Annotated in this window: 106 protein-coding genes, 1 tRNA gene and 1 pseudogene (2 of these 108 only partly in view); 51 read left to right on the top strand and 57 right to left on the bottom strand. The window is 71.2% G+C overall.

Going from position 1 to position 112462, the window contains the following annotated elements; translation table 11 throughout:
• The 6 genes from OG959_RS01815 to OG959_RS01790 form a co-directional block, all read right to left on the bottom strand.
• Nucleotides 1-41: the 5' end (the start) of a DUF2264 domain-containing protein gene (locus OG959_RS01815; RefSeq protein WP_326656197.1), read on the bottom strand. 1861 nt of this gene lie to the left of the window's left edge; only the first 41 of its 1902 coding nucleotides appear in the window; its start codon is at nt 39-41; the stop codon falls past the left edge of the window.
• A complete protein-coding gene (locus OG959_RS01810; RefSeq protein WP_326656196.1) occupies nt 38-1078 on the bottom strand; it encodes a hydroxyacid dehydrogenase in 1041 nt (346 codons plus the stop codon). The genes OG959_RS01815 and OG959_RS01810 overlap by 4 nt, the downstream gene beginning before the upstream one ends.
• Nucleotides 1079-1112: 34 nt before the next feature.
• Nucleotides 1113-1988, bottom strand: a complete 876-nt coding sequence (locus OG959_RS01805; RefSeq protein WP_219568338.1) for a carbohydrate ABC transporter permease — start codon at nt 1986-1988, stop codon at nt 1113-1115.
• Nucleotides 1985-2980: a carbohydrate ABC transporter permease gene (locus OG959_RS01800; RefSeq protein WP_326656195.1), complete on the bottom strand. Its 996-nt coding sequence runs from the start codon at nt 2978-2980 to the stop codon at nt 1985-1987. The genes OG959_RS01805 and OG959_RS01800 overlap by 4 nt, the downstream gene beginning before the upstream one ends.
• A gap of 47 nt (nt 2981-3027) precedes the next feature.
• The gene (locus OG959_RS01795) at nt 3028-4389 is read right to left on the bottom strand and encodes an ABC transporter substrate-binding protein (protein ID WP_326656194.1); all 1362 of its coding nucleotides are present in this window, start codon (nt 4387-4389) and stop codon (nt 3028-3030) included.
• Between the two features lie 102 nt (nt 4390-4491).
• Complete coding sequence (locus tag OG959_RS01790) at nt 4492-5664, bottom strand: substrate-binding domain-containing protein (protein ID WP_326656193.1); 1173 nt, start codon at nt 5662-5664, stop codon at nt 4492-4494.
• Nucleotides 5665-5789: 125 nt separating this feature from the next.
• On the opposite strand from OG959_RS01790, the gene OG959_RS01785 reads away from it, so the two are divergent.
• Nucleotides 5790-6560 carry a sulfite exporter TauE/SafE family protein gene (locus OG959_RS01785; protein WP_326656192.1) on the top strand — a complete coding sequence of 257 codons (771 nt, stop codon included), beginning with the start codon at nt 5790-5792 and terminating at the stop codon, nt 6558-6560.
• A gap of 60 nt (nt 6561-6620) precedes the next feature.
• Here the strand turns inward: OG959_RS01785 and OG959_RS01780 are convergent, their stop codons facing one another.
• A complete protein-coding gene (locus OG959_RS01780) occupies nt 6621-8150 on the bottom strand; it encodes an amino acid permease (protein WP_326656191.1) in 1530 nt (509 codons plus the stop codon).
• Between the two features lie 68 nt (nt 8151-8218).
• Nucleotides 8219-9226 (bottom strand): hypothetical protein, encoded by a 1008-nt coding sequence (locus OG959_RS01775; protein WP_326656190.1) that lies wholly within the window; start codon nt 9224-9226, stop codon nt 8219-8221.
• Between the two features lie 319 nt (nt 9227-9545).
• On the opposite strand from OG959_RS01775, the gene OG959_RS01770 reads away from it, so the two are divergent.
• The 3 genes from OG959_RS01770 to OG959_RS01760 are packed head-to-tail and all read left to right on the top strand — an operon-like array spanning nt 9546 to nt 13646.
• On the top strand, nt 9546-10979 hold the full coding sequence (locus OG959_RS01770) for an FGGY family carbohydrate kinase (RefSeq protein WP_326656189.1): 1434 nt from the start codon (nt 9546-9548) through the stop codon (nt 10977-10979).
• Nucleotides 10980-10998: 19 nt separating this feature from the next.
• Entirely contained in the window at nt 10999-12420 is a 1422-nt protein-coding gene (locus OG959_RS01765) for an NAD(P)/FAD-dependent oxidoreductase (RefSeq protein ID WP_326656188.1), read from the top strand.
• Nucleotides 12417-13646: an FAD-dependent oxidoreductase gene (locus OG959_RS01760; protein ID WP_326656187.1), complete on the top strand. Its 1230-nt coding sequence runs from the start codon at nt 12417-12419 to the stop codon at nt 13644-13646. The genes OG959_RS01765 and OG959_RS01760 overlap by 4 nt, the downstream gene beginning before the upstream one ends.
• A gap of 55 nt (nt 13647-13701) precedes the next feature.
• Here the strand turns inward: OG959_RS01760 and OG959_RS01755 are convergent, their stop codons facing one another.
• Together OG959_RS01755 and OG959_RS01750 are read right to left on the bottom strand one after the other, a co-directional pair.
• A complete protein-coding gene (locus tag OG959_RS01755) occupies nt 13702-14040 on the bottom strand; it encodes a hypothetical protein (protein WP_326656186.1) in 339 nt (112 codons plus the stop codon).
• Between the two features lie 109 nt (nt 14041-14149).
• Nucleotides 14150-14689, bottom strand: coding sequence for a DUF309 domain-containing protein (locus tag OG959_RS01750; RefSeq protein WP_326656185.1), 540 nt, complete (start codon nt 14687-14689; stop codon nt 14150-14152).
• A 109-nt stretch (nt 14690-14798) separates the two neighbouring features.
• On the opposite strand from OG959_RS01750, the gene OG959_RS01745 reads away from it, so the two are divergent.
• Together OG959_RS01745 and OG959_RS01740 are read left to right on the top strand one after the other, a co-directional pair.
• Nucleotides 14799-17432 (top strand): ATP-binding protein, encoded by a 2634-nt coding sequence (locus OG959_RS01745; protein WP_326656184.1) that lies wholly within the window; start codon nt 14799-14801, stop codon nt 17430-17432.
• 49 nt (nt 17433-17481) lie between these two features.
• A tRNA-Pro gene (locus OG959_RS01740) sits at nt 17482-17558 on the top strand.
• Nucleotides 17559-18061: 503 nt separating this feature from the next.
• On the opposite strand, the gene OG959_RS01735 is transcribed toward OG959_RS01740, so the two are convergent.
• On the bottom strand, nt 18062-18502 hold the full coding sequence (locus tag OG959_RS01735) for an Lrp/AsnC family transcriptional regulator (protein ID WP_326666154.1): 441 nt from the start codon (nt 18500-18502) through the stop codon (nt 18062-18064).
• Nucleotides 18503-18601: 99 nt separating this feature from the next.
• Entirely contained in the window at nt 18602-19090 is a 489-nt protein-coding gene (locus tag OG959_RS01730; RefSeq protein WP_326656183.1) for an Lrp/AsnC family transcriptional regulator, read from the bottom strand.
• 332 nt (nt 19091-19422) lie between these two features.
• Between OG959_RS01730 and OG959_RS01725 the strand changes: the two genes are divergently transcribed.
• The gene (locus OG959_RS01725; RefSeq protein WP_326656182.1) at nt 19423-20562 is read left to right on the top strand and encodes an FAD-dependent monooxygenase; all 1140 of its coding nucleotides are present in this window, start codon (nt 19423-19425) and stop codon (nt 20560-20562) included.
• Between the two features lie 66 nt (nt 20563-20628).
• Nucleotides 20629-21585 (top strand): sugar ABC transporter substrate-binding protein, encoded by a 957-nt coding sequence (locus OG959_RS01720; protein ID WP_326656181.1) that lies wholly within the window; start codon nt 20629-20631, stop codon nt 21583-21585.
• 63 nt (nt 21586-21648) lie between these two features.
• Here OG959_RS01720 and OG959_RS01715 read toward each other — a convergent pair whose 3' ends face one another.
• Complete coding sequence (locus tag OG959_RS01715) at nt 21649-23265, bottom strand: MFS transporter (protein WP_326656180.1); 1617 nt, start codon at nt 23263-23265, stop codon at nt 21649-21651.
• Between the two features lie 359 nt (nt 23266-23624).
• On the bottom strand, nt 23625-24401 hold the full coding sequence (locus OG959_RS01710; RefSeq protein WP_326656179.1) for an IclR family transcriptional regulator: 777 nt from the start codon (nt 24399-24401) through the stop codon (nt 23625-23627).
• Nucleotides 24402-24512: 111 nt separating this feature from the next.
• Between OG959_RS01710 and OG959_RS01705 the strand changes: the two genes are divergently transcribed.
• The 6 genes from OG959_RS01705 (at nt 24513) to OG959_RS01680 (ending at nt 29533) form a co-directional block, all read left to right on the top strand.
• Nucleotides 24513-25682: a cupin domain-containing protein gene (locus tag OG959_RS01705; protein WP_326656178.1), complete on the top strand. Its 1170-nt coding sequence runs from the start codon at nt 24513-24515 to the stop codon at nt 25680-25682.
• Nucleotides 25679-26527, top strand: coding sequence for a fumarylacetoacetate hydrolase family protein (locus tag OG959_RS01700; RefSeq protein WP_326656177.1), 849 nt, complete (start codon nt 25679-25681; stop codon nt 26525-26527). The genes OG959_RS01705 and OG959_RS01700 overlap by 4 nt, the downstream gene beginning before the upstream one ends.
• Complete coding sequence (locus OG959_RS01695) at nt 26527-27234, top strand: maleylpyruvate isomerase family mycothiol-dependent enzyme (RefSeq protein ID WP_326656176.1); 708 nt, start codon at nt 26527-26529, stop codon at nt 27232-27234. Before OG959_RS01700 ends, OG959_RS01695 begins: the two co-directional genes overlap by 1 nt.
• 62 nt (nt 27235-27296) lie before the next feature.
• Entirely contained in the window at nt 27297-28601 is a 1305-nt protein-coding gene (locus OG959_RS01690) for an FAD-dependent oxidoreductase (RefSeq protein ID WP_326656175.1), read from the top strand.
• Nucleotides 28598-28816: a hypothetical protein gene (locus OG959_RS38615; protein WP_442805525.1), complete on the top strand. Its 219-nt coding sequence runs from the start codon at nt 28598-28600 to the stop codon at nt 28814-28816. Before OG959_RS01690 ends, OG959_RS38615 begins: the two co-directional genes overlap by 4 nt.
• A 108-nt stretch (nt 28817-28924) precedes the next feature.
• Complete coding sequence (locus tag OG959_RS01680; protein WP_285572731.1) at nt 28925-29533, top strand: TetR/AcrR family transcriptional regulator; 609 nt, start codon at nt 28925-28927, stop codon at nt 29531-29533.
• 59 nt (nt 29534-29592) lie between these two features.
• Here the strand turns inward: OG959_RS01680 and OG959_RS01675 are convergent, their stop codons facing one another.
• From OG959_RS01675 to OG959_RS01660, 4 genes are read right to left on the bottom strand one after another with little or no spacing between them, the layout of a single operon-like run.
• The gene (locus OG959_RS01675) at nt 29593-30519 is read right to left on the bottom strand and encodes a LysR family transcriptional regulator (RefSeq protein WP_326656174.1); all 927 of its coding nucleotides are present in this window, start codon (nt 30517-30519) and stop codon (nt 29593-29595) included.
• Nucleotides 30520-30529: 10 nt separating this feature from the next.
• Complete coding sequence (locus tag OG959_RS01670; RefSeq protein ID WP_326656173.1) at nt 30530-31672, bottom strand: NAD(P)/FAD-dependent oxidoreductase; 1143 nt, start codon at nt 31670-31672, stop codon at nt 30530-30532.
• The gene (locus OG959_RS01665) at nt 31669-31857 is read right to left on the bottom strand and encodes a ferredoxin (protein WP_326656172.1); all 189 of its coding nucleotides are present in this window, start codon (nt 31855-31857) and stop codon (nt 31669-31671) included. The genes OG959_RS01670 and OG959_RS01665 overlap by 4 nt, the downstream gene beginning before the upstream one ends.
• Nucleotides 31854-33026 carry a cytochrome P450 gene (locus OG959_RS01660; protein WP_326656171.1) on the bottom strand — a complete coding sequence of 391 codons (1173 nt, stop codon included), beginning with the start codon at nt 33024-33026 and terminating at the stop codon, nt 31854-31856. Before OG959_RS01660 ends, OG959_RS01665 begins: the two co-directional genes overlap by 4 nt.
• A 220-nt stretch (nt 33027-33246) precedes the next feature.
• Between OG959_RS01660 and OG959_RS01655 the strand changes: the two genes are divergently transcribed.
• From OG959_RS01655 to OG959_RS01630, 6 genes are read left to right on the top strand one after another with little or no spacing between them, the layout of a single operon-like run.
• On the top strand, nt 33247-34221 hold the full coding sequence (locus OG959_RS01655; protein WP_326656170.1) for a phosphotriesterase: 975 nt from the start codon (nt 33247-33249) through the stop codon (nt 34219-34221).
• 50 nt (nt 34222-34271) lie between these two features.
• Nucleotides 34272-35225, top strand: a complete 954-nt coding sequence (locus tag OG959_RS01650; RefSeq protein WP_326656169.1) for a phosphotriesterase family protein — start codon at nt 34272-34274, stop codon at nt 35223-35225.
• A gap of 11 nt (nt 35226-35236) precedes the next feature.
• A complete protein-coding gene (locus OG959_RS01645; protein WP_326656168.1) occupies nt 35237-36352 on the top strand; it encodes an FAD-dependent monooxygenase in 1116 nt (371 codons plus the stop codon).
• 4 nt (nt 36353-36356) lie between these two features.
• Nucleotides 36357-37280 (top strand): alpha/beta hydrolase, encoded by a 924-nt coding sequence (locus tag OG959_RS01640; RefSeq protein ID WP_326656167.1) that lies wholly within the window; start codon nt 36357-36359, stop codon nt 37278-37280.
• 43 nt (nt 37281-37323) lie between these two features.
• Nucleotides 37324-38262 (top strand): MBL fold metallo-hydrolase, encoded by a 939-nt coding sequence (locus OG959_RS01635; protein ID WP_326656166.1) that lies wholly within the window; start codon nt 37324-37326, stop codon nt 38260-38262.
• A 17-nt stretch (nt 38263-38279) separates the two neighbouring features.
• Nucleotides 38280-40016 carry a CocE/NonD family hydrolase gene (locus tag OG959_RS01630; protein ID WP_326656165.1) on the top strand — a complete coding sequence of 579 codons (1737 nt, stop codon included), beginning with the start codon at nt 38280-38282 and terminating at the stop codon, nt 40014-40016.
• Nucleotides 40017-40200: 184 nt separating this feature from the next.
• Here OG959_RS01630 and OG959_RS01625 read toward each other — a convergent pair whose 3' ends face one another.
• The 5 genes from OG959_RS01625 to OG959_RS01605 all read right to left on the bottom strand — a co-directional run bounded on the left by OG959_RS01625 (nt 40201) and on the right by OG959_RS01605 (nt 44103).
• Nucleotides 40201-40695, bottom strand: coding sequence for an FBP domain-containing protein (locus OG959_RS01625; RefSeq protein ID WP_326656164.1), 495 nt, complete (start codon nt 40693-40695; stop codon nt 40201-40203).
• A gap of 56 nt (nt 40696-40751) precedes the next feature.
• Nucleotides 40752-41267 (bottom strand): nucleotide triphosphate diphosphatase NUDT15, encoded by a 516-nt coding sequence (locus OG959_RS01620; protein ID WP_326656163.1) that lies wholly within the window; start codon nt 41265-41267, stop codon nt 40752-40754.
• 80 nt (nt 41268-41347) lie between these two features.
• Nucleotides 41348-42247 carry a hypothetical protein gene (locus OG959_RS01615; RefSeq protein ID WP_326656162.1) on the bottom strand — a complete coding sequence of 300 codons (900 nt, stop codon included), beginning with the start codon at nt 42245-42247 and terminating at the stop codon, nt 41348-41350.
• Nucleotides 42244-43257, bottom strand: coding sequence for an SPFH domain-containing protein (locus OG959_RS01610; RefSeq protein ID WP_326656161.1), 1014 nt, complete (start codon nt 43255-43257; stop codon nt 42244-42246). Before OG959_RS01610 ends, OG959_RS01615 begins: the two co-directional genes overlap by 4 nt.
• A gap of 216 nt (nt 43258-43473) precedes the next feature.
• Nucleotides 43474-44103, bottom strand: a complete 630-nt coding sequence (locus OG959_RS01605; RefSeq protein WP_326656160.1) for a TetR/AcrR family transcriptional regulator — start codon at nt 44101-44103, stop codon at nt 43474-43476.
• A 162-nt stretch (nt 44104-44265) separates the two neighbouring features.
• Here OG959_RS01605 and OG959_RS01600 point away from each other — a divergent pair, with 162 nt between their 5' ends.
• Together OG959_RS01600 and OG959_RS01595 are read left to right on the top strand one after the other, a co-directional pair.
• Nucleotides 44266-45105, top strand: coding sequence for a phosphatase PAP2 family protein (locus OG959_RS01600; RefSeq protein ID WP_326656159.1), 840 nt, complete (start codon nt 44266-44268; stop codon nt 45103-45105).
• Entirely contained in the window at nt 45102-46061 is a 960-nt protein-coding gene (locus OG959_RS01595; protein ID WP_326656158.1) for a hypothetical protein, read from the top strand. The genes OG959_RS01600 and OG959_RS01595 overlap by 4 nt, the downstream gene beginning before the upstream one ends.
• A gap of 20 nt (nt 46062-46081) precedes the next feature.
• On the opposite strand, the gene OG959_RS01590 is transcribed toward OG959_RS01595, so the two are convergent.
• Together OG959_RS01590 and OG959_RS01585 are read right to left on the bottom strand one after the other, a co-directional pair.
• Nucleotides 46082-46633 carry a PadR family transcriptional regulator gene (locus tag OG959_RS01590; protein ID WP_326656157.1) on the bottom strand — a complete coding sequence of 184 codons (552 nt, stop codon included), beginning with the start codon at nt 46631-46633 and terminating at the stop codon, nt 46082-46084.
• Nucleotides 46634-46694: 61 nt separating this feature from the next.
• Nucleotides 46695-48710: an NADPH-dependent 2,4-dienoyl-CoA reductase gene (locus tag OG959_RS01585; protein WP_326656156.1), complete on the bottom strand. Its 2016-nt coding sequence runs from the start codon at nt 48708-48710 to the stop codon at nt 46695-46697.
• A 235-nt stretch (nt 48711-48945) separates the two neighbouring features.
• Here OG959_RS01585 and OG959_RS01580 point away from each other — a divergent pair, with 235 nt between their 5' ends.
• Complete coding sequence (locus OG959_RS01580) at nt 48946-49470, top strand: DoxX family protein (RefSeq protein ID WP_148017109.1); 525 nt, start codon at nt 48946-48948, stop codon at nt 49468-49470.
• Nucleotides 49471-49503: 33 nt separating this feature from the next.
• On the opposite strand, the gene OG959_RS01575 is transcribed toward OG959_RS01580, so the two are convergent.
• Nucleotides 49504-51150, bottom strand: a complete 1647-nt coding sequence (locus OG959_RS01575; protein ID WP_326656155.1) for an FAD-dependent oxidoreductase — start codon at nt 51148-51150, stop codon at nt 49504-49506.
• A gap of 95 nt (nt 51151-51245) precedes the next feature.
• A complete protein-coding gene (locus tag OG959_RS01570) occupies nt 51246-52160 on the bottom strand; it encodes an AurF N-oxygenase family protein (protein ID WP_326656154.1) in 915 nt (304 codons plus the stop codon).
• A gap of 343 nt (nt 52161-52503) precedes the next feature.
• Here OG959_RS01570 and OG959_RS01565 point away from each other — a divergent pair, with 343 nt between their 5' ends.
• Complete coding sequence (locus OG959_RS01565; RefSeq protein WP_326656153.1) at nt 52504-52929, top strand: DUF3592 domain-containing protein; 426 nt, start codon at nt 52504-52506, stop codon at nt 52927-52929.
• Between the two features lie 45 nt (nt 52930-52974).
• On the opposite strand, the gene OG959_RS01560 is transcribed toward OG959_RS01565, so the two are convergent.
• Together OG959_RS01560 and OG959_RS01555 are read right to left on the bottom strand one after the other, a co-directional pair.
• Entirely contained in the window at nt 52975-54072 is a 1098-nt protein-coding gene (locus OG959_RS01560) for a MerR family transcriptional regulator (RefSeq protein WP_326666152.1), read from the bottom strand.
• A gap of 52 nt (nt 54073-54124) precedes the next feature.
• The gene (locus OG959_RS01555; protein WP_326656152.1) at nt 54125-55393 is read right to left on the bottom strand and encodes an MFS transporter; all 1269 of its coding nucleotides are present in this window, start codon (nt 55391-55393) and stop codon (nt 54125-54127) included.
• A gap of 778 nt (nt 55394-56171) precedes the next feature.
• Between OG959_RS01555 and panD the strand changes: the two genes are divergently transcribed.
• The 3 genes from panD (at nt 56172) to OG959_RS01540 (ending at nt 57692) form a co-directional block, all read left to right on the top strand.
• On the top strand, nt 56172-56597 hold the full coding sequence (gene panD / locus OG959_RS01550) for an aspartate 1-decarboxylase (RefSeq protein WP_326656151.1): 426 nt from the start codon (nt 56172-56174) through the stop codon (nt 56595-56597).
• A 30-nt stretch (nt 56598-56627) separates the two neighbouring features.
• Entirely contained in the window at nt 56628-56990 is a 363-nt protein-coding gene (locus tag OG959_RS01545) for a GNAT family N-acetyltransferase (protein WP_326656150.1), read from the top strand.
• Nucleotides 56991-57053: 63 nt separating this feature from the next.
• Nucleotides 57054-57692: an aspartate/glutamate racemase family protein gene (locus OG959_RS01540; protein WP_326656149.1), complete on the top strand. Its 639-nt coding sequence runs from the start codon at nt 57054-57056 to the stop codon at nt 57690-57692.
• 456 nt (nt 57693-58148) lie between these two features.
• Here OG959_RS01540 and OG959_RS01535 read toward each other — a convergent pair whose 3' ends face one another.
• The 5 genes from OG959_RS01535 to OG959_RS01515 all read right to left on the bottom strand — a co-directional run bounded on the left by OG959_RS01535 (nt 58149) and on the right by OG959_RS01515 (nt 62552).
• Nucleotides 58149-58592: a hypothetical protein gene (locus OG959_RS01535; RefSeq protein WP_326656148.1), complete on the bottom strand. Its 444-nt coding sequence runs from the start codon at nt 58590-58592 to the stop codon at nt 58149-58151.
• Nucleotides 58589-59074 (bottom strand): MarR family winged helix-turn-helix transcriptional regulator, encoded by a 486-nt coding sequence (locus OG959_RS01530; protein ID WP_326656147.1) that lies wholly within the window; start codon nt 59072-59074, stop codon nt 58589-58591. The genes OG959_RS01535 and OG959_RS01530 overlap by 4 nt, the downstream gene beginning before the upstream one ends.
• Nucleotides 59075-59137: 63 nt before the next feature.
• Complete coding sequence (locus OG959_RS01525) at nt 59138-60499, bottom strand: diaminopimelate decarboxylase (protein ID WP_326656146.1); 1362 nt, start codon at nt 60497-60499, stop codon at nt 59138-59140.
• A gap of 185 nt (nt 60500-60684) precedes the next feature.
• Nucleotides 60685-61482 carry a family 1 encapsulin nanocompartment shell protein gene (locus tag OG959_RS01520; protein ID WP_326656145.1) on the bottom strand — a complete coding sequence of 266 codons (798 nt, stop codon included), beginning with the start codon at nt 61480-61482 and terminating at the stop codon, nt 60685-60687.
• Complete coding sequence (locus OG959_RS01515) at nt 61479-62552, bottom strand: Dyp-type peroxidase (RefSeq protein WP_326656144.1); 1074 nt, start codon at nt 62550-62552, stop codon at nt 61479-61481. Before OG959_RS01515 ends, OG959_RS01520 begins: the two co-directional genes overlap by 4 nt.
• A 245-nt stretch (nt 62553-62797) precedes the next feature.
• On the opposite strand from OG959_RS01515, the gene OG959_RS01510 reads away from it, so the two are divergent.
• Together OG959_RS01510 and OG959_RS01505 are read left to right on the top strand one after the other, a co-directional pair.
• Nucleotides 62798-63742: a MerR family transcriptional regulator gene (locus OG959_RS01510; protein ID WP_326656143.1), complete on the top strand. Its 945-nt coding sequence runs from the start codon at nt 62798-62800 to the stop codon at nt 63740-63742.
• A 223-nt stretch (nt 63743-63965) separates the two neighbouring features.
• A complete protein-coding gene (locus tag OG959_RS01505; RefSeq protein WP_326656142.1) occupies nt 63966-64661 on the top strand; it encodes a type 1 glutamine amidotransferase domain-containing protein in 696 nt (231 codons plus the stop codon).
• Between the two features lie 40 nt (nt 64662-64701).
• On the opposite strand, the gene OG959_RS01500 is transcribed toward OG959_RS01505, so the two are convergent.
• The 3 genes from OG959_RS01500 to gndA all read right to left on the bottom strand — a co-directional run bounded on the left by OG959_RS01500 (nt 64702) and on the right by gndA (nt 68397).
• Nucleotides 64702-65205, bottom strand: a complete 504-nt coding sequence (locus OG959_RS01500; protein WP_326656141.1) for an N-acetyltransferase — start codon at nt 65203-65205, stop codon at nt 64702-64704.
• 486 nt (nt 65206-65691) lie between these two features.
• Entirely contained in the window at nt 65692-66195 is a 504-nt protein-coding gene (locus tag OG959_RS01495; RefSeq protein ID WP_326656140.1) for a lamin tail domain-containing protein, read from the bottom strand.
• A 762-nt stretch (nt 66196-66957) separates the two neighbouring features.
• Entirely contained in the window at nt 66958-68397 is a 1440-nt protein-coding gene (gndA, locus tag OG959_RS01490; RefSeq protein WP_326656139.1) for an NADP-dependent phosphogluconate dehydrogenase, read from the bottom strand.
• Nucleotides 68398-68641: 244 nt separating this feature from the next.
• On the opposite strand from gndA, the gene OG959_RS01485 reads away from it, so the two are divergent.
• The 4 genes and pseudogenes from OG959_RS01485 to OG959_RS01475 all read left to right on the top strand — a co-directional run bounded on the left by OG959_RS01485 (nt 68642) and on the right by OG959_RS01475 (nt 70599).
• Nucleotides 68642-68950, top strand: coding sequence for a hypothetical protein (locus OG959_RS01485; RefSeq protein WP_326656138.1), 309 nt, complete (start codon nt 68642-68644; stop codon nt 68948-68950).
• 306 nt (nt 68951-69256) lie between these two features.
• Complete coding sequence (locus OG959_RS38610; RefSeq protein WP_442805524.1) at nt 69257-69433, top strand: hypothetical protein; 177 nt, start codon at nt 69257-69259, stop codon at nt 69431-69433.
• 164 nt (nt 69434-69597) lie between these two features.
• Nucleotides 69598-69780, top strand: a pseudogene (locus OG959_RS38605) (DUF1996 domain-containing protein); the annotation flags it as partial.
• Nucleotides 69781-70005: 225 nt separating this feature from the next.
• Nucleotides 70006-70599 (top strand): TetR-like C-terminal domain-containing protein, encoded by a 594-nt coding sequence (locus OG959_RS01475; protein ID WP_326666150.1) that lies wholly within the window; start codon nt 70006-70008, stop codon nt 70597-70599.
• 61 nt (nt 70600-70660) lie between these two features.
• Here the strand turns inward: OG959_RS01475 and OG959_RS01470 are convergent, their stop codons facing one another.
• From OG959_RS01470 to OG959_RS01450, 5 genes are all read right to left on the bottom strand, one after another.
• Nucleotides 70661-71935, bottom strand: coding sequence for an acyl-CoA thioesterase/bile acid-CoA:amino acid N-acyltransferase family protein (locus OG959_RS01470; RefSeq protein WP_326656137.1), 1275 nt, complete (start codon nt 71933-71935; stop codon nt 70661-70663).
• A 264-nt stretch (nt 71936-72199) separates the two neighbouring features.
• Nucleotides 72200-73558: a GH1 family beta-glucosidase gene (locus OG959_RS01465; protein WP_326656136.1), complete on the bottom strand. Its 1359-nt coding sequence runs from the start codon at nt 73556-73558 to the stop codon at nt 72200-72202.
• Between the two features lie 20 nt (nt 73559-73578).
• Nucleotides 73579-74487 carry a carbohydrate ABC transporter permease gene (locus OG959_RS01460; RefSeq protein ID WP_326656135.1) on the bottom strand — a complete coding sequence of 303 codons (909 nt, stop codon included), beginning with the start codon at nt 74485-74487 and terminating at the stop codon, nt 73579-73581.
• Nucleotides 74480-75490 carry a carbohydrate ABC transporter permease gene (locus OG959_RS01455; RefSeq protein WP_326656134.1) on the bottom strand — a complete coding sequence of 337 codons (1011 nt, stop codon included), beginning with the start codon at nt 75488-75490 and terminating at the stop codon, nt 74480-74482. Before OG959_RS01455 ends, OG959_RS01460 begins: the two co-directional genes overlap by 8 nt.
• A gap of 10 nt (nt 75491-75500) precedes the next feature.
• Complete coding sequence (locus tag OG959_RS01450) at nt 75501-76814, bottom strand: ABC transporter substrate-binding protein (RefSeq protein ID WP_326656133.1); 1314 nt, start codon at nt 76812-76814, stop codon at nt 75501-75503.
• A 145-nt stretch (nt 76815-76959) separates the two neighbouring features.
• On the opposite strand from OG959_RS01450, the gene OG959_RS01445 reads away from it, so the two are divergent.
• Complete coding sequence (locus OG959_RS01445) at nt 76960-78318, top strand: ROK family transcriptional regulator (protein ID WP_326656132.1); 1359 nt, start codon at nt 76960-76962, stop codon at nt 78316-78318.
• A gap of 84 nt (nt 78319-78402) precedes the next feature.
• Here OG959_RS01445 and OG959_RS01440 read toward each other — a convergent pair whose 3' ends face one another.
• The 3 genes from OG959_RS01440 to OG959_RS01430 all read right to left on the bottom strand — a co-directional run bounded on the left by OG959_RS01440 (nt 78403) and on the right by OG959_RS01430 (nt 82732).
• On the bottom strand, nt 78403-78987 hold the full coding sequence (locus OG959_RS01440; RefSeq protein ID WP_326656131.1) for a hypothetical protein: 585 nt from the start codon (nt 78985-78987) through the stop codon (nt 78403-78405).
• 122 nt (nt 78988-79109) lie between these two features.
• A complete protein-coding gene (locus OG959_RS01435) occupies nt 79110-80204 on the bottom strand; it encodes a LacI family DNA-binding transcriptional regulator (RefSeq protein WP_326656130.1) in 1095 nt (364 codons plus the stop codon).
• Nucleotides 80205-80212: 8 nt separating this feature from the next.
• Nucleotides 80213-82732: a glycoside hydrolase family 3 C-terminal domain-containing protein gene (locus tag OG959_RS01430; RefSeq protein ID WP_326656129.1), complete on the bottom strand. Its 2520-nt coding sequence runs from the start codon at nt 82730-82732 to the stop codon at nt 80213-80215.
• Between the two features lie 220 nt (nt 82733-82952).
• Here OG959_RS01430 and OG959_RS01425 point away from each other — a divergent pair, with 220 nt between their 5' ends.
• A complete protein-coding gene (locus OG959_RS01425; protein ID WP_326656128.1) occupies nt 82953-84326 on the top strand; it encodes a transglycosylase family protein in 1374 nt (457 codons plus the stop codon).
• Here OG959_RS01425 and OG959_RS01420 read toward each other — a convergent pair.
• Nucleotides 84296-85606, bottom strand: coding sequence for a DMT family transporter (locus OG959_RS01420; RefSeq protein WP_326656127.1), 1311 nt, complete (start codon nt 85604-85606; stop codon nt 84296-84298). The genes OG959_RS01425 and OG959_RS01420 overlap by 31 nt on opposite strands.
• 223 nt (nt 85607-85829) lie before the next feature.
• Here OG959_RS01420 and OG959_RS01415 point away from each other — a divergent pair, with 223 nt between their 5' ends.
• The 4 genes from OG959_RS01415 (at nt 85830) to OG959_RS01400 (ending at nt 92835) form a co-directional block, all read left to right on the top strand.
• Nucleotides 85830-86552 (top strand): (2Fe-2S)-binding protein, encoded by a 723-nt coding sequence (locus OG959_RS01415; protein ID WP_326656126.1) that lies wholly within the window; start codon nt 85830-85832, stop codon nt 86550-86552.
• Between the two features lie 303 nt (nt 86553-86855).
• Nucleotides 86856-87497: a GAP family protein gene (locus OG959_RS01410; RefSeq protein ID WP_326656125.1), complete on the top strand. Its 642-nt coding sequence runs from the start codon at nt 86856-86858 to the stop codon at nt 87495-87497.
• A 238-nt stretch (nt 87498-87735) separates the two neighbouring features.
• Nucleotides 87736-90336 (top strand): PA14 domain-containing protein, encoded by a 2601-nt coding sequence (locus tag OG959_RS01405; protein WP_326656124.1) that lies wholly within the window; start codon nt 87736-87738, stop codon nt 90334-90336.
• Nucleotides 90337-90471: 135 nt separating this feature from the next.
• Entirely contained in the window at nt 90472-92835 is a 2364-nt protein-coding gene (locus OG959_RS01400) for a GH92 family glycosyl hydrolase (RefSeq protein ID WP_326656123.1), read from the top strand.
• A gap of 75 nt (nt 92836-92910) precedes the next feature.
• Here OG959_RS01400 and OG959_RS01395 read toward each other — a convergent pair whose 3' ends face one another.
• Together OG959_RS01395 and OG959_RS01390 are read right to left on the bottom strand one after the other, a co-directional pair.
• Nucleotides 92911-93243, bottom strand: coding sequence for an STAS domain-containing protein (locus OG959_RS01395; protein WP_326656122.1), 333 nt, complete (start codon nt 93241-93243; stop codon nt 92911-92913).
• A gap of 251 nt (nt 93244-93494) precedes the next feature.
• Nucleotides 93495-94007 carry a MarR family winged helix-turn-helix transcriptional regulator gene (locus tag OG959_RS01390; protein WP_326656121.1) on the bottom strand — a complete coding sequence of 171 codons (513 nt, stop codon included), beginning with the start codon at nt 94005-94007 and terminating at the stop codon, nt 93495-93497.
• A gap of 80 nt (nt 94008-94087) precedes the next feature.
• Here OG959_RS01390 and OG959_RS01385 point away from each other — a divergent pair, with 80 nt between their 5' ends.
• The gene (locus tag OG959_RS01385) at nt 94088-95263 is read left to right on the top strand and encodes a PP2C family protein-serine/threonine phosphatase (protein WP_326656120.1); all 1176 of its coding nucleotides are present in this window, start codon (nt 94088-94090) and stop codon (nt 95261-95263) included.
• 29 nt (nt 95264-95292) lie between these two features.
• Here OG959_RS01385 and OG959_RS01380 read toward each other — a convergent pair whose 3' ends face one another.
• The 6 genes from OG959_RS01380 to OG959_RS01355 all read right to left on the bottom strand — a co-directional run bounded on the left by OG959_RS01380 (nt 95293) and on the right by OG959_RS01355 (nt 100423).
• Nucleotides 95293-95748: an ATP-binding protein gene (locus OG959_RS01380; protein ID WP_326656119.1), complete on the bottom strand. Its 456-nt coding sequence runs from the start codon at nt 95746-95748 to the stop codon at nt 95293-95295.
• Nucleotides 95749-95847: 99 nt separating this feature from the next.
• Nucleotides 95848-96291, bottom strand: coding sequence for a response regulator (locus tag OG959_RS01375; RefSeq protein ID WP_326656118.1), 444 nt, complete (start codon nt 96289-96291; stop codon nt 95848-95850).
• Nucleotides 96288-97910: a sensor histidine kinase gene (locus tag OG959_RS01370; protein ID WP_326656117.1), complete on the bottom strand. Its 1623-nt coding sequence runs from the start codon at nt 97908-97910 to the stop codon at nt 96288-96290. The genes OG959_RS01375 and OG959_RS01370 overlap by 4 nt, the downstream gene beginning before the upstream one ends.
• Nucleotides 97900-99159, bottom strand: coding sequence for a PP2C family protein-serine/threonine phosphatase (locus OG959_RS01365; RefSeq protein ID WP_326656116.1), 1260 nt, complete (start codon nt 99157-99159; stop codon nt 97900-97902). Before OG959_RS01365 ends, OG959_RS01370 begins: the two co-directional genes overlap by 11 nt.
• A 133-nt stretch (nt 99160-99292) precedes the next feature.
• Nucleotides 99293-99499 carry a hypothetical protein gene (locus OG959_RS01360; protein WP_326656115.1) on the bottom strand — a complete coding sequence of 69 codons (207 nt, stop codon included), beginning with the start codon at nt 99497-99499 and terminating at the stop codon, nt 99293-99295.
• Between the two features lie 27 nt (nt 99500-99526).
• Complete coding sequence (locus OG959_RS01355) at nt 99527-100423, bottom strand: RNA polymerase sigma factor SigF (RefSeq protein WP_326656114.1); 897 nt, start codon at nt 100421-100423, stop codon at nt 99527-99529.
• A 319-nt stretch (nt 100424-100742) separates the two neighbouring features.
• Between OG959_RS01355 and OG959_RS01350 the strand changes: the two genes are divergently transcribed.
• Both OG959_RS01350 and OG959_RS01345 read left to right on the top strand, forming a co-directional pair.
• Nucleotides 100743-102227 (top strand): SDR family NAD(P)-dependent oxidoreductase, encoded by a 1485-nt coding sequence (locus OG959_RS01350; RefSeq protein WP_326656113.1) that lies wholly within the window; start codon nt 100743-100745, stop codon nt 102225-102227.
• 350 nt (nt 102228-102577) lie between these two features.
• Nucleotides 102578-102754 carry a hypothetical protein gene (locus OG959_RS01345; protein ID WP_326656112.1) on the top strand — a complete coding sequence of 59 codons (177 nt, stop codon included), beginning with the start codon at nt 102578-102580 and terminating at the stop codon, nt 102752-102754.
• Nucleotides 102755-102834: 80 nt separating this feature from the next.
• On the opposite strand, the gene OG959_RS01340 is transcribed toward OG959_RS01345, so the two are convergent.
• Entirely contained in the window at nt 102835-103209 is a 375-nt protein-coding gene (locus OG959_RS01340) for a fluoride efflux transporter FluC (RefSeq protein WP_148017162.1), read from the bottom strand.
• A complete protein-coding gene (locus OG959_RS01335) occupies nt 103206-103676 on the bottom strand; it encodes a fluoride efflux transporter FluC (RefSeq protein ID WP_326656111.1) in 471 nt (156 codons plus the stop codon). Before OG959_RS01335 ends, OG959_RS01340 begins: the two co-directional genes overlap by 4 nt.
• A gap of 195 nt (nt 103677-103871) precedes the next feature.
• Between OG959_RS01335 and OG959_RS01330 the strand changes: the two genes are divergently transcribed.
• The 9 genes from OG959_RS01330 (at nt 103872) to OG959_RS01290 (ending at nt 112031) form a co-directional block, all read left to right on the top strand.
• Nucleotides 103872-104834, top strand: a complete 963-nt coding sequence (locus OG959_RS01330; RefSeq protein WP_326656110.1) for an urea transporter — start codon at nt 103872-103874, stop codon at nt 104832-104834.
• A 64-nt stretch (nt 104835-104898) separates the two neighbouring features.
• Nucleotides 104899-105204 (top strand): urease subunit gamma, encoded by a 306-nt coding sequence (locus tag OG959_RS01325; RefSeq protein WP_326656109.1) that lies wholly within the window; start codon nt 104899-104901, stop codon nt 105202-105204.
• 3 nt (nt 105205-105207) lie between these two features.
• Complete coding sequence (locus OG959_RS01320; protein ID WP_326656108.1) at nt 105208-106101, top strand: sirohydrochlorin chelatase; 894 nt, start codon at nt 105208-105210, stop codon at nt 106099-106101.
• The gene (locus tag OG959_RS01315; protein WP_326656107.1) at nt 106098-106556 is read left to right on the top strand and encodes an urease subunit beta; all 459 of its coding nucleotides are present in this window, start codon (nt 106098-106100) and stop codon (nt 106554-106556) included. The genes OG959_RS01320 and OG959_RS01315 overlap by 4 nt, the downstream gene beginning before the upstream one ends.
• Nucleotides 106556-108280: an urease subunit alpha gene (gene ureC / locus OG959_RS01310; RefSeq protein ID WP_326656106.1), complete on the top strand. Its 1725-nt coding sequence runs from the start codon at nt 106556-106558 to the stop codon at nt 108278-108280. Before OG959_RS01315 ends, ureC begins: the two co-directional genes overlap by 1 nt.
• 5 nt (nt 108281-108285) lie before the next feature.
• Nucleotides 108286-109038: an urease accessory protein UreF gene (locus OG959_RS01305; RefSeq protein WP_442805523.1), complete on the top strand. Its 753-nt coding sequence runs from the start codon at nt 108286-108288 to the stop codon at nt 109036-109038.
• Nucleotides 109039-109070: 32 nt separating this feature from the next.
• The gene (gene ureG, locus OG959_RS01300; RefSeq protein WP_326656105.1) at nt 109071-109691 is read left to right on the top strand and encodes an urease accessory protein UreG; all 621 of its coding nucleotides are present in this window, start codon (nt 109071-109073) and stop codon (nt 109689-109691) included.
• A gap of 1 nt (nt 109692) precedes the next feature.
• On the top strand, nt 109693-110652 hold the full coding sequence (locus tag OG959_RS01295; protein WP_326656104.1) for an urease accessory protein UreD: 960 nt from the start codon (nt 109693-109695) through the stop codon (nt 110650-110652).
• A gap of 29 nt (nt 110653-110681) precedes the next feature.
• Nucleotides 110682-112031: an ammonium transporter gene (locus OG959_RS01290; RefSeq protein WP_326656103.1), complete on the top strand. Its 1350-nt coding sequence runs from the start codon at nt 110682-110684 to the stop codon at nt 112029-112031.
• Here the strand turns inward: OG959_RS01290 and OG959_RS01285 are convergent.
• Nucleotides 111994-112462 carry the 3' end of a lipase maturation factor family protein gene (locus OG959_RS01285; RefSeq protein ID WP_326656102.1) on the bottom strand. The gene runs 977 nt beyond the window's last position, so the window shows 469 of its 1446 coding nt (coding positions 978-1446); its start codon lies off the right edge, out of view; its stop codon occupies nt 111994-111996. The genes OG959_RS01290 and OG959_RS01285 overlap by 38 nt on opposite strands.

The raw sequence follows: 112462 nt of genomic DNA, 5'->3' as shown, positions 1-112462 counted from the left end.
GCGGGAAGCTCCAGCGGGGAGTTCGGGTGCGGACGGTTCATGCGAGGAAGGCCAGCCTTTCGCGTCGTACGGGATGGGCGAATCCGTCGCCCGCGGCCCAGCGTTCGGCCTCGCCCACCGCCAGGTCGACGAGCCGCTGCCACTCGTTGCCCTGCGAGCCCGCCAGATGCGGGGTGATCAGGGCGTTCTCGCACTCCCACAGCGGGTGACCGGGCGGCAGCCGGTCGGGGTCGGTGACGTCGAGGACCGCCCGGATGCGGCCGAGCCTCAGGACGTCGACGAGCGCGTCCTGGTCGACGACGGCGCCCCGCGCGGTGTTGAGGAGCACGCCGTCCGGGCGCATCGACATCAGCAGCTCCCGGCTGACGAGCCCGCGCGTCGCGGGCAGCAGCGGGGTGTGGACGCTCACCACATCACTCCGCGCGAACAGTTCGCCGAGTCCGACGGGCCGGACGCCGAGCTCGGCCGCCTCCGCGTCGGAGACGTACGGATCGTGCAGCAGCACCCGCAGGTCGTACGGTCGCAGGAGCTCGATGACCCGGCGGCCGATGAGTGAGGCGGACAGGATGCCCACGGTCCGGCCGTAGTTGCCCAGGGCGGGCGAGGTGGTCAGCGAGTCGTCGCGGCCGCGCTCGGAGCGGTAGGAGTGCGCCCGCTCCAGGACCCGCTTGCCGGAGAGCAGGATCATCGCGACGGTGTACTCCGCGACCGGGAGCGCGTTGGCGGCCGCGGCCGACGACACCTCGATGCCGCGCTCCCAGCAGGCGTCGGTGATGTGCCCGCGGACGCTGCCCGCGGTGTGCACCACCGCCCGCAGCCGGGGCGCGGAGGCGAGCGCCGCCGCGTCGAGCGGCGGACAGCCCCAGCCGGTGACCAGGAGTTCCGTGTCCGCGAGCACGGCACGGGCCCGGTCGGTGGTGAAGTCGTCGAGTACGGGTGGTGGCGCGAGGTCGCACACCTGTGAGAGTGCGGCCAGCGACCGGGTGTTCAGCAGCGCGGCCGCGGTGCCCGGCTGCATCGCGACGGCGGCGCGCGGCCGTCGTCGTCCGGTGGGTGCGAGGGGGATGGTGCCGGTCATTCTTCTCCTGATTCCGGAGGGGTGCGCGGTCCCGCTACTTCACGGCGCCCGCGGTGAGCCCCGACTTCCAGAAGCGCTGGAGCAACGCGAAGGCGAGGATCAACGGCAGGACCGCGAGCAGCGAACCCATGATCACCACGGGGTAGTACTCGGGCGATACGGTGGCGGCGCTGTTCCACGTGTACAGGCCGAGACTGACGGGATAGAGGTCCTGGTCGGAGAGCATGACCATGGGCAGGAAGAAGTTGTTCCAGATCGCGGTGAGCTGGAAGAGGAACACGGTGACGAGACCGGGGCCCAGCATCCGCATGGCGACCCGGAAGTACGTCGTGAGCTCGCCGGCCCCGTCGACCCTGGCCGCTTCCAGCACCTCGTTCGGTACGTAACCCTGGCTGAAGATCCGGCCGAGGTACACGCCGAACGGATTGAAGAGCACCGGTATGAAGACCGACCAGAAGGTGTTCACCAGTCCGGTGCCCGACGCCATCAGATACAGCGGCAGCGCCAGAACGGTCTGCGGCACCATCACCGCCGCGAGCACGAGGCCGAACAGCTTCTCCTTGTGCGCGAAGCGGTACTTGTCGAAGGCGTACCCGCAGGCGATGCTGATCAGCGCCCCGAGCCCGGCGCCGAGTACCGCGTACAGCAGACTGTTGCCGTACCACCGGGTGTACAGACCGCCGTCCGTCGCGAACAGGTCCTTGAGGTTCTGCGCGAAGGAGAAGTGGTCGAGCGACAGCACGTCGCTGCCGAACAGGGCGTCCCGGTCCTTCGACGCGGCGAGCACCAGCCACAGCACCGGCAGCAGCGTGTACAGCACCGAGATGCCGACGACCAGGTTGACGACGGAGCGGCCGAGAAGCCGGGGCCGCAGGACTGCGGCGGTGCGGGTGGGAGCGGTCGCGCTCATCGGGCGTCCTCCTCGGCGGCGTCGGAGCGGTTGGTCCAGCGGGTCACGCCGTACGAGAGCGCGATGGTGCACACCAGCAGCACGACCGAGGCCGCCGCCGCGAGACCGTAGTTGTTACGGGTGAACGCGGCGTCGTAGATGTACATGCTGGGTGAGAAGCGCGAGCTGATCATCGGGGTCGACTGGCTCAGCAGCATCGGCTCCGTGAAGAGCTGGAGCGCGAAGATCAGGGTGAACATCGCGACCATCACGACGGAGGAACGCACCAGGGGCGTCTTGATCTGCAGTGCGGTGCGGACGGGTCCGGCGCCGTCGACGACCGACGCCTCGATGACCTCGCGCGGCACCGCCTGCAGGGCGGCGTAGAAGACCACCATGTTGTAGCCGAGGTTGCTCCACAGGGCGATGTTCACGATCGAGGGCACCACCGTGTGCACCCCGAGGAAGTCGATCGTGATGTCGGCCTTGCCGAGCAGGTCGATCACCGGGCTCAGCCCCGGTGTGTAGAGGTAGAGCCAGATGACGGCGGCGATGATGCCGGGCACGGCGTGCGGCAGGAAGAGTCCGAGCTGCGCCCAGGAGCGCAGCCGTACCACGCCGGAGTCCAGCAGCAGCGCCAGTGCCAGCGCGCCGATGACCATCAGCGGGATGTAGATCACGCAGTACATGACGACGGTGCCGAGACCGCTGAGGAACGTCGGGTCCGTCAGTACGGCGGTGTAGCTGCGCAGGCCGACGAAGACCGTGCGCTCCGGGCCGAAGCCGAGCCCCGGCTGGTCGTCGCTGAAGAAGCTGAGCCAGACGGCGGTGCCGACCGGGATCAGGAAGACCGTCACCAGAAGGATGAAGAAGGGGGTCATCAGGGCGCCGGCCGCGCCGAGTTCACGGCGGCGGGCCGACTTTCGGGCGGTGCGCGGGGACGTGGTGGGGGCCGGTGCCGCCGCGGAGACGTTCACGGGGGCGGAAGCCGGTGTGGTGACGGGGGTGGTCATCGAAGGTCACCTGCCTCTCTGCTGCTGGGAAGGGGGACGGATCACGGTCAGCTGCTGTGCTCTGTGGTGGACAGACCCAGCGCCCTGAGGTCGGGCATGGTGCCCCGCTGGGCCGCGCGCACGGATTCGAGCACCGAGCCCTGGCCGCCGCCCACCCGGGCGAAGCCGTCCTGCATGACCTTCTGCGTGGCGGTCATCCGCGGTCCCCAGGTCCAGCCGTCCCGGATCTTGTCCGCCTCCTGCTCGAACAGGGTGTAGATGTCCTGGCCGTTGTAGTAGGCGCGGTCGAAGGCCTTGCGGCCGACGGCGACGAGACCGGGGGCGGCCGGGTACTGGCTGCTGGCGCCGCTGGAGAGCCGGGCCCTCAGCGCGTCGGGATGCGAGACCTGCCACTCGATGAACTCAAGTGCGGCCTCGGGGTGTTCGCTGTCCTTCGTGACCGCGAAGGTCGAGCCGCCGTGGGTGCCGACCGAGGCGTCCCCCGCGTTCCACTGGGGGAGCGGTGCGACGGCCCACTGCCCCTTCTGGCCGGGGCGGGCCTTCATCTGCGCGCCGGCGTCCCAGGCGCCGCTGAGCCGGACAAGGATCTTGCCGGCGCTGAGCAGGGCGTCGTACCCCCTGCTGTCCACGGGGGTCATGGAGACCAGGTCCTGGTCGATCATCCGTTGCCAGTACGCCGCGACGCGCCGGCTCGGTTCGTCGGCCAGCGACACGTTCCAGGCGCCGCCGCGGGTGTCGAACCACTGGGCACCGGCCTGCCAGGCGAACGCGGCGAACTGGAACGCGCCGTCCGTGGCGAAGGCCGACAGCCGGCGGCCGGGCGCCTTGCGGCGCACGGTGCGGGACGCCTCCTCGAACTCGTCCCAGGTCCTCGGGACTTCGATCCCGTACTGCTCGAAGAGGTCGGCGCGGTAGTGCATCACCATCGGCTCGACGTCCAGCGGAAGGCTGAAGACGCGCTTGTCGAAGGTGGTCAGGTCCAGTGCCTGCGGCAGCAGCTTGGACCGCAGCGAGTCGCTCACCAGGTCCGTGAGGTCCCGGGCGACGCCGTCGATGGCGAACCCGGGGAGCTGGGGGTACTCGATCGTCGCGATGTCCGGGCCGTTGCCGGCCCGGGAGGCGTTGCTGAGTTTCGCGTAACCGCCCTGGGGCCCTGAGGGGATCTGCTGGAAGTCGACCTGGACCGTGTCGTGCGTTTGGTTGAACGCGTCGACGACTTCCTGGCTGCCGCGCAGGGCGGACCAGAAGGTGATGCGTGTGGCGTTGCGGCCGGCTGTGGTGCCGGTGGTGGTGGTCCTGCTCGTGCTGTCCGCCCCCGATGTGCCACCGCTGCAAGCGCTCAGTGCGCCCGCCAGCGGTAGTGCGGTCATCGTGGCGAGCACGGATCGACGGCTGTGTCGACCGGGCATGGGCGCCTCCCGCGGCTCCTGAATGAAGACACGGGGAATACTGATCGGCTGATCGGTAGCGGTCAATAGATCGATCAGAAGAAAAATGAAGCGGTCAAACGATCAGTTCGTGGCGGGGGTGGCGGGAGTGATCGCCTGTGCCGATCCCCGTACCTTCAACTCGGGCAGCACCTGCGTCCGGCGCACCGGGCCGAGTGCCCCCGGCTCTCCGGAGAGCCGGTGGAGCAGGAGTTCGGCGGCCGCCCTGCCGATCTCCGCCCTGGGCGGCGCCACCGCGGTCAGCGGGGTACTGCCCAGCGCCGCGACCACATCGTCGTACGCCACCACCGAGCAGTCCCGGGGCACCTGCACCCCGCTCTCGGCCAGGCGTTGCACCAGCATCAGGGCGTCCACGTCGCCGTGGAGCACCGCGGCCGTGGCCCCGCGCCCGCGCAGCAGCTCCGCCAGATCGAGATCGGGCGCGTCCGCCCTGCTCCCGGACGGGGTACCGGGCACCGGACTTGCTCCGGACGGGCCGGGCCCGGGCACCGCGTCCGGCGAACTCAGCACCACCGTCCAGTCGTCGACGCCGGGGTGGGCGGCCGCGATCTGGGCGAACGCGGCGCGTACGGTGCGTGCCGTCGGGCTGTCGTCACGGGCGGCCAGCACGATCCGGCGGTGGCCCAGCGACACCAGGTGCTCCACGGCGAGATGCGTTCCGTACCAGTGGTCGGAACAGACGGAGTCCAGGGCGTGCAAGGTGCTGCCCGGCCGGGGCCGCCGCTCCATCAGCACGGTCGGCACGCCCGTGTCCGCCAGCCAGCCGTAGTCCAGCTCCTCGGAGAGCACGTTGCGCCACCGGGGGGCGATCAGCAGCCCGCGGGCCCCGTCCGCCAGCGCCCGCTCCACCAGCGGCCGTTCGGCGTCGGCCGACTGCGGCGCGAGGTACAGCGCGATGCGGATGCCGGCCTCCTCCAGCACGGTCCGGGCGCCGTGCAGCGTCTCGTACAGGTACGAATGCCGCTCCGGTACGACCAGAGCGACCGCACCCCCTTCGCCGGCGGGATCGACGCCGCGCGGCGCGGGCACCGCCGGCGGCCCCGCCGGATCGCGCACCGGCCGGGCCACGCCGTGTCCGCGCCGCAGCCGTCCCGCCCGCGCCAGCTCCTCCACGTCCCGCCGCACCGTGACCACGGAGACGGCCAGTTCGTCCGCGAGCGCGCTGACCTTGACCGCACCGCGCGACTCCACCACCGCCAGGATTCGCTGACGCCTGAGTTCAACCGGCTCCCGCATGCTGTCGCCCCCTGTGCGTTGTGCGTTTGAGCGCTTTTCGTGAGCGCTTGGAGCGCAGCATAGCCATGCGGCGGTGAGGGCTCGTTCAAGATCGAACATCAGGGGGATTACGATCTGTCCCTGGCATGGACACCCTCACGCTCTGGCAACTGGCGGCACTGGCCGCGGCAACCGCGCTCGTCGGCTTCTCCAAGACGGCCGTCAGCGGTGCCAACACGATCAGTCTCGCGGTCTTCGCGGCGGTCCTGCCCGCCCGTGAGTCGACCGGAGTGCTGCTCCCGATCCTCATCGCCGGTGATGTGCTCGCCGTGCTCACGTACCGGCGCCACGCGCACTGGCCGACCCTGCTCCGGCTCTTCCCCGCCGTCGCCGTGGGCGTGGTGGCGGGCACGCTGTTCATGATGTGGGCCGGCGACGCCGCCGTACGGACCTCCATCGGCGCGATCCTGATCTTCATGGCGGGCGTGACGGTGTGGCGGCGCCGCACCGCGGACGCGGCCGGGGGACCGGCCGCCGAGGCAGGTGCTCCCACGCCCGCCGAGCGGCTCAAGGCGCGTTCGTACGGGGTGCTCGGCGGCTTCACCACCATGGTCGCCAACGCGGGCGGCCCTGTCATGTCGCTCTACCTGCTCTCCGCGGGGTTCCGCAAGCTCGGCTTCCTCGGCACGTCCGCGTGGTTCTTCCTCATCGTCAACACGTCCAAGGTGCCGTTCAGCGTGGGCCTCGGACTGATCGACGCGAAGTCCCTGCTGCTGGACGCCTGCCTGCTGCTGTTCGTCCTCCCGGGCGCCTGGATCGGCCGCACGTGCGTGGACCGCATCAACCAGCGGCTCTTCGAACGCCTGGTCATCGCCGCCACCGTGCTGGGCGGTCTCCAGCTCCTGCTGAACCCGTAGCGAGGCCCTCCCGGATCGCGGTGATCCGGAAGGGCCGGCGGACGAGCGGGGCGCCGTCCGTCAGACGATGCCCTCCTCGATCTCCGCCTGCTCGCGCGCGTTTCCGTACGCCGACGGCGTGCCGTACGAACCACGGGCGACGAACCACCACACGGTGGCCAGGACCAGCACGGCGACCAGGGCGACCGAGGCGTAGTTCATCGAGTCGATCGTCACCGGAGACCTCTGCGGCAGCAGGAACAGCACGGTCACGATGACGACCCACACCACGGCGATCCAGCCGACCGGCTTCGACCAGCGGCCCAGATGCCACGGCCCGCGCTCGAAGCGGTCGCCCGCACGCAGCTTCAGGTAGATCGGGATGGCGTAGGCGGGCGTGATGCCGATGACGTTGATCGCGGTCACCGCCCCGTACGCGGTCGCCGAGTACAGCGACGGAAGGGCGAGCACTCCGGCGACGACGACCGACAGCCACACCGCGTTGACCGGCGTCTGCGTGCGTGCGCTCACCTTGCGCCACACCGAGGACCCCGGCAGCGCGTTGTCCCGGCTGAAGGCGAACACCATCCGGCTGGTGGCGGCGACCTCGGCGTTGCCGCAGAACAGCTGCGCGGCGATCACGATCAGCAGCATCGCCGTGGCGCCCGAGGTCCCCAGTGCGTCGATCAGGATCTGGGCCGGCGGCACTCCGGTCGAGCTCTCCTGGGTGCCCACGTAGTCCTGGATCGCGAAGGTCAGCCCCGCGAGCAGCACGAAACCGGCCAGCCACGAGACCCAGATCGAACGGACGATGCCACGCGGCGCAGAGACCGAGGCGTCCGAGGTCTCCTCCGACAGGTGGGCGGAGGCGTCGTAGCCGCAGAACGTGTACTGCGCCAGCAGCAGACCGATCGCCGCCACGTAGAGCGGGTTCTCCCAGCCGGTGTCGTTGACGAACTCGGTGAAGACGAACGACGGCGACTGGTGGTGGTCGGGCACGATCGCCAGCACGGAGACGATCACCGCGACACCGGCCAGATGCCACCACACACTGATCGAGTTGAGCACGCTGACGAGGCGGACACCGAACAGGTTCAGGACGGCGTGCAGCAGCAGGATGCAGACGAATATGATCATTGTCTTGCCGGGCGTGGGGGTGAACCCCCACTGCAGGTTCATCAGCGCACCGGTGAACAGCGCGGCGCCGTAGTCGATGCCGGCGATCGCACCGAGCAGCCCGAGCAGGTTCAGCCAGCCGGTGTACCAGCCCCACTTGCGGCCGCCGAGCCGGTCCGCCATGTAGTACAGGGCCCCGGATGTCGGGTAGGCGCTGGTGACCTCGGCGAGCGCCATGCCGACACAGAGCACGAACAGACCGACCCCGGCCCAGCCCCACAGCATCACGGACGGACCGCCGGTGGACATGCCGAAGCCGTACAGGGTCATGCAGCCGGACAGGATCGAGATGACGGAGAAACTGATGGCGAAGTTGCCGAAGCCGCCCATACGGCGGGCCAGCACCGGCTGGTAGCCGAGTTCGCGCAGCCGCTGCTCCTCGTCCTTGGGCGGGGCGGCGCCGGCGCCCTTCCGGTTCGAGGTGGATAGGGACATGGGGAGACCTCCGTGAGCGGAATAAAGGGGTAAACGGGACACAGGGCGGAGAGAGGGGCGGCTCACGCTCAGCCGTGCGGCCCCCGGCCGGGATCACGGGCGGCGGCGAGGGCGCGGCTGCGGGCCCGCAGGAAGACCTCCTCGGCGCCGCCGGGGTCCTTGGGCGTGCGGGTGCGGTACGCCCACGGCAGCGAGGTGAAGTACGGGCCGAGCTCCTGGAACACGGGAGCCGCGTCGGCGAACTGGAGCGCCCCCCACAGTGCGTGGGCCAGATGGTTGAGATCGAGCAGGGTGTGCGCGGTCGGCGGAGTGCGGTGGAACCAGATCTCCAGGGCGCGCAGGGCCTCGCGCTCCGCGTCCTCGGTGACCCAGTGCAGGTCGAGCGCCTTCTCGTGGCCGTGTTCGCGGCGGTAGCGCTCCACCCTCACGTACAGCGGCAGTACATGGAGCGCCGATCCGTCGGGCGCCGAGGACGCCGCCCACTGGACGAAGTTGACCGCCTCGGACAGAGAGCCGCCGGCCCGGCGCGCATAGACGAACTGCAGCATGCGGTGGTAGGCCTCGCGGTTGTACGGATCGCGTTTGTCCGCCTCCGCCAGCAGACCCCACGGGCCGGGGAAGAGCATGGGTCCGGGAGGGTGCAGCCGGTGCTCCTCCAGCCGCTGGCGCTCGTCCAGTTGGGAGAGGGCCAGCAGGCACACCCAGGGCACCGGGTCGGCGGGTGAGGCGTGGGCGGCCGAGCGGCACGCCTCCCAGGCCTCCTGCCAGAGCTCCTGTCCGCTGGGATGGTCCGAACGGCGGGCGCGGACAGCCCGCTCCACGGCGACCCGGGCGTGCATCACGGCGGCCGCGACACTCCGGGGCTCCTCGGTCAGCCAGGCCTGTACCGCGTCCGATCCCGCGGCGACCGCGCCGAGCACCTGGGTCCGCTGGGTCCACAGGGTCCAGTCAGGGGTGCTCTCCAGCAGGTCGCGCATGGAGAGCCAGCGCCCGGTGCGCAAGTCCTGTAACGCGCTGCGCAGTTCGTTGTCGTGGCCGGCCGGATGGTAGACCGGCCGGAAATCACTGTTGGCCATGGACGTGCTCGGCGCATGGTGTCGGTCTCATCGATCCTCGGGACGTGGGGGGTGAAGCAGCAGTTGAAAAATGAACTGCTGTAAAGCGTCCGGTTGTTGCTCGGCGGTGAGTGTAGAGCCCTCCACGCCTATCTCCCGAACGAATCGTGGATCTTCCTCAAGTCACGTGTGCAAACAGGAGGTTGAGCTCCGGGGCCGGGATCCGGGCGCACTCCTTGCGGGCGCTTGACGTAGCCGCCGGGCTGCACCACCCTGAGGTTCCGCGACCGAAGATCACGATTCCGTTCAAGCCCCGTGCTTGCGTCCCGCTGGAGACTCGATGACAGGCCCGGTACTCGCCGTGGACCAGGGCACCTCCGGGACGAAGGCCTTGGTGATCTGTCCCGAGCGGGGCGTGATCGGTTCCGGTTCGGCTCCGGTGCGTCCGCGCTACGGAACCGGGGGAGCGGTCGAGGCGGACCCCGCCGAGCTCCTCGGCTCGGTCCTCGACGCCGGGGCGCAGGCCCTGGCCGCCGCCGCCGAACCCGTGGTCGCCGTCGGCCTCGCCAACCAGGGCGAGACCGTGCTCGCCTGGGACCCGGACACCGGGGAGCCGCTCACCGACGCGATCGTCTGGCAGGACCGCCGGGCCGAACGGATCTGCGGCGAACTCGCGGCACGTGAAGATGAGTTGAAGCAACTCACCGGGCTGCCGCTCGACCCGTACTTCGCCGCGCCCAAGATGGCCTGGATCCGCCGCGAACTGACCAGGGAGGGCGTCGTCACGACCAGCGACTCCTGGCTGGTCCACCGGCTCACCGGTGCGTTCGTGACGGACGCGGCCACCGCCGGCCGCACCCAGCTGCTCGACCTCGACGACGTCGGCTGGTCACCCGCCGCCCTGGACCTCTTCGGGCTGGGCGGTGAACGCCTGCCGGCCGTGGTCGACGCCGCCGGTGCGTTCGACACGACCACCGCGTTCGGCGGCGAACTCCCGCTGACCGGGCTCCTCGTCGACCAGCAGGCCGCACTTCTGGCCCAGGGCGCCCTGGAGCCGGGGACCGCCAAGTGCACCTACGGCACCGGTGCGTTCCTCCTCGCCCAGACCGGCCCCGTACCGCGCCGGGGCTCCTCCGGCCTCGTCAGCTGTGTGGCCTGGCGGCTCGGTGGGCGTACCAGCTACTGCCTGGACGGACAGGTCTACACAGCCGCCTCCGCGGTCCGCTGGCTGACCGACCTCAACGTGATCTCCGGCGCCGCCGACCTGGACCCCGTCGGCGGCGGCGTCCCCGACTCCGGTGGCGTCACCTTCGTACCGGCGCTCGCCGGACTCGCCGCCCCCTGGTGGCGCGGCGACCTGCGCGGCTCGGTGACCGGCCTGAGCCTGGACACGACCGCCGGCCATCTGGTGCGGGCGCTCTGCGAGGGCATCGCCGCACAGGTCGTCGAGCTCGCCGACGCGGTGGCGGCCGACCTCGGCTCGCCGCTGACCGCCCTACGCGTCGACGGCGGCCTCACCCGCTCCGCGCTGCTCATGCAGACCCAGGCCGACCTGCTGCAACGGCCCGTCGAGGTCTCCGCGCTGCCCGACGTGACCGCACTCGGCGTCGGTGCCGTGGCCCGGCTGGGCATCGACCCCGGGCTCTCCCTCGCCGAGGCCGTCCCCGCCTGGCGGCCGGCCGCGGTGTACGAACCACGGATCGGAGCCGCGGAGGCGGCCGAGCGCCTCGCCGGATTCCGCGCGGCCGTCGGGACCCTCCTGGAACGGTCATGAGCCCTGCCGGAGCGGCCCGATGACGCACACCGTCACGACCGCCGGTGATCCGCTGCCCACGCAGCCCGGCGGAGCCCCGTACGACGTCACCGTCATCGGAGCGGGCGTGGTCGGCACCGCCATCGCCCGCGAACTGGCCCGCTACCCCCTGCGCACCGCCCTCGTCGAGGCCTCGGAGGACATCGCCGACGGCACGTCCAAGGCCAACACCGCGATCCTGCACACCGGTTTCGACGCCGTACCCGGCTCGCTGGAGGCCCGTCTCGTACGCGAAGGCCGGCGCAGGCTCTCCGCGTACGCCGCACGGACCGGCATCCCCGTCGAACGCGTCGGCGCCCTCCTCGTCGCCTGGGACGCGGAACAACTCGCGGCGCTGCCCGCCCTGCTGGCCAAGGCCGAAGCCAACGGTTACCACGCGGCCCGGCTGCTGAACGCCGACGAGGTCGCCGAACGGGAACCCCACCTCGGCCCGGGAGCGCTCGGCGGGCTGGAGGTCCCCGACGAGTCCGTCATCTGCCCCTGGACCACCCCCCTCGCCTTCGCCACCGAGGCGGTCCGCGCGGGCGTCCACCTGCACCTGGACTGCCCCGTCCTCGACATCGAGACCGGGGACGCGGTCCACACCCTGACCACCGGCCGCGGGCCGCTGCGCACCCGCTTCCTGATCAACGCCGCCGGACTGCACGCCGACGAGATCGACCGCCTGCTCGGCCACGACGTGTTCACCGTCACCCCGCGCCGCGGCCAGCTGATCGTGTTCGACAAACTCGCCCGCGACCTCGTCCGCCACATCCTGCTCCCCGTCCCCACCGCCGCGGGCAAGGGCGTCCTGGTCGCACCGACGGTCTTCGGCAACGTCCTCCTCGGCCCCACCGCCGAGGAACTCGACGACAAGACCGCCACCGGGTCGACACGGGAGGGCATCGACCGGCTGAGGGAGAAGGGCCGCAGGATCCTGCCCCGGCTCCTCGACGAGGAGGTCACCGCCGTCTACGCGGGACTGCGGGCGGCCACCGGCCAGGAGGACTACCGGATCCAGGAGTACCCCGGCCTCCGCTACATCGCCGTCGGCGGCATCCGCTCCACCGGGCTGACGGCGTCCATGGCCATCGCCGACCACGTCACCACCCTGCTCGCCCGCACCGGACTCGACCCGGGCGAGCCCGCCGAACCGGCCCCCCTCACCATGCCCGGCCTCGGCGAGACGGGCCGGCGCCCGTACCTGGACGCGGAACTCATCGGCCGGGACCCGGCGTACGGCACCCTGGTCTGCCACTGCGAACGCGTCACCGCGGGCGAGCTCCGCGACGCACTGGCCTCCACGCTCCCGCCGCGATCCGTGGCGGGTCTGGCCCGCAGAACCAGGGCCGGCAACGGACGCTGCCAGGGCTTCCACTGCGGAGCCGGTCTCCGCGCACTGATCGAGGGGACCCGGCCATGACCCGACGCGAACGGACCGTCGACGTGCTGGTCGTCGGAGCGGGCCCCGCCGGACTGGGCGCCGCCGCCGAACTCGCCGCGTCCGGCGTACGACGCGTCGAGGTCCTGGAACGCGAGCGGACCGCCGGCGGCATCCCGCGCCACTGCCACCACGCCGGATTCGGCGGCAACCGTTCGAAGGGCGGGACGGACGGCCCCGCGTACGCCCGCCGCTGCACGGCCGCGGCCACCCGGGCCGGCGCCACCCTGCGCACCGGCATCACCGTCACCGGCTGGGCCGGCCCCCTCACCCTCGACGCCACCGGACCCGGCGGGCTCGAACGGATCACCGCACACGCCGTCGTCCTCGCCACCGGAGCCCGCGAACGCCCGCGCAGCGCCCGGCTCGTCCCCGGCACCCGCCCGGCGGGCGTCTACACCACCGGAGAACTCCAGCAGGCCGTCCACCTCCACCACCAGCACATCGGCACGCGCGCCGTGATCATCGGCGACGAACCGGTCAGCATCGCCGCGGCCGCCACCCTGCGCACCGCCGGGGTCGAGGTCGTCGCCCGGGTCACCGACCGCCCGCCGGCCCTCCCCGCCGCCCTGGGACCGCGCCACGGAGCCCCGCTGCTCACCCGCACCACCGTCACCGCACTGACGGGCCGGGGCCGGCTCACCGGGGTCACGGTGCGCCACCAGGACGGCCGTACGACGACCCTGCCGTGCGACACCGTGGTGTTCACCGGCGACTGGATCCCCGACCACGAACTGGCGCGGCGCGGCGACGTGCCCCTGGACCCCGGTACCCGCGGCCCCGCGTACGACGCCGCGTACCGCACCCGCGCCGCCGGGGTCTTCGCCGCCGGTAATCTGCTCCACGCGGTGGAGAGCGCCGGCACCGCCGCGGCGGAGGGCCGGGCCCTCGCCGCCCCCGTACGGCGCCACCTGACCGCCGGCGGCTGGCCGGCCGGGCGGCCCGCGCTCGCCGTCGCGGCGCCACTGGAGTGGATCGCACCCAACCTGCTCTGCCCGGACGGCGACCGGCCGCTGGACAACCGCTTCACCCTGCGCACCGTCCGGCCGCTGACGGCCCCGCTGCTCGTGGCCCGTCAAAACGGGCGGGAACTGTTCCGCCGGCGACTGCTGCGCCCCGCCCGGCCCGGACACCCGTTCCACCTGCCCGCCGACTGGCTCGACCGGGCCGATCCGCACGGAGACACCGTGCGGATCTCGGTCGGCTGACCGGTGCGCCCGGCAGCACCGGTGCTCAGGTGATCGCACGGGGATCACCGGGTTCTCAGGGGATCAGCAGCCAGTCCGAACCGATCGCCGCCACCAGGCCGAGCCCCAGCAGCCAGCTGCCGAGCCGGGTCCGGCCGTTCCTGCTGAGCTCGATCACGATCCCGCACAGGATCAGGGCGAGCCCGTACACCCCCACCACCAGGACCGAGGACCGGCTCGCGATCCGCAGCCCGAGTACGACGGCCATCGCCGCCATCCCGGCCGAGGAGAGGACGATCCGCAGCTGTCTCGCCTGCCGCGGCGTCAGTCTCCGGTCCTCGGCGCCGCCGGTGTCCCCGGGTTCGGCTATCGGCGCGTCCACGGCCTGGTCCTGGTCCTGGTCAGAAGTGCTCATGACGCCGGATGGTAATGGTTTCGCACGGCACTGTTCACCGCTCTCGGTCAAGGGGAGGGAAAGTAAGGGGAGTTCGGAGCCGCGAGGCTCGCGTGGCAGGCTGCGCCGGTCAGCCGTCGGCTCGCAGCCGCGGTGCCTCCGCGGCCGCATCGACAGCAAGCGCGCCCGCCTCCTCCACCCGCCCCGCGAGGTCTGTGGCCCAGCCGGTGAGACCTCCGATGCCGATTCCGTACACCGCGCCGACCGGGTCGCCGGCGACCCCCCGCACGGGCCTGCCGGCCTCGCCGGACGCGGCGAACTCCGTCAGTGCCGCCGCCCCGCGCCGCAGCAGCCGCGCCCCGCCCGTCGTGTTCCCCCGGGCCGCGTGCGTCAGCCCGACGGCCAACTGGGCCAGCCCGCGCCACAACTCCCGCTCCGCGTCGGGGCCCGACTTCCACGCGTCCTCGAAGACCTCGTGCGCGTGGAACGGCATACCCGCGTCCAACAGCCTCTGCGCCTCCCGTACGGTCTCCTCCGGGGTGCGGACCACCCCCTCGGGCTGCCGCTCGACCCCCACCGTGCCGTACGGCAGAGGGCGCCCCAGCCCGTCCCGGGGGCGCGCATTGTGCGCCCGGCCCTCGATGTCACGGTCCCTGCGAGTCTCGTCCACTCCTCGATTGTGCCTCGCACCTGCGACGAACTGTCCGAACCACTGTCGGTGGGCCCCCGCGCACGACTAGTCTCGACTGTCACCGAAACGACTTTGGGGGAGGGTAGGCATGAAGCCGTCCCGGCCGCTGTACGAGCGCGAACCGGAACTTGCCGCTGCCGCAGACGCCGTTGACGCACTGTGCGGCGCGCAGGCGACCGGCGGGCTGCTGGTCTTCAGCGGCGAAGCAGGCATTGGGAAGACCGCGCTGCTGGCCGAGATCCGGGCCATGGCGGCCGACCGGTGCACGGTCTGGTCCGCCCGCGGCGGCGAGACGGTCACCTCGGTGCCGTTCCACGTCGTACGCCAACTGCTCCAGCCCGCACTGGACCAGTTCCCCGCCGACGACGTGAAGGCGCTGTTCGGGGCCTGGTACGAGATCGCCGCACCCGCCCTCGGCCTCTCCGAACCGACCGGTCCGCAGCCCGACCCGCAGGGTGTGCGCGACGGCCTCGACTGGGTCGTCTCCCGGCTCGCGACCCGGCTGAGCCACCGCCCGCTGCTGCTCATCATCGACGACGCGCACTGGGCGGACGGCGAATCCCTCGCCTGGCTCGCCTCGTTCACCGCCCGGCTCGGCGAAGTGAAGGTCCTCGTCGTGCAGGCGCACCGCCCCGAGGAGCTCGCGGCCCGCGAGGCCGAGCGCACCCCCGCCGGCAGTCACCCGGCGCAGGTCCGGGTCGCCCTGCGCGCGCTCACCCCCGACGCCACCGCAGAACTGGTCCGGGCCACTCTCGGGGACCACGCGGACGACCCGTTCTGCCGCGAGGTATGGGCCGTCACGGGCGGCAACCCCTACGAGGCGGTCGAACTCGTCGCCAAGGTCCAGGACCGCGAGCTGCCGCCGCTGGAGGAATCCGCCGGACTGCTGCGCGAACTCGGCGCCTCCGCCCGGGGCAGCGGCCTCGTCGCCCGGCTCGAACGGCTCGGCACCAACGCCAACCGGTTCGCCTGGGCCGCCGCCGTCCTCGGTACGGACATCTCCCAGGACCTCGCCGCCACCCTGGCCGGAATGAGTCCCGCCGAAGCGGCGGACTGCACGGCCCGGCTCCGCGAGGCCCGGATCGTCAGCGGCTTCGACCCCCTGGAGTTCGTGCACCCCCTGATCGCCACCGCCGTGTACCGCTCCATCCCGCCGGCCACCCGCACCGCCATGCACGGCAGGGCCGCCTGGGCGATCACCCGCGCCGGACTCGGCCCGGCCGCCGCCTCACGCCATCTGCTCGAAGTCCACCCCGACGACGACCAGGAACTCGTCGAACAACTGCGAGCGGCGGCCAACCAGCACCTCGCGGTCGGCGCCCCCGAGGCCGCCAGGCGCTGTCTGGAGCGGGCCCTCCAGGAACCTCCGCGCCACGATGTGCGCGCCACCCTGCTCTACGAACTGGGCTGTGCCACGCTCCTCAGCTCGCCGCCCACCACGGTGCAGCATCTGCGGGCCGCCCTCGACATGCCGGGCCTCGCCGACGACCTGAGGGTCGACGCCACGTTCCGGCTCGCGGCCGCCCTCTCGCACAACAACCAGCTCAAGGAGGCGGCGCTCGCCCTGGCCGCCGAGGCCGAACGCACGGCGCCCGGACCGGGCCTGATGCGTCTGCAGGCCGCCCACTTCCTCTGGGAGGGCATGCAGGCCACCGAGCAGGACGGCCACGGCCGCTCCCGCCGGCTCGCCGCCAACGCCGACCACCTCACCGGCCGGGACAACGCCGAACGGGCGCTGCTCACGCTGCGCGCCTTCGACGCGATGCTGCGCGGCGAGAACGCCCAGCTGATCGTCGACCTGTGCGAACGCGCCCTGGTCAACGGCCACCCCGCCCGCGGCCTCGGTTGGACCGACACCGAATGGGGCTTCGAACTCCCGACCCTGCTCGGCATCACCTACGCCTTCACCGACCAGCTCGACCGGGCCGAGGAACTCTTCGGCGAGGCCGTGCGCGCCTTCGAGATCTCCGGCTGGAGCGGCGCCCACCTGGCCTTCGCCCACACCCTGCTGGGCCTGGTCCACCGCCGTCGCGGCCGTCTGGCCGAGGCCGAGGGCTTCCTGCGCGAGGGGCTCCGGCTCGCCGACCGTGTGGGCAGCGGGCTGCCCGTCCACTGGGACGCCGCCTGTCTGCTCATCGACACGCTGCTGGCCCGTGGCCGGATCACCGAGGCCCGCAAGGTCGCCGACCAGTACGACTTCGGGCTGCCCTACCCCAGTGCCATGGTGCTGCCCGACGCCCCGTGCGTCCGTGGCCGCCTGCTGCTCGCCGAAGGCCGCACGAAGGAAGCCGTCACGGAGCTGGAGGCCGCCGGCCACTCCCTCGAACCGCGCGGCCGGTTCAACGGCATCTGGGGCCCATGGGCCGGCGACCTGGCCCGGGCCCTGGCCGACGACGACCCGGGCCGCGCCGCCCAGCTCGCCAACTCCGCCCGGGTGCACGCCGAACGGTTCGGCACGGACACGGCGATCGGCGAGGCCCTGCGCTGTGTCGCCCTCTTCGCCCGCCCGGACGAGGCCGCCCACCTCCTGGGCGAGGCGGTCCGCCACCTGGAGGCGTCGCCGTCCGGCTACGAACTGGCGCTCGCCCTGTTCGACCACGGCGTCGCCACCCGCTCGCCGCGCGAGCTCGCCCGGGCGCACAAGCTGGCCACGGCCTGCGGCGCCGAGGGACTGGCCGCCCGCGCCCAGCAGGCACGGGCGTCGATCCGGTCCACGGAGTGAGGTAATGTTTGTCCTGCGCAGCCGCCCGGCAGGACCGGGGGACTGACAGCGGGACGTGGCGCAGCTTGGTAGCGCACTTGACTGGGGGTCAAGGGGTCGCAGGTTCAAATCCTGTCGTCCCGACCATGCGGAGACGCAGGTCGGAGGTCGTTCTCTCATTAATGAGGGGGCGGCCTTTCGTGCGTTTCGGGGTGTGGTGGTCGCAGTGTGGTCGCACGTCTGGGCCGGGGGCTGGTTCGCCTGGGTGCTGGTGGTGGGTGGTGCGGGGGAGCGGAGCCGACCGAGGGCTGCGCGGAGGCGGTGGCGGTGGTCGCGTGGTGGTCGCAGCCGCACGGGCTGGTCTGTACGGACGACCGGCTGCTGGGCGGCCCTCAGGACGTGGTCGATGGTGTCGACGGCTTGTTGTGCGGCTTGTTGGGTGAGGTGGCTGTAGAGGTTCGCCGTGGTCGAGAGGGTGGAGTGCCGCAGCGTCTTGGAGACCACGGTGAGGGGGACGCCAACGTGCTCACGCATCACGGCCACGTGTCACTGGCCGTATTCTGCTGCCCTGAGACCACGAAGGAGACGTATGAGGCCCTCTCCCGGCGTGGGAGTTCACCCCAACTCACGGGCCCGGGGGTGTGAATCAGTCAGGTGACGGGGAGGGACGGTCGCTCGTTCGTGAGCGCCTTGACCCGGCGCAGGGTGAGCACGGTCTCAGCCGTGTGTACGTCGCCGGGGGCGCCGGTCTTCTCGGTGAGGAAGCCGTAGAGGTCGTCGGTCGTGCGGCAGAGCACGGAGACGACGAGGTTGGTCCGCCCGCTCACGGCCGCGGCGAAGCGCACCTCGGGGTGGTCCGCGACGGCCCGGCCGGTGCGCTCCAGCGCGTGGGGAGCGACGTTCAGCCAGCACAGGGCCTCGACGCCCTGCCCGAGCGGCTCGTGGTCGTACTCGACGGCCAGATACAGCACACCGGACGCGCGCAGACGTTCCAGGCGGCGTTTGGCCGCGGTCTCGGACAGGCCGCCGGCGGCCTGCAGCCGGGCGAGGGATGCCCGGCCGTCGCGTTGCAGCACGTTCAGCATGGCCAGATCGGCGGGGTCCGGGGCGGCGGGTGCCGGGAGGGGCGCCGCGGCCGGGACGCGCAGGGCGTTCTCCTCGTCGGGATCGAGCGCGCTGATCTTGCGCAGTCATCTGAGGGAGTTGCCGTAGTAGGTGCGCAGGATGCAGTGCGCGCCGACCGTGGTGACGTGCGGAGTGCGCTGGAGCCGTTCCAGGAGGATCTCGTCGCGGTCCGGCCTGCTCTGCGGAGTGATCGCGCACACGACCTCGGTGCCGCCCGCGGCCAGGTCGACGTAGTGGGTGTCCGGCCGCCCGGCGAGCGTGGCGGCGAGCCGGGCCGCGGTGTGGTGGGCGCAGCCGAGACGCACGATCCAGCTGGTGCGGCCCAGGCGGCTGTCGTCGGTCATCCCCGTCACACGCAGCCCGGCGGTCTCGCGCAGCCGGCGGAACCGGCGTGCGACGGTCTGGTCGGAGACGCCCAGCACCTGGGCGATCCGGCTGAAGGAGGCGCGTCCGTCGAGTTCCAGCGCCTGGAGCAGCTTCAGGTCGAGCGCGTCGAGCAGGGGGAACGCCACTGGATTCTCCTGGGTGTTCGGATGCCGCACACGGCGAGTCATTCTTGCTCCTCATGACCGGTCGGCGTCCACTGGTGGAAGGAAATTCGACATCGGTGTCCTGCATATCGGGGATTTCCGTCGAGCACTCCATGCCGTCAGGTGCGCTAAGTGTTGAATTGCCAGCTCAAAGCGCATGACGGGAGTGAGGGAATTCGGCTTCGCGTTACTTCCCGGAGAGAGCATTCTCCGTACTGGTGCAAGGGCATGGGGATGCAAGTTAAGTATGCGTTCCTGCCTGGTTCCCGTTCTGTCAAAGGGTCATTAAGTTCGCCTCGCATCCGGCCTCCGTGCTTTTCCGTACGGCGGCAAGGGGACGAATCTAGGTGGTTGCAATGAGCCGTAACAGTGTTCTCGTCGTCGGTGGCGGGATCGGTGGGCTGTCCGCGTCGATCGCGTTGCGGAACGCCGGGTACGACGTCCATGTCGTGGAGATCCAGCAGGACCTCCACTCGTCGGTGTACGGCGTGGGGATCATCCAGCCGGTGAACGCCCTGCGGGCTCTGGACGCGATCGGCTGCGCCGAGGCGTGCATGGCCGTCGGATACGCGACCACGGCCTGGGGCCACATGCTCGATGTGGACGGCAACCTCGTCCGGGAGATGCCCGGGGCCCGGATCCCCGGGTCCGATCTGCCGCCGATGAACGGTCTCACCAGGCCGCAGCTCCATCGGATCCTGACCGACAAGGCGCTCGAAGCCGGCGTCGTGATCGCGTACGACAAGACGTTCACGACGCTCACCGACGGGCCCGACGGCGTCCAGGTCAGCTACACCGACGGCTCCGAGAGCGTGGTGGACCTCGTCGTCGGCGCCGACGGTGTCTACTCCAAGGTCCGCCCCTACGTTCTGGCCGAGGACATCGAGCCCGTCTATCTCGGGCAGTCGGCCTTCCGGCTCAACATCCCCCGGGATCCGGAGATCGACCGGATCATCCTGCAGCACGGCCCGGACGGCCTGGCGGGTTTCGTGCCGATCGGACCCGACCTCGCCTACCTCTTCTACAACACCACGTGGGAAGAGGGGCGTTGGCTGGACCAGGACAAGATGGCGGACGAACTGCGCGAACGCCTCGCACCGTTCGGCGGACTCGCCGGCCGGGTCCGTGACGCGTACGTCAACGACTCGTCGAAGATCGTATTCCGGCCCGAGGAATGGCTGATCGCACCGGCACCGTGGCACAAGGGCCGCATCGTGCTGATGGGGGACGCGGTTCACGCCGTGACGCCGCACCTCGGGCAGGGTGCGGCGCAGGCGATCGAGGACGGTGTCGTCCTCGCCCGGTGTCTGGCGGCCCACAGCAGCCATGAGGAGGCGTTCGCGGAGTACACCGAGCGCCGCTACGAGCGGTGCCGGCTCGTCGTGGAGTCGTCGGTGCAGATCGGCGAGTACGAGATGGTCTCCTCCAGGCACCCGGACTTCGACCACGCCGGCCTGACCCAGCACGTCCTGGAAACGATGGTCCAGCCCATGTGAGCCCGGTCGTCCGGCGCCGGCCTCCCGCGTCGGCGCCACCCCACCCGAGAACAAAGGCGGTTCACCATGCCCTTCCCTGCCCGTCTCCGACCGGGCCCGGCCGCTGCGGTGGCCCTGGGCGCCACGATCGTGCTGAGCGGATGCGGTGCCGGAGCCGACGGCGCGAGCGACGGCTCCGTCACGCTCGGCTTCGTCAACGGAGACACCAGCGAGTTCGCCATGTGCCTGCAGAAAGCCGTCGAGACGACGGCGAAGGCCGCCGGCGCGAAGGTCTACCTCGCCAACTCCAAGATGGACCCCGGCAAGGAACTGTCCAACATCGAGGACATGATCTCCCGCGACGTCGACGCGCTGATCGTGCAGACGGTCAACGTCGATGCGCTCGAAGGGGACATAGCGAAGGCCGGCTCCGCGAACGTACCCATCTTCCTCACGTCGGTCGCCACCGGTGAGGCCGACGGCATCCTCGGCGCGGCTGTGGTCGACCTCAAGAAGCTGGGCGCCCTGGACGCCGGCTGGATCAGGAAGGACGCCGGCGGGAAGCCGGTCGATGTGGGAATCGTGGCAGGGGCGCCCGGCGCCGCGTCCGATCTGATGGTGTCGGGCTTCACCGGAGCCCTGCCCGCGAACGTGAAGGTCGTGGCGAACCAGCCGGGGATGTTCAATCCCGTCGAGGCCCGGTCCGTCGCGGAGAACATGATCCAGGCCCACCCGGGTCTCGACTACGCCTTCGTCGCCAATGAGGAGATGGCCTTCGCGGTACGCAAGGCGTTCGACGAGGCCGGTGCGAAGGACGTCAGGATCGTGACCGAGAACGGTACGGACAAGGGCCTGGCAGCCGTCAAGGACGGCCGGTTCTCCGCCACCGTGGCCAACTCGCCGCAGGTGATCGGTGAGACGGCGGTGCGTAACGCCGTCGCCCGGCTCGACGACGAGAAGAAGGCCGACAAGATCGCCCGGATCCCTCTCGCCCTGATCACGAAGGAGAATCTGGACGAGGCGCCGCAGTACTGCGCCCCGTAGCGTCCGCCCCTGAGGGCCGGGTCTCCGCAGGTGCGCGGAGACCCGGCACCCTCAGGGCTGCCGCTACACCGTCACCGGCGCGGTGGCGGTGGCCTCGGCAGGAGGCTCGGCGGGGGAGCGGTGGGGCTTGACGCCGATCATGCCGACAGCGGTCAGGACCGCTGCCACGGCGGCGGCTATGCCGCAGATGAGGAAGGCGTTGCCGAAGCCGCTGCCCAGTGCGCCGAGGGCCAGATCGTGCGCCGCCGATCCCGGGGTGCCGGGCGGCAGGCTGTTCACCGCGATCGGTCCGCCCTCCGCGGCGATCCCGCGCGCGGCTCCGAGGTTTTCCGCGGACAGGTCAGCCCCGCCCAGCTCCGACGAGAACGCCGAGGCCGCCTTGGACAGGGCGACGGCCCCGACGACGACCGGGCCGAGCGCGAATCCGAGGTCGCGGAGCATGTTGGTCGTCGCACTCGCCATGCCGGCCAGATGCGGCGGCACACTGTCCAGCGCCACGGCCGTCACCGAGCTCACGCACAGCGCGAAGCCGACGCCGATGAGCAGGTCGGGCACGACGAAGGCGCTCAGGTCGAGGTCGGTGACGTCGAGCCGGGTGCAGAGGAGGCAGCCGACGGCCATCAGGAGGAAGCCCGAGGTCAGCAGCCAGGTCGGGGCGACCCGGTGCAGCAGCCGGGAGACGACCGGGATCAGGACGAACGCGGGCCCCTGGAGCAGCAGGAACGGGACGGCGACCCGCAGCGGGTCCTGGTGCTGGATCGGTCCGAGCCACATGCTCGTCGCGAAGCATGCGCCGAGGAAGGCGAGCATGCCGATCACCGCGACGGCGGACGACACCGCGAAGGCCCGGTTCCTGAACAGGGTCAGGTCGAAGATCGGGGACGCGGCGCCCACTTCGACCAGGACGAAACCGGCGAGGAAGACCAGGCCGAGCATGCCGGAGAGCATGACGGGGAGGGCCGTCCACCCCGACTCGGGTCCCTCCACGGCGGCGTACAGCACCAGAATGAGACCGAGGGCGAAGGTGATCTGGCCCGGGACGTCGAGTTCGCGGTGCTTGGACGCCTTGGACTCGGAGGTCAGCGAGAGCGTGAGCACGATGCTCAGCGCGGCGAGCGCGACCAGCACCCAGAAGGAGCCGCGCCAGGAGCCGACCTTGGCGAAGGCCCCGCCGATCAGGGGGGATACGGCAGCGCCGGCGGACAGGAACCCGCTCCACAGCGCGACGGCCTGGGCCCGTTCCCGGGGGTTGCCGGTGACCGACGCGAGCATGGTGAGCGAGCCGGGGAACAGGGCGCCGGCACCGAGACCGTTGATCGCGGCACCGATCCAGAGGACCTGCACACTGGGCGCGACCGCGGCCACGGTGCTGCCGACGGCGATGAGGGCCGCGCCGGCGGTGATCAGCTTCTTGCGGCCGAACCGGTCACCGAGCACACCGAAGGTGAACTCGAAGCAGACCACCGCGATCATGAAGGCCGAGGTGATCCAGGTCAGTTGGGAGCCGTGGGTGTTGAGGTCCTCCTGGAACAGTCCGTTGAGGGAGGCCGGCAGTGCGTTGGCGACCTGCGCCACGAACACCGCACAGCTGGTGGCAGCCAGCGTTCCCGCGTAGCCCGGCTTCCGGGCAGCCCCCGCGGTTGGGCCGTGGGACGTCGTTGTCCCTTTGTTCAGCGTCATTGCTTTCTCCCTGGCTGGGAAGGTGAGTGCCCCGCCGTCTCGGGCGGGACGGGCTCCGGCCGACGGCCGTAGCGAGGGGGAGGGGGGAGGGGTCCGTCGCTCACCGGTCGCGCAGGACCCCGGGCCCGGGCAGACCGACGGGGTTGTCGTCGGATGCCGCGGGCCCGTTCCGTGCGGACAGGTGGGTGCCGGACGCTGCCGTGCTCACGGTTGAGGGGGAAGGAGACACGGCTCGATTCCGGCGCGGTGTCGTGGAGAATGACACTTGGCCATACGCTGTGTCAATGAAATGTTCGTAGACTCAAGTGAATTGTCTCGACGTAGGTCGAGGCTGTGTGGGAGCTGTCCGGACGGCCGGATCAGTACGCCGCGACCAGATCCGATTCCACCGCGCGCGCCGCGGCGTTGAGGGTGGCGACCAGTGAAGGAAGCTCGTGGGAGTCGTAGCGCACGCTGGGCATCGACACCGACAGACCCGCCTGTGCCGTCCCGTCCCGGTCGTGCACCGGGACACCCACCGCGACGAGCCCGCGCTCGGAGCGTTCCTGGTTCACGGCGAAACCGTTGCGGGCGATGCGCGTCAGCTCGTTCCGCAGCTGTGCGAGGTCCGGACGGTCCGCGGGGCGGTCGCGGTAGCGCGCGGCGGAGTAGATCTCCGCCAGTTCGGCGTCGTCGAGGCCCGAGAGAAGCAGCAGCCCGGCGGTGGTGCGGTGGGCCGCGAACACCATCCCCTCCCGGGATCCGACCCGCAGCGCCTGCCGGCTCTCGATACTGGCGATGAACCTGGCCGTGTCCCCCGTGCGGATGGTGAGGTTCGCGGTCTCGTCCAGGATGCCGACCAGCCGGTGCAGGTGGGGGAGGGCGGCGGCCCGCAGCCGGGAGACCTGGGACTGCGAGTGTGCCGCGAGTTCGAGGACGGGGCCCGCCCGGTAGACGCGGTTCTCGTCCTGCACGGCGAAGTCCCGGTAGACGAGCATCGCCAGGAGCCGGTGAGCGGTGGACCGGGCGACCCCCAGCCGTTCGGCGATCTGCGAGACGGTCGCCGCGCCCTCCAGCTGCAGCAGAGCCGCCGCCCGCAGGGCGTGGTCGACGCTCGCGATCGGATACGGCGGCGGCGTCTTGAGCGGCTTGTCCACGGGGGCCTCCGGGTGCGGCCCGGCCGGGCCTCGGTTGCGCTGCCACGCTCGGATAGTTCTGCTCTCCAGAATCTACATGTCTTGTCTGCGAACACGACGCACGCTGAGCCCGTGACTCAGTCCTCTCCCGCCCCAGACATCGCGACGGGCTCCCCCGTCCGGCTGCAGGCCGTTTCCGCAGCGGACCAGCCCAAGGTCACCCCGGAGCTCGAAGAGCTGTACCGGGGCTTCGAACAGGAACTCCTCGTCCCGCTGTGGACCGAGATCGGCGATCTGATGCCGGCCCATCCACGCTCGCGTGCGGTCCCGCACGTGTGGCGCTGGGAACAGCTGCGGGCGCTCGCGGCACAGGCCGGCGAGATCGTCCCGGTCGGACGCGGCGGCGAGCGCCGGGCCATCGCGCTGGCCAACCCCTCCCTCGGCGGCCGGCCGTTCGCGACCCCCACTCTCTGGGCCGCCATCCAGTACCTCATGCCGGGGGAGGACGCCCCCGAGCACCGCCACAGCCAGCACGCGTTCCGCTTCGTCGTCGAGGGCGAGGGCGTGTGGACGGTCGTGGGCGGCGATCCGGTGGCCATGCGGCGCGGCGACTTCCTGCCGCAGGCCGGATGGAACATGCACGCCCACCACAACGCCACCACCGAGCCGATGGCCTGGATCGACGGCCTCGACATCCCGTTCCAGTACGCGAACGAGACCCAGTTCTTCGAGTTCGGCCGCGACGCGATCAGCGAGGCCGAGCACACGACCCCCGACCGCTCGCGCGCCGAACGCCTGTGGGGACACCCCGGTCTGCGCCCGGTCTCCGCCACCGCACCGGCCCCCGGCTCGCCCCTGCTGGCGTACCGCTGGGAGCACACCGACCGCGCACTCGGCGACCAGCTCGCCCTGGAGGCGGAGGGCTTCACCGGCACCGTCGAGGCCGGCCACGCCGCCGTACGGTTCGCCGACCCGGCGACCGGCGCCGATGTGCTGCCCACCATCCGCGCCGAGATGCACCGCGTCGTGCGCGGTGCGGAAACCGCCCCGGTCCGCGAGACCGGCTCGTCGGTCTACCAGGTCTTCGACGGCTCCGGCACCGTCACCGTCGGGGAGGAGTCCTGGACGGTGACGCGCGGTGACCTGTTCGTCGTCCCCTCCTGGCAGCCCCTGTCCGTGCGGTCCGAGGCCGGCGCCACGGACTCGGACTCCGGCGCCCTGGACCTGTTCCGCTTCAGCGACTCCCCGATCTTCGAAGCCCTCCGGCTCGACCGCACCCATGTGGAAGGAACCACCCGATGAAGCTCGCCACCCTCCGTACCGGCGGAACCACGAAGGCCGTCCGGCTCGACGGCGACATCCTGATCGACCTCGGCGTCCCGGACGTGGGCACCCTCCTCGGCCGGGACGACTGGGCCGGGCACGCCGCCGCGGCCACCGCCGGGAACTCCGGGACGTACCCCGCGGAAGGCGCCGAGTACGCCCCCGTCGTCCCGCAGCCCTCGAAGGTGATCTGCGTCGGGCTGAACTACCGCACCCACATCACGGAGATGGGCCGGGACCTGCCCGAGCACCCCACTCTGTTCGCGAAGTTCGCCGACTCCCTCATCGGCGCCGGTGACGACATCCTCCGGCCGGACGAGACCGAGCAGTTCGACTGGGAGGTGGAGCTCGCCGTGGTCATCGGCAAGCGCGTGCGCCGCGCCCGGGGCGAGGAGGCCGAGCAGGCGATCGCCGGGTTCACGGTCCTGAACGACATCACCTGCCGGGACTGGCAGTTCCGTACCCGTGAGTGGCTGCAGGGCAAGATGTGGGACTCCAGCACCCCGGTCGGCCCCTTCCTGGTCACCCCCGACGAACTGGCGGGCGGCGTACGCCCCGCTCTCGACGTCCGGCTGACCGTGGACGGCGAGGTCATGCAGTCCGACACCACCGCCGACCTGCTCTTCGACCCGGTCGCGCTGGTGGAGTACGTCTCGACGATCACACGCCTCAACCCCGGCGACATCATCGCCACCGGCACCCCGGGCGGTGTCGGGCACGCCCGCAAGCCGGGGCGTTACCTGCTGGGTGGCGAGAGCGTCGTCGCCGAGATCGACGGCCTCGGCCGGCTGGAGAACCGCGTCGTCAAGGAGAAGTCCGCCTGATGTCCCGTACGTTCGAAGAAGCCCGTAGCTGGGCGCGGCTCGGCACCACCCTGTTCGTCCGGGCGGCGGACCTCGGTGCCGACGCCCTGGACGAGCCGAGCACCCTGCCGGTCTGGACCCGCAAGCACCTGGTCGCGCACGTCGCCGCCAACGCCGATGCCCTGGGCCACCTCGTCCACTGGGCCGCCACCGGCGAACGCACGCCGATGTACGCCTCCCCCGAGGAGCGTGCCGCCGGCATCGAGCGGGGCGCCGGGATGCCGGCCGCCGAACTGACCGCGTGGCTGCGCCGCTCCGCGGAGGAGCTGGCCCGGTCGACGGCCGCTCTCGGCGACGAGCAGTGGCGGTCCCCGGTCGTGACCGCGCAGGGCCGCACCGTGCCCGCCACCGAACTGCCCTGGATGCGCGCCCGCGAGGTGTGCGTCCACGCGGTCGACCTGGGCACCGGACCGTCCTTCGCCGACCTGCCGGCCGGCTTCCTCGCCGCACTCTGCGACGACGTCGTCGCCAAGCGCGCCAAGGACGGCGGGCCGGCGCTGGTGCTGGAGGCCACCGGCACCGGCGCCTTCTGGACCCTCCCCGGGGAGGGTGAGCCGACCGTCGCCGTCGGCGACCTCCACGAGATCACGGCCTACCTCACCGGGCGGGCGCACGCACTGACCGCACCGGACGGCGGGCCCGTGCCCGCCCTGGCCCGCTGGCTCTGAGCCGCCGGACCGGTAGCGCACCGCCCCCTTCTGCAGCCCGCACGCGATACGAGGAAGAGACGATGAACCACCCTGCGACGCCCCCCACCGGCGACCACCCCGACGCGATCATCGTCGGCGGAGGCATCGGCGGCCTCAGCTCCGCCTTCGCCCTCGCCCGGCAGGGACTGCGCGTGCGCGTCCTCGAACGCGCCCACGAGTTCGGCGAGGTCGGGGCCGGCCTCCAGATCGCGCCCAACTGCACCCGCATCCTCGACGAGTACGGCCTGCTCGACGAAGCCAGGGAGCTGGGCGTGCTCCCGGAGAACATGGTGATGCGCGACGCCCTCGACGCGCGCGAGCTGACCCGGCTCGACCTGCGGGACCTGGAGCGGCGCTACGGCTTCCCGTACATGGTGATCCACCGCAGCGACCTGCACGCCATCTTCCTGCGCGCCTGCCGCCGGGCCGGTGTGGAGCTGCTGACCGACCGGACGGTGACCGACTACGAGCACATCGACGGCGGCGCCCGCATCCACCTGGCGGACGGCAGCACCCAGGAGGCGCCGGTGGTCGTCGCCGCCGACGGACTGCGTTCGGTGGCGCGGCGCAAACTGGTCGGCGACGACGTGGTCAGTTCCGACTACGTCGCCTACCGCGCGGCCGTCCCGATCGACGAGGTGCGTGACAACGGCATCGCCGAGAAGGACGTCACCGTGCACGTCGGCCCGCGCTGCCACTTCGTGCAGTACGCGCTGCGCGGCGGCGACATGTTCAACCAGGTCGCCGTGTTCGAGTCGCCGAAGGCCCTGGCGGGGCAGGACGACTGGGGTACCCCGGACGAGCTGGACGCGGCCTTCGCCGCCACCTGCGACACCGTGCGCAAGGGCATCCCCCTGATGTGGCGCGACCGCTGGTGGCAGATGATGGACCGCGATCCGGTCGAGACCTGGGTGCACGGCAGGATCGCCCTGCTCGGCGACGCCGCCCACCCGCCGCTCCAGTACATGGCGCAGGGCGCGGTCATGGCGATCGAGGACGGCTGGGTCTTCGCCCGGCACGTCGCCCGCCAGACCGCCGCGCCGCACACGCGGGTACCGGACTGGGACGCCGTACTCGCCTCGTACGAGGCCGTCCGCGTCGAGCACTGCCGCCGGGTGCAGACCACCGCCCGCGCCTGGGGCGAGCTGTGGCACCTGGACGGGGAGAAGCGGCTGCGGCGCAACGCGATCATGCGCGGCCGGGACGCCCACGACTACGCCTTCACCGACTGGGTGTACGGCCCCACCGCACTGGACCCCGACGAGGAACCCGCGATGTTCACCCCGATCCCGCTCTCTTCGGCCCGGCTCGGGGACGACGCCGCTCACCAGGTGGCCCCGGCGTGATCACGACCATCGCCGCGACGGCCGACGAGGCCGTCGCGGGTGTCGCCAACTGGCACACCGGCGATCCGGACGCCATTCCCGCCGTCGGCGGTGCGATGGACCTGGCCGCCGGCGCCCGGGAGGTCCTGGTGATGATGACGCTGTTCACCCGGGACGGCGCCGGGATCACGGTCGAGGAGCTGCGGGAACTGCTGGCCGCCGCCCTGATCCGATGAGCCGCCGCGGCAGCCGTTCGGTATACGGTGCGTCAGGACTCGGTGCGGTCTGTGTGGTACCCATCCGCCTCGTGCGGTCACCGCACCGCATCGCGTTAGGATCCGGTCATGGCGAACCTTCGTGAGGCACAGAAGCAGATGACCCGGCGTCTGCTGCTGGAGTCGGGAATCGAGCAGTTCAAGGCGAAGGGGTACGCCGTCACCACGGTCGACGACATCGCGACCGCGGCGGGTACGACGCGGGCGACCTTCTACGCGTACTTCTCCTCCCGCAGCGAGCTGATGCAGGCCCTCATCGACGAGCAGCTCAACGAGGTGTTGCAGCGCGTCGGATCGCCCGAGCACGGTTCCACCGCGCAGGGCCTCGTGGCCACCGTCGCCGACGGATCGCCGGAGGCGATCACGGACTGGCTGCGCCGTACCGCCGACAGCTGGCCGGCGATCTGGCCCCTCATCCGGATCGGCCGGGACGCCGCGGTGGTCGATCCGGAACTCACCGACCTGGTCGAGCGATGGATGGAGGAGGCCATCGGCGACATCGAGGACGGGCTGGCGGCCGCCGGGCGCCTGGAGCCGTATCAGCGCCACTTCCGGGGTGTGCTGGCGATGGCCGAGCTCGACTTCGTCGCCCAGAACTGGCACCGCGCCGAGTGGAAGCTCACCCGCGACCAGATGCTCGACGAGCTCGGGACCAGCTGGGTACGCCTGCTGCACTGACCGAGGCCTCGGTCACCGGCACGGCGGCGGGCGTTGCAGGCCGGCGCCCGCCGCCGAGTTCACAGACGCGCCGCAGCGTCGAACAGCAGCGCCCGCAGCCACTCAGTGAAGTACTGATCGGTCAGGCGGGGGTTCCAGACGATGTCGATCCCGAGCCCCGGAAGAGGGAACGGGAACTCCTCGATCCGCAGCTCGGTGAGCGCCCGCATGGCGGTGGCCACCTGGAACCGCAGGAGTGCGACGCCACCCCCGGCACGGGCGACCAGGAACGGCACCAGCAGGAAGTCGGAGATCAGCTGACCGACCCGGTAGGTGATCCCGTGCTCCTCCAGCAACGCGTAGGGAAAGACGCGCCGTTCGGTGTCGACGACGATGTGCCGCTGTGTGCTGAGGAGTTCGAGAGCGCTCGCCTCCGGCGGGGTGTCCGGTGAGGCCACCACCACACAGCGGTCGTTGTACAGCCGTTCGCGCGGGTACGGCGAGAAGTGGCCCTCGGAGAGCAGCACGACATCGACGCCCTGGTCGGTGAAGGTGGCCTCGGTCGGTACCGTGATCGTGCGCACGCGCAAGGTGGCGTGCGGGGCGCGCTCGGCGACGAGCCGGGTCAGGTGGGGGCCGACGACGAACGCCGTGCTGTTCGTCATGGCGACCGTGATGACGCGCCGGTCCGTGGCCGGGTCGAAGCTCGGGAAGTCCACGATGCGTGCCGTCTGCTCCAGGGCGCTGCGCAGCGGTGCGATCAGCTCCAGTGCGCGCGGGGTGAGCGTGACGCCGGTGCCCTGCCGGACGACGAGGTCGTCACCCAGCAGCCGCCGCATGCGCGTGAGGGCGTGGCTCATCGCCGGCTGCGACAGCCCGACCCGCTTCGCCGCCCTGGTCACCGAGCCCTCCTCCAGCAGCGCGAGAAGCGGCACCAGCAGGTTGAGGTTGACCGATGCCAGCCGGTCCAACCCCGCACCCGCGGTGCCCTCTTCGCCGTCGTTCATGGAGCAAACCTTACGAGTCCGCCCGGGTCATCCGACGCAGCCGGGGGATCGGGATCCGGTAGTTGAGCGCCACGGCCGCGCCGCTGCCGTCGGCGTGGGACCAGCGCATCAGCGCCGGTTCGCCACCGGGGCCGCCGTCGACGTACGCGGGTTCCCCCTCCAGCGGCAGAAAGCCCACCGCTTTGAGGCGCAGTCCGAACTGCTCGGTCCAGAAGTACGGCTGGAGCCGGAGCGGCGGCGCGTCCTCGCCGTGGAGGAGCGCCCGTGCGGCGGTCTTCGCCTGCTCGATCGCGCTGCTCCACAGGGGGAGGCGGCGCAGTCCGTACGGGGTGGGGAGGGCCGCGAGGTCGCCGACGGCCGCGACATCGGGGCGCACGAGCCCCCACGCGTCGACCGGGATGACGCCGCCCCGGGAGACGAGTCCCGTGTTCGCGAGCCACTCCGTGTTGGGGATATCGCCGACGGCGGACACGAGAAGGTCCGCTTCGAGGACCGTGCCGCCCTCGAGCACGGCCCGGGCGCTGTTCCCGGCCCCTTCGACGCACGCCGATCCGGTCTCCACGAGGGTGAGCCCCAGGTCCAGCGCGGCCCTGACGAAGACACCGGCGAGGTACGGCCCGAGCTGGACCGACAGAGGCACCCCCTGGGAGACGAGGGTGACCCGGCAGCCGGCGGCCAGGCACCCGGAGGCGATCTCCATTCCGAGCGGTCCCCCACCGACCACGACGACCGAGGGCCCGGCCGCCAGCCGGCCCCGCAGACGGAGGGCGTCGTCGAGACCCCGCAGGGTGAGCTCGCCGGGCAGGGCGGACAGCCGTCGCGCCCGGGAGCCGGTGGCGAGGACGACGCGGTCGTACGGCAGGGCGGTTCCGTCGTCGAGCGTGACGAGCCGGCGGCCGAGGTTCAGCCCGGTCGCACGTACGCCCAGGATCTCCGTCGCCCCGTGCCCGGACGGGGGGAGCTCGTGCGACGTCAGGTCGTCGTCGAGCAGGAGCGCCTTGGACAGCGCCGGGCGGCTGTACGCCGGGTGCGGTTCGTCGCCGACGATCGTCAGCTCGCCGTCGAAGCCGGCCTCGCGGAGTGTGTCAGCGGCGGTGAGCCCGGCGATCCCGTTGCCGACGACCACGACACGGGCCGGCCCGGCGCCGCTCACGCGATCCTCAGCGCGGCGACCGGGCACACGCGGACGGCCGCGTTCGCCGGGGCCGTGTCGGCACTGCCGATCTCCTCCCGGTCCAGGACGAGCTCTCCGCCGTCGTCGAGGTGCATGAGCTGCGGCGCTGCTTCCTCGCACAGGCCGTGGCCCTCGCAGCGGGGGCGGTCGAGAACGATCCTCATGCGGGAATCACCTCCAGGACGGGGAGCTCCTCGATGCTCCGGGTGATGTTGCCGGGGACCCGGACCTCGGGTCCGACCACGAGGCACTTCACACGCCGGGCCAGCGCGTCGATCACCGCATGGGCCTCCAGCCGGGCGAGCCCCTGGCCCGCGCAGCCGTGCGGGCCGTAGCCGAACGAGAGGTGGTCGACGGGATTGCGCTCGACCAGGAAGGTGTCCGGGTCCTCGAAGTGCCGGGGGTCGCGGTTGCCGGCGCCGAACAGGACGGCGACCTGTGCACCCGCCGGGATGAGGGTCCCGTCGATCTCGACGTCCTCGGTGGCGCGGCGCCCCCAGGCGTGCACGGGGGCCCAGAAGCGAAGCACCTCGTTGAACGCCGCCGGCACCAGCGAGGGGTCCTTGCGGATCAGGTCGAGCTGGCCGGGGTGCGAGCCGAAGAGGGCGATGATGTTGCCGATGGCCGCCACCGTGGTGTCGACTCCCGCACCGAGGTACTGGTGGATGATGGCGCCGGCCGAGCCGGGTGCGATGGCGCCGCGTGCTTCGGCGTCGAAGATGCCGCGGCCCACGGACCCCTCGGCCAGATCGGTGGCACGGACCTGGGAGCACCAGGCGTAGAGCTCGCCGGCGATCGGGAAGTTCTCCGTCGTGCGCCGGTTCATCGGACCGATGACCTGCATGGCGGCCTGTCCCCAGCGCAGCATGTTGTCGCGTGCCCGGCCGGTGAAGCCGATCAGGTCGGCGACGACCTCCAGGGGGAACGCCCGGGCGAGGGCGTCGATCGCCTCGAAGCTGCCCTGTTCGACGAGTTCGGCGACCAGTGCGTCGGCCTTGGCCTCGATGCGCCCCTTCAGCCCGCGCAGCGCGCGTGGTGAGAGGTTCTCGGTGAGCGTGGCCCGCAACTGCGTGTGCTCCGGCGGATCGGACGCGAGCGAGGTGCTGCTGAGGGCCTCGTTGACCATCGGGTTGAACCCGATGGAGTCCGAGGAGAACGACTGCCAGTCGGCGAGGGCGCCGCGGATGGCTTCGTACCGCGTCAACACATGGACGTCGTTCTTCGGGAGATGGACGACTGAGCCCTGTTCCCGCAGCTCGGCGTAGACGGGATAGGGGTCGAGTACGACCTCGTCCGAGAAGAGGTCGATATCGGAGGCGCATGGGGTGGTCATGCGTCCAGTGAAGTGGCCACGCTCACATCCAACAAGTGAATGATTGGCATGCCGAGACATGCAGGAAATGGATGTATCCCCTGCCCAGCAGGCCCTCAACGCACCCTCAGATGATTATTTTTTCTAGGTGTCTGATTCATTGACGCGATGTAAAGCGAATGGCTACGGTGAGGCCAGCCACAAGGTGCAATGCACCCCACCCGTACATGTGAGGGCAGGCATGAGCGTCAAGACCAACACCGCGAACACCGTTCTGGGGCCGGTGCCTACCGAGGATCTGGGCGTCGTCTCGGTCCATGAGGCCCTGCTGTCGGTGGTTCCGGGCGCGGAGTACGCCTTCGACATCACCATCGACCGCGCGGAGGTCTTCGAGACCCTCGCCGCGAAGCTGACGGACTTCCGGACCCATGGCGGCGGCACGATCGTCGACAGCACCGGGATGTTCCACGGCCGCGACGTCCGGCTCTACGAGGCCCTCTCCCGCGCGACCGGTGTGCACATCGTCGCCTCGACGGGACAGGGGCCGGAGGAACTGCTGGGCGGCTACTTCCTCACGCCGCAGACCAACCCGCCGACGCCCTGGCCGGCCGAGAAGTTCGCCGACCTCTTCACCCGGGAGGTCACCGAAGGCATGGTCGTCCCGCGCGTGGAGCGACGCGGCGCCGCCGGTCTGGTCGCCACCGTCGCGACCCCTGCGGGCATGACGGCCACCGACGAGAGCCTGCTGCGCGGTGCGGCCCGGACCGCCCTCGGCACAGGCGTCGCGCTCTCCGTCCGTTACGGCGGCGACGCCCTGCACGACCTCGGCGTCGCCCTGGACGAGAAGCTGCCGGCCGACCGCGTCGTCGTCGCCGGACTCGACCGCAAGGACGCCGTCGCCGCAGGCGCTCCCCAGGAGGTCGCCCGCCGTGGCGCCTACGTGGCGATCGACCACGTCGGCGTCCGGGACGAGGACCACATCAGCGACGCCGAGCGCGCCGCACTGGTCGCCGGACTCGTCCGGGACGGCCACGGCAACCGGGTGCTGCTGTCGAGCGGCGCGACCGGGGTGGCGAAGGGCCACGACGGCAACGACCTGCCGTACAGCTACATCCTGACCACTTTCGTCCCGCTCCTGAAGGCACGGGGTCTCAGCGACGAGGACGCGCAGCGGATTCTCGTGGACAACCCGCGCGACCTGCTGTCGGTGCGCTGAGCGCACCGACGCGCACGACCATCAAGTCTCTTCATTCAAAGGTGAGTGTTGTGTCGAGAGTGAACACCGTCCTCGGGACGATCCCGGCCGAGGAACTGGGCCTCGTGGCCATCCATGAGCACATTGGCTACGGCATGCCCGGCTCCGAGCTGGACACGAAGTGGTGGAAGTCCCCCGAGCAGCGGTACCAGGAGACCGTCCCGAAGCTGCGCGCGTTCCACGAGTACGGCGGCGGGACCTTCGTCGACGCGACCGGGATCTGCAACGGCCGCGACGTGGACTACTACAAGTCGCTCTCGGCGAAGACCGGCGTGCACATCGTCGCCTGCACCGGCTTCGTCGGCGGCGACACCGCCCTGCCGCACTTCGCCAGGGCCGATGTGGACTACCTGACCCGGCAGTTCGTCCACGAGATCACCGTCGGCATCGGCAACACCGGCAGTCTCGCGGGCGTCATCAAGGTCGGCGTGAGCCGCGGCGGCCGCATGACGGACCTGGACAAGCGCATCTACCGCGCCGCGGCCCGCGCCTCGCTCGCCACCGGCGTGCCGATCCTGACCCACCTCGCGATCGACGCCGAGAACGCCATCGCGATCTTCGCCGAAGAGGGACTCCCGCTGGACCGCGTCCTGTTCGGGCACGTCGACGACGGCGTGAACGCCGACAAGACGCGCGACGTCTGGATCGCGGAGCAGGGCGGACGCATCGGCTTCGACACCTTCGGCTACGAGACCGAGCTGCCGGACCCGCCGTTCTGGGCCCGCCCCCGCAAGGAACGCCTGGACCACTTCCTCCGGTTCATCGGCGACGGGCGCCTGACCCAGGTCCTCGCCTCCGCCGACGCCAACTGCAGCGCGCTGGGCTGGCCGGGCGTCAAGGGCCACACCGTCAACTACATCTTCGAGGACCTCATCCCGGACCTCCGTGACGCGGGTCTCGACGAGGCCGCGATCAAGACGGTCTTCGTGGACAACCCGGCCGCCTTCCTCACCATCCAGAAGTAGAGAGAACCACCATGCAGCTCTCAGACCTCAAGAACCTCAAGATCGCCATCGTCGGAGCCGGGTACGGCGGTGCGTCGGCGGCCAAGGCCCTGAGCCTGCTCGGGGCGGACGTCAACGTCTACGAGCAGGCCAACCAGATCCGGGAGGCCGGCGCGGGCATCGGTCTGCGTCCCTCCACGATGAACCGGTTCCGCGAGTGGGGGATCTTCGACGCGATCGCGAAGGTGAGCTCGCCGAGCGAGATCTTCGAGATCCTCACGCCCACCGGCGATCCGATCATGAAAGAGGAGTGGCCGGTCGCCGGCGAGCAGACCCACACCCACCTCATCCACCGCGGTGACTTCATCGACGCTCTGCTGAGCGTGCTCCCCGAGGGCATGGTGCACCTCGGCCACAAGCTGGAGAGTGTCCAGGACAAGGGCGACGGCGCCGTCCTCACCTTCGCCAACGGTACGAGCGTCGAGGCCGACCTGGTCATCGGCGCCGACGGCATCAAGTCGGTCGTCCGCCGGGAACTGTTCAGCGACAAGGAGCCGGTCTTCTCCGGCGAGCACGCCTACCGCGCCGTCATCTCCGCCGACGACGCCTACGGGATGGTCGTCGACGACAACCTCCGCATGTACATCGGCCGGGGCACGAAGATCTATCTGCTGCCGCTGCGCCACCGCAACCAGGTGTCGTTCGACATCACCGCCCTGTGCCCGGACGGCACCTGGGTCCCCGAGGTCACCAAGGACGACCTCCTGGCGACGGTGGAGGGCTTCGACGAGCGCCTCGTGAACATCACGCGCGATCTGGACATGGACGCCGTGAACATCCGTGCCGTGTACGACATCGACTCGATCGACGCATGGCACTCGGACTCGGTCGTCCTGATGGGGGACGCCGCGCACTCGATGCTGCACCACCAGGGCCAGGGCGCGAACTCCGCAGTCGAGGACGCCGGCGCACTCGCCGACGCCCTGCGGGACGCGGACTCCGTGAAGGAGGCGCTGGCCCTGTTCCAGGCCACCCGGAAACCGGTGACCGACAAGCTGCAGGCCGTCTCGCGCCAGGGCTGGAGCGAGGGCGAGATCGACGAGGTCTTCCCCGGGCAGAAGCCCGCGTCCATCGGCGCGAAGGGCTGACGTCATGACGCTGCATCCCGAGATAGCCAAGTTCATCTCCGGCCTGCCGGCCCACGCCCCGGGCCCGCTCGACCCCGTCGCCATGCGCGCCGGGGACGAGGCACACGTCCCGCCCCTCGACGAGCGCCTGCCGCTCCACGCGGTCGACGACGTGACGGCGCGCACCGCGGCGGGCGACGTACCGGTGCGGATCTACACGCCCGCCGAGGCCGACCGCTACGGCGTGCTCGTGTACTTCCACGGCGGCGCGTTCTTCCTCGGCAGCCTGGACACGCACGACCACGTCGCGCGTTCACTGGCGAAGGAGACCGGGCTCAAGGTCATCTCCGTCGGCTACCGGCTGGCACCCGAAGCCGCGTTCCCCGCCGGTCTCGACGACTGCTACGCGGTCGTGCGCTGGGCCGCCGAGGAGGGCGAGAGCCTGGCCTGGGACGGCACGACGCTCGCCGTCGCCGGCGACAGCTCCGGCGGCACCTTCGCCGCCGCCGTCGCGGCCCGCGCCCACGACGACGGCTTCCACCGGATCACCCACCAGATCCTCTACTACCCGTCCCTCGACCTGGACTTCGACACCGACCGCTACGCCTCGCTGCGCGAGAACGCCGTGGGCTACGGCATGGAGACGGCCGGTCTGAAGCCCTTCAACGCCTTCTACCTCGACAGCGGCGCCGACCCCGCGGACCCGCTCGTCTCCCCGGTCAGACGGACGGACCTCACCGGGCTGCCGCCGGCGCTCGTCGTCACCGCGGAGCACGACCCGCTGCGCGACGAGGGCGAGCTCTACGGACGGCTGCTGCGGGAGGCCGGCGTGGACGCGACGGTGAGCCGGTACGAGGGAGCGGGCCACGGATTCGTCCAGCACTTCTCCTGGATCCCGGAGTACCACCGGGTGTTCGACGAGACGGCCGCCTTCCTCGGCCGGCACTGACCCGGCCGCTCCGCCCCACGTACGAGTCCGGAAAGAGAAGACCATGTCGCACGCAGTCAACGTCCATCCCCTGTTCTCGCCGTGGGGCCGGTTCGGCCTCTACAGCTTCTACGTCGACGCACCCGAGCCGGCCATCGTCGACACGGGGATCGCCTCATCCCCGGCCGAGGGGATGGCTCCCGCCCTGGAGGCGATCGGCCGGCGCATCGAGGACGTGCGCTGGATCCTGCTGACCCACGGTCACATCGACCACATCGGCGGGGCGCACGCCCTGTGGGAGCTCACCGGCCGCCGGGCCCAGGTGGTCATCCACGAGGCCGACGCCCCGATGCTCCGTTCGCGGCGGGCCCACGTCGACGAGTACCTCGCCGGGCGGGGCCGGTACCTCGGGGATCCCGAGGGCGAGGGGAAGGTCGCGGCGGCCACCCGGGCCGTCATATCCGGCGAGATGGAACCCACGCTGCTCGTCAACGGCGGGGAGACCCTGTCCCTCGGCGGCGATGTCACCGTCTCGGTGCACGCGATCCCGGGCCACACCCCCGGATCGGTCGCCTACTCCCTCGACGGACAGCGCTCCGTGTTCGTCGGCGACGCCGTCCAGGTCCACGGGGCCGCCAACGGCTTCCCCGGCTACACCCACCCGGCGGCCTACCGCGCCGGACTGGAGTACGTGCGGGACGAGCTGCGTCCGGAACGCCTGTACCTCGGGCACCCGTACCGCCGCGCCGACGGCACCCCGTACGGCGTCGAACTCGACGCCGCCCAGGCGCGGGAGGCCCTCGGCCAGAGCCTCGAAGCCGAGGGCCGGGTCGGCGCAGCCGCCTGCGGCTGCCTGGAGGCCGGCCTGCGGGAGACCGCATCGCCGTACTCCCCGTTCGCCCCCGCCGCCGAGGAGCTCGGCTACACCGGCGACCCCGCGCTCGAACCGTCGCCGTTCTTCACCTCGATGCACGGATACCGCACGCAGCACCAGAACTCGTAGCACAGGAGCTTCGCACCATGACCGACTACCAGACGATTCAGGCGGGCGGGCAGAAGATCGCCGTCGCCAAGGATCTCCGCGTGCCGATGCGCGACGGTGTCGTGCTCGCCGCCGACACCTACAGCGGCGTCGACGACAAGCCGCGGCCGGCGCTCGTGGCGCTCAGCCCGTACGGCAAGGGGCTCCAGGCGCTCGCGCTCACCACTCCGCCGCAGCGGCGCCCGAGCCCGATGTGGGACGGCTGCATCGAGGCCGGTGACATCGCGCGCGTCGTCCAGGAGGACTACGTCCACGTCATCGGCGACCTGCGCGGTTCCGGAGCCTCCGAGGGCGAGCACATCGGCAACTACAACGCCGGCGGCGTCCCGCTGGGCCAGGACGCCTACGACTTCATCGAGTGGGTCGCGGCGCAGCCGTGGTGCGACGGGAACGTCGGCATGATCGGCATCTCCTACTTCGGCTCGATGCAGGTCCTGGCGGCGGCTGAGCGGCCCCCGAGCCTCAAGGCGATCTTCGTCAGCGGCGGGCACTACGACTTCTACGAGACGACCTACCACGGCGGCATCATGTGGTTCATGCCGCGCGCCGCCCGCGAGGGCCGCGGCGGCGACTCCGGCTGGGCCTTCACCGACGGCGTCAAGTCCCGCATGCTGGAGACGTTCTCGCCCGAGGAGATCAAGGAGCGCGTCGCCAGGCGGCTCCAGGACCCGGACGTGGCCGCCTGGCCGAACCTCTTCCACGTGCTGAACTACCCGAAGAACCACGAGGCATGGTTCGACATCGTCATGAACGAGGTCGACGGCGAGTGGTACGAGGAGCGCAACCCCCTCACGCTCGCGCCGAACATCGACATCCCGGTCTGGCTCCAGATCGACCAGGGCCGCGGCTGGACGATGGACGGCACCATCGAGACCTACCACGCGTTGAAGGGCCCGAAGAAGCTCGACATCGGCCCCTACCCGCCGATGCAGTCGCGCCCCTTCATCGAGGAGCACGACAAGATGTTCCGCTGGTACGCGTACTGGCTCAAGGGCATCGACAACGGGATCATGGACGAGCCGGCCGTCACCGTGCACGTCGAGGGCTCGCGCGAGACCGTCACCGGCGGGAAGTGGCCGCCGAAGGACGTGACGTACGAGTCGCTCTACCTGCGTCCACGCCGCAAGCTCTCCTTCGAGCCGGAGCTCATGGGCGCCGAGCACGCCGCGCCCGACGGCTTCTACCAGGCACCGCTGACGGTGACGGACAGGGTGGAGATCCTCGACTGGAGCACCGAGCCCTTCACCGAGCCCACCGAGATGATCGGTCAGGGCGCGGCGCACATCTTCGCGGAGATCGACCAGCCGGACACCAACTTCATCCTGCGCATGTGGGACGAGGCCCCGGGCGGCCGGCGTCAGCTCATCACGACCGCCTACCTCAAGGCCTCGCACCGCGAACTCGACGAGGAGCGCACGACGGAGGGCGACCCCTACCACCCGCACACCCGCGCGGTGCCGGTCGAGCCGGGGAGGATCGAGGAGTACGTCCTGCGCGTCTATCCGTTCGCGGCGACGTTCCTGCCCGGGCACAAGCTGGTCGTGGAGCTGTCCAACGACGAGCCACTGGCCGACGCGCACAACGCCCTGCTGCCGCCGGACGCCTTCCACCTGCCGGTGGGCCGTCCCGTCACGCACAAGATCTACCGCGACGCCGCGCACCCGTCGCGGCTGGTGCTTCCCTTCACGAAAGGCCCTGGGCCGTCCCGGAGGTGACCGCACAGCGGAAGTCCCCGTGTCCGGTCCCCAGCGGTACGTGCCGGGGGGCGCGGGTACGCGGAACACGGCGCCCCGCTACGCGGCCGGTCACCGCACGGCGCGCCGCGCGGTGACCGGCCCGCACATCGTGCCGCGCCCGCCCTGTCGAGCGTCGGGGCGGGCACAGTCGTGCCCGCCCCGCTCAGCCGAGGAGCTTCGCGACGTACGCCGAGAGATTCGCCTTCGTACGGTCGATCTGCTCCTCCACGGTCAGCGACTCCTTGAAACGGGCGCCCGAGGCCACGGCCTTCTTCCCGCGCACGTAGAGCGAGCAGGCCAGGTCGGTGCACATGTACAGACCGACCGAGTTGCCCTCACGCCCCGCCGGGCCCGCCTTGCGGGCGGTCTGCAGCGACACGCCGCTGCCCGGGTGCGTGGTCAGACACAGCGAGCACATGCTGCGGTGGAGGAACCCGCGCTGCTGGGAGGGGAAGCGGAGCGAGATGCCGGTCAGCCGGCCCTCGTGCTCGGTGACGATGTAGCTGCGCCCGGGGGCGGAGAGATCACGCCACCCCAGGAAGTCGAGATCGTCCCACGGCAGCTCGTCGAGATCGCGGGGCAGCGGCAGACGCCCTGCTTCTCCCTTGGAGCAATTGACGAACGATGTGCGGATGTCCTGCTCGGTCACGGCCTTCATACCGACGACGCTAGCTCCGCCTATGAGCCCTAGGCAAATGATTAATGGATATAGGGCTATGCCTGAGTGCTTTCGGGGCTCCCGGTGCTGCCGGGGCTCCCGGTCGCGATGTCCAGCCGGTGCACGGGCGGGTGCGCGATCCCGAGGTCGGGGCGCCAGGCCGCGATGATCTGCGCCGAGGGATCGAAGAGCGGTGCGGGCAGGTCCTCGGGCCGGATCCACTGCCAGGTGCTGATCAGATGGGGTTCGGTCACCCGCGCGGTGCCGTCCCCGACGGTCACCAGCGCGGCCATCGTCACCCGGTTGATGCCGTGGACCGCGTCGTGCAGCATCGCGAAGACGCGCACCTCGCGTTCGGCGGCCTCCAGGCCCGTTTCCTCCCGCAGCTCCCGCACGGCCGCCGCCGCGATCGACTCATGCGTCGGATCGACCTTGCCGCCCGGCAGCTCCCAGGTGCCGCTGTGGTGCCGCCCGAGCAGGATCTGCCCCTGCCCGTCCTGCACCAGCACCCCGACACCCAGTGCCGCCTGTGCCAGCGGCGGGCGGGAGTTGCGGGCGGGGACCGTGTCCATGGTTCTCCTCAGGGGGTTCGCTGACCGGTGCGAGGCATCGAGCGTACGGGTGCGGCCGGTGCGCGAGGCCCCGGCCGCGCTCACACCGTCAGCCGCAGCGAGGTGGCCGAGATGCCGAGCCGTACGGTCTGGCCCCAGGTCAGCTCCAGCGCGTCGGTCTCCATGCCGTCGCCGAAGACCACCAGCCGGTCGGACTCGACGGTCAGCCGCAGTCCCTGACCGCTGCCCAGCTCACCCGAGACGAGTGAGGTGCCCGTCGCCGGCGACGGCCAGGCCTCCCGGACGAACCAGAGCAGCCGGGGGTCGGTCGGCGCGGGCAGGGCGAGCGGGCTGCGGCGTTCCTGCCACAGGGAGCGCAGCCACCCGGTGGCGCCGGTGCCCGTGCCGACCAGGACACCGGACGAGGCCTGCGACTCGGCAGGGGAGTCCGCCGGTCCGGCACCGAGCCGGTAGCGCGCCGTCTGGTGCCCGGACGGGCCGAGGTAGATCTCGTTGAGGGCCAGCAGCCGCTGGGTGTCGTCGGCCACCGCCTCCACCATGGTGAGCTCGTCCGCCGGGCCGCCCGGCGCCACGGCCGCCCGCAGGAGGGCCGCCGCGTCGCCCGGCCGGTGGCGAACCAGGACGCCGGGGTTGCGGCCGGGGTCGGTGTCGATGCCCACGACCGGCTGGCCGGAGAGGTACTTGGCGGCGTTGGCAACCAGCCCGTCCTGGCCGACGACGACCACCACGTCCTCGGGTGCGAACAGGAACCGGTCCAGATCCGCCCGCTCCACCCGCGAGTGGCGCCACTGGAGCGGAACGGCCGCCGCCACATCGGCCAGCGCCTGCTGGGTCCGTCGATGCCGCCCGGCCACCTCGTCGATGGACCGGCCCCGGCTGGAGAGGAAGAACGCCGCCTGGCCGTGCGTGCCGTGCCGGGCCAGCAACTCCTCGTACTCGGTGGTGCGGTGGACCAGGACCGCCCTCGGGGCCAGGCTCACGCCCGGGTCTCCGGCGCGGTCCGGCCGAGCTTGGTGAGCAGGCCGGTGAGGACGTCGGGGGAGAGGGTGAGGCTCTCGACGCGCGGGAGGTTCTCGGCGAGCCGGGTCGCGGCCAGCGCGTGCAGGGTCGCCGGGGCCACCTCTCCGTGCACCCGGAGCCAGGCCGCCTGCGACTCGGCACGGGCCGCGCCGACCTCACGGGCCGCCTCCGCCTCGGCACGGGCGAGGCGGACCGTGCGCGCGGCTTCGGCCTCGGCGCGCACTCCGTCGGCCGCCGCGTGCTCCTCGGCCTCCCGGCGGGTGTTGGTGCCCCGCTGCTCGACGAGCTGCTCCTCGCGCCGGGCGAGCTCGATCTGGCTGGCCAGTTCGTTCTCGGCGATCGTCCGCTCGCGCTCGACGGCCACGGCCCGGCGTTCGTAGGTGGCCCGGTCGGCCTCCTGCTGGATCTGCTCGCGCGCGGGGGTGCGCAGCGCGCGTTCGACCTCGGCCTCGGGGCGGATGGCGACGACACGCACCGCCACCACGTCGATGCCGGTGGCGGGGAGCCTGGGCTCATCGGCGAGGCCTGCCGCCACTCGTTCGCGTACCGAGGCGACGCCGTCCACCAGCGCGGAGGCCAGCGGGGTACGGGCCAGGACGTCCAGCGTGTGCTGCTGGGCCGTCTCGGTCAGCAGCGTCGCGATCTGCTCCAGCGGGGCGCCGCGCCAGGCGCCGGTGTCGGGGTCGACGGAGAAGTCGAGGCGTGCGGCCGCCTCGGCCGGATCGCTGATCCGGTACGTGACGGTGGCCTGCACGGTGACGTCCTGGAAGTCGGCGGTACGGGCGTGGAACGCCATGGCCAGCTCGCGGTCGTTCACCGGGACCTCGGAGAGCGCGGCGCTCAGTGACCGGTACCAGAAGCTCAGCCCCGCCCCGTCGTGGGCGAGCCGGCCGCGCTTGTGGTGGCGGATGTGGGCGGTGGGAGCTGAGCGCAGATGGCGCCAGCCGAAGCGCCGGGTGATGTCGGCCATGGTGGACCCCCTCATTCTCGTCATGGAGACGATATGGGTCCACGCCTCATATCGTCAAGAGGACGAGAAGGGCTGGAGCGAGAACTCGGCGGCCGAACGCGGGCGGCCGGTGACTTCCGTGGAAGTCACCGGCCGCCCGGGTGGTGCGCCGCCCCCGTCCCCACGGTGCGGCGCGGGCGGACCGTCGTCATCCGCTGGGACGACGGCCCACGTCTGTCAGGACCCGGACGCCCGCGCGTCCAGGCCGAGTGCGGGAAAGACCGCGCCCTCCACGAAGCGGACGAGGAACGTCTCGTCCGCGTAGGCGCAGTCCAGCAGCGGCCGGGCGCGCATCACGCCCAGCAGCTGGGCGGAGACGAACTCCGCGGCCGGGTTGTCCGCGGCCACCTCGCCACGCTCCACGCCGCGCGCGACCATGGCGTCGATCGCCGCCAGCTCGGGCAGGATCAGCGACTCGCGCAGCGCGCACAGCAGCTCGGGGCTCTGGAGTGCGGCATGGCTGAGGGCCAGCATGAGAGGTGTGTCACGCCCGGAGCCCTCTCCGATGGCGCGCGCCGCCTCACGCAGGTCCCCGGCCAGTGTGCCCGTGTCGATCCGGCCGAGCAGTCCGCGCCGGGTCCCGTGCAGTGCCGCGACGACCAGCTCGGGTTTCGAGCCCCACTGGCGGTAGAGCGTGGACTTGCCGCAGCGGGACCGGGAGGCGACCCCTTCCATGGTGAGCGACTCGTAGCCGCTCTCCCTCAGCATGTCGAGCACGGCCGTGTAGAGCTCCTGGGCCCGCTCCGGTGTGATCTTCGACCGGCGCGACGCGGTGGCCTGCTCCGGCTCCGTTTCCAGCGACGACATGCGCTTTCCCTCTCTGCGACTCTGCGACGAGGTCCATCGATACGTCAGTGTACCGATACGCGAGTGTTCCGATACGCCTCCGTATCGGTACACTGGCGTATCGATACGGCGCGGATCCGTCCCTGCCACCGAAACACCGCTTCGTCAGCAAAGGGGCACCGGATGATGTTCGCCGGTAGCAGGCCCGCCGATCGGGAGCCGGACACCACTGCCCGACCACCCCTCGTCCGCGAGCTTCTTCTCGTCGTAGGACTCTTCGTGATCTACAAGTTCGGCCGCCAGGCCGCCAACGGTCACGTCGACGAGGCGTTCCACAACGCCGGACGCGTATGGGATCTCGAACGTGCCGTGCACCTGCCCGGCGAGGGTGTCGTGCAGGGGCTGCTGCTCCACGACGAGACGATGATCCACCTCGCGAACACCTACTACGCGACCGTGCACTTCCCGGCCACCCTGCTCTTCCTCGGCTGGCTGTACTGGCGCCGGCCGCGCCACTACGTCTGGTCCCGCCGCATCCTCGCCGTGCTCACCGGCGCCGCACTGGCCCTGCACCTGCTGTTCCCGCTCGCCCCGCCGCGGCTGCTGGCCGCCACCGGCCTGATCGACACCGGCCAGGTCTACGGACCGACGGTGTACGGGTCCACGCCCGCCACCGACTCGATGGCCAACCAGTTCGCCGCGATGCCCTCGCTGCACTTCGGCTGGGCGGTGATGGTCGGCGTCGGTCTCGTCGTCGCCACCCGCTCGCGGTGGCGCTGGCTGTGGCTCCTGCACCCGGCGATCACGCTGCTCGTCATAGTCGGCACCGCCAACCACTACTGGCTGGACTCGATCGTGGTGGCCGCGCTGCTGTCGGTGGCCTTCGCGGCGCTGCGGCTGCCGCGCGCGGAGCCGGTCCGCCAGCATCTGCCGTGGCCGTCCACGGCCGGCGAGCCGGCGTACGCCGTCGCCGCCCCCGACGTGTCAGGCCGTTCCTACGCCTCCTCCGGGGCCGGCCGGTGAACGCCACCCTGCTCGCCGTCGCGCTGTCGCTCGTCTCCGCCGCCGCCTACGCCTCCGCCGCGGTGGCCCAGGCACGGCTGGCGGGACGTACCGCTCCGGGCACGGGGACGCTCCGGCTGCTCGGCAGCGGCGCGTGGTGGTCGGCCGTCGGGCTGAACGCCGGCGGCGCCCTGCTGCACGTCGCCGCACTGAAGTACGGTCCGCTCACCCTCGTCCAGCCCCTCGGCGCGCTCACCCTGGTCGCGGCCGTGCCGCTGGGTGCCCGGGCCGCCGGCCGCAGGGTCTCGACGACCGAGTGGCGCGGCACCCTCCTGACGCTCCTGGGCCTGGGCGCCCTGCTGATGACCGCGGGCGGCTCCGCCCCGCACGAGACGCTGAGCATGGTCGAGGCGCTGGCTGTCGGAGCGGGAACCGTGGCCGTCGTCGCCGGGCTCAGCCGCCCCGGCGCCCGCCCCGGCCTGCGGCACGCCGCGGCCTCGGGCATCACCTCGGGCGTCGCCTCCGCACTGACGCAGACGCTGACCGTCGCCGTCACCGACCACACCACGGGCCCGCTGCTCAGCTGGCGCCTGGTGGTCGTCGCGGTACTCGTGTCGGCCTTCGCGATGGGCGGGCTGCTCCTCTCCCAGACCGCCTACCGGGGCGGCCTCGGCGCGCCGCTCGCCGTGGTCACCCTCGCCAATCCGGTCGCCGCGGCGGCCATCGGGCTGGCCCTGCTGGGGGAGCGGCTCCAGGGCGGGACGATCAGCCTGGTCCCGGCGCTGCTGGGCTCGGCGGCGGCGGTGCGGGGCGTGATCCTGCTCAGCCGCGCCCAGGCGCAGACCGCGCCGGCCGCGGAGGCGGTCGCGGCCGGACCGCCTGCGGCTACCCCGTCGAGGGTGGTCATCAAGAGCCCGCGGGCCGCACTCCACCAGGAACACGGCCACCTGCGGCGGATCCGGGCCGGCCGCCCGTAGGTCCGGCTGCCCGGCGACCGTCAACCGAGGTCGGCCGCGGCGGCGCCGGCGTCCTCGTCCAGTGCCCGGGTCAGCCAGCCGATCCAGAAGTTCTCCAGATCGATGCCGCCGCGCAGTACCAGGTGGCGCAGCCGGTCCTGAGCGGCGTCCCGCCCGGGCGGGAAGTCCCGCTCCTCGATCTCCAGATACTCCGCGAGCCGGAGCCGGTGCAGCGCGAGGTGGCGGCGCAGTTCCGCGTCGAGGCCGGGTGCTCCGACGACCGCCGCCGCCCGCATCCGCAGCAGCAGCGGATCGCGGATCTGCTTCGGGTCCTCCGGACGGGCCGCCCAGGCGGACAGTGCCTCGCGGCCCGCGGGCAGCACCTCGTACTCCTTCTTCTGCCCCCGGGCCGGCTGGGCGGGCGCCAGTGCCCTGATCTGTCCGGCCTGTTCCAGCTTTCCCAGCTCGCGGTAGATCTGCTGATGCGTGGCCGACCAGAAGTAGCCGATCGACCGGTCGAACCTGCGGGTCAGCTCCAGCCCCGACGACGGCTTTTCGAGCAGGGCGGTGAGGATCGCGTGCGGGAGTGACATGGGGTGCATCCTAAGGAGCCCCGGAGGGCAGGACGGGAGGTCCTGCCCCCGGAGGCTGTGATCAGAGCGAGGCGGCGAGTTCCGTGCCCTGGCGGATCGCCCGCTTGGCGTCCAGCTCGGCCGCCACATCGGCGCCGCCGATCAGATGCGCCGGACGGCCGGCGGCGAGCAGCTCCTCGTACAGGTCCCGGCGGGGCTCCTGGCCCGCGCAGAGCACGATCGTGTCGACCGGCAGCAGATGCTGTTCGCCGTCGACCGTGACGTGCAGTCCGTCGTCGTCGATCCGGTCGTAGCCGACTCCCGCGATCATGGTGACGCCGCGGTGGCGGAGCTCGGTGCGGTGGATCCACCCCGTCGTCTTGCCGAGACCCGCGCCGACCTTGCTCGCCTTGCGCTGGAGCAGATGTACGGTGCGCGCGGACTTCGGACGCTCGGCGGTGCCGAGTCCGCCCCGCTCGCGGTACTCGGTGTCGACGCCCCACTGCCGGAAGAACGCCTCCGGGTCCAGGCTCGCCGCGTCCCCGCCGTCGGTCAGGAACTCGGCCACGTCGAAGCCGATCCCGCCCGCGCCGACGAGCGCCACCCGGTCGCCGACCGGCGCCCCGTGCCGCAGCACGTCGAGGTAGCTGACCACGCTCGGGTGGTCCACACCCGGGATCGCCGGCGTACGGGGAGTGACCCCCGTCGCCAGGACGACCTCGTCGAAGTCGTCGAGCTCCCCGGCGCCGACCGCGGCGCCCAGCCGCAGCTCGACCTTCTCCTCCGCCAGCCGGGTACGGAAGTAGCGCAGCGTCTCGTTGAACTCCTCCTTGCCCGGCACCCGGCGTGCCACGTTGAGCTGCCCGCCGACCTCCTCGGCCGCGTCGAAGAGCGTCACCTCGTGCCCGCGCTCGGCGGCGGTCACGGCGCAGGCGAGCCCGGCCGGACCGGCACCGACGACCGCGACGCGCTTACGGGTGCGGGTCGGCGACAGGGTGAGTTCCGTCTCGTGGCAGGCACGCGGATTGACCAGGCAGGAGGTGACCTTGCCGCTGAAGATGTGGTCCAGGCAGGCCTGGTTGCAGCCGATGCACGTGTTGATCGCGTCCGCGCGGCCCTCGCTCGCCTTCGCGACGAAGTCCGGGTCCGCGAGGAAGGGACGGGCCATCGACACCATGTCGGCCCGGCCCGCCGCCAGGATGTCCTCGGCGACCTCGGGGGTGTTGATGCGGTTGCTCGTCACCAGCGGTACGGAGACGGCGCCGCGCACCTTCTCGGTGACCCAGGTGAAGGCACCGCGCGGCACCGATGTCGCGATCGTGGGGATACGGGCCTCGTGCCAGCCGATGCCGGTGTTGATGATGGTCGCGCCGGCCGCCTCGATCTCCCGGGCGAGCCGCACGACCTCCTCCAGCGACGATCCGCCGGGCACCAGGTCCAGCATCGAGAGCCGGTAGATCAGGATGAAGTCGCTGCCGACCCGCTCGCGGACCCGGCGCACGATCTCGACGGGGAATCGGATGCGGTTCTCGTACGAGCCGCCCCAGCGGTCCTCGCGGTGGTTGGTCGCCGAGGCGATGAACTCGTTGATCAGATAGCCCTCGGAGCCCATGATCTCCACGCCGTCGTACCCGGCGCTCCGGGCCAGCGCCGCAGCCGTGACGAAGTCCTCGATCGTCGACTCGACCTCGTCGTCGGTCAGGGCGTGCGGGACGAACCCGCTGATCGGTGCCTGGATCGCGCTCGGCGCCACCAGACCGGGGTGGTGCGCGTAGCGCCCGAAGTGCAGGATCTGCATGGCGATCCGGCCGCCCGCCTCGTGTACCGCCGACGTGACCACGGCATGCTGCGCCGCCTCCGCCTCGGTCGTCATCTTGGCGCCGCCCGGCAGCGAACAGGCCCGCTCGTTCGGCGCGATGCCACCGGTGACCATGAGGCCCACACCGCCGCGGGCGCGGGCCGCGTAGAAGGCGGCCATGCGCGCGAAGCCGTTCTCGACCTCTTCCAGGCCGATGTGCATCGACCCCATCAGCACCCGGTTGGGGAGGGTGGTGAACCCAAGGTCGAGCGGGCTCAGCAGATGCGGGTACGGGCTCATGCGGGGACTCCTCGCGCGGTGTGGTTACGCCAGTTCTAGACCACCGGATCGCTGTTGTGCAACAAGTTGCACAATGAGGTACGTCGCACTGTGCCACGGGTCACGCGCTGCTCCCGGGGCGCCCGGACGGCGTAACAACGTGACCCGTCGGGAGTCCGGTGCGCGGAGAGTGGAGTGCGTACCGCACCCGGGCCCCCTCCTTCCGGCCGGGCCCCCGACCCTTCCGGAGACCCTCATGGGCAGCGTCAACCGTCGTGACCTCGGCCTGCTTGTCCTTCGTGTCGGCACCGGCGCGGTGCTGGCCGCGCACGGCAGCCAGAAACTCGCCGGCTGGTTCGGCGGCGGCGGCATCGAGGGCACCACGGCCGCGATGGAGGCCATGGGCTTCCATCCGCCGAAGCACAGTGCGATCGCCGCCGGCCTCGGCGAGGCCGGCGGCGGCGTCCTGCTCGCCCTGGGCCTGGCCACCCCGGCCGCCGGTGCGGCCGCGGCGGGCGCCATGGCGGGAGCGGTGGCCGTCCACGCCCCCGCCGGGTTCTTCGCGCAGGGCGGCGGCTACGAATACCCCGCCTTCCTCGGCTTCACCGCGGCCGCGATCGGCCTGACCGGCCCCGGCCGCTACTCCGTGGACCACGCCACCCGGCACGCGTTCAACCAGCCCTGGATGGTGGCCCTGGCCTTCGTGGGCAGCGCCGCGGCCGCGGTCGCCGTCGTCGGCAAGCGGGCCAAGGGGCAGGTCGCGGAGCCGGAGGAGTTCTGAGCCCTGTTGCCCGGGTGCGATCCGGCGCCCGGCTCAGCGCACCGGCCTCCAGCGGCTTCCCTTCGACGCGGCGATCAGCGCGGGGACCGTCTCGAACTTGACCCGTGGGCGGCCCTGGTCGCGGCCGCGGGCCTGCTCGGCGCGGTCGATGGCGGCCAGGCCCCGGGCGTCGACCACCTGGCGGCCACGGTTGCGGGCCAGCCGCCCGAACGCCTTCGCCGGGTACGTGGGTGAGGGCAGCGCGCCCGCGACGGCGTCGGCCAGGAGCGTGCCGACGGTCTCGGCGGCGCAGGTGCGGTTGGCCCCGATGCCGCCCGAGGGGCCGCGCTTGATCCAGCCGACGACATAGCTGCCGGGCATGCCCGCCACCCGGCCGCCCTCGTGCGGCACGGTGCCGGTCGCCTCGTCGAAGGGCAGACCGGGAACCGGCAGGCCCCGGTAACCGATCGCCCGCAGGAACAGGCCGGCGGGAATCTCCTCATCACCGTCGGCGGCCGTCACCCGCACCGCCTCGACGCCAGCGGCGCCGAGCACCTCCACCGGCGAGGAGTGGAAGCGGAAGACGATACGACGCCCGGGCGGAGGGGGCTGCGACCAGTCGACCGCCTCCCGGGCCAACTCCCGCAGCAGCGAGGCCTTCTCGCCCGTCGCCGCATGGTCGATGGCCGCCCCGGTCCGCGGGTCGCCGTCGTCGACCACCAGCTCCACGCCCGGCAGGTGCCCGAGGGCGAGCAGTTCGGACGCGGTGCAGGCGGTGTCGTCGGGGCCGCGCCTGCCGAGCAGAACGACCTCGCGGACCTTGGACTCCCGCAGGGCAGCCAGCGCGTGCCCGGCGATATCGGTGTCCGCCAGCGCGCCGGGGTCGGTGACGAGGATGCGCGCCACATCCAGCGCGACGTTGCCGTTGCCGGCGACGATCACCCGCTCCGCGGACAGGTCGAAGGCCTCCGGCGGGACTTCCGGGTGGGCGTTGTACCAGGACACGAACGAGGTGGCCGGGATGCTGGACGGAAGATCCTCGCCCGGGATGCCGAGCCGGCGGGAGTCGGACGCGCCGACCGCGTAGATCACCGCGTCGTGATGGGCGGAGAGCTCCTCGACGGTGAGGTCCTTGCCGACCTCTACCCCCAGGTGCATCCGGACCCGGGGGTGGGAGTGGAACCGTGCGAAGGTCTCGCCGACCCCCTTTGTCGCCGGGTGGTCGGGCGCGACGCCGTACCGGACGAGGCCGCCCGCCACCGGCAGCCGGTCGATCAGCGTCACCTCGGCGTTGGTGTGCAGCAGCAGGTCCTCGGCGGCGTACATCCCGGCCGGGCCGGTGCCGACTACGGCCACCCGGATCGGGGCGAAGTCGGACGGCAGGCTGCGGGGGAACGACGGCTCGCCCCAGGCGTGGAAGTTCGGGCCGGCGGCCGGCTCCGGCTCCCGGTCCGCGTAGTACGCCGCGTTGATGCCGGCGTACTCCTGCCGCGCTCCGAAGAGGCTGTCCACCGGGAAGATCGCGTCGACCGGGCAGGCGTCCGCGCAGGCGCCGCAGTCGATGCAGGTCTCCGGGTCGACGTAGAGCATCTCCGTGCTGCCGAAGGCCTGCTCCTCGGGCGTGGGATGGATGCAGTTGACGGGGCACACGGCGACACAGGTGGCGTCGCTGCAGCAGGTCTGGGTGATGGCGTAGGTCATCGCGTCAGCTCGGGCTCTCGGCTCGGATCAGATCGGGGCGGCGCGCTTGCGGGGGACGGCTCGGTTGAGAGGGGCGCGCTCGCGGGGGACTCGGGTCAGATCAGGTGGGCGCGCTTGTAGAAGAACAGGGCCGGCCTGGTGAGGAGGCGGGCCGAGGCGAGGAACTCCATCAGACCCGAACAGCTGGAACGCATCAGGGACTTGTGGTGCTCGTTGGCCTTCGCTTCGGCGCGGGCGCGCGGGCCGTCCAGTCCCGCGTTCGCGTAGACGTCCCGGTTCACCATGCTGGTGACGATGTAGTACGAGGCGATGGCGACCACGAGCGAGTTGATCTGCCGGCGCAGCGGTCCCGCCGTGCGCAGACGCCTGCGGGTCTCGTCGCGGGCGAACTTCATGTGCCGCGACTCCTCCACCACATGGATGTTGTTGATCGTCCGGACGAACGGTGCGACCCGTTCGTCCCGCATCCAGTCCCGCTGCATCACGTCGAGCACCTCCTCCGCCACGAGGATCGCCGCGTACGCCGCCTCGCCGAAGGCAAGTGTCTTGAAGGCGCGGCCCAGTTCGACCACCGGGCGGCGCGGCCGGTACGCGGGTGCGCCCAGCTTCGCGGCGCCGCGCGCGAACATGATGGAGTGCCGGCACTCGTCGGCGACCTCGGTGAGCGCCCACTGGAAACGCGGGTCCGTGGGGTCCTTGGCGTACATGTCGCGCAGCACCATCTGCTGGAGGATCATCTCGAACCAGATGCCGGTGCTGGCGACGGAGGCCGCCTCCTGGCGCGTCAGTGCCTTGCGCTGCTCATCGGCCAACTCCTGCCAGTACGCGGTGCCGTAGAGGGTGCTCCACTCCGGGCTCGCGCCGTGGTGCGCGGTGTCCAGGGGCGTGTTCCAGTCCACCTCGGTGGCCGGGTCGTACGAGAGCTTCGCGGCCGAGTCGAGCAGGCGCCGGGCGACGTCCTCCCCGGCGAGCCGGTCCTGGTCCTCCGGCCGGACGGTGCTGCTTGCCATGGTGCGGCTCCTTGAATCGAGACAGATCGACCCGACGGTGCCCGGACTCTTCTCTCATCCCGTGTCTGCCCGATGAGAGCGACGGCCGCCGGGCGCCGCCTCAGGCTTGTTAGACGCTACGTCTAGCAAGCTGTTAGACGGAAGGTATAGCAAGAGGGCCGTGCGGGCCTACCCCCGCGTAGGGAATCCGTACGATCTCTCCACGACGAGGCGTACTTCGGGGCCGCGCGCGGCCGGTCCTGGCCCTTGTCGGCCGTATCCGCACCGGGGACCATGGTGAGCGCGCCGCGGCGCCCGGCCGTCGCAGGGGCGGGTGCCGGACCGGAATCGTCCCTGGAGAGTCATGGCTGTCGCTGTTGTCTACTTCTTCGTCGCCCTGGGCGCCGCGCTGTTCTTCGGCAGGAGCCTGGACCAGCAGCTCCAGGGCCCGCGACTGCGGAGCGCCTGGGACGGCCTCACGGCCGAGGCGCGGTGCACGGGGGTGCGTACGGAGGAGATCCAGGACCCCGAGGGTGTTCCGCAGACCCAGCACCATCACACGCTGGAATTTCGTACGACCGGCGGCTGGACCGTCTCCTTCGAGGAACGCCAGGCCCGACTCGACGTGAAGAGGGGCGAGTTCGTGACGGTGTACTACGCCGAGGACGCGCCCGATTCCGCGACCGCCCGCACGCCGTCCTTCGTGCCGCGCCACATCAGGGTGCTCGTCCCCGCGGTGGGAGGCGTATTCGCCCTGGTGACGGCCGTCGTGCTGGCAGCAGCGCTCTGAGACAGCCGGCCCGTACCCCGGGCGCTTCGGCTGCGGCTCCGGGACTCAGGCCATGAGCAGGCGCAGGCCCAGATCTGCCGCGTCGAGGCCGACGAGGCCGCTGTTGCGCTCGGCCCACCGCCCGGATTCGAGGTCGTCGCCGAGGCTGCGTACCGCCCGCTGCTCGGCCTCGGGCCCCACCCTCGTCCACACCGACATCGCACGCCGCACATGGTCCTCCAGATACGCCCCCGGCCGGCGCCAGTACGCCTCGAACAGCCCGTCGGCGCAGTCCCACGGGACGGGCACGGGCTCGACACGGGCGCCGATCGCGCCGGTCATCCCGGCCAGCGAGGGGAACTCCGAGAGAACGGTGGCGAACTCGGGGAGGTAGTCACGTGTGAGCCAGAACCGGTCCTGCCATCCGGGCTCGTCGGTGTCGAACGTGAGCACCACCACGCGGCGGGCCACGCGCCGCATCTCGCGCAGCCCCGCTATCGGGTCGCCCCAGTGGTGGACGGTGGAGACGGCCATCGCGACGTCGAAGGAGCCGTCCTCGAACGGCAGGCTCTCCGCGGCGGCGGCCACGCACGGCGCCGATCCGGACGGCCGCTGGTCCCGCATGACCGCCGAGGGTTCCACCGCGGTCACGTCACGGTCGGCCGGCTCGTAGGAGCCGGTGCCGGCCCCGACGTTCAGCACCGTCCGCGCGTCCCCGAGCGCGTCCCAGATCTGTGCGGCGATCCGCGGATCGGTACGCCGTGTCGCGGTGTAGGCGCCGCCGATCGCGTCGTACAGCCGTGCACCGAGCATCTCCAACTGTGCCTCCGGTGTCACCTTCAGTCCCTTCGCCCGGGCTTCGAGTTCGCTGTCGATGGCCGCCACCATGGCGTCGGCGCGATCACGCCGCTCCAGCAGCAGACCGCGCAGCCGGCGCAGGTGCGCGACGGCGTCGGTGGCCGGATCGCCGACCAGTTCCGCGATCTCCCGCAGCCCGAAGCCCAGCCGCCGGTAGGTCAGTACCTCGCGCAGCCGTTCCACGTCGGCCGCCGCATAGGCCCGGTAGCCGGCCGGGGTCCGTGCCGACGGCCGGACGAGCCCGATCGCGTCGTAGTGATGCAGCGTGCGGACACTCACGCCGGCCAGTTCGGCCACGCGTCCCACGGTCCAGTGATCCTCCACGGCACCGACTATGCGGCCTGACGCCACGTGAGGGTCAAGTGCGATGTGCTTCGGACGCCGCTTCCGCCGCGGGAGCCGGCACAGCCCCGGCGGAGGTGCGCGCCACCCGCCAGGGCAGGAGCAGCGCACTCGCCAGGCACAGCAGTCCGGCGATGAGCAGGGCGCCGCGGACGCCCGCCGCACCGGCGAGGATGCCACCGGCGATCATGAAGGCGGCCTGGGAGGTCTTCGCGCCGACCGACCAGGAGGTGCCGACGCGGGACATGAACGCGTCCGGCGTGGCCGCCATCCGATAGGTGGCGTACGACGGATTGAAGATGCCGGCGGCGAAGAGCAGGCCGAAGTCGGCGGCCACGATGGTGAACACGCCGAGGGCGCCGGACGGTGTCAGCGGCAGCAGGACCAGCCAGAGCGTGCGCAGGACTCCGGAAAGCAACAGAACGCGGCGCTGTCCGAACCGCCGGGTGAGCAGCGGCGTCAGCCGTGAACCGAGCACACCGCCCAGACACGGCAGGCCCAGGGCCAGTCCGTACTGCCACGCCTCCAGACCGAGGTCACGCAGCATGAGGACGGCCATCAGCGGAGACGCCATCATGACGGAGCCGCCGAAGAGCAGGGCGTTGAAGAACAGCGGCCGTAGCCCTGGATGCCACAGGAGGTACTGCCAGCCGGCCGCGATGTCGCGGCCCGGGTGCGAGGTGGCCGCGCGCACCGGTGGCGCGGGTTCGGGTTGTCGGATGCGACGGATTCCGAGGGCCGAGCCGAGGAACGACAGCGCATCGGCCACCATCGTGGCGGCGGCGCCCAGCACCCCGATCAGCAGCCCGCCGACGGGCGGACCGGCGCTGGCACTGATCCAGTTGGTGGTCTCCAGCAGGCTGTTGGCGCGGAGCCGGTGCGAGGGAGGGACGAGTGCCTTGAGGTGCGCGCCGCTTGCCGCGTCGAACGCGACGGACGCGGCCGTCTGGAGAATTCCGACGGCACACAGCTGGGTGAACGTGAGCCCGTCGAAGGCCATGGCGACCGGAATGCTCACCAGCGCCGCGCAGCGGACCAGATCGGCGGTGATCATGACCGGCCGCTTGTACCGGTGCTCGATACGGACACCGAGCGGCAGGGCGATGACGGCGCTGGCCACGGCGGACATCGCGGCGAGCAGGGAGACCTGGAACGCCGAGCAGTGCAGCACCAGGAGGGCGACCAGCGGCAGCGCCCCCATGCCTACTGCGCTGCCCGCCGCACTGACCGCGTACGCACCCCACAGCCGCCGGAAGTCCTGCCCGAGCGCCTTCCCCCGTGCCAACCGGACCCTCCCAGGTGTGAAGGCGCTCAGCGTAGTGGTTGTCAGCCGCGCGTACGCCGACGCAGTAGCTGGATCACCACCACCGCGCACGGCACGGCCGCCGCGGCCTTCCTGAGCGGGACGGGCAGGGCGGCCGCGCCGAGGTCGATGGCCTCAGGCTCGGGTGCGGTCCCGCCACGGAGGGCATGCGCGGCGCCCGCCGCGGACGTCGGCGACGGGACGGGACCCGCAGCCCGCAACACCTCCTCGTCGGCGAGTCGGGCACCGATGCTCCCACCTGGTTCGCGGCGCGCCCCAACAGCCGGCGCACGCTGCTGACACAGCGGGGGCAAGGCTCGGCTCGCATATACCCGGAGTCCCGCACAGCCCGCACCCGCGATCAGCGCTTTTACAGCGGACGGACGGGCAGGCCCGCCCGCGCTTCTGCACCTGGAGAGTGCTGCCTTCCTGGCAGCCGACAGGAAGGCAGACAAGCCCGCCGGCGTCGGCGCCTTGGCCGCGCCTTGGCGTGGGCGCACGCCATCCGTGTGTGCAGAGGGACCTCCCGCATCTCTGATGACCCATCAGGGAAGTCGGCAACCGGTCAGCATGAGTCCCCGCACGTTCCGGGGCGATCGTTCCAACAGGCCCCGGTGCGAAGGGAGAGCCCTGGCGGCAAGCCGTCTCGCCCGACCGGAGCGATGTTCCTCACAAACATCGAACGGGGGTGTCGGTGTAAACTCAAGGCCGCCCTTGACCTGCAAAAAGCAGGCAGGGAGCCGTCTTAGAGGAGTCCAAAGTGCTGCGCACTCTGTTCAAGTCCAAGATCCACCGCGCCACCGTGACCCAGGCCGATCTGCACTACGTCGGGTCCGTCACGGTCGACGCCGCGCTGATGGAAGCCGCCGACCTGCTGCCCGGCGAGCTCGTGCACATCGTCGACATCGACAACGGTGCCCGGCTGGAGACGTATGTCATCGAGGGCGAGCGCGGCTCCGGTGTGATCGGGATCAACGGAGCCGCCGCCCATCTCGTGCACCCCGGCGACCTGGTCATTCTCATCAGCTACGCACAGGTCGACGACGCCGAGGCGCGCGGGCTGATTCCGCGTATCGTCCATGTCGACGCGGGCAACCGGATCGTCGAGCTCGGTGCCGACGCCTCCGCGCCCGTGCCGGGTTCCGACACCGAGCGCAGTCCGCACGCCGTCCCCGCGGCGCGCTGAAGCGCCTCACGCAGCGAGGGAGCATCCGCCATGGCAGAGCAGTCCGGACAGGCCGGGCCCGACATCCGTGACGACCGGGCAGCGGGCAAGCTGCTCGCGTACGTGGACGGCGAGGCCGCCGGGGTCATCGTGTACTTCGTGCTGGACGGGGCGCCCGCGGCGCTCGTCGCCGTGCACACCGTCGTCGAGGAGGGGCACGAGGGCAAGGGCATCGGCGGCGCCCTGGTCAAGGAGTTCTACTCCATGGCCGCCCGCGAGGGCGTCCCCGTGGTCCCGCTCTGTCCGTACGCCGCCAAGTGGGCGTCGCGCCACCCGGACGAGGCCCCCGAGGCGCCGGCGGAGCTGGTGGAGCGGGCCAAGAAGGAGCTCGCCGCCCGTCCGGAGCTCTACTGATCCGCTGTTCCGCCTGGTGGGCGCCTCAAGGGTGCGGGCGGGTCTGCCGGTAGCGTGACGCGGATGAGCCTCGCACTCCTGCATACCTCCCCGGTCCACGTCCCGGTCTTCGACGCCCTGCGTGACGCCCACCACCCCGGCCTCGCCGTGCGCCACCTCGTGTACGAGGACCTGCTCGACCGGGCGGGCGTGCTGGGTCCGGCGGCGGTGGCGGGGGATGTCGAGGCACTGGTGAACAGTGCGGTCGCCGACGGGGCCACCGCGGTGCTCTGCACCTGTTCGACGATCGGCGGGGTCGCCGAGACCATCGGGGCGCGGATCGGTGTCCCGGTCCTGCGCATCGACCGGCCGATGGCGGCTGCCGCCGTCCGCGCGCGGAGGGTCACCGTCCTGGCGGCGCACCACGCCACCCTGGAACCGACCCGCGCGCTGATCGCCGAGGAGGCGGAGCGGGCGGGGCAGCGGGAGCTGGAGGTGCGCACCGTTCTGGTCGACGGCGCTTGGGAGCGCTTCGAGGCCGGTGATCACGACGGCTACCTGGATCTCGTGGCGGCGGCGGCCGACGCCGTGACGGACGCCGATGTGATCGTGCTGGCCCAGGTCTCGATGGCCGGCGCGGTCACCCGTTCGGTCACCCGGATCCCGGTCCTGTCCAGCCCCCGCGCCGGGCTGGACGCCGCGGCGGTCGCGGCCGTGCGCTGACGATCGCGTGTGCGGACGGCCGGACGGGGGACCGTGAGCCGGCCGGTGCATCCGCAGCCCGTACGTGTGGACTCGCCGGGCGCGGGCAGCCGCTCCGGGAGACGGTGGAGGAGATCCACCCCGACCGTTCGGAGGCCCGAGATGACCCACCCGTACCCCGATCCGGTTCCGCCGGCGCCCACCCCCGGACCGATTCCGGGGCCGCCCCAGCCGCTGCCGGAGCCGACACCGGTTCCGCCCGGCCCGGGACCTACGCCGCCCGTGCCCACGCCGCCGGGCCCGGCTCCGGACCCGATCCCGCAGCCGCCCGCGCCGAACCCGGAGCCGGTGCCGGCGCCCGAGCCGGAGCCTTCACCGGTCGGCTGACGGCCACCGGTATCGGCACCGGCAGCGGTACCGGCAATGGCGCCCCGTCCGGGCCCGGCACCGATGGGCCCGCCGCTGCCGCCCTTCGGCTCAGCGCCCGGCCAGCACCGCGTTGGCCCGTGCCGTGACCTCGGTCAGGACCCGGCCCGCCGTCGCCAGGTCCTCGTCCGGCAGGTCCGCGTACAGCCGGGCGGTTACCTCGGAGAGGGCGGCCCGGTGTGCTCGGTGCAACTCGCTGCCCGCGGCCGTCATGGACAGCCGTGCCGGGTCTCCCGGCTCCTCCGCCAGCAGCCCCTGCGCGATCAGGCCGGTCAGGACGGTCTCCGCGGCCGTGGCGTCGATCTTCAGCGTGGACGTCATGCGGTCGACGAGCCCTGGGCGCTCGATGCTCCCGCCGCCGTCCGCCGTGGCGTTCAGGGCGACGGACTGGTGGAAGGTGGTGCCCGTGGGGGCCAGCAGGCCTTCGAGAACGGCGCGCGTGGCGTAGTGGGCCTGGCCGATGACCTGGCCGTTGACGGTCGGTGCGGTGGTCATGATGACTCCTCGGTGGAAGGTCCGGTGACTACGGGAACCGGCACGTCGAGCAGTGCCGTCAGCGTCCGGGTGAACGCCTCGGTGTCCGGGCCGTCCAGGCCGCCCAGCGGAGCGAGCAGGCCGTCGACGAGCCGCCGCACCACCTCGATTGCGCGACCGGTGACCGCGAGGCCCTCGGCGGTGAGCGACAGGCGGACCGCCCTGGTGTCGGCCGGGTCGGCGGCCCGTTCGACGAACCCGGCGGCCTCCAGACCGCGGGCCAGTTTCGAGACGTAGAGCGCTTCGAGGCCGGTGTGGTCCGCGAGTGCCCGCTGGCTCGGCCGCAGCCCCGCATGCTGCATCCCCGACAGGGACCCGAGCAGGGAGTACTGCGCGTGGGTCAGCCCGAGCGGCGCCAGCCCCCGGTCGATGGCCACCCGCCATTTCATCGAAAGTCGCCAGACCAGGAAGCCGGGGGTCGGACCCGCAGGTGCGTTGCTCATGGCAATACCGTACATGGCTACTATCTACATGGCTACTAAATAAGGGGAAGGGGAGTACGGGGCTCAGGCGTCCGGCTCCAGCAGGGAGTCGGCGTGCGCGAGCCCGCTCTCCGCGGCGATCGAGTCCAGCGACTGGGCGTCACGCACCGGAGCGAAGCGGACGGCGAGGCCGTCCTGTCCCGCGTCGGCCGCCGTGCCGAATCCGTACACCGCGGGCCGCGGCAGGCTGTTGTAGGCCCATGGCGTGGAGAAGTAGTACGCGCCGGTGTCGTACAGCACCACGTAGTCGCCGGCCCGAAGTTCGGGCAGCTCCCGGGACGGTGCGACGACGTCCCCGGCGAAGCAGCACGGACCCGCGATGTCCTGGACGAGCGCCGGACCGGCCTTCGGGAGCCCGTCGGAGTCGAACGCGCCCACCCGCAGCGGCCAGGCGTCCGGCATGAAGACGGTACGGGTGGCGGTCTGCGCGCCCGCGTGGGTGAGCGCGATCCGCCGGCCCCCGGCGTCCTTCGTGTACTCCACGAGCGCGCAGATGAAGCCGTTCTTGGCCATCAGCGACCGGCCGAACTCGGTGACGAGTCCGTACCGCCCGTCGAACAGCCCCGGCACCGCGCCGCGCAGCGCGTTCGCGTACGCGGCGAAGGTGGGGCGGACCGTGTCGTCGGCGAAGTTGACGGGAAGACCGCCGCCGATGTCGAGGCAGGTGATCTGCGGGCGCCCGAGCCGGTCGTTGATGTCCTCGGCCAGCCGGTACGTCTCGCCGATGCCTGCCACGATCAGCTCCAGGGAACAGCCCTGCGAGCCGACATGGGCGTGCAGCCGGCTCAGCCAGGGGCGGGCCGCGAACGCCTCCATGACGCGTTCGCGCGCGCCGGGATCGCGCAGAGCCACTCCGAACTTGGAGGTGGCCGTGGCCGTGCTCATCGCACCGATGGACCCGCCGCCGACCTGGGGATTGACCCGGAGTCCGATGGCGGACACCGCGTCCGAAGGCCGCAGCGCAGCGATCCGGTCCACCTCGTCGAGGTTGTCGGCGTTGAGCGCCACGCCGAGCGCCAGTGCCCGCCGGATCTCGTCACGCGTCTTGACGGGGGAGTCGATGACGATCTTCGACGGTGCGAAGCCGGCGTCGAGCGCGATGCGCAGTTCACCCGGGCTCGCGACCTCGCAGCCCATGCCGCACTTCGCGAGCAGCCGCAGCACCGGCACGAGCGACGCGGCCTTCGCGGCGAAGGTGTGCAGCACACCGGGCGCTCCCGCGAACGCCTCCTGGAGCGCGGCCACCGACTCCCGTACGCCGTCCGTGTCGACGAATCCGGCGACCGGGCTCGACTCGCCGAGCAGGCCGGCCGCGACGGCGTGGCGGACCGCGGCCGCGACACGCGCGGAGGAGGGCGGGGCGGACGGCGACGGGGGAGGGCTCATGGAATCAGGTGCGGTCATTGGGGGCCCCACAGTCTCCGTCCAACCGGACGACATCGGTGCAGGCCGTGGTCACAGCGGCCGGTGAACCGTACGGACCACCTCCGGCCCGGACGGGGAGGCGGACGGTGCCCGGCGAGGAACAGCCGGGCGTGCCGGGGCCGTCCGGATCCGTACGCGTCCGCCGGTCAGGCGATGATCGGGACCACGGCCTCCGGTGTCAGCATCCGGAAGGTGAACGACTGCTGGAAGTACAGCCGGATGTCCGTCGCGTCATGGTCCTGGTAGCCGATGGACAGGTCCTCTCCCAGGCACAGCTCGAAGTCGCCGCCCCGGGTGGACAGCAGCACCCCGCCCGCGACGGCCGGCGCCCAGAGGATCTGGTCGTCCAGCAGCCGGGCCAGGTGCGTGGAGACGGGATAGCCGTGGTCGGACGTCTCGGTGGCCTCCGTGAACGCGTCCGCGCCCAGCAGGAGCCGGTACGGTCCGTCCACACCGGCCAGACGCAGCCGGGTCAGTGCCTGGCTGACCGTGGCGGGATAGTCGCGCGCATCGGCGGGCAACGGCAGCGCGGTGTGCGAGGAGCCGTCGCGCAGACCGGCGATCCCGGCCGCGGCGTAGCCGTCGATGATGGCCATGTCCTCGGCGAACGCACAGGTCCGGGCCGCGTCCTTGACGGGCTGCCAGTCACTGTCGTCCGAGCCGCGCTCGACATCGTCGACGGCTGCCCGTGTCACCGTGAACGGCACCCGCCACTCGATGACCGGCATCGACGTACGGGCACGGGCGATGACGTCGGGGGTGGGCGGATCGATGTCGCGCAGATGGCCGTCGCCGACCGCTGCCAGCCGCGGGCCCTCCGGCCCGCTGACGTCGACGACGCGGCGGCCGGCCAGATGGCGGCTGAAGGTGCGCCGGGCCTCCTCTTCGATCTGGTCCCAGGCGGCCTGGGTGACAGGGGCGAGTTCGCGATGGAGGTTGTTCATCTCTGGGCGCTTTCTTGCAGGCTGCCGATGCGCAGCGAACCGTCCCGGTCCATCGGTGTGACCACGGCCCTCGCCACCGGCGCGGACGCCGGTTCGGGCTGGGGCGCGGCCTCGGCGGAGGCGGGCGACGGCGGAGGGGCGTCGAGGAAGTCGGCGCCGGGGGCGTGGAACAGCGTGCCGGTGACCGCGGTCGAGAAGTCGAGGATGCGGTCGTGGGCGCCTGGCGGGTCACCGAGGAACATGTTGCGCAGCATCCGCTCGGTGACGTCCGGGTCGGCGGCGAACCCGATGAAGTACGTACCGAACTCGCCCTGTCCGAAGCTGCCGAACGGCATGTTGGCGCGCAGGATGTCGCGCTCCGTGCCGTCCGGGTCGGTGATGGTGTTCAGCGCGACATGGGAGTCGGCGGGTTTGACGTCGTCGGCGAGTTCGATGTCGGTGAACTTGGTCCGTCCGATCACCCGCTCCTGCTCCTCGGTCGACAGGGCGTTCCACGAGGCCAGGTCGTGCAGGTACTTCTGGACGATGACGTAGCTGCCGCCGGCGAAATCCGGGTCCTCGTCCCCCACCAGCGCCGCCGACCGTGCGTCGTCGCCCACCGGGTTCTCGGTGCCGTCGACGAACCCGAGCAGGTCCCGGTGGTCGAGGTAGCGGAATCCCTGCGTCTCGTCGACGACCTTCACGGCCCCGCCCAGCCGGTCCAGCAGCTGCGTGGCCCACTCCCAGCACACGTCCATCCGCTCGGCCCGGATGTGGAACAGCAGGTCGCCCGGGGTGGCCGGGGCGTGATGGCGGGCGCCGTGCAACTCCTGGAAGGGGTGCAGCGAGGCGGGCCGCGGACCCGAGAACAACCGGTCCCAGGCGTCGGAGCCGAACCCGGTCACACAGACCAGCCCCGCATCCGGGTAGCGGAACCCGATGGAGCGGGCGAACGCCGCCAGATCCGGCAGCGCCTCCCGGACGGCGGGCTCACCACCGGGCTCGATCGTGGCGACCAGGATCAGGGCCGCACTGGTCAGCGGCGCGACGACCGGCTGCGCCGGGGCCGGTTGCTCGGTGATCTCGGGCATACGGCGGCTCCATGGGCTGGCTCGGCGGTACGACGCGGCGCTGCACGGTCCCGGTCCCGGGTGCGGCGGGACAGGGCCCCGCTGTCACTTACCCACATCCCGGGCCCCGCCGCACCCCGGGGCACCCGACCGGGCGACCCCGTGCGCCCGCGGCACCGGACGGTGCCCGGGGCCGGTGACGTACTGCCGGAACGGCCGGAAGAGCGACTTGAGTCTCCCCCCGGGGGAGACGGGAGAGTGGGCGCATGAACGGCGAAGGCGACACGCATCTCACGATCGGCGAGCTGGCACGGCGGACCGGGCTCACGGTCAAGGCCGTGCGCGCGTACTCGGACCGCGGGATCGTGCCGCCCGCCGGCCGCACCCCGGCCGGCTACCGCCACTACGGCCCCGAAGCCGTGGCACGTCTGCGTCTGGTGCGGACACTGCGCGCGCTCGGGCTCGGACTGCCCACCATTCGCGAGGCCCTGGACCGGGACACCCCGCCGGCCGAGCTCGCCGCAGCACACGCGGAGGCGCTCGCGGTACAGATCCGGGTGCTGACCGCGCGGCGTGCGGTGCTCATGGCCGCCGTCCGCCGCGATGCGACCCCTGAGGAGATGGAACTCATGCACCGACTGGCCGCACTCACCGAGGACGAACGACGGGCCCTCACACAAGAGTTCCTGGACGAGGTGCTCAACAGCCCGGCGACCGGGACGGGACTGGCGGGCGTCGCGACATCGATGACGCCGCATCTGTCCGACAACCCCGCCGAGGAGGAGACGGAGGCGTGGCTCGAACTCGCCGAACTGTGCCAGGACCCCGGATTCCGTGACGCCATGCGCCGTACGACAGCGCATCACGCGGAAGACCGGCCCGCGCACGCCGCCGGAGTCCCCCGGCCCGACCCGGAGGCGGTGATCCGCGACCACACCGCCCCGGCGCGCGCCGCGGGCATCGACCCGGGATCCCCACAGGCCGGCCCCGTCGTCGACGCGGTCACGGCCGTCTACGCGCAACGGTGCGGCCGGCCGGACGACGCCGCTCTCCGGCAGCGGCTGCTCGCCCGCCTCGACACCGTCAACGATCCACGAAGGGAGCGCTACCTCCATCTGCTCGCCGTGGTCAACCGCTGGCCGGCACCGGAACCGCTGTCGCCCGAACTGGACTGGTTCTGCGCGGCGTTGCGTGCCCGGATCGCCTCCTGATCCGGTGTACGGGGCAGCTGGGCGCCGGCCCGGCGGCAGCCGTCTGCGCCATTCCCGTCATCCCATGTGATTCCCCGTCGCTCCCGCCCGCGATTCTGCGGGAGCCAGGTGGGTAGGCGGCCGTACCGTCGGACACATCGGCGCGACGGCGGTCCCGGATCCGGGACCGCCGGGCCGCACACCCTCCCGGGAGCAGGGCTCCCGGCCCACCGAAGGACGTGACATGGCAAAGATCCTTTTCGTCGTGACCGGATCCGACCACTGGACCCTCGCCGACGGAACCGTGCACCCGACCGGTTTCTGGGCGGAGGAGGTCATCGCCCCGTACGAGAGGTTCCGGGCCGCCGGACACGAGATCACCGTCGCCACGCCCGGTGGAGTGGTGCCGACCGTGGACCGCGGCAGCCTGGCCCCCGAGTTCAACGACGGCCAGGAGAACGCCGACAAAATGGCGGCCGCCGTCGCCGGCATGGCCGAACTCGGGCACCCGCTGAAGGTCGAGGACGTGGACCCCGCGGACTACGCGGCGGTCTTCTACCCGGGCGGACACGGCCCGATGGAGGACCTGGCGGTCAATGCCGACTCCGGCCGCCTGCTGACCCGGGCACTGGACTCGGGGATGCCGCTCGGCATCGTCTGCCACGCCCCGGCCGCCGTACTCGCAGCCAAGAAGGACGACGGCACCAACGCCTTCTCCGGCTACCGGCTCACCGGCTTCACCAACACCGAGGAGAGCCAGGCCGGCTTCGCTGACAAGGCCAAGTGGCTGCTCCAGGACCGTCTTGTGGAGATCGGCACCGACTTCCAGGAAGGCGAGCCGTGGGCCCCGCACGTGGTCGTCGACCGTAACCTCGTCACCGGTCAGAACCCGGCCTCGTCCGGCCCGCTCGCCGACGAACTGCTCAAGCGGATCGGCTGACGGCGAGATCGGGGATGCCGCACCCTGTGGCGTAAGGGGGTTACGCGTCAGGGTGCGCCGGCAGCGCGAGCCAGTCCGGCCAGGAGGTCTCGCGCCCGAGGAATCGCGGCTGCTCGAACGGCCAGTCGGCGGCGATCCACTGCGGCACCAGGGCGTCCAGCGCCTGTTCGACCTCGCTGCCCACCAGTTCGTCCACCACCCACCAGCAGATCTCGCCGTCGGCGCCGGACTTCTCCGGCGGGTCGATGTAGACACAGCCGAGCAGGGCCGTCTCCGCCGCGTCGAACAGCGCGTAGTTGAAGGACTGGTGGGCGGCGATCTCCTTCTCGTGCCGCAGCAGGTCCGCCTGGTCGGCCTCGTAGGTCATCGTGGCTGCGGGCCAGCCCCAGGCCGGACCGAACATGGCCCACAACCGCTCGCGAGAGCCCATCACGGCCGGATAGTCGAGTGCCGTGTCCGCCTCCCGGATCGGCCTCAGGTGGTGGTCGCCGCCCGGCAGCGGTACCAGGACGGGGTGGACGAAATCTTCGGGAAGCCAGCGCATGGGGCCCGACCGTAGCACCGAGCGGATGTCTGTTCCTCCGGGTTTTCCGCGTCCCGGCGTCAGACCGCCGTCCGGGCGGGCGCATCGGACCCCAGCCGCGCGAGGGCGTGTACCTGCACCAACAGTGCGGACACCCACACACCAGCCGTTACCCACTGGCAAGGACGGTCGCGCCCCTTCCCGTTCGGCATTCTGCAGCCCACCACGCCGATCCGCGCCTCTGCCGGGTGCAGCGACCCGAGGAGGGCACCGTCGCATGATCGCCCCGGACAGTCCTGAAATCGTCCGGGGCGACTTCCGCGCTGGGGGCTTCACCGGCTATTGATGTGGAGCGGAGGTTGTCCACGCCGAGTCGGCACCATTCCGCTTGCAGCCCCCGGCGCGGCTTCTGCGCTCATCCGCGATCGTGGAGGCCGGTCGGGAAGTCACGTCGAGACTCTCGATGTGGACAGGTGATCGAACCCCATGACGCCGGATTTCGGTTGCTCAGCCGTGGTATGTGATGTAGCCGTTGCCGTCGCGGTCGTTGGCCTTCTTGCTGTACGCGTGAACATCGGCGCGGGAACCGGTCGGCTTGTACAGGTAGATGGTGTCCTTGTCGTTGTTCCAGATGAAGTTGCAGTTCTGGCGGTAGACGACGTTCTTGGCGTCGGAGTCGGTTCCGTGTGCGCCGCGCAGGCTGACGTAGTCGCCGGGCTGCAGGTAGTGGGACGACTTGAAGGTGAACTTGTTGCCGACCGCGTCCCTGACGACGTAGCCCTTCAGGTTGACGGTCGCCGTGCGCGAGTAGTTCTTGATCGTCAGGTACTCGTTCTTGGTGTTGCCGCCCGAGCACTTGTTGGAGTCGCTGCCCGGGGCGTCGTACTGCACGCCCCGGATCTTCAGGGCTGAGGAGTACTCGGCGGCCTGTGCGGGAGCGGCAGCCGTGAGCCCGAGCGAGATGGCCGAAGCGGCAGCTGCGGCGGTGGCTATGGCGTGACGGGCGTTCATGAGGATTCCCCCCTCAAAGGTGCGGATGGAGCGGCTGAAGCATACCGAAATCTGTGAGCATCACGTGAAGAAAATCTGACGAAAGTGTGTGCACCGCGCCGAGAGTGCTCCTGGGTTCCCGTGGCGTGGCCAGTGACCGAAGCTTGTGGAGCAGCTGCCAACCCACAGGAATCCGTGACCGCTTGAGACTCAGGATCTTCGCGGTGAGCCTGATGCTCTGCTTGTCGTCGCCTGCCGGGCCGCACTCCACGTCGCGTCGCTCTGATCTGGGTCCGGTGCTGAGCAGGTAGTGGGCCCCTGACCTTCGGATCATCCGTTGATGTGCACCGTGGCGAGCAGGAGACCCATGGTGAAGTGACCGGTGCCCGCGGGGATGAACTGAGGCAGGACGGCGACGTGGAAGGCGCCCGTCTTCGGGTTCAGGGGGTTGGTGAGCGGCCCCCGACGCCAGCCGCCACCGCCTCGGACGAGAAGCCCTGCAACCAGGGCGAAGGACCACAGGGACGCCGGCGCGTTGGGCGACGACAGGTCAGCGCGGTGCCGGGGCTTCGCAGGGGCGGGCGTGGGCGTCGTGCGGCCGAGAAGGCCTTCTGGAGGAGCCGTCGCTGGAGTTGCCGGGAAGGCCGCGGCAGGCCCCCGGTGGCGCGTCGGCTGACGCTGTGAAGGGGCCATGACCGGAAGGCCGCCCGCCCGGGCGCGGCGGCGAGTTGTGGCCTGCATGCCATCAGCCGGCCGGAGCGAAACGGCCCACCAGGTGTTCGGTCAGCTCTCGACTTCGCTCTTGTCGTCGCCCCAGAGGGTGTGGAAGGTGCCTTCGCGGTCGGTGCGGTGGTAGGTGTGTGCGCCGAAGTAGTCGCGCTGGCCCTGGGTGAGGGCGGCGGGAAGGCGCGTGGCGCGCAGGGAGTCGTAGTAGGCGAGGGTGGCGGCGAAGGCGGGGGTGGGGACGCCCTCGGTGACGGCGGTGGTGATCACGGTGCGCCAGTCGTCCTGTGCGGCGGCGATCTCTTCGGCGAAGCTCTTGTCGGAGAGGAGGCTCGGCATGTCGGGCTGTGCCTCGTAGGCGCTGGTGATGCGGTCGAGGAAGGCGGCCCGGATGATGCATCCGCCGCGCCAGATGGAGGCGACCTTGCCGAGGTCGATGTTCCAGTCGTACTGCTCGCTGCCGGCCGCCATCTCGTGGAAGCCCTGGGTGTAGGCGACGATCTTCGAGGCGTAGAGGGCCTGCTCGACCCGGTCGGCGAAGGCCGCCGCCTCGTCCTCGGCGAGCTTGCGGGCGGTCGGTCCGGCGAGGTGGTGTGAGGCGTCTCGGAGGTCGGCGTGGCCGGAGACCGAGCGGGCGAAGACGGCCTCGGCGATGCCGGAGACGGGAACGCCCAGGTCGAGGGCGATCTGCACGGTCCAGCGGCCGGTGCCCTTCTGCTCGGCCCGGTCGAGCACGATGTCCACGAAGGGCTTGCCGGTCGCCGCGTCGACGTGCGACAGCACGTCCGCGGTGATCTCGATGAGGTAGGAGTCCAGACGCCCGGTGTTCCACGTGCGGAAGATGTCAGCGATCTGCGCGGGGGAGTATCCGGCCACGTCGCGCAGCAGTTGGTACGCCTCGCCGATGAGCTGCATGTCCGCGTACTCGATGCCGTTGTGCACCATCTTCACGAAGTGGCCGGCGCCGTCGGGCCCGATGTGCGTGGTGCAGGGCGTACCGTCCTTCGCCTTCGCCGCGATCTTCTCCAGCATCGGCCCCAGCGACGCGTACGACTCGGCCGAACCGCCCGGCATGATGCTGGGGCCGTTCAGCGCGCCCTCCTCGCCGCCCGAGATGCCGGCGCCGACGAAGTGGATCCCGCGTCCGCGCAGCTCCTTCTCGCGGTGCCGGGTGTCCTCGAAGTGCGCGTTGCCGCCGTCGATGATGACGTCGCCCTCGTCCAGCAGCGGGGCGAACTCCTGGATGACCGCGTCCGTCGGCTCGCCCGCCTTCACCATGACGACCAGGCGGCGCGGCCGTTCCAGTGCCGCGACGAACTCCTCGGGCGTGCGCGCGGCCACGAAGGCCCCCTCGTCGCCGAACTCCTCGACCAGGGCGTCCGTCTTCGCTGTCGTGCGGTTGTGCACGGCGACCGTGTAGCCGTTGCGGGCGAAGTTGCGGGCCAGGTTGCGGCCCATCACCGCGAGTCCGGTGACGCCGATCTGGGCAGTGCCGCTCATCTGTCTGCTCCTGCAATCTGTCGGGAAGGCCGGGGACCGGCCCGCAGGCCGGGAAGCCGGGCGGGGCGGGGCGCCGGGAGGCTGCGATGTCCAGTATGGATACGGGACGGGAGGACGGCCTGTTCAACGGCCGGATGGCACCCGGGGCACCCGGCCCGTTACGCACCGGACCGGATCCGCCCGTGCGGGCGGGCAGAGGGCCGCTGTGCTTCCGCGACCCGCCGACCGTCCTGGCTCCGCACGCTTGGAGGGAGGCCGGGAACTGCTGCCGGCCCACGACATCGATTTCGCTCCGGCGCGCCTCGCCGGCACCCACGCGGACCGGACGCATCCTGCGGTGGGCGTCGAGGACCTGTTGGTCAGTGCGGCCGACAAGATCTGGAAGAACACACGCGTCCCCGGCCCGGAGGAGTTCGGCGTCGCTCATCCGGTGCAGGTGGGTGGGAGGGGGCCGTGGGAGGAGTTCCCGGCGCTCGACGACGTCCTCGGCCGGATCGCTGAGGTCGCGGACGCCCGCCTCGCCCATCAGGCGTCCGTCCCCGTGTACGGCTGACATCGGGTCGGGGTGCGGTAGCTGTCCCGTCCTCGCCATCGCCCTGGCCGTCAGCCGCGAATCCGCAGGCCCGTCGGCTGCCGGCTGTCTTCCGCGTCCGAACGCAACGGAGGTCTCTGCTGCCGTAGTTCACCAACTCTTGACACTTCTTGAGCGGCAGCGCAACACTGACCATGCGTTGGAGAGCGCTCTCCCACCTTCTTCCGGCCACCGCCACGAGGGGTCTCTCCGCGGTGCACCATCCAACTCCTTCTCCCCACGCCGCACATCCGATGTGTGCGGACGCAGAGCGGCATGGAGGTCCGCATGACGACAAGACCACGCTCGGAGAGACCCCGTCCGGCAGTGCTCCGCAAGACAAGGCTGGTGTCCCTGCCGGCCTTCGCCGCCTCCCTGGCCCTCGTGGGCACGGGGTTCAACGCGATCGCGGACGCGGGCCCGGCCGGCGCCGCTCCCCGCGCCGCCGAACGGCCCGCGCCGTGACGCATGCGATGCAGGGGCATGTGATGGCGGCCGCCGCCCCGGTTCCCTTCGGTGGCGACCCGGACGGCGACGGCTGCATCATGGCGAACCTGCCGGTCACCGGCGTGCGGCCCTTCCCGAAGGGGCTTCGGTTCGTCGTCGGCAGTCCGATGCGGACGGCCGAGCAGTTCGCCAGCGGGACCGGCCACAGCTTCCACTGCGACTTCTTCAGCGCCTGGGACGACGCCACGCTCGATGCCCTGGTCGACCACTGCGTCATCGGTGGCCTCCAGTGCGACGCCCGCGGGTACGACCAGGCGAACACGGACCGCGGCGCCGCACTCGACGCGAACTACGAACTCCCCTGACCCGGAGCGCTCTTCTCGATGGCCGCACCCTGCCTGCCGAGGAGAGCGCTCTCCTTCGGAATTGCCCGCGTCGTCCCACTCCCCGCTGTCGGCGCGGCGCAATAGCCCGCGGTGCCCACGGCAATCCGTGGCCACCGCGGGCCGCCGACTTTCCCGACCGGGCGCCCACCTGTGTATATTCCGGAGAAAGCCAAGGGGTCCAGGCAGTACGGCGATGGGGTGGGGATGGTACGCGCGGGGCTCACGACGGACCGCGTCGTCGCGGCGGCCGCCGACCTGGCGGACTCGATCGGCTTCGACAAGGTCACCATTTCCGCGCTGGCCCGAGGCTTCGGCGTCAAGGACGCCAGCCTGTACTCACACGTCAAGAACCTCCAGGACCTGCGTACCCGGGTCGCGCTGCTGGCCGCGGGGGAGTTCATCGACCGGATCGAGGCCGCCGTGGCCGGCCGGGCCGGCCGGGACGCCCTCATCGCCTTCGCCGACGCCTACCGGTCCTTCGCGCTGGAGTGCCCGGGCCGGTACGAGGCGACGCGGATGCGAGTCGATCCCGCCGTCGTCGCCGCTGCGCCCGCGTACCACCGGACCATCGCGACCACTTCGTCGATGCTGCGCGCCTACGGCCTGACCGAACCCGATCTCACGGACGCGGTACGGCTGCTGCGCAGCACGTTCCACGGGTTCACCGCACTTGAGGCGGACGGCGGATTCGGTGCGCCGCGTCCGGTGCAGGCGTCGTGGGAGCGTGCCGTCGAGGCGTTGCACTTCCTGCTGGCCAACTGGCCGTCGGCGACCGGCGGGACCGCTCGCGCAGAGTGAGCGCCGTGGACACGAGCCCGCGGCCGCGGCGCAGGGCGGTCGGGTTCTCCCTGATGCCGGCTCACTCACCGAGAAGCCTGAGCACGCGGGGCCAGCCGTCGGCCTGCGCGTGGGCGTTCCCGGCCGATGTCCCGCCGAGATCCATGTACCTGTTCGACATCCGGTTCATCGCGTAACGCGCCGAGGGGCTGTACGGGTACCAGCCGATGGCGTGGCCCGCCTTCTTGTAGACCAGGGCCTCGCGCCGGCTGCCCGGGCCCGACTGATCGTCTCCGATGCTGCGGGCGGCATCGGCCGACTGCCAGAGCCGGTCGTCATCACCCGCGATCGCCAGAACGCTGCCCTTCACGTCGTCGAGCGGGATCGGGGTGAGGTCGACCGGCTTGTCGTTCCGGGTCCATGCGATGCCGTGGGGGAAGCCCGGCGTGGTGTTCCGGGACGGGGCGTAGAGGACGACATCGCCGACGAGCCCGGGGTAGGCGTGGGCGAGAAGTTGGGCTGCCTCCGTCCCGCGGGAGACTCCGATCACGGCAGGCTTGGCACTCTTCGTTCCGTACTGCCGGTCCAGGAACCGGGCGGCCGTGGCGAAGTACTCCAGCTTGATGTTCTCCAGGCTCTCCGGACGCCCCGGGCAGCCGAAGTAGCAGAGAGCGAGGACGGGGTGCCCGTGGGAGGCGAGCAACGCGGCGGCAAGCCGGTTGCTGGTGCCGCCCTCCGAGCCGCCGATGGTCAGCACCGGTGCACGTCGTGGCGAGTGCGGCGCCGGGAGGTACAGGGCCCCGTACAGGCCGTTCCTGTCCCCCCTCAGGGCCTGGTAGGTCGTGCCCTCGCTCATCCACGTGCGCGTCAGCGAACGTGTCGCGATCCGCTTGCCGCCGGCCTTCACGGCGAGCGTCACTTTGAAGGACGCCTGCTGTTCCGGTGGCTTGGAGGCGAACGTCTCCTTCCCCGCGCCCTTCTGCTGGGGCGTCATGGACCAGAACAGGCCCATGCCGTCCACGCCGCGGTAGGTTCCCGAACGCGATCGTGCACGGTTCAGGTCCACGGTTCCGGCATCGTCCGCGGTGACGACGGCCTGGCTCGCCCATGGGGCGCCCCGATAGTCCGCCGCGCCTGCGGTGAGGGTGACCTCCTCGTTTGGACGCAGGCCCGAGACCCGGACACGTACCGCGCCGTCCGCCAGGGATTCCGCCCGGTCCACCTGGATGCTCGCCCGGGTGCTGTGCTGGGGCCCCGACGAACACGCGCCCGCACCTGACAAGGTCAGACAGCACGCCACCGCGACTGCGCGGTACCGCCAGCCTGTCGCACGGCCGTTCACGTCCTTCGTCCTCACGATGCGCCCCCTCAACTCGGCGTTGCCGCAGTAGCTGTACAGGGCAATCAATCACGTGGAGGAGGTTCCGCGCCGAGGATCGGGCAACCGCAATCGAACTTTTCGAATCCTTGGCCGAACGCGGCGCGGACCGAGAGGCGCGGACCGAGAGGTGCGGACCGGGAAGCGCGGATCGGGAAGCGCGAGACGCGAAACCTCCGGCGGCGACGGTCGTCCGTCGCGGCCGGAGGCTGCTGGGGTGGCCCCTGCGCCCTCGTGGTGAGGTCAGGCGGCCTTGCGTGAGCGGCCCGCCGCCGCTTCGCGGGCCAGTTCGGCGTACCGCCGGCCGCTGCTCTTGACGGTGCGGCGCTGCGTCGCGTAGTCGACGTGGACGAGGCCGAACCGCTTGTCGTAGCCGTACGCCCACTCGAAGTTGTCCAGCAGGGACCAGGCGAAGTAGCCGGCGAGCGGCGCGCCCTTGCGGACGGCGCGGGCGCAGGCGGCGAGGTGCTCCTCCAGGTACTGGGTCCGCTCCGGGTCGTGCACCGAACCGTCGGCGAGGACGACGTCCTGGTACGCGGCGCCGTTCTCGGTGACGTAGAGGCGCTGGACGCCGTACTCCTCGGTCAGGCGCAGGAGGAGCTGCTCCAGGCCCTGTGCGTGGACCTCCCAGTCCATGTGGGTGTGGCGGGAGCCGGGCAGGTAGACCTGCTTGGCGTGCGGGACGGGGCCGGTCGCGTCGGCGGTGACGACCTGGCGGAAGTAGTAGTTCACGCCCATCCAGTCGAGCGGCGCCGAGATGATCTCCATGTCGCCGTCCTGGACCGGGAGTTCGACTCCGTACAGGTCGACCATGTCCTGCGGGTAGCCGCGCCCCAGGATCGGGTCGAGCCACCAGCGGTTGATGTGGCCGTCCCCGCGCACCGCGGCGGCACGGTCCGCCTCGCGGTCGGTGGCCGCCTCGACCGGGCTGAGGTTGTTGACGATGCCGACGCGGGCGTCCGGGGACGCGGCCCGGATCGCCCGCACCGCGAGGCCGTGGCCCAGGTGCAGGTGGTACGAGGCGCGGACGGCGGCGGTCAGGTCGGTGAGACCCGGAGCCATCGTGCCTTCGAGGTGTCCGATCCACGCCGAGCAGAGCGGCTCGTTGAGCGTCGCCCAGTCCTTGACCCGGTCCCCGAGGCGGTCCACGACGACCGAGGTGTACGCGGCGAAGTGCTCCGCGGTCTCGCGGACCGTCCAGCCGCCCCGGTCCTGGAGCGCCTGCGGAAGGTCCCAGTGGTAGAGCGTGGCGAACGGCGTGATCCCGGCGTCCAGCAGCCCGTCCACCAGCCGGTCGTAGAAGTCGAGACCGGCTTCGTTGACCGGGCCGTCGCCGCCGGGGACGATCCGCGGCCAGGCGAGCGAGAAGCGGTACGCGCCCGCCCCCACCTCCTTGATCAGGGCGATGTCCTCGGGGACGCGGTGGTAGTGGTCGCAGGCCACGTCCCCGGTGTCGCCACCGGCCACCTTGCCCGGGATGTGGGAGAAGGTGTCCCAGATCGAGGGGGCGCGGCCGTCCTCGGCCACGGCTCCCTCGATCTGGTACGCGGCGGTGGCGACGCCCCAGGTGAAGTCGGCCGGGAGGGCGCTGAGGTCGTTCACGGACTTCCTTTCCGAAGTGGTCACTTGACGGCTCCCGCCGTGAGGCCGGCGACGAGGTAGCGCTGGAGGAGCAGGAACCCGCCGACGATCGGCACGCTGACGACGAGCGAGGCGGCCATGACCTGGTTCCAGTAGACGTCGTTCTGAGTCGCGTAGCCCTGGAGGCCGACGGCGAGCGTGCGGGTGGTGTCGTTCGTCATGACGGAGGCGAAGAGGACCTCGCCCCAGGCCGTCATGAACGCGTACACGGCGACGGCGACGATGCCGGGCACCGCGGCCGGCACGACGACCCGGAACAGGGCGCCGAGCGGTCCGCAGCCGTCGACGAGGGCGGCCTCGTCCAGGTCCCTGGGTATCGAGTCGAAGTACCCGATGAGCATCCAGATGGAGAACGGCAGCGAGAACGTCAGATACGTGAGGATCAGTCCGCCGCGCGAGCCGTACAGCGCGATCCCGGTGCTGTTCCCGATGTTGACGAAGATGAGGAACAGAGGGAGCAGGAAGAGGATGCCGGGGAACATCTGGGTGGAGAGCACCGTGACGGTGAAGACCCGCTTGCCGCGGAACTTGTAGCGGCTGACGGCGTACGCGGAGAACACCGCGATGATCACCGAGAGGACCGTCGCCGAGCCCGCCACCACCAGCGAGTTGACGAAGTACCGGGCGAGGGGGACGGTGTCCCAGATGTCGAGGTACGGCTTGACGGTCAGCCCGGACGGGATCCAGTGGAACTTCCCCGAGACGTCCTGGAGCGGCTTGAGGGAGCTGCTGATCATCACGTACACGGGCAGCAGGACGAAGGCGGTCAGGAGGGCCAGGATGATGCGGCGGGTCCAGAGGAAGGACTGCGGCGCGGCCATCGGCGACCGGGACCGTGATCTTGATCTGGCCGCTCTCGACAGTGCGGCCGGCTGGGCATGGCTAGGCATCTGCACCCTTCCTTCCGCGCGAGGTGATGAGCAGGTAGACGGCCGTCACGACCAGCAGGAACAGCAGCAGGAGCACGGACATCGCCGATCCGGTGCCGAAGTTCCAGGTGACGAACGACGACTGGTAGATGTGGATCGAGATGAGGTCCGCGTTCTCCGGTGCCGCTTTGCCGAACAGCACGTACGGGGTGTTGAAGTCGTTGAACGTCCAGAGGAACAGGACGAGCACCAGGACCTGGTTGACCGGGCGCAGCGACGGCAGCGTGATCTTGCGGATCTGCTGCCAGATGCCGGCGCCGTCGATCGCGGAGGCTTCGTACAGCTCGCGCGGGATGTTCTGCAGCCCCGCCATCACGATGAGGAAGGCGAACGGCCAGCCCTTCCAGACCGAGACGACGATCAGCGCGTAGATGCTGTTGTCGCCGATCAGCCAGAAGGACGGCTGGTCGGTCAGCCCGAGCTGGTCGTGGAGCACGTGGTTGACCAGCCCGTTGTCCCGCTGGAACATGAACGCCCAGGTGATGACGGCCGCGTAGACCGGAAGGGCGTACGGGACGAGGAAGATCGCCCGCAGGAACCCGCGGCCGCGGAAGTTCTCCTGGAGCATGATCGCCGCCGTGACACCGAACAGCCACGCCAGGCCGACGGCGAAGAACGTGAAGACGCAGGTGACGAAGAACGAGTGGAGCAGAGCCTCGCCGATCGGGGCGTTGAAATCGACGGCGATCTTGTAGTTGTCGAGGCCGGTCCAGGGCGCTGCGCCCCAGTTGCCGATGAAGAACTGAGTGAGCTGGCGGAAGCTCATCACGATCCCGATGATCATCGGGATCACATGGATGAGAAGTTCGAGCAGGACGGCCGGCAGGAGCAGGAGGTAGGGCAGTCCGCCCTGGCGGATCCGGTCGGGGATGCGCGGCAGTCTCCTGCGCGCACCCCCGGTGCCCCGGCTCGTCACCCTGTCCGACTTTTCGGCTCGGCTGTCGGTGGTCACGGTGGCGGTCATGGAAGGTGCCTTACTGCTGCATCGTCTGCTGGGCCTTTTCGAGGCGCGCCTTGACGGATTCGGTGGTCACGGGGCGTCCGGCTGCGGCGTCGGCCCACAGCTCCTTGACCGCGGTGCCGACGGCCGTCTCGAACTGCGACTCGTTGGGCACCTGCGGCAGCGGGGCCGCGCTCTTGGCCAGCGTGTCGCGCAGGACCGCGAGGTCGGGCGCCGAGAACGCGGCGTCGGCCTGGGCGGTCTTGACCGGCGGGATGGACCCGTAGGTCTTGTTGAGCAGCTTCTGCTCGGCGTCGCTCGTCATGAACTTCACGAACTTCTTGGCGCCGTCGATGTTCTTGGTGTTCTTGAACACCGCCATGTTGATGCCGGCGACCATGGAGTTGATGTTCTTGCCCTGGCCGGGGGTGCCGGACGCGACGGGCACGGGGGCCGCGCCCCAGTCCTCGGGCTTCATGCCCTGGGAAGCGAACGTCGAGGCGGCGGCCTGCCACAGCACCATCGCCGTCTTGCCCTTGGCGAAGTCCGTCAGGGACTGGTTCTGCGCGTACTCGGCGTTGCCCGGCGCGACGATCTTGTCCTTGGCCATGAAGTCGATGTACTGCTTCACGGCTGCGACGGCACCGTCGGAGGTGAACGTCGGCTTTCCGGCGGCGTCGAAGAAGTCGGCGCCGTGCTGCTGTGCCAGGACGAAGGTCTGGTGGATGTTGTTGGAGAGGTTGGAGCCCTCCGCGCCCAGGCCCCACTTGCCGTTCTTGGAGAGCTTCTTGCCGTCCTCGACCAGCTCGTCCCAGGTGGCCGGGGGCTTGTCGATGCCCGCCTCGGCGAAGCTCTTCTTGTTGTAGTAGAGGGCGTACGCGAGCGAGTACAGCGGGACCGCGGAGGGGTCCTTGCCCTCCGCGCCGGCCGAGGCGACTGCCGAGTCGACGAAGCGGTCCCGGCCGCCGATCGCGTCGAAGTTCGCCTTGTCCCAGGGCAGCAGGGCTCCCGTCGCCTGGAGCGAGGCCGACCAGGTGTTGCCGATGTTCAGCACGTCCGGGCCCTGACCGGACGTGGTGGCCGCGAGGATCCGGTTCAGCAGGTCGGCCCAGGGGACGACCTCCAGCTTGACCTTGATGCCGGTCTGCTCCTCGAACTTCTTCAGCTCGGGGGTCAGGATCTTCTTGTCGGCCTCGATGCTGGGGCCCTGGTTGGAGGCCCAGTACGTGAGGGTCTTGGGTGAATCGTTGCTGCCGCCGCTCGAAGACGTACCGCCTCCGCAGCCGGTGACTCCGGCGGCGATGGAGATCGCGAGGGTGGCGGCTGCTGCGGCTCTGATGGTGCGCATGCGGGATGGCCCCTTTCCGGGGAGGAAGTCCGCGTTCGAGAACCGAACGACCTTCAGGACTTAATTTATGACGTGATTTAAGAGGTGAGAGAATGTCGCGTCAAGTCCTGCGGTCGCGGTATGTTGCCGGAAGGGAAGGAGCCACATGGCTGAGCGCAACAGACGGACCGTGCGTGACCTGCGACGGGGCAACCGGGCGAGGGTATTGCAACGGTTGTATTTCGACGGCCCGCTGAGCCGCCAGGAGCTCGGCCCCGCGACGGGGCTGAGTTCAGGTTCCATCAGCAACGTCGTCGCGGAACTCTCCGCCGAGGGCCTCCTGGAGGAGGCCGGCGTCGTCGACTCCGACGGCGGCCGCCCCCGCACCCTGCTGCGCGTCGCCCCCGGCGGCGGCCTCCTCATCGGCATCGACATCGGAGAGACGCGGATCAGGGTCGAGCTCTTCGACCTCGCCCTCACCGAGCTCGCCCGCACCGAACGGCTACTGGCCCAGCACGGCTACGACGTCGACCGCATCGTCGGACACGTCCGCAGCGGGGTCGCCGACGTACTGCGCGACGCGGGCGCCGATCCGGGCCGGCTTCTCGGCATCGGCATCGGCGTCCCCGGCATCATCGAGCGCCACGCCCCGGAGGGTGCGATCGGCGACGTGGGGTCCGTCGTCCACGGTCAGACCATCGACTGGAGCGCCGTCCCCTTCGAGCGGCTGCTCCGCGACGCCGTCCGGATCCCGTCCGAGGTGCCGTTCTTCATCGACAACGGAGCCAAGACCCTCGGTCAGGCCGAGATGTGGTTCGGCGGCGGACGCGGAGCCGGGGTCTCGGCCGTCGCCCTCATCGGCTCCGGAGTCGGCGCCTGCGTCAACCACGGCGACCTGCTCGGCGAGGCCCGCAGCAGCATGGCCCTCGAATGGGGCCACACCACGGTGCAGTTGCGCGGCCGCCGCTGCCGGTGCGGCTCGATCGGCTGCCTGGAGGCGTACGCGGGCGCCGAGGCCATGCGCGAGCGCTGGCACGAGGCGGGCGGCCCCCTGCCTGCCGACGCCGACGACGAGACGGCGCTCGCCGCGCTGCTCGCCGCCGCCTACCCCGGTCCGGGCGGCGAACCCGACCCCCTGGCCGTCTCCCTGCTCGACGAGACCGCCGAATGCCTGGGGGCGGCCCTGGGTGACCTCATCAACCTCTTCCTGCCCGAGCGCATCCTGCTCGGCGGGTGGGCGGGCCTGCTGATCGGGCCGCATCTGCTGCCCGACATCCGCCGATACGCGCAGGAGTACGCGCTCCGCCACGCCGCGGCCCGCACCACGATCGAGCTGGGCCGCCTCGGCCCCGACGCGGTGACGGTGGGCGCCGCGACACTCCCGCTGTCCGACTTCCTGGCCCGGGGCGGCAGCCGCCCGGCCCCCGAGGCGCAGTCCGGCCCCTCGGCGCCGGGGTTCCGCACGGCGGCGGACGCGGTACGGGGGAGGGGGCGCGCACGGACGGTGTCGGACGCGACGGGGTGAGGCGGGGTACGCGGACGCGGCGCCGGGTGCTGAGGCGTCGGCACCGGGCCGCCGGACGCCGGGGCCGAAGCGTGGGGTCGACCCTCACGGCGAGGGCGAGGGCGAGGGCGATGACGATGACCGGGACGTGGGGCGCCACGCGGCCGGCCAGGTCACGTCCCGGGCGACGGCTCCCGGCACGCCGAGACTCGCCCGGGCGCTTTCCACGTAGCGGCTGCGCGCACTCCGGAACTCCTGGAACGCCTGGTCCCAGTTCTGCTCGACTTCCGTGGGGACGCCCCGGGCCAGGGTCTCCAGCCGCCACAGGCAGTGGTCCAGCGTCTTGGACGCCGTGTTCGCCTCGGTGTCGCCGAGGAGCCCGAGCGTCTCGGAGAGGGCGGAACGGCGGGACTCCAGCTCGCCGAGCTCGGTGAGTACATCGGGAGTCGGCTCCAGCTCCGTGGGCCCCGACACCAGGCCCCGGGCCGCGGCGATCATGTGGTACCGGGCCGCCAGCTCCTTCACGGCATGGGCATACTCGGCATAGGCGGTCAGGCGGTGCTCGTCCCAGCGCACCGACTGCTGCCTGCGCCACCTCGCCCGCTCGTTCAGACTGCTGACGAGGAAGGACATGAGCGCTCCGAGAGCGACGCCCACCAGGGGCAGTATCCGGTCGGTCAGACTCACCATGGACCCCGATCAAGTAGCAGCATCCACCTGATCATTTCCGCTGCGGCCGGGCAGCACAACACCCCCCGGGGCAGCGGGGGATGGCGGCCTGAGCCCCGTGCGGGTGCGGGCCGGTGCCGGGCCTACGCCGAGTCGCGTACCACCAGCGCCGGTTCGAAGATCACCGATGTCGTCGCTCCGTCCGGCTTCGAGAGCCCGTCGATCAGCAGTCGGGCCATCTCGGCGGCCATGGCCTCGACCGGCTGGCGGACCGTGGTCAGCGGCGGCCGGCAGGCGGACGCCGCGCTGCTGTCGTCGAAGCCGATCACCGCGACGTCCTCGGGCACCCGCCGTCCCTGTTCGCGCAGCACATGGCAGGCGCCCGTCGCCATCAGGTCGTTGGCCGCGAACACCCCGTCCAGATCCGGGTGTTCGGTCAGCAGCCGCTCCATCGCGGCCTCGCCGCTCTCCTGGGTGAACTGCCCTTCCGCGATCGGGATGTACGGATGTCCGTGCTGCGCCATCGTGTCGCGGAATCCGGCCAGCCGGTCCTGCCCGGCCGGCACGTCGAGCGGCCCGGTGATGGTCGCGAGGCGACGGCAGCCGCGTGCCAGCAGGTGTTCGGCGGCCAGCCGCGCACCGTCCTGGTGGGCGAGGTCGACATAGCTGATCCGGACCGGCCGCGCGGGCCGCGCGTACAGCACAGCGGGCAGTCCGGCGTCCGTGAGCATGCCGGGCAGCGGGTCCTCCGCGTGCGTCGAGACGACCAGCGCGCCGTCGGCGCTGCCCTGGCGCAGGAACGACACCACGTCCTCGCGGGCCCGTGACGTCTCGGCGAACATCAGGACCGGGTGCATTCCGCGCGGCCGGAGGTAGTTGACCACCCCGGTCACCACCCGGCCGAAGAACGGGTCGGCGAAGACCTGCGCGGTGAAGGACGACCCGCTCTCCGGATCGGCCGTGTCCGAGGCCGAACCGCCGTCGGACGGTTCGGTGTCGACCCCGGCGCCCGACACCACCAGGGCGATGGCGTCGGTGCGCCGGGTCACCAGGGAGCGTGCCGCGCGGTTGGGTGCGTAGCCGGTGAGGGAGACCGCTCGGCGCACAGCCTCCTGGATCACCGGGTCGACATTGCGTACGCCGTTGATCACCCGGGAGACGGTGGCGCGGGAGACACCGGCCGCCCTCGCCACGTCCTCAAGGGTGGGTGTACCGGCCGATCGTGGAGCATCCGTCATGAGCGCATTTATAGCATCAGTGGAGAGCGCTCTCCAGTGCGCTCCGGGCCTCCGTCGGCGTCCGTTCCGGCCGGACGCGGTGCCGCGACCGCCGTCAGCGTCGTGCTGAGCGGCAGATCGCCCGCCGAACGGCCGCCCAGCAGGGAGAAGTCACCGGACTCCGTCTCCCATCCGTGCCGCATGGCCGACCAGTGTGCCAGGGCCCGCCCCGAGACCCGGATGACCGCGACCGCGCTCTCCCCGGGCTCCGCGCCGACCGCCGCGTACCCGATCAGGCGCCGGGCGGGCCGCTCGACCGCGGAGCCGTTCCTGGCCACATACAGCTGGACCACCTCGCGGCCGCGCCGCCGCCCCGAGTTGCGTACCCGGACGCGTACGTCGAAGGCATCCCCGGCCCGGACCGTCGCCGGGGCCGTCAGATCCTCGTACTCCCAGCTCGTGTACCCCAGCCCGTGGCCGAACCAGTAGGCCGGAACGGCCCCCGACCGCAGCCAGGCCGCATAGCCGATGTGCAGACCTTCCTCGTAGCGCAGCCGTCCGTCGGGCGCGGGGGCGGTGCCGAGCACCGGTACGTCGTCCTGGATGGCGCCCCAGGTGGTCGGGAGCCGGCCACCCGGCTCGGCCCGGCCGAACAGGACGTCGGAGAGTCCGCCGCCGGCCTCCTGCCCGGGGAACCAGGTGAGCAGCAGGGCGGGCACCCGGGCGTGCCACGGCAGGGCGACCGGACCGCCGGAGTTCACCACGACCACCGTGCGCGGATTGGCCCGCGCCACGGCCCGCACGAGAGCGTCCTGGCCGTCGGGCAGGTCAAGGCTCTCGCGGTCGTGACCCTCCGACTCGCTCTCCTCGGTCGTGCCCACGACCACCACGGCGACGTCCGCGGCGCGCGCGGCGGCCACCGCCTCGGCGAGGGCGGAGGCGGCGTCGCCGGCGGGAGGGGCGGCGGCGAGGACCGTCGCCACACCCGAACCGGGGGCCAGCGAGCGCCGCGCCACGACCTCCACCTCCTCGCCCGCGACCAGTTCGGCCTGTGCGCGGTGCAGGGGCGGGGCGACGTGGACCCGGGTCGGATCGTCGCTGTCCACCGGGAACGTGCCGGACAGCACCACCTCGCCGCCGACGGACAGGGAGATCACCCCCCAGCCTCCCACCGCCCAGGTCCACACACCGCCCACGTCGGGGCGGACCAGAGCCCGGATCTCCACGGCCGCGGCACCGTCGACCACGACCGAGGGCTCCACGATCCGGCCGGACAGCCGGTGCTCGGCATGGAGTTCGCCGCCGTCCGCGTCCAGCAGCCTGACGAGTACGCCCGGTGCTCCGGTGCGGGGATCGCGCGACCTGTCCAGGGTGAGAGGGAGGGGACGGCCGGACGGTGGCAGGCCCCGGTGGTGGGTCACGTTCGCCGAGCCGTCGAGTGCCGCCTCGATCCCGGCCAGCGGAGTCACCACCGCCTCGGGGAACACCTCCGCGCTGCCCCCGCCCTGAATGCGCACCGCCGCGGCATGCGGACCGATGACCGCGACCGAGCGCAGTCGGGCACGGTCCAGCGGCAGCAGGTCCCCGTCGTTGCGGAGCAGCACCGCGCCCGCGGCGGCGGCACGGCGCAACAGTGCCCGCTGCGCGCCCGGGGCGATGACGGGCCGCCGCACGGGCCGGGGCGATCCCAGCGCACCCACCTGCCCGGCGAGCCGGAGCAGCCGCCTCACCTTGTCGTCGACGGCCGCGGGGGAGACCAGCCCCTGTTCCAGCGCGGTGAGCAGGCCCGCCGCCCAGGGGCCGTCCGGCCCCGGCATCGCCAGGTCCTGCGCGGAGCGTGCGGTGTCCAGGAGCGTGCGCACACCGCCCCAGTCCGAGACCACGGGCCCCTCGAATCCCCAGCCTTCCTTCAATGGGCGCTCCAGCAGCGGAGAGGCGGACATGGTGACGCCGTCGACCTTGTTGTACGCGGACATGACCGCCTGGACGCCGGCCTCCACCGCCGCCTCGAAGGGGGCGAGATAGACCTCGTGGAGCGTCTGTTCTTCCATGCGGACGTCGACGATCAGCCGGTCCGTCTCGGCGTCGTTGGCGACGAAGTGCTTGGCGGTGGCGGCGACCCCGCCGGACTGGATGCCCTTGATGAGAGCCGCGCCGGTCCGGCCGGTGAGGAGCGGGTCCTCGGAGAAGCACTCGAAGTGCCGGCCGCCCAGTGGGGACCGGTGCAGATTCAGTGTGGGGGCGAGGAGTACGTCCACGCCTTTGCGCCGCGCCTCCGAGGCGAGCAGCGCGCCGAGATCCGTCAGCAGGTGCTCGTCCCAGGAGGCGGCCAGCGCGGTCGGGGAGGGCAGGCAGAGCGATGTCTCGCGCTCGTCCCAGGTCTCGCCCCGTACCCCGGCAGGCCCGTCGGAGAGGGTGAGGGCGCGCAGTCCCACGGCTGGTTCGGCGTGCGTACGCCAGGTGCTCGCACCGGTCAGCAGGCGCACCTTCTGGGCCAGGTCGAGCTTCTCCAGCAGCGGATCGATCTCTTCGTCCCTCATGACGGTCATGCCCTTTCAGTCCGCGCGCCCGATGGCTGGGAGAGCGCTCTCCCGCGTCAAGCGTCGCTGGCCGACAGTGACCGTGTCAATGGGGAACGGTTCCGCGCGGGCCGTGTGCCGCCCGGCCTCCGCCGGTGGCCGGAACTCGCTGTGCTCTTGTCATCACGCGTTGTCTGCACATAAGTTGACCGCTTGCGACGTGTCCTACTGCCTGTGGGGGAGCCACATCATGGCCGCGAACGGACGGCACCGCAGATACCAGCCGAGCCGCATCAACCGTGTCTCGCTCACGGTCACGGCGGGCGGTGCGGGCATTGCCCTTCCGCTCATCACCGCGGCGTCGGCGGGCGCCGCGTCAGGTGAGGTGTGGGACAAGGTCGCCGCGTGCGAATCCACCAGCAACTGGGACATCAACACCGGCAACGGGTACTTCGGCGGGCTGCAGTTCACCCGGTCGACCTGGGCGGCCTACGGCGGTACGGAGTACGCGCCGCGCGCGGATCTGGCCACCAGGGACCAGCAGATCGCCATCGCGGAGAAGGTCCTGGAGGGGCAGGGCCCGGGCGCGTGGCCGGTCTGTTCGGGGAAGGCGGGCCTGACGCGGGGCGGTGACGGCCCCGACATCAGCCCGCAGTCCGAGCGAACGGCCAAGGTCGCGGCGCCGAATAAGGCCGGTCCCCGTGCCTCCGCTTCGCAGAGCGCCGGGACGAAGAAGGCCACGCCGACCACGGTGCCGGGCAAGCGCGACTCGTACACCGTGGCGCGCGGGGACTCGCTCTCCGCGATCGCGGCCGAACGGCGCCTGGACGGTGGCTGGCAGCGCCTCTACTCGGCCAACCGCAAGGTCGTCGGCGACGACCCGGACCTGATCTTTCCGGGCCAGCGTCTGAGCCTCGACCTGGCAGGGACCCCGAGGACGGTCAGGAGCGCCGCTCCGAAGACGGATGCCACGCCGCAGCCACGGGCCAAGGACGTCGGGGAAGCCAGGGACGCCAAGGAGAAGGCGGCGCCCGCACCGAAGAGGACGGCACAGCCGGAGCGCAAGCAGACGGTCCGGCCCGCGCAGCAGGCTCAGCCGAAGCCGACGGCCCAACCGAAGCAGACACAGCAGCCGAAGCAGACGCAGCAGGCGAAGCCGAAACCCAAGAAGACCGAGACCCACAAGACGGAGACCCGCAGGACGGAGCGGGCGGAGAAGCACTCCGGGCTCACCGCTCCGGTGGCGGCCCGCACGGGCACCCCGTACCACCAGTCAGGCTCCTGGTCCAGCGGCTACCACACGGGCGTCGACTTCCCCGTGCCCACCGGCACTTCGGTGAAGGCGGTGGGCCCCGGCACGGTCGTCTCGGCGGGCTGGGGCGGGGCGTACGGCTACCAGATCGTCATCCGGCACAGCGACGGCAAGTACAGCCAGTACGCGCACCTGTCGTCGCTCCTGGTGCGTTCCGGCCAGCACGTGGGCGGGGGGCAGCGCATCGCCCGCTCCGGCTCCACCGGCAACGTCACGGGGCCGCACCTGCACTTCGAGATCCGGACGGGCCCCGACTACGGCTCCGACGTCGACCCGCTCGCCTACCTCAGGGCGGGCGGCGTCAAGGTCTGAGTGCCGGGCCGGTCACCGGCCGCGGCGGCAGATGCGGTGGACCCCGTGGAGGACGCGCCCCTGCGCGCGCCGCCGCCGAGCGGCCGCGGGTCCGGTCCGAACTCCGCCTGACCCACCCGGCGCTCCAGCGGCTTCCGCACCGTCATCGGCAGAGGCGCGGGAAACGTTTCCGCGGCCGCCGGCGGCGTCGGTGCCACGGGTTCGGGAAACGCCACCACGGCCGGGGTCGTCGGCCGGACCGGCCGGGGCACCGTGCCCGCCGGGCCGTTCGGTGCGCCCGCCGGGTCCGGCGAGCCGGCGGGCCCGGCGAAATCCGCCGCGTCGTCGCCGGAGGCGCCGACGGGCAGGGTCCCCGGCGGACGTGCGGCGAGGGTCGCGCCACCGGACTCCCGGCCCGCGCCCCGCGGACGCTCACCGGCGGCGGTCCGCCGGCCCTCGCGGCGCTCCGCGCTCATCCGCTCCGTGGTGAGCATGATCAGCCCGCCGGCCGCCACGGCTCCGCAGGCGAGGGCGAGCAACGTGCCGGCGGTGCCGTGCCGGAACTGCTCACCGAACAGCGTGATGCCGACCGCGGCGGCCACCACCGGGTTCACCACCGTCACCGTGGCGAGCGGTGCCGTCAGACCCGCGCCGCGGTACGCGGCCTGGGACAGCAGCAGCCCGGCCCCCGCGAGCGCCGCGATCACGAGCAGCGTCGGCAGACCCGCGCCCACCTCGCCCGAGGTCCACTGCATGGCCACGGTCTTCGTGAACACGGACGCGATGCCGAAGGCGACACCCGCCGCTCCGGCCAGGACCACGCTGCGTATCACCGGCCGGCGCATGGCCTTCGCGACCAGCATCAGTGCGGCCACCGCGCCGAACGTCACGATCGCGAGCATCAGTTGCTCGGGCCCGCCGAGGGACTGCGCGTCGGACCCCCCGGTCAGGGCCAGAAGTCCCGCAAGCCCCACCGTCGCCATGAGCGCGCCGCGCCAGGCGGTCGCCCCGGCCTTGCGGCGTACGAAGAGAGCGGCCATAGGCAGGGCGAAGACGATGGTCAGGGCGCCCAGCGGCTGCACGAGGCTGAGCGGGCCGTAGGCCAGGGCCACCACGTGCAGGACCGCGCCCACGCCGTTCAGGGCCACCGCGGCCCACCAGACCCGGTTGCGCAGAGGTGCGAGTGAGCGGCCGTCGGAGGCCGTGGCCACGCGCTCCTGGACGATCGCCCCGGCCGCGTAGGCGACCGCGGAGACCAGTGACAGCAGCACGGACAGCGCGAGGGAACTCATGTACACCACGATCTCCCTTCAAAGCCGCCGCGTCGTCGTCCCTGAGACGGCGATTCGGCCTACTGCTTTGGTAGTACGGGAGTGGTCCCGGTGTCCTCCTCCCGACGGTAGTCCTCCTCGCGGCCGACGTCAGAACGATCATCCCGCACGGATACGGTGGACCGCGAGCCGCGGCACTGCCGGTGCCCGTGGCATCACACCGGGTGGCCGGCGGATGGGGAGGCGGAGCGCGATGGACGGGAACGAAGAGGCCGGTCCGGGCGGGTTCTTCGTGCTGCGGACGTCCCCCGCGCCCGAGGGCGGGTATCTCACGCTGGCACGGTTGTACGCGGGAGAGGACGCACCGCTCAGGGGCCGCGTCGACACCGTCGCGGCGCGGCTCGGAACGACCGAACGGCGCGTCGCCGCCTCCGTCGCGCATCTGGGGCTGGCCGCGCGGCTGTGGTCCTCGGCGCTCGGGCCCGCGGTCCTCTCGGGCGGCGTCCCCGCCCTGCGGGCCGAGGACCTCCACTGGGACCCCCGGCTGCCCGCCCCGGACGATCTGTGGCTCGGCGGACGAACCGTGCTTCCCGGCTCGGCCGCCCGGATCAGGGACGTCGTCCAGTACGGCCATCTCGTCCCGCTCGGTGAGGCGGTGCGCCGGGACACCCCCGTGCCGCTCGGGCTGCTGTGGGACAACGCCGGATCCGCGCTGGCGGGAGCCGTGCGCCAACTGATGGTGTGGGCGCGCGCCCATGGCAGGCCCGACGTCGCCGCGCGCACCCGCGCCCTGGCCGCCGAACTCTTCGACCACCCGGATCTGCGCGGCACGGGCGCACCGCACGGACCCGCTTTCCGCAGGAGCACCTGCTGCCTCTACTACCGTGTGCCGGGCGGCGGGCTGTGCGGCGACTGCGTCTTCGACGAGGCGCCCCGCCGCTCGCCCGGACGTGCCGGCCGAGCGGGCGGACGCTGAGCGCGACAGAGCCTTTCGGGTCTCTCTCGTGAGCGGTTCGGCACGTACGGCGGCGGGGGAGCGGCCAACGGGCTACGAAGTCGACGGAGGACGGATCCATCTCTGCGACGAGGAGCCCGGGCATGCGGCACGGCACTGGGAAGACGACGGGGGCCGGGCCCGGTGTCCGCACCACGAGGGCGCTCGGTGGGGGGCCGGGTGCCCGCGCCGCGAGGGCGTTCGGTGCGGGGGCGGGTGTCCGCGCCGCGAGGGCGTTCGACGCGGGGCCGGGTGCCCACACCGCGAGGGCGATCGGCGCCACGCATGGTGCTTGATCTCGTCATCATCGGGCTGGCCATCAACGCGGGGCCCCTGCACAACAGCGCGTTCATCCTCCTGCTCTCCACGCTCCGTGGCGTGCGCAAGGGGCTCGCGTTCGTCCTCGCCTGGCTCGGCTGCCTGGTCCTCGTGCTGGCGGCGGTGATCCTGCTGACCGGCGGCGAGCCGCCCGCTCCCCGTAGCGCCCCCTCCACGGCGGCCCTGGCGCTCAAACTGGCGCTGGGCATCGGGATGGTGGTCTACGCGGAGAGGAAGCGGCGGCGGGGCGGCCGGCCGCGCCGGTCGCCGAAGTGGCTGTCGCGGCTGGACAACGCCTCGCCGTGGACCGCGGCCGGTCTGGGCGTGGTCCTGCAGCCGTGGGGCCTCGTCGCCGCGGGAGCCGCCACAGTCGTTCAGGCGCACCTGGCCTCCATCGGCTCGTACGTGGCGCTCTTCGCCTTCTGCCTGCTGGCGACCTCCGGCCTGTTGGTGATGCTGCTGTACGCGACGTTCCGGCCCACGGAGGCCCGGTCGAGGCTGGGCGCGCTGCGCGAGTGGACGGAAAGCCATCAGGACCAGGCGATCGTGACGCTCTCCCTGCTGGCGGGCCTGTGGCTGGTCGCCAAGAGCCTCTACCAACTCGTCTGATCCACACCGCGGTCACAGGTGTTCCGGGCATGCCGAAAGGCGGCGTGGTGATCCGGTCCGCGCCGTCGTTCAAAGGGCTCTGACGTGGGCTCTTCCGGAATTCCTCCGCTCCGCACCCGGGCTTGTCATGGACCTGGACAGCGCCGCATCCGGCGTGCTGTCATGCCAACTGCCTTTCCTTCCAACGTTGTACATCGTGTTGCAACGAGCCGCCACCCTTCCTCACCAAGGAGGATCCGTGCGCATCGACAAGAGACTGATTCTGTTCCTGGCAGCTGTCGTGGGAGCCGCCGGTCTGTCCGCCGTACCCGCCGCTTCGGCGGCCGGCCAGGACCCCGCAGCCGCCTCCGAAGTACAGGGGCTGAAGGGGGAGTACTACACCCAGTCCACCCCGGGGGCCTTCGACTTCGGGACGCTCAAGGCCACCGGCTTCGACCCCTCCATCGACTTCCCGACCCTGGAGTCACGGCTGAGCTCGGCCACCGGGCAGGCCGACGACGCCAGCATCCGGTGGACCGGGAAGATCGTCCCGGAGAAGTCCGGCGCCCATACGTTCTCCATGATCGGGGACAACGGCTTCCGCCTCTGGATCGACGGGAAGCCGGTCATCGACCACTGGGTCGACGACTGGGAGAAGGAACAGACGTCCCAGCCGGTCGAGTTGACCGCGGGGACCGCCTACGACTTCAAGGTCGAGTACTTCGAGCACGAGGGCGGTTCCAACCTCCACCTCAAGTGGACCCAGCCGGGCGGCACCAAGGTGCCCGTGCCGCAGTCCGCCTTCCGGCTGCCGGACGACTTCGCGTACGACGGCGCCATCGGCGCCACCGTGCTCGCCGACGGCCGCACCCTCAAACTCGACTTCGCCCAGAAGCTCGGTGCCCTTCCGGCCGGTCTGGTGAACCATCTCGACGCCGTGATCGGCGGGGCCGAGTGGCCGCTCGGGGTGGTCCGGGCGGACCCGGCCGACCCGCGCAGCCTGACCGTCGCCCTCAAGGAACCGGTCGTCGGGAACAAGGCCGGAGACGCCAAGGGCCTGGCCGACATCCGCTACGACGGGGACGGCGCACTGGCCGGTGAGGACGGCACGCGGGTCGGCGCCTTCTGGTCCAGCGGGCCCAACCACTCCACGTACCAGCTCCGCACCGCATGGGCCGATGAGGTCGGACCGAAGAACGCTCTGCCGGAGTATCCGCGCCCGCAGCTCACCCGCGACAACTGGCAAAACCTCAACGGTTCGTGGGAGTTCGCCGCGGCGAAGGCGGGGGAGCAGCCGCCGGTCGGCAAGAAGCTCGGCGAGAGGATCCTCGTCCCGTACCCGGTCGAGTCGCAGCTCTCCGGCGTCGAACGCCATGAGGACCGCATGTGGTACCGCCGGACCTTCACCGTCCCGAAGAACTGGAAGGTCGGACCGGCGCAGCGGCTCCAGTTGAACTTCGGCGCCGTGGACTGGCAGTCCGAGGTGTACGTCAACGGCCACAAGGTCACCGAACACAAGGGCGGCTACGACAAGTTCAGCGCCGACGTCACTGACGCACTGAAGCCCGGCCGCACCCAGGAGCTGATCGTCGGTGTCTACGACCCGACCGATGCCGAGGACGGCGAGAACCCGCCGATGGGCAAGCAGCGCCTGGACCCGAGCGGTATCTGGTACACCCCGTCCTCCGGTATCTGGCAGACCGTCTGGATGGAGCCGGTCGCGGCCGACCACGCGGACTCGCTGAAGCTCACCCCGGATGTCGCGGGCGAGAGCGTCGCCGTCGAGGTGCGCGGAGTGCGGGACGGTGTGCCGGTCACGGCGACCGCGTACGACGGCAGGCGCAAGGTGGGTACGGTCACCGGGCGGACCGGATCGGCCCTGAAGGTGCCCGTGCCCGACCCGCACCTGTGGTCCGCGGACGATCCGCACCTCTACCAGCTCAAGGTCACGGTCGGATCCGACCGGGTCGGCAGCTACTTCGGCATGCGGTCCGTCGCCGTCGAGAAGGTGAACGGCACTCCGCGCACCATGCTCAACGGCAAGCCGGTCTTCATGATGGCCACCCTCGACCAGGGGTTCTGGCCGGACGGGCTGCACACCGCTCCCACCGACGAGGCTCTCGCGTACGACCTGAAGATGCACAAGGCGATGGGCTTCAACTCGGTCCGCAAGCACATCAAGGTCGAGCCCGACCGCTGGTTCTACTGGGCGGACAAGCTGGGTCTGATGGTCTGGCAGGACATGCCGGCGATGAACACCGTCAACCCGTCCACCGCCGCCCGCGCCGAGTACGAGCACGAGATGAAGGAGATGATCGACGAACACTCCAGCCACCCGTCCATCGTCATGTGGGTGACCTTCAACGAGGGCTGGGGCCAGTACGACGAGGCCCGGATCGCCGACCAGGCCAAGGCCTGGGACCCGACGCGCCTGATCAACAGCATGTCCGGGATCAACCTGGGTGTCGACGGCGGCACCGGGGACATCATCGACGAACACGGCTACCCGAGCCCCGCGCTGCCGAAGCCGGACGGCCGACGGGCCCTGATGAGCGGTGAGTACGGCGGACTCGGACTCGCGGTGCCCGGCCACGCCTGGGCGGTGCAGCAGTCGTACATCGCGGTCGACCCGGCCACCTACACCGACGACTACCTGGCCAAGCTCGACGAGGTGCACGCGCTGGCCTGCAAGGGCGGCAACGGCGCGGTGTACACGCAGATCTCCGATGTGGAGGGTGAGCTGAACGGTCTGCTCACCTACGACCGCAAGGTCGTCAAGCCCGATGTGAAGCGGGTCCACGACGCCCAGCAGGCACTGATCCGTGATGCGTCGAAGGACGTCGTCGCGGGCTGTGTCTAGGTCCGACCTTTCGGGGCCGCTGTGGTCCGTCCCTCACGAGGACGGACCACAGCGGCCTGTCCCACCCCTTGACGCGGATCAACGGGGAACCAAGAATGATCGCGCTCTGACAACGTTGTCCGAAGGAGTATCCCCATGCACCGGATCCCACGGCCGCGCCTGCGCGGCCCGGCGGCCGCACTCGCCGCCGCCGCGCTCCTGGGCGGTGTCCTCACCACCGGGGCCACGGCTCAGGCCGCGCCCCGGACCGACGGCCGGCTGACCGACCTGGTCAACCCGTTCATCGGCACCCAGAACGAGGGCAACACCTACCCCGGCGCCTCCGTGCCGTTCGGCATGGTGCAGCTCTCCCCGGACACCGGCCACAACACCGGGTACGACTACGGCGAGAACCACATCCGCGGCTTCTCCTCGGTCCATCTCTCCGGCGTCGGCTGCGGGTTGGGCGGCGACCTGCCGACCCTGCCCACCACCGGTGACGTCACCGAGACCGACTACGCGAAGTACGCGGCCGAGTTCAGCCACGACGACGAGAAGGCGAGCCCCGGCTACTACAAGGTCGGACTCAAGACCGGGATCGACGCCGAACTGACCGCGACACAGCGCACCGGCGTGCAGCGCTACACCTTCCCGGCCACCGACAAGGCCAACGTCCTGCTCAACGCGGGCCAGTCGCTGCACAGGACGCTGTCGTCCGAGGTCGAGATCCTGGACAACCGCACGGTACGGACCGCGATCACGGGCAGTGGCTTCTGCCAGGACACCAAGCCGTACACGGTCTACACCGTCACCCACTTCGACCGGCCGTTCACCACGTCCGGCACCTGGAACGGTGACACCGTCACCGAGGGTACGAAGAAGTCCTCGGCCACCGACGCCCGCAACGGAGCCTGGCTGCGGTTCGACACCACCAAGGACCGCACCGTCGAGGCCACCACGGCCCTGAGCTACGTCGACGCCAAGGGCGCCGCGCTCAACCTCCGCGCCGAGGGCGGCCACAGCTTCGACCGCGTCGAGCGCGCCGCACAGCGCAGCTGGGAGGAGCGCCTCGAAGGCGTGAAGGCGCAGGGCGGCAGCGACGAACTGCGCCGCACGTTCTACTCCTCGCTCTACCGGTCCTTCCTCGCGCCCAACGTCGGCAGCGACGTCGACGGCCGCTACACCGGCTGGGACCAGAAGACCCACCGCGCCGTCGACGCGCATGGGACGTTCACCTACTACCAGAACTGGTCGCTCTGGGACACCTATCGCACCCAGGCCCAGCTCCTCGCGCTGCTCGCACCGCGCGAGTCGCGCGACATGGCGATATCCGTCCTGCGGATCGACGCCGAGAGCGGCTGGCTGCCCAAGTGGGGCTACGGCACGGTCGAGACGAACATCATGACCGGTGACCCGGTCACCCCCTTCCTCACCAACGCCTATCAGCAGGGACTGCTGAAGGGGTACGAGGACGAGGCGTACCGCGCGCTGAAGAAGAACGCCGACGGGGTGCCGGCCACCGACTCCGCGCCGGTGGGCCGCGAAGCCAACGTCGAGTACCTGAAGGACGGCTACGCCCCGTACATCAAGGACCGTCCGCACGCCAAGCCCGGCGACTCCGACTACGACCACGGCGCCTCCGCCACCCTGGAGTACGCCCTGTCCGACGGCATGCTCGCCGAGATGGCCCGCGACCTCGGCCACGACGCCGACGCCGCCCGCTACGACGCGCGCGCCCAGAACTACCGGAAGATCTTCGACGCCTCGACCGGCTTCTTCCGTGCCCGTGACGCCTCCGGCGCCTTCACCGGACCGGCCGACCCCGCGCAGAGCGAGGGGTTCCACGAGGGCACGTCCTGGCAGTACCAGTGGATGGTCCCGCAGGACATCCCCGGCATGGTCGACCTGATCGGCGGCAAGGACGCCGCCAACCAGCGGCTCGACTCCTTCTTCGCGTACGACAAGCTCCTCGCCGACCCGGCGAAGACCGCGCGCGAGGTGTGGGTCAACGGACCGTACGCGTACTACAACGCCGACAAGTACAACCCGCAGAACGAGCCCGACCTCATCGCCCCGTACACCTACCTGTCCACCGGTCAGCCGTGGAAGACGACCGATGTGGTCCACGCCGCCCTGACGCTCTTCACCAACGGTCCGACCGGTATGACGGGCAACGACGACCTGGGCACCATGTCCGCCTGGATGGTGCTCTCCTCGATCGGTGTCTTCCCGGTCCAGCCGGGCACCGACACCTGGGGTCTGTCCACACCGGCCTTCGAGCGCGTCGACATCAAGCTCGACCGCCGGTACTACCCGCGCGGATCGCTCACGGTGAGCGCTCCCGGCGCCTCGGACACCGACCGCTACGTCCAGTCGGCGCGGCTCGACGGTGCGCAGCAGTCGCGCACCTACCTCACGACCGACGACATCCGCTCGGCCCGCTCGCTCACCTTCACGGTGGGCAGCGAGCCGTCGGCGTGGGGCACCTCGCCCGAGGACGCCCCGCCCGCGCTGGGCTGACCGGCGACCCGGTACGGCCCATGCGAGCGCCCTTCCCCCCGTCCGACGGAGGGAAGGGCGCTCGGCGTCGTGCGTTCAGCCGGACAGCGGCGGGTCGATCGCCTCGGGGACGGTCGGGAAGACCGGAAGCACGCTGTCGAGGCCCAGCATCCCGATGAGCCGCTCCATGAAGGGGGAGGGTGCGGCGAGCCTCAGCCGGGGTCCCAGCAGGACCTGGCCCTGGAGGAGTACGTTCACCGTCGTGGAGTCCGCGAAACTCACGTCCGAGAGGTCGACGACCACCGGTCCTTCCCCGTCCGGGGCCGCACGCTCCAGCGCGGCGCCGAGCGGGGCGACGTTGTCGATGTCGAGGTCGCCGGTCACGGCGAGCACCAGCGCTCCCCGGTCCTGGCGTGGGACGATTCTCATGGCTCTGCCGGCGCTGGGGGATGGAAGCACGGTCACCTCGTGATGCACTGGGTGGTGGGGGAGCGGGTCGGTGTGATGGACGGCCCGGTGCGAGTCCGTCCCTGCTCGTAGCGGGTGCAGGCCAACGATAGAAGTAATAGTTGCCATTTGACAACATTCTTCGTGGGGCAACAATCTGTACCCCCAACGATCAACGGAAGCACCCTCGCGGAGGAGTGCTCCAGCAACGCGGAAGCAGGGGCTGGATGAAGCTAGGCGCTGTCCGCGATGTCCTCGCGGAGCCGGTCGGCCGGACTCCGTCCGGCGGTGAGCCGCTGGGACGCGGCCGAGCGGAAGGCGGCGAGCCCTTCGGCGAGCGCCGCCACATCCGCGGGCTGCATCCGCTCCAGCACGGCGGCGAGTTCCCGCGTGCGGATCGCCCGGTACTCCTCCAGCAGGGCGCGGCCGCGACCGGTCAGCCGCAGCTCGACCTCCCGGCGGCTGACCGGACTCGGATCCCGCTGGACCAGGCCCATGGCCTCCATCCGGTCGCAGAGCCGGCTCACCGACGGAGCGCGCGAGCCCAGCGCCTCACCGAGCGAGCGGAGGTTGCTGCCCTCCTGCTTCTCGATCACCAGCAGGGCACGCAGCTGCGAGGGAGAGACCGTGCCGGGAGGCGCCGCCTCCTGACCGCGGCCCCACAGCACCTCCAGCAGCTCGGCTGCGGCACAGACGTCCCAGGACACCCGCTCAAGGTGGTGGGGGGGTCCGTGGCGGTGGGGCATCCGTCCACTCTGTCACCCGGAACCTCCTTCTGTCAGCCCGGCCCCGTCCCTGTCACCCGACGAAGAATGAGCGGAAGACCGTGAACGCCCGTACCGAAATCGAGAGAGCCGTACGCGCCGCCGCACCGCACGCCCTGGTGGAGGCGGTGCGGGACGTCCTCTCCACCGCGTTCGACGCCCGGTCCGTGCAGCTGCTGCTGGCGGACTACGGAATGACCGTGCTCAAGCCGGTCGGCCCCGTACCGGGGCACACGCACACGCTGTCGATGCACAACAGCCCACAGGGCCGTGCCTTCGGCAGCCAGCGCCCGCACGAGGAGCCGGCCGCCAACGGCGACGGGAGCGACCACCACTTCCCCGTGACGGTACGGGGCGAGCGCCTCGGCATCCTCAGCGTCCGACTCCCGGCCGGACGCTCCACCCCGCAGACCATGGACGAGCTGGCGCACGTCGCCGACCTGCTCGGCCACGAGATCATCGTCGCCGAGCGGGACACCGACCACTACCAGCGGGCCCGCCGCGTCACCCGGCTCACCCTCGCCGCCGAGATGCAGTGGCAACTGCTCCCCGCCCGAGCGTTCACCGCCGCCGAGTACGCCATCGGCGCGCAGCTGGAACCGGCCTACGCCATCCACGGCGACAACTTCGACTGGGCCGCCGACGCCGACCAGCTGACCGTCTCCGTGACCAACGGAATGGGGGAGGGCATACAGGCCTCCCTGCTCACCAACCTCGCGGTGAACGCACTGCGCAACGCCAGACGGGCCGGGATCGGCATCGCGGACCAGGCGGCACTGGCCGACCAGGCGCTCTACGACCAGCACCGCGGGGGCGCCCATGTGTCGACCCTGCTGCTGCGCTTCGACCTCGCCACGGGAACGCTCGGTGTGGTGGACGCGGGCTCCCCGCAGCTGTGGCGGCTGCGCGGCAGAACGGTCGCACGCGTCGAGCTGGACGCTCAGCTGCCGCTCGGCATGTTCGAGGAGTCGCAGTACGTGGTCCAGAACGTTCAGGTGCTTCCCGGTGACCGGCTTCTGCTCGTCAGCGACGGGGTGTACGACACCGTGTCACCTCTCGGCGAGGCGTACCTGGAGCGGGGCCTGGCCAGGGTGATCCTCGGGACGCGGCTGCTGCCCGCGGCCTCGGTGCCGGGAGCCGTCCTGCGGGAACTGGCGGACTACCGCGACAGCGACCTGCTCGACGACGCGCTGGTCGTCTGCGTCGACTGGTTCGGCAGAGACGAGGGCGACGGCTGATCCCGCGGCCCGGGCGCCACCGGGGCGGATCAGCCGGTCAGCATGAACTCGGCCCGGATGCGCTTGCCGACCGGCACCCGCTCGGCCGTCAGGCGGTCGCACAGGGCCACGACGATCTCCATGCCGTGGCCGCCCAGCCGGCTCGGGTCGGGGGAGTAGAAGACGGGGAGCGCGCTGCTGCTGTCGTACACCGTGACGCTGATGCGCTCGGCGGTGCCCTCCAGTTCCAGCAGGTAGGGACCGTGGCTGTAGCGGTCGGCGTTGGTGACCAGCTCGCTCACCGCCAGCATCAGATCGTTGCGGGTGTGCGTGCCGAGCACGGCCGTCCACTCGGAGACGAGCCGCGCGAGGAACCGGTCGGCCAGGGCGCGCGCCTGGGAGATGCACCCCGGTTCGCCGTCGAAGACCTCGGCGCAGTGGAGTGCCTCCGTGGGCGGACAGCTCCTCGGGGAGTCGTCCGGCCGGGAGATGGCCTGTTCTTTCATGTGCTCCAGCCAGGGCGCAGCGGGGAGGCCGTGACCTCTCTTCCAGCTGTTCGTGTACCCGCGTCGGGAGATCCCACTCCCGAGCAATGTCAGCAGATGTTACGCGCGTCCGGGAAGCCGCACCACGGTCACGAAGAACTCGTCGATCTGGCGGACCGCCGCGATGAACTGGTCGAGGTCGACCGGCTTCGTGACATAGGCGTTGGCGTGCAGTTTGTAGCTGCGCAGGATGTCCTCCTCGGCGGAGGACGTCGTCAGCACGACCACGGGAATGAGCGAGAGCTCAGGGTCCTGCTTGATCTGCTCCAGTACCTGGCGCCCGTCGTACTTGGGCAGGTTCAGGTCGAGCAGGATCAGGTCGGGGCGTGGCGCGTCGCCGTACGCGCCGCGGCGGTAGAGGAAGTCGAGCGCCTCCTGTCCGTCGCGGACCACATGGAGGGTGTTGCGGATCTTGTTGTCCTCGAACGCCTCGCGCGTCATGAGTTCGTCGCCGGGGTCGTCCTCGACGAGAAGGACCTCGATGGGCTGTACGGGGTTGGTCACGTGGTGTCTCCGGAGATCTCGGCGGGGTCGGCCGCCTCCCCGGCCGCGGCCGGGGAAGCGTCGGCGTCGGCGGGCAGGCAGAAGTGGATGCGGGTGCCCGGGCGGGGTTCGGGATCCAGCCAGATCCGGCCGCCGTGGAACTCGATGATCTTGCGGCAGAGGGCGAGCCCGATCCCCGTGCCGTCGTACTCGTCGCGGGCGTGCAGACGCTGGAAGATGACGAAGACCTTCTCGGCGAACTCGGGGGCGATTCCGATGCCGTTGTCCGTCACGGTGAAGTGCCAGGTGTCCTCCTCGCGGACACAGCCGATCGTGATCACGCAGGGCTCGTCGGGACGGCGGAACTTCACCGCGTTGCCGATCAGGTTCTGCCAGATCATCGCCAGCGTCGTCGCGTCGCCGTTCACCCCGGGAAGCGGGTCCTCACGCACGATCGTGGTTTCCGACTCCTCGATGACCAGTGCCAGATTGGCGAGGCCCCGGTTCAGCGAGTCCTCGAGGTCGACGACGTTCCAGCTGTCGTGGACCCGCCCCACCCGGGAGAAGGTGAGCAGGTCGTTGATGAGCACCTGCATGCGCTTGGCGCCGTCGACCGCGAAGTCGATGTACTGCTTGCCTCGCGCGTCGAGCTCGGTCCCGTACCGCTTGTCCAGCAGCTGGCAGAACGACGCCACCTTCCGTAGCGGCTCCTGGAGGTCGTGCGAGGCGACGTAGGCGAACTGCTCCAGCTCCGAGTTGGAGCGGCGGAGCTCCTCCGTCTGCTGTGCCAGCAGGTCTTCGCGTTCCTGGGAGGCGTCGAGCTCCTCGACCAGCCGGCAGCGCATGTCCTCGACGGCGGCGGCCACCGCCCGTACGTCGGAGGGCCCGCGGACCTCGATCCGCCGGCGGAAGGTGCCCGCCCGCACCTGACGGGAGGCCTCGGCCAGGGCGCCGAGCGGCCGTCCCACCACGCGGTGCAGCAGCAGGCTGAGGGCGGTCACGCACAGGACGAAGCAGGCCACCAGGGCGATCAGCGTCCTGTCGCGCGTGGCGCGCGCGTCGTTGAGCTGGGTACGCGCGTGGTCCCGGGCGGTGTCGAGATGGGCCTGTTGCGTGGTGTAGAGCCGCCGCAGTGTGTCGAAGGCAGCCTTGCTCCCGGCGGTCCTGGCGGACGACCGCCCCTCCGGGCCGTCGCGCCGGACGGAGGCGATCAGCGGTTCGGCATGCTCCTTGCGCCACTGCGCCGAGGCCGCGGCGATCCGGTCCAGATCGCGGTCGTACGGATCACCGGCACCCATGGCGTCACGGACCCGCGCCAGGCGCCGCTGCTCGTCGCGCTTGCCGCTCGCGTACGGCTGCAGGAAGGAGGGGTCGCCGGTGAGGGCGTAGCCGCGGACCCCGGTCTCCTGGTCGAGCAGCGCGTTCTGCAACTGGAAGGAGGCAGAGCGGGCCGGCTGGATACGGTCGACGAGTTCGGTGGTCCGGTCGGATATTCGGGCCAGGACGAGTCCGCCGACCACCAGGCAGCCGCACACGACCAGGACGAAGCAGCCCAGGATCAGATGGACCCAGTTCTGGACCGACAGCCGCGCCAGCCGTCCCGGCCGCAGCGGGGTGTCGTCCGGTGAGTCACTGCTCATGAGGTGTCCTTTTCCAGGCGAGATGCAGCACCGCGACGTCGTCGGCGAGGCCGCCGTAGGGAGCCGCGCCCTCGGCGGCGCCGGCGACCAGCGCGTCGACGAACGGCCGGGCCGGCAGCGCGGACCGGTCCCGGGCCATGTCCAGCAGGCCTTCCTCGCCCAGCCGGGTGTCCTGTCCGGTGCGGCCCTCGAACAGACCGTCGGTGAAGAGTACGAGACCGGCGCCGGGCGCCAGCGCGTGCTCGGTCGAGACCCACTGGCCGTGGCCGGGCAGCAGGCCGAGCGCGATACCGCCCTCGGGCTCCACCCACTCGATGTCCGTCCCGTCGCGCAGCAGGAGCCCCGGGTGTCCCGCCCTGACGATGACGACGTGGTCCCCGCCGGGGGGAAGGACGAGCGAGGTGACGGTCGCGAAGACATGGGGGTCGGAACGCTCCGCGACGAGGATCTCCTCGAGCAGCGCGAGCTGTTCCAGTTGGTCGGTGCCGCACAGGACCGCGGTCCGCCAGGCCACCCGCAGGCAGACCCCGAGCGCGGCCTCCGCGGCGCCATGTCCGGACACATCGCCGATCACGGCGTGGACGGTGCCGTCGGGTCTCTGGACCACGTCGTAGAAGTCGCCGCTGAGCAGTCCGTGGGCGCGGCCCGGCTCGTAACGGGCGACGGCCTCGAAACTGTCGTCGTGCAACAGCGGGACGGGCAGCAGCCCTCGTTCGAGGCGCGCGTTCTCCTGGGCCATCAGCTGTGTGGCGCGCAGGGCGGCCGCGGCCCGCTCGACCTGCTTGCGCTGGAGTGCGTAGCGGACCGCGCGCGACAGGGCCTGCGGGTCGATCCGTCCCTTGACGAGATAGTCCTGCGCACCGGCCGCCACCGCGTCGAGCCCCGCCTCGGCCTCCGCCAGGCCGGTCAGCACCACGATGGCGGCGTCCGGGGTGGTCTCCAGGATCCGGTTCACGGCACTCAGCCCATGTACATCCGGGAGGTGCAGGTCAAGCAGGACACAGACGGGGGTCCGATGACGGCGCAGGAAGGTCAGCGCCTCGGTCAGGGTCTTGCACCAGGTGAGCGCGGAGTCGAGCTCGCCGTCGGCGAGCATCTCCTCGACGAGCAGGGCGTCGCCTGCGTCGTCCTCGACCAGGAGGATGGCGGCGTTGAGGTCCCAGACGGAGGGCCGTTCGGCCGGTCCCGGGCCGGCCTGTACCGGAAACGCCGCCGCGACCGGGTGGCGGGAGTGGGAGCTGGTGCGCATCTCAGCCACGGTTCACCCTCTCGTTGCGCCCGAGCGGGCTGCCGGTCGTCGCCCCGCAGCATATGTGAACGACGCCCGCCGCTGTGCGGTCGGGCGTCGTCCGGCTGCCGAGTGGGGTTCGCGCCCCGGTGGTTCAGCTCGGGGGGATGTCGCCGGTGAGCTTCTCCAGCCTGAGCAGATCGTGCGGGGTGATGCCGGCGAGCCCGGACACCGCGTCGATGTCAGCGCCCGCGCGGACTGCGAGCACCGCTTCGAGTTCGACGTCCGCGCGGGAGGCATCGGCCGCCGTCTCGGCGTCCCGAAGCCGGTGTACGGCCAGTTCCAGTGGGGAGAGATCCATGGGACGGCATGCTCTCACGCGCCGGGTTCACGCCTCGACGGACATTCCTGCCCGCAACTGCTTGACGATGCGCGCGAGCAGCCGGGAGACGTGCATCTGGGACACCCCGAGCTCGGCACCGATCTGGGACTGCGTCATCTCCTGGCCGAAGCGCATCTGCACGATCCTGCGCTCCCGGTCGTCGAGCTGTTCCAGGAGCGGCGCCAGCGTGTGGAGGTTCTCGACGGTCTCCATCCCGGGGTCGTCCTCGCCGATCACGTCGGCGCACGACCGCTGGTCGCTGCCGGAGTCGGTTTCCGCCGAGGGCGTGTCCAGGGACCCCGCCGAGTAGCCGTTGGCCGCGACGAGCCCTTCGATGATCTCTTCCTCGGGCAGGTCGAGGAAGGCGGACAGCTCCTTGACCGTCGGGTCGCGGTCCAGCTTCGCGGAGAGCTGCTCCTTCGCCTTGGCGAGGTCCACCCGCAGCTCCTGGAGCCGTCGCGGCACGTGGACCGCCCAGGTCGTGTCCCGGAAGAAGCGCTTGATCTCCCCGACGATATAGGGGACGGCGAACGTGGCGAACTCGACGTCGCGCGAGAGGTCGAACCGGTCGATGGCCTTGATCAGGCCGATGGTGCCCACCTGGATGATGTCCTCGGTGTCGTCACCGCCGCGGTTGCGGAACCGTGAGGCGGCGTAGCGCACCAGCGAGAGATTCATCTCGATGAGGGTGTTGCGCGCGTACTGGTACTCGTGGGTCCCCTCTTCGAGGACCTGGAGACGGTCGAGGAACACCTTCGACAGAGCACGCGCGTCCTTCGGGGCCACCTTGCCGGTGTCCTCGATCCACGGCAGTTCCGTAGCTCCCGCGCCGTCCCGTCCGGACAGCCTGTCAGCAGGGCTGCCAAGGATGGTGCCGGTCTGCTCCGTCGTGCTCGTCGTCATGTCGCCCCTCCGTGTTGCCAAGTGCGTCGGAGGGCGTGTGCCCCGCAACGGCGAGGTCATGCCAACCAGGTGCGATTCTTTTTCCTCGGTCGTGGCCGCGCTGGGCCGGGCGCCGGTGAACCCGCCCGTGGTACTCGAATGGAGCAGCGCCCGGAGCATGGCAAACTTGACGAGGGCGTTCGGCCCGCAGTGCGGCGGCTTTGCGCAGAAGCCCGCGGCCGGATCTCAGCCCGTGGATGTCAGTCCTCGTGAGCCCGGCTCGGTGGCGCGCCACGGCCCGCCGAGAGAATCCGGCGGCACAAGCAACAGAGGAACGGCAATGACGGTGACAGAGGACAGCCCGGAGATCGCGCCCGGGATCGAGGAGTTCGGTCCCGGTATCGACCCGGAGCGGCTGGCCGTCTGCCTGGGTGTGCTCGACGAGCTCGACTCGATCGAGGTCGACCACCCGGACGCCATCGCGGTGCGCCGTGCCACCGCCGGTGTCTACCGCACCGTGAAGCAGCGCCGCCGCCAGGAGCGCCGCGCCGCGAAGACCGCACACGACAAGGCCGTGACCGAGGCGACCGCGACCGGTTCGGCCGAGCGCATCGACGACGAGACCCAGGGCGTACTGCCCTCGTCCTCCGCCGCCTCCGAGATCGCGGGTGTCCTTCAGCGGCCGAGGTCCTGCTACATCTGCAAGACGCGGTACGTCGAGGTCGACGCCTTCTACCACCAGCTCTGCCAGGACTGCGCCCGCGAGAACCGCGCCCGGCGCGACGCGCGCACCGACCTCACCGGCCGCCGCGCCCTGCTCACCGGCGGGCGCGCCAAGATCGGCATGTACATCGCACTGCGGCTGCTCCGCGACGGTGCGCACACCACGATCACCACCCGCTTCCCCAATGACGCGATCCGCCGCTTCAAGGCGATGCCGGACAGCGACGACTGGATCCACCGCCTGAAGATCGTCGGCATCGACCTGCGCGACCCGGCCCAGGTCGTCGCGCTCGCCGACTCGGTGGCCGCCGAGGGCCCGCTGGACATCCTGATCAACAACGCGGCGCAGACGGTCCGCCGCTCCCCGCAGGCGTACAGCGAACTGCTCGGTGCCGAGTCCGCCCCGCTGCCCGCGGGCGAGCTGCCGGCCGCCGAGGTGATCGGCACCTTCGGCAGTGGCACCGTCGACCGCGTAGCCGCGCTGCCCGCCGCCCGCAAGGAGGGGCTGAGCGCGCAGGACGTCACCGGGCTCGCCCTGGTCACCGGGTCGGCGTCGCCGGCGCGCATCGCCGCGGGCACCGCGATCGACGCGGGCGGGCTCGTCCCGGACCTGCACCACACCAACAGCTGGATCCAGACAGTCGACGAGGTCGAACCGATCGAGCTGCTGGAAGTCCAGCTCTGCAACTCCACCGCGCCGTTCATCCTGATCAGCAGGCTCCGCCCGGCGATGGCCGCGACCGCCGCCAAGCACTCCTACGTGGTCAACGTCTCCGCGATGGAAGGCGTGTTCGGCCGCGGCTACAAGGGTGCGGGCCACCCGCACACCAACATGGCGAAGGCCGCGCTGAACATGCTGACCCGCACCAGCGCCCAGGAGATGTTCGAGAAGGACGGCATCCTCATGACCGCCGTCGACACCGGGTGGATCACCGACGAGCGCCCGCACCCCGACAAGATGCGCCTCGCCGAGGAGGGCTTCCACGCCCCGCTCGACCTGGTCGACGGCGCCGCGCGCGTCTACGACCCGATCGTCCGCGGCGAGGCCGGCGAGGCGATGTACGGCTGCTTCCTCAAGGACTACGCGCCCGCCAACTGGTAGCACTCCGCAGCGCGGGCGCTGCGTTCGGTCGCTGACCCGGCCCGGGAAGTCCTCCGGGCCGGGTCTTTTCGCTGCATCGTGGCTGAAAGTGACCCAGGGCACACGTTCCATCGAGCATGGTCGCGCTCATTTGGTTACTCTGAGGGGAACGGGCGCCACCAAGGGATCCACAAAGGTTCCTCGGCCGTCCTGGGACAGGCTCGTCAACCGGGCCGCCGTCCCGCCCCGTACCCGGCGCCACCGCGACCGAATAGATCCTGCCCTGCCCCGCACCATGGGCGGTCGACCACCGGCTGATGACGCCGGAACGTCGCACGCGCCGGGGGCTACGCGACACAAAGGAGTGCGCGGTGACGACACCAGAACTGACGAAGCACGACCAGCGGCCGGCCGAACGATACGGAGAGCGGGCCCGCAGGCCCGAGAAGCTCCGGAACATCGAGGTCTGGGCCAGGTCCGCACCGATCCGGCTGGCCGGCTACGAGGACGACCTCGCCGAGCCGCACATCCTGCCCGGCGTCGACTGAGTGCTTCCCACCCGAGCTCCGGTCCGTACCCCGAACAGGGGCGGGGCCGGAGCTCGGTCGTGCCGTGGCGCGCCCGACGGTCAGAAGACCGCGTTCGCCACAGCGGCCCCGGCGAAGGAGAGTCCCACGCCCGCGCAGACGGTGAGGAGCAGGTATCCCGCCGCCAGGCCCACCCGGCGGGCGGACGTCAGGGTGAGCAGCTCGTAGGAGAACGTCGACCACGTCGACAGGGCTCCGCAGAAGCCCGTGGCGAGGAGCAGGTTCAGCCGGGTTCCCAGCTCGCCGTCGGTCGCCGCCTCCGCGACGAAGCCCAGGATCAGGGCGGCACCGGCGTTGGCCGCGAAGGTGCCCCACGGGAAAGCGGTGTGGAGGCGGAACTTCGCGTCCACACCGAGCAGATAGCGCAGCGGTGCGCCCACCAGCCCGCCGGCGAGTACGAGCAGCCAGTCGGTCATCGGGCGTCGCTCCCCGTGGGGTAGGAGCGCCCGAAGGCGGCATGGGTGGCGAACGCGCCCGCGGTCACCGCGGCCAGCGCGGCCACCACGGTCAGCAGCAGGCAGCCGACCGCGTAGCCCGGCTGATGGTTCTCGAACAACTCCCGCACGTTGTCCGTGTAGTGCGAGAACGAGGTGAACCCACCCAGCACACCGGTACCCAGCAGCGGACTGATCAGCCGGGGCGCATCGGGGAAGCGCAGCTTCAGGGTGACCATCAGGACACCCATCAAGAAGCACCCCACCGTGTTGACCAGAAGGATCGTCCACGGGAAGGCCGAGGTGCCGGTCGGCCAGAGGCGCTCGGCGCCGTACCGGGCGGCGGCTCCCGCCGCTCCGCCGACCGCGACGGCCGCCACGACCGACAGCTGCACCCCGGGGTGATGGTCGGGGTGGCTGTGGCGGTGCAACTCCATCTTGATCGACATCCCGTGAACCTACGGACCTTGCGCCCGTCGGCCGGCCGGAGCGCGCGGGCGGCGCCGGCACGCGTACCTGACTGGGCCAATCCGGCGGACACACAGCGCGACACCCTGGTGACCCTGTGTCTTGATTGGGGAGATTCGGTTCTTCCTGTCCGCGGGACGGAAGAACCCCCCGCCGCCGAGTCGCTGGAGCCAGCCTTGTCCCTCGCCGAGCCGGAAATCGTCCGGCGGCTGGAGAAACGTCAGCCGTCCGCGTACGTCCTTGCCTCCCTGCGGGGTGTCGGACAGGTGGACCTCCAGCCCGGTCTGCTGACCGGCGCCGCGATCCTCATCGCGCTGTGGGTCTCGGGCTGGGAGACCGGCCTCTTCGCCACCCTCGGCACGCTGATCGCCAACGCGACCGCCTACGCCCTCGCTGTCGACCGGTCGGGCATCGCGCTCGGACTCCAGGGATACGCAGGCTGCCTCACGGGCATCGCCCTCGTCTCCTCGCTGGGCAACCATCCGGCCACCTACGTCCTGACCGTCGTCGGCGCCATCATGTGCACGATTCTGATGGCCGCGCTGGGCACCTTCCTCACCCCCTTCGGGCTCACGCCCCTGACCGCGCCGTTCTGCCTGGTCTCCGGGGTGATGGTGCTGGGAGCCCCCTCGTTCGAGCGGGTCTGGCACGGCGCCCCGGCCGCCGTGTCCAGCACGACCAGCGGTGACACCGGACTGTCGTGGAACGATCTCTGGCACGCGTTCTTCAACAACGTCTCGCAGATCTTCCTGGTCGAGAGCTGGTACGTCGGGCTGATCATGCTGGTCGGGCTTGCCCTGGCCGGCCTGCGCGTCGTTCTCTACGCGGCGGCAGGAAGCGTGATGGGGATCATCGCCGCCTGGGCGCTGGGCGCACCCACGGCGCTGATCGCCGGCGGCATCTACGGATACAACGCGGTACTCGTGGCCATCGCCATCGGCGCCGTGTTCATGGCCAACAACGTCTGGACGGGGGTCTACGCCCTGTTCGGCGCGGCGGCGACCACCGGCCTCACCGCGTCGCTGACGTCCTTCTTCAAATCGTTCGGCGGCCACACCTTCACCTGGCCGTTCATCCTCACCACCTGGGTGTTGATGGCGGCCGTACCCCTGCTGCCGCGCCTGCGCCGGAGCGAGTGACCGCTCCCGGCCGGCACCGGACCTCCTGCCCTCAGCCCGCACATCACCGAGGAAGGTACTGACGATGAACCTCGCACCTCGCGAGATCGACAAACTGCTGGTCTACGTGGTGGCCGACCTGGCCCGCAAGCGCCAGGGCCGCGGCCTCAAGCTCAACTACAGCGAGTCGGTCGCGCTGATCACCGAGGCGATCCTCGAAGCGGCCCGTGATGGCAAGAGCGTCGCGGACTGCATGGAGCTGGGCCGCCATGTCGTGGGCGAGGCCGACACCATGGACGGTGTACGGGAGATGCTCGGCCTGCTGCAGGTCGAGGCGTCCTTCGTGGACGGGACCAAGCTCGTGTCCTGCCACGACCCCATCGGCGGCTGAGCCGTGGCCGAGCACGTGGCCGTCATCGCCGTGTGCGGTCACGAAGCCGCCTACGGACGCGCGCTGGACGGCGTCGTGGACGCCGGGGTCAGCATCGTGTCGAGCGGGCGCGAACTGTTCCGGAGCATCGCCGCGCACGGGCGCCGGAACGCGGAGACCGTCGTCGTTCCCATGACGCTCGGCCGCGACCCCGAACTCGTCGCGGACACCGCCCGGACGCTGCGCGCCGTACCCGCCGGTGAGCGCGGCACCACCGTGCTCGCCGAGCCGTTCGGCACCTCTCAGCACCTGGTCGCGTGGCTACGGGCGGCGGCGGGCCGGGTGCCCGAGACCTCCGCGCTGCTGGTCACCGCACCGTCCGGCGACCCGTTCGAGGACGCCGAGCTCTACCGGATCGCCGCGCTCGTACGGCGCCACGGCCGGGGCGGCCTCGTCGAGGTGGCGTTCACGGGGGGAGATCCGGACCCGGCCGAGGGCATCCGGCGGTGCCGGCTGCTCGGCGCGCAGCGGGTGGCGCTGGTCCCGGCCGCGTTCGCGCTGCCGGAGGTGCCCGAGGCGGGAACGGTGCCCGTCGACCGGACGGGGCCGCTCATCCCGGCGTCGGCACTGCGACGCGTCCTCGGCGAGCGGGTCGCCGACGCCCGACGGCGTCGGCGCGAGCACGGGGACGACGGCATCGCGGCCGGCCTGACCGCGGCGGAGAACCACGGCCACTCCCACACCCACCCGCCCGGTGAGGGACACGACCACGGGCACCCCCACGGCCCGGGCCACGCGCACGGCCACGACCACGACCACGATCCGGGCCACCCGCACGAGCGCGGTCCCGGACCCCTGCACACGCATCACCACCCGTCCGCCCCTGGCGCGGACCGAGTCATCAGGAGCATCGCATGACGTTCCGTCAGAAGTATCTGTACGGCAAGGGCCCCATCGAGCTCAACGCGGGCCGCCGCACGGTGAAGCTCACCGTGAGCAACACCGGTGACCGCGCCGTCCAGGTCGGTTCCCACTACCACTTCTTCGAGGTCAACTCGGCCTTGTCGTTCGACCGCCAGAAGGCGCTCGGTATGCACCTCAACATCGCCGCCGGCACCTCCGTGCGGATCGAGCCCGGCGGCTCGCGCGAGGTGGAGCTGTGCGCGTACGGCGGCACCGGGCGTCTCGTCGGCTTCAGCGGACTGCTCAACGGCAGCCTCGCCTCCCACCCCGCCCGGGTCGAGGCCGTCCGCAGGGCCATCGAGCAGGGATTCGAGGGAGCGCAGAGCGCCCCTGACGCCAAGCCCAAGCGCGCCACCAAGGAATCCAAGGGCTCCAAGGCCACCAACGAGAAGAAGAAGGGTTCGCGCTGATGCCCATCCTGCCCCGCAAGCAGTACACCGACATGTTCGGGCCGACGGTCGGCGACCGGTTCCACCTCGCCGACACCAACCTCATCGTCGAGGTCGAGAAGGACTACAGCGAGGGTCAGTACGGGGATGAGGTCCTCTACGGCGGCGGCAAGACCATGCGCGACGGCATGGCCTCCGACCCGCAGGCCACCGCTGCCCAGGGCGCACTCGACACCGTCATCACCAACGTGGTCGTCATCGACCCGATGCTCGGCGTCGTCAAGTGCGACATCGGCATCAAAGACGGCTTCATCGTCGGCATCGGCAAGTCCGGCAACCCGCAGACGCAGAACAGCGTCGACCCGGACCTGGTCATCGGGCCGGGCACGGAAGCCATCGCGGGCGAGCACCTCATCGCCACCGCGGGCGCCATCGACACCCACGTCCACCTGATCGCCCCGCAACAGGCCGAGCAGGCGCTGACCAACGGCATCACCACCCTGATCGGCGGTGGCACCGGCCCTTCGGACGGTTCCAACGGCACCACCTGCACCCCCGGCCCGTACAACATCGGCAAGCTGCTCCAGGCCGCCGAGACCATGCCGGTCAACCTCGGCATCATGGGCAAGGGCAACGGCAGCCTGCCGGAGGCGCTCAACGAGCAGGTCGTCGCCGGTGCCTGCGGGCTCAAGGTGCACGAGGACTGGGGCGCGACCCCGGCCGTCATCGACAACGCGCTGAATGTCGCCGACCGGTACGACGTCCAGGTCTCCATCCACACGGACAGCCTGAACGAGGGCGGCTTCTTCGAGGACACCCGCTCCGCGATCGACGGCCGGGCCATCCACACCTTCCACAGCGAGGGCGCGGGCGGTGGCCACGCACCCGACATCCTGCGCATCGCCGGCGAGCCGAACGTCCTGCCGTCCTCCACCAACCCGACGCTGCCGTACACCGTGAACTCGGTGGACGAGCTCCTCGACATGGTGATGGTCTGTCACCACCTCAGCCATGACATCCCCGAGGACGTGTCCTTCGCCGACAGCCGGGTCCGGGCCGAGACGATCGCCGCCGAGTCGGTGCTGCACGACCTCGGTGTGATCAGCATCTTCTCCTCCGACTCCCAGGCCATGGGCCGCATCGGTGAGTCGGTCACCCGCGCCTTCCAGACCGCGCACCACTGCAAGGACAAGCTGGGCACGCTGGAGGGCGACTCGGCCCGCAACGACAACCAGCGGGTGCTGCGCTACCTCGCCAAGGTCACCATCAACCCGGCCATCGCCTCCGGCATCTCCGACCACGTGGGATCGCTCGAGAAGGGCAAGCTCGCCGACATCGTGCTCTGGCCCATCCACTCCTTCGGCGCCAAGCCGAAGATGGTGATCAAGGGCGGCATCATCTCCTGGGCGCAGATGGGCGACCCCAACGCCTCGCTGCCGACCCCGCAGCCCGTCATCTACCGGCCGATGTTCGGCCAGTACGGCAAGGCGATGCAGGCGACCCACGCCACCTTCATGTCCCAGGCGGGCATCGCCGCCGGGGTCCCGGCCGAACTCGGCCTGGAGCGCACGGTCCTGCCGGTGCGCCGCACCCGCACCATCGGCAAGCACAACATGGTCCGCAACGACGCCCTGCCCGAGATCAAGGTCGACCCGGAGACGTTCAAGGTCACGCTCAACGGCAAGGTCGCCACCATCGACCCGGCCGAGAAGCTGCCCCTCAACCATCTCTACTTCCTGGTCTAGGGCCGATGTACCGCGATGAGGGCGACACCGTCAAGGACACCGTGGCCGCGGTGAACGGGATCGGTACGGGTACGGGTCTGGGACCGCTGATGGTCAGCCTCCAGCTGACCGACTCCGCGTTCCCCAGCGGCTTCTACACGCTGTCGCACAGCCTGGAGGGCTTCGCGCAGGCCGGGGCCGTCGACTCCGGCAGCCTGCCGCTCCTGCTGGAGGACCTGCTGCTGCACGGTGTCGGTCCCGCCGATGCCACCGCGCTCGCCCTCGCCCACCGCGCGACGGCGGCCGGTGACCCGGCGGCCGTCGTCCGGGTCGACGAGCATCTCCTGGCCACCAAACTGGGCAGGGAGATGCGCCAGGCCGCCACCCGGACCGGACGCCAGCTTCTGGACCTGGGCCAGGAGGTCTTCGGCCGGCCGGAGATCGGAGACTACTTCGACCGGGTCGTACGGCGTGAGGCCCCCGGAACGCAGGCGGTGGCCGCAGGAGTCATCTACGCGGCGACGCGCGTTCCGGTCCGGCAGGCCGTCGCCGCGGACCTGTTCGCCTTCTGCGTCAGCTTCGCGGGCGCCGCCCTGCGGCTGCGGCTCACCGACCACCGTACGACGCAGACCCTGATCCGGGGCGCCGCACCCGTCATCGAGCAGGCGGTCGAGGCCGCGCTGCGGCGCGAGCTCGACGACGTCGGCGCCACCGTCTTCGCCTCGGACATCATGTCGGGCCGTCATGAACGCGCCGAGGCACGGCTCTTCGCCAGCTGAATTCCACCCCGAACCACACAGGGAGCAGCACCATGGACGACAACGTACTGCGGGTCGGCATCGGCGGACCGGTCGGATCCGGCAAGACCGCGCTCATCGAGGCGCTGGTTCCGATGCTGATCGAACGCGGTCACCGCCCCGCCGTCATCACCAACGACATCTACACGCAGGAGGACGCCCAGCACGTCCGCCGCACGCTGGCCGGGGTCCTGGAACCCGAGCGGGTCGTCGGTGTCGAGACGGGGGCCTGTCCGCACACCGCCGTGCGCGACGACCCCACGATGAACCTGGCGGCCGGCGCGGAGATGCTGGAGCGCTTCCCGGACACCGACACGTTGCTCTACGAGTCCGGCGGCGACAACCTGACGCTGACCTTCAGCCCGGCGCTCGTGGACCTCTTCATCTTCGTCCTGGACACGGCGGAGGGCGAGAAGATGCCCCGCAAGCGCGGACCCGGCATCACCGACTCCGACCTCCTCGTCATCAACAAGATCGACATCGCGCAGTACGTGCGCACGGACATCAACGTGATGGAGTCCGACGCACACCGGGTACGCGACAACCGCCCCGTCGTCCTCACCGACTGCCTCACCGGCCAGGGCATCGACGACATCGCGGTGTACCTCGAATCGCGCCGCAAGGTGCTGATCTGACATGCAGCTCGCCCCGTACCGGCCCCGTGCCGACCGGCTCGCCGAGAAGTACTACACCGCGGTCCGCGTCCCCCCGGACGTGGCGGCCCTGGCCTCCGTGCCGGACACGCTCGCCCCGGGCTCCCCGGCCAAGGTCGGCATCCTCGACCTGGCCTTCGCGGTACGGGGCGAGCGCACCGAACTCGTCGAGCGCTACCAGAAGACCCCCCTGCAGATCATGCGGCCGCTGTGGATCGACCCCGAACTGCCCGGCATGAGCTACGTCTACATGATGGCGACCGGCGGCGGAATCGCCCAGGCCGACCGCTACCGGATGGACTTCCGCTGCGGCCCGGACACCCAGGTCCACCTGACCACCCAGGCCGCCACCAAGGTCTTCCGGATGGAACACGACTACGCGAGCCAGCGGGTGCATCTGACGGCGGAGGCCGGGAGCTATGTCGAGTACCTGCCGGACCCGCTGATCCCGTTCAAGGACGCCCGCTTCTACCAGCGGACCGAGGTCGTCGTCGCCCCGGGCGCCACGGTCGTCGTCGGTGACACGTTCACCGCGGGACGGCTCGCCCGCGGCGAACGGCACGCCTACCGGGTGCTCGCCACCGACCTGCACATCAGCCGGCCCGACGGCACGCTGCTCGCCGTGGACACCCTGCGTCTTGCTCCCGGACGAAGCGGGGAGGGAGTCCTGGGGCCGGGTGTGTTCGCCGGTCACGACCATGTCGCCTCACTGTTCGCCGTGACCGACCGCGTTCCCGCCACCGAACTCGCCGACGCCCTGTACGACGCGCTCGCGGAGCTCGGTGTGCTGTACGGGGTGAGCGTCCTGCCCCGGGACTGCGGAGCGTGGGTGAGGGTGCTGGACGACAGCCCGATCCGGACCGCCGCCGCACACGAGGCCGTCCGCCAGGCCGTCCGCCGCCTGCTCACCGGCCACCCGGCCCCCGACCTGCGCAAGCCCTGACCCCCACCGACCCACACGAGGATCCGCCGATGAACACCGCTCCCGCGCCGATGCCGGCCGCGTACGACTCCGGGGACACCGCCTGGCTCCTCGCCGCCACCGCCATGGTGCTGTTGATGACGCCGGGCCTCGCCTTCTTCTACGGCGGCATGGTGCGCACCCGCCATGTGCTCATGATGATCAAGATGAGCTTCGCCGCGCTGGCGTTCGGCACCCTCGTCTGGTGGGTCATCGGATACACGCTGGCGTTCGGACCCGATGTCGGTGGCGCCGGAATCATCGGGAACCTCGACCACGTGTTCATGCACGACATCGAGCTGAACACGCTGACCGGGGCGATCCCCACCTACGTCTACAGCACCTTCCAGATGGGCTTCGCCATCATCACGGTGGCGCTGGTCAGCGGATCGATCGCGGACCGGGCCACGATGAAGGGGTGGCTCGTGTTCGTCGTGCTGTGGCTGCTCATCGTCTACATCCCCATCGCGCACTGGGTGTTCGACACGGACGGCTGGATCGTGAAGCATCTCGGCGCCCTGGACTTCGCCGGTGGTCTGCCGGTGGAACTCAACTCCGGCGTCGCCGGTCTGGCCGTCGCCCTCGTCCTGCGCGCACCGCGCGACTTCGCCCGCCGCGAGGAGCGCCCCAACAACATTCCGCTCGTGGTCATCGGCGTGGGCCTCCTCTGGTTCGGCTGGTTCGGCTTCAACTCCGGTTCCGCGCTGACCGACCAGGGCACCGCCGCGGCGGCCTTCATCAACACCCAGCTCGGGGCCGCCGGAGCCATGGTCACCTGGCCGCTGGTGGAGAAGTGGCGCACCGGCAAGGTCACCACCATGGGCGTCGTCTCGTCCGCCGTCGCGGGCATGGTCGCGATCACCCCGGCCTGCGGTGAGATCGACACGCTCGGCGCCGTCATCACCGGCCTCGTCGTCGGCGCGGTCTGCGCCTTCGCGATCACGCTCAAGTTCCGCTTCAACGTGGACGACACGCTCGACGTGGTGGGCGTGCACGGCGTCGGCGGGCTGATCGGCCTGATCATGGTCGGACTCTTCGCCACCGCGCGGATCAGCGGCCAGGAGGGGCTCTTCTACGGAGGAGGCTGGGGGCTGCTCGGCAAGCAGCTCGTCGCCATCGTCTCCGTGATCGCCTTCTCGTTCATTCTCACCTGGCTCATCGCCAAGGCCGTGGACCTCACCGTCGGATTCCGCGCCAAGGAGGAGTACGCCTACGTCCCCGGCGAGGAGGAGGAGCGCGCGTACGACTTCCAGACGGCCGAGCGCCTCGGCGCCCTGGTCTCCGGCAAGCCGGCGTCCGAGGACGACGAACTCGTCCAGCGGATCAGCTCGTTGCTGCGCTCCCGCGAGGGCGGCCGCTAGCCGGGCCCGGCGGGGTCGGGCGCAGGAACTCCCGCACGTAGGTGCGGTGCCACCAGCACCCGGTGGCCCTCAGCTCGCGCCAGGTCGTGTACCTGTAGCGGTACACCCTGGCGCGGACGTGCGCCGGCGGCTCACCCGGGAACGGGTTGTACCGCAGCAGCCGCAGTGTGTCCCGGTCGTTCTCCAGCAGCCGCTCCACGAACGGACCGAACCACGGGCGGGCGTACGCGGGCGAGAGCGCCGCGAACCACATCATCCAGTCGAGCCGCAGATGGTAGGGGGCGAACTGGCGCGGCAGCCGGCGCGGATCGCCCGGCTTGCCCCGGAAGCCGTACTCCCGCCAGACCGTGCCCGGGTGGATCACCGGCTCGTCGGTGCCCTCGACCACCACCTCCATCCGGACGCGGCTGATGCTGCCGAAGGCGCCGTAC

Source organism: Streptomyces sp. NBC_00385 (genome assembly GCF_035917155.1).
Classification (GTDB): Bacteria; Actinomycetota; Actinomycetes; order Streptomycetales; family Streptomycetaceae; genus Streptomyces; species Streptomyces poriferorum.
Note: the sequence above shows the minus strand (reverse complement) of the source record. Positions and strands in the feature narration are given on the sequence as shown.

What these genes read in the sequence shown, in the direction of transcription:
- OG959_RS01785 (WP_326656192.1), top strand. Translation starts at nt 5,790, where the DNA reads ATGGACACCCTCACGCTCTGGCAACTGGCGGCACTGGCCGCGGCAACC.
- OG959_RS01790 (WP_326656193.1), bottom strand. Translation starts at nt 5,664, where the DNA reads ATGCGGGAGCCGGTTGAACTCAGGCGTCAGCGAATCCTGGCGGTGGTG.
- OG959_RS01510 (WP_326656143.1), top strand. Translation starts at nt 62,798, where the DNA reads ATGAACGGCGAAGGCGACACGCATCTCACGATCGGCGAGCTGGCACGG.
- OG959_RS01665 (WP_326656172.1), bottom strand. Translation starts at nt 31,857, where the DNA reads ATGAGGATCGTTCTCGACCGCCCCCGCTGCGAGGGCCACGGCCTGTGC.
- OG959_RS01590 (WP_326656157.1), bottom strand. Translation starts at nt 46,633, where the DNA reads ATGTCACTCCCGCACGCGATCCTCACCGCCCTGCTCGAAAAGCCGTCG.
- OG959_RS01440 (WP_326656131.1), bottom strand. Translation starts at nt 78,987, where the DNA reads ATGGTGAGTCTGACCGACCGGATACTGCCCCTGGTGGGCGTCGCTCTC.
- ureC (WP_326656106.1), top strand. Translation starts at nt 106,556, where the DNA reads ATGCCCATCCTGCCCCGCAAGCAGTACACCGACATGTTCGGGCCGACG.
- OG959_RS01630 (WP_326656165.1), top strand. Translation starts at nt 38,280, where the DNA reads ATGACCGACTACCAGACGATTCAGGCGGGCGGGCAGAAGATCGCCGTC.
- OG959_RS01745 (WP_326656184.1), top strand. Translation starts at nt 14,799, where the DNA reads ATGAAGCCGTCCCGGCCGCTGTACGAGCGCGAACCGGAACTTGCCGCT.
- OG959_RS01530 (WP_326656147.1), bottom strand. Translation starts at nt 59,074, where the DNA reads ATGAGCAACGCACCTGCGGGTCCGACCCCCGGCTTCCTGGTCTGGCGA.
- OG959_RS01760 (WP_326656187.1), top strand. Translation starts at nt 12,417, where the DNA reads ATGACCCGACGCGAACGGACCGTCGACGTGCTGGTCGTCGGAGCGGGC.
- OG959_RS01335 (WP_326656111.1), bottom strand. Translation starts at nt 103,676, where the DNA reads ATGTCGATCAAGATGGAGTTGCACCGCCACAGCCACCCCGACCATCAC.
- OG959_RS01425 (WP_326656128.1), top strand. Translation starts at nt 82,953, where the DNA reads ATGGCCGCGAACGGACGGCACCGCAGATACCAGCCGAGCCGCATCAAC.
- OG959_RS01495 (WP_326656140.1), bottom strand. Translation starts at nt 66,195, where the DNA reads ATGAACGCCCGTCACGCCATAGCCACCGCCGCAGCTGCCGCTTCGGCC.
- OG959_RS01675 (WP_326656174.1), bottom strand. Translation starts at nt 30,519, where the DNA reads ATGAACGACGGCGAAGAGGGCACCGCGGGTGCGGGGTTGGACCGGCTG.
- OG959_RS01805 (WP_219568338.1), bottom strand. Translation starts at nt 1,988, where the DNA reads ATGAGCGCGACCGCTCCCACCCGCACCGCCGCAGTCCTGCGGCCCCGG.
- OG959_RS01415 (WP_326656126.1), top strand. Translation starts at nt 85,830, where the DNA reads ATGGACGGGAACGAAGAGGCCGGTCCGGGCGGGTTCTTCGTGCTGCGG.
- OG959_RS01660 (WP_326656171.1), bottom strand. Translation starts at nt 33,026, where the DNA reads ATGACCACCCCATGCGCCTCCGATATCGACCTCTTCTCGGACGAGGTC.
- OG959_RS01340 (WP_148017162.1), bottom strand. Translation starts at nt 103,209, where the DNA reads ATGACCGACTGGCTGCTCGTACTCGCCGGCGGGCTGGTGGGCGCACCG.
- OG959_RS01430 (WP_326656129.1), bottom strand. Translation starts at nt 82,732, where the DNA reads ATGACCGTCATGAGGGACGAAGAGATCGATCCGCTGCTGGAGAAGCTC.
- OG959_RS01755 (WP_326656186.1), bottom strand. Translation starts at nt 14,040, where the DNA reads ATGAGCACTTCTGACCAGGACCAGGACCAGGCCGTGGACGCGCCGATA.
- OG959_RS01565 (WP_326656153.1), top strand. Translation starts at nt 52,504, where the DNA reads ATGGCTGTCGCTGTTGTCTACTTCTTCGTCGCCCTGGGCGCCGCGCTG.
- OG959_RS01525 (WP_326656146.1), bottom strand. Translation starts at nt 60,499, where the DNA reads ATGAGCCCTCCCCCGTCGCCGTCCGCCCCGCCCTCCTCCGCGCGTGTC.
- OG959_RS01365 (WP_326656116.1), bottom strand. Translation starts at nt 99,159, where the DNA reads ATGCGCACCAGCTCCCACTCCCGCCACCCGGTCGCGGCGGCGTTTCCG.
- OG959_RS01305 (WP_442805523.1), top strand. Translation starts at nt 108,286, where the DNA reads ATGTACCGCGATGAGGGCGACACCGTCAAGGACACCGTGGCCGCGGTG.
- OG959_RS01640 (WP_326656167.1), top strand. Translation starts at nt 36,357, where the DNA reads ATGACGCTGCATCCCGAGATAGCCAAGTTCATCTCCGGCCTGCCGGCC.
- OG959_RS38610 (WP_442805524.1), top strand. Translation starts at nt 69,257, where the DNA reads ATGACGACAAGACCACGCTCGGAGAGACCCCGTCCGGCAGTGCTCCGC.
- OG959_RS01725 (WP_326656182.1), top strand. Translation starts at nt 19,423, where the DNA reads ATGAGCCGTAACAGTGTTCTCGTCGTCGGTGGCGGGATCGGTGGGCTG.
- OG959_RS01390 (WP_326656121.1), bottom strand. Translation starts at nt 94,007, where the DNA reads ATGCCCCACCGCCACGGACCCCCCCACCACCTTGAGCGGGTGTCCTGG.
- OG959_RS01635 (WP_326656166.1), top strand. Translation starts at nt 37,324, where the DNA reads ATGTCGCACGCAGTCAACGTCCATCCCCTGTTCTCGCCGTGGGGCCGG.
- OG959_RS01570 (WP_326656154.1), bottom strand. Translation starts at nt 52,160, where the DNA reads ATGGCAAGCAGCACCGTCCGGCCGGAGGACCAGGACCGGCTCGCCGGG.
- OG959_RS01380 (WP_326656119.1), bottom strand. Translation starts at nt 95,748, where the DNA reads ATGAAAGAACAGGCCATCTCCCGGCCGGACGACTCCCCGAGGAGCTGT.
- OG959_RS01700 (WP_326656177.1), top strand. Translation starts at nt 25,679, where the DNA reads ATGAAGCTCGCCACCCTCCGTACCGGCGGAACCACGAAGGCCGTCCGG.
- OG959_RS01350 (WP_326656113.1), top strand. Translation starts at nt 100,743, where the DNA reads ATGACGGTGACAGAGGACAGCCCGGAGATCGCGCCCGGGATCGAGGAG.
- OG959_RS01655 (WP_326656170.1), top strand. Translation starts at nt 33,247, where the DNA reads ATGAGCGTCAAGACCAACACCGCGAACACCGTTCTGGGGCCGGTGCCT.
- OG959_RS01460 (WP_326656135.1), bottom strand. Translation starts at nt 74,487, where the DNA reads ATGCCTAGCCATGCCCAGCCGGCCGCACTGTCGAGAGCGGCCAGATCA.
- OG959_RS01410 (WP_326656125.1), top strand. Translation starts at nt 86,856, where the DNA reads ATGGTGCTTGATCTCGTCATCATCGGGCTGGCCATCAACGCGGGGCCC.
- OG959_RS01680 (WP_285572731.1), top strand. Translation starts at nt 28,925, where the DNA reads ATGGCGAACCTTCGTGAGGCACAGAAGCAGATGACCCGGCGTCTGCTG.
- OG959_RS01645 (WP_326656168.1), top strand. Translation starts at nt 35,237, where the DNA reads ATGCAGCTCTCAGACCTCAAGAACCTCAAGATCGCCATCGTCGGAGCC.
- OG959_RS01795 (WP_326656194.1), bottom strand. Translation starts at nt 4,389, where the DNA reads ATGCCCGGTCGACACAGCCGTCGATCCGTGCTCGCCACGATGACCGCA.
- OG959_RS01695 (WP_326656176.1), top strand. Translation starts at nt 26,527, where the DNA reads ATGTCCCGTACGTTCGAAGAAGCCCGTAGCTGGGCGCGGCTCGGCACC.
- OG959_RS01355 (WP_326656114.1), bottom strand. Translation starts at nt 100,423, where the DNA reads ATGACGACGAGCACGACGGAGCAGACCGGCACCATCCTTGGCAGCCCT.
- OG959_RS01765 (WP_326656188.1), top strand. Translation starts at nt 10,999, where the DNA reads ATGACGCACACCGTCACGACCGCCGGTGATCCGCTGCCCACGCAGCCC.
- OG959_RS01435 (WP_326656130.1), bottom strand. Translation starts at nt 80,204, where the DNA reads ATGACGGATGCTCCACGATCGGCCGGTACACCCACCCTTGAGGACGTG.
- OG959_RS01545 (WP_326656150.1), top strand. Translation starts at nt 56,628, where the DNA reads ATGGCAGAGCAGTCCGGACAGGCCGGGCCCGACATCCGTGACGACCGG.
- OG959_RS01540 (WP_326656149.1), top strand. Translation starts at nt 57,054, where the DNA reads ATGAGCCTCGCACTCCTGCATACCTCCCCGGTCCACGTCCCGGTCTTC.
- OG959_RS01360 (WP_326656115.1), bottom strand. Translation starts at nt 99,499, where the DNA reads ATGGATCTCTCCCCACTGGAACTGGCCGTACACCGGCTTCGGGACGCC.
- OG959_RS01580 (WP_148017109.1), top strand. Translation starts at nt 48,946, where the DNA reads ATGGGCAGCGTCAACCGTCGTGACCTCGGCCTGCTTGTCCTTCGTGTC.
- OG959_RS01445 (WP_326656132.1), top strand. Translation starts at nt 76,960, where the DNA reads ATGGCTGAGCGCAACAGACGGACCGTGCGTGACCTGCGACGGGGCAAC.
- OG959_RS01325 (WP_326656109.1), top strand. Translation starts at nt 104,899, where the DNA reads ATGAACCTCGCACCTCGCGAGATCGACAAACTGCTGGTCTACGTGGTG.
- OG959_RS01400 (WP_326656123.1), top strand. Translation starts at nt 90,472, where the DNA reads ATGCACCGGATCCCACGGCCGCGCCTGCGCGGCCCGGCGGCCGCACTC.
- OG959_RS01455 (WP_326656134.1), bottom strand. Translation starts at nt 75,490, where the DNA reads ATGACCGCCACCGTGACCACCGACAGCCGAGCCGAAAAGTCGGACAGG.
- OG959_RS01515 (WP_326656144.1), bottom strand. Translation starts at nt 62,552, where the DNA reads ATGCCCGAGATCACCGAGCAACCGGCCCCGGCGCAGCCGGTCGTCGCG.
- ureG (WP_326656105.1), top strand. Translation starts at nt 109,071, where the DNA reads ATGGACGACAACGTACTGCGGGTCGGCATCGGCGGACCGGTCGGATCC.
- OG959_RS01500 (WP_326656141.1), bottom strand. Translation starts at nt 65,205, where the DNA reads ATGCGCTGGCTTCCCGAAGATTTCGTCCACCCCGTCCTGGTACCGCTG.
- OG959_RS01535 (WP_326656148.1), bottom strand. Translation starts at nt 58,592, where the DNA reads ATGACCACCGCACCGACCGTCAACGGCCAGGTCATCGGCCAGGCCCAC.
- OG959_RS01575 (WP_326656155.1), bottom strand. Translation starts at nt 51,150, where the DNA reads ATGACCTACGCCATCACCCAGACCTGCTGCAGCGACGCCACCTGTGTC.
- OG959_RS01295 (WP_326656104.1), top strand. Translation starts at nt 109,693, where the DNA reads ATGCAGCTCGCCCCGTACCGGCCCCGTGCCGACCGGCTCGCCGAGAAG.
- OG959_RS01780 (WP_326656191.1), bottom strand. Translation starts at nt 8,150, where the DNA reads ATGTCCCTATCCACCTCGAACCGGAAGGGCGCCGGCGCCGCCCCGCCC.
- OG959_RS01315 (WP_326656107.1), top strand. Translation starts at nt 106,098, where the DNA reads ATGACGTTCCGTCAGAAGTATCTGTACGGCAAGGGCCCCATCGAGCTC.
- OG959_RS01800 (WP_326656195.1), bottom strand. Translation starts at nt 2,980, where the DNA reads ATGACCACCCCCGTCACCACACCGGCTTCCGCCCCCGTGAACGTCTCC.
- OG959_RS01720 (WP_326656181.1), top strand. Translation starts at nt 20,629, where the DNA reads ATGCCCTTCCCTGCCCGTCTCCGACCGGGCCCGGCCGCTGCGGTGGCC.
- OG959_RS01770 (WP_326656189.1), top strand. Translation starts at nt 9,546, where the DNA reads ATGACAGGCCCGGTACTCGCCGTGGACCAGGGCACCTCCGGGACGAAG.
- OG959_RS01505 (WP_326656142.1), top strand. Translation starts at nt 63,966, where the DNA reads ATGGCAAAGATCCTTTTCGTCGTGACCGGATCCGACCACTGGACCCTC.
- OG959_RS01730 (WP_326656183.1), bottom strand. Translation starts at nt 19,090, where the DNA reads ATGACTCGCCGTGTGCGGCATCCGAACACCCAGGAGAATCCAGTGGCG.
- OG959_RS01290 (WP_326656103.1), top strand. Translation starts at nt 110,682, where the DNA reads ATGAACACCGCTCCCGCGCCGATGCCGGCCGCGTACGACTCCGGGGAC.
- OG959_RS01600 (WP_326656159.1), top strand. Translation starts at nt 44,266, where the DNA reads ATGATGTTCGCCGGTAGCAGGCCCGCCGATCGGGAGCCGGACACCACT.
- OG959_RS01690 (WP_326656175.1), top strand. Translation starts at nt 27,297, where the DNA reads ATGAACCACCCTGCGACGCCCCCCACCGGCGACCACCCCGACGCGATC.
- OG959_RS01520 (WP_326656145.1), bottom strand. Translation starts at nt 61,482, where the DNA reads ATGAACAACCTCCATCGCGAACTCGCCCCTGTCACCCAGGCCGCCTGG.
- OG959_RS01810 (WP_326656196.1), bottom strand. Translation starts at nt 1,078, where the DNA reads ATGACCGGCACCATCCCCCTCGCACCCACCGGACGACGACGGCCGCGC.
- OG959_RS01395 (WP_326656122.1), bottom strand. Translation starts at nt 93,243, where the DNA reads ATGAGAATCGTCCCACGCCAGGACCGGGGAGCGCTGGTGCTCGCCGTG.
- OG959_RS01625 (WP_326656164.1), bottom strand. Translation starts at nt 40,695, where the DNA reads ATGAAGGCCGTGACCGAGCAGGACATCCGCACATCGTTCGTCAATTGC.
- gndA (WP_326656139.1), bottom strand. Translation starts at nt 68,397, where the DNA reads ATGAGCGGCACTGCCCAGATCGGCGTCACCGGACTCGCGGTGATGGGC.
- OG959_RS01620 (WP_326656163.1), bottom strand. Translation starts at nt 41,267, where the DNA reads ATGGACACGGTCCCCGCCCGCAACTCCCGCCCGCCGCTGGCACAGGCG.
- OG959_RS01775 (WP_326656190.1), bottom strand. Translation starts at nt 9,226, where the DNA reads ATGGCCAACAGTGATTTCCGGCCGGTCTACCATCCGGCCGGCCACGAC.
- OG959_RS01715 (WP_326656180.1), bottom strand. Translation starts at nt 23,265, where the DNA reads ATGACGCTGAACAAAGGGACAACGACGTCCCACGGCCCAACCGCGGGG.
- OG959_RS01370 (WP_326656117.1), bottom strand. Translation starts at nt 97,910, where the DNA reads ATGAGCAGTGACTCACCGGACGACACCCCGCTGCGGCCGGGACGGCTG.
- OG959_RS01450 (WP_326656133.1), bottom strand. Translation starts at nt 76,814, where the DNA reads ATGCGCACCATCAGAGCCGCAGCAGCCGCCACCCTCGCGATCTCCATC.
- OG959_RS01475 (WP_326666150.1), top strand. Translation starts at nt 70,006, where the DNA reads ATGGTACGCGCGGGGCTCACGACGGACCGCGTCGTCGCGGCGGCCGCC.
- OG959_RS01610 (WP_326656161.1), bottom strand. Translation starts at nt 43,257, where the DNA reads ATGGCCGACATCACCCGGCGCTTCGGCTGGCGCCATCTGCGCTCAGCT.
- OG959_RS01585 (WP_326656156.1), bottom strand. Translation starts at nt 48,710, where the DNA reads ATGAGCCCGTACCCGCATCTGCTGAGCCCGCTCGACCTTGGGTTCACC.
- OG959_RS01605 (WP_326656160.1), bottom strand. Translation starts at nt 44,103, where the DNA reads ATGTCGTCGCTGGAAACGGAGCCGGAGCAGGCCACCGCGTCGCGCCGG.